This window comes from Winogradskyella flava (genome assembly GCF_014243395.1).
GTDB classification, from domain to species: Bacteria; Bacteroidota; Bacteroidia; order Flavobacteriales; family Flavobacteriaceae; genus Winogradskyella; species Winogradskyella flava.
The window spans coordinates 634386-725803 of record NZ_JACLCP010000002.1; the positions used below are offsets into that span (position 1 = coordinate 634386).

Here is a 91418-nt window from a genome sequence, read left to right on the forward strand (position 1 = left end):
TTAACAAAATAGTTGACTATTTTTTCAATATCATTTTCTTGTATTTCTCTTACGTTTAATTTCATTTCTGCGTTTTCTCAAATGGCACACAACAGACAATTATATATATTGATGAGTATTTTACTACTGAAACAATACTTATCAAAAATCATTATTAAGTAACGCTAATAGTGATTTTTTTTTGCGTTTTGATACTGGTAATGTCGTTTTATCCAATAATACAACGTAACCACCATCCCTGTTGATATAACTCTCTAAATGATTAAGATTAATAATATGTGAATTATGAATACGTACGAAGCCTAAACTCTCTAATAATTCTTCAAAATCTCTTAAAATTTTAGCGACGATTTCTTTTTTGCCGCTTTTAAAGTAAATTCTTGTATAATTACCTTCGGATTGCAAGCGTACAATCGTTTCAAGCTCATACATAAAAATACCTTTCGACGTTTGTAAAGCTAGCTTTTTATGCAAAGGGTGTACTCGATTGTTATTTACCAAACTTTCTAGTTTTAACTTAGAATGCTCTATTGTCACTGCTTTTGCTTTATTAACAGCTAAAACCAATTCTTCAGAATCTATAGGTTTCAGTAAATAATCCAATGCACTTATTTTAATTGCCTTTAAGGCATATTGACTGTATGCGGTTGTGAATATAATTTTAAAATCATGATATTTTAATTGTTCTAATAAATCAAAACTGGTACCATCCTTTAATTGTATGTCTAAAAAGATGAGTTCTGGCTTAAGTTTTTCAATTAATTTAAGGGCTTCAGGAATAGTCGAAGCTATTCCACATACTTTTATATCTGGGCAGTTAGCATGTAATTCACTCTTAAGTGCTGCAATTGCTTGCGCTTCATCCTCTACTATTAATGCTTTAATTAGTTCCATAAATTTGTTAATGGTAATTTTATAATGACTTCAGTTCCTGATGGGTTTTTCAAATCAATTATTTGAAAATTATTCTCGTCCTTTGAATTATTTTCAAAATTAATGCGCTCTCTAGTAATTTCTATGGCTCTAGAATTATGCTCACTACTACCCTTTCTTTTTTTCTTAGCGTTTGAAAACCCAATACCCGAATCTATTATTTTACAAACCAATTGATCGCTTTCAATTGTAAATATAACTTCTAAATACCCCTTTTTCGAATTTGGTGCCAACCCATGAATAATTGCATTCTCTACTATCGGTTGCAAAAGCAAAGGTGGAATGCCTGTATCCTCTTTAACGATTGCTTCAGACGCATGAATCTTATAATCAAATACATTCTGATAGCGCAGTTGAATGAGTTTTATATATAGCTCTAGCATTTCAATCTCTTTATCTAGAGGTATGAGATGCTGGTCATTTTCGAGTATTAGACGCAACAACCTCGAGAATTTGGCAATGTATTTGTTAGCCTCTGTAATATTACCACCAGAATAATAACCTTTAATTGTATTTAAAGCATTGAAAATAAAATGAGGATTCATTTGTAATCGTAATCCTTTTTGCTCCAGTACAACCATTTGCTTTTCTAAAGCTATTTTTTCTTGCTCAGTTTGCAGTGTTTTTCGTTCTAATGCAAAGCGAGATTGTATTTTTTTTATACGCTGTTTCACTAAAAACAATGTGGCTATAAAAAATACTACTAAAACCAACAGTATAAAAGGTAATGTTTGCCAAAAAGGTGGTTTCACAACAAACTTTATATGCTTAATATCACTAAAAACACCACTATTTCCTTTAGCTCTTAAGCTCAAATCATAACTGCCATGAGACAGGTTTTTAAAGTTTAATTCTCGGTTATTTGTAACCGTCCAACCTTTGTCATTATTAAACTTATATTCATAGGTTAGATTACCAAAATCTGAAAATGAGATTCCTGTATAATTTAGCGTAATATCATTTTCATTATAGGACAACGTGGAAAGGTTTTCTTTTTCTAAACCATTGATTAAAACTGATTCTAAAACAAGTTTTGGCGCATTATTTTTAAGATTAGCAGTGTTGTAATTAAAAGACATCAACCCTTTGTCTGTTGCTAAAAAAATCATAGAATCTATTAATTCAATAGCGTTTATTTTTTCATTTTTCAGTTTTAGGATAGAATTATAGTTCGTTACTAGTGCACTAGAATCCTTTATTGAGATTTTATTCAAACCTTTGTTAGTTCCTACAAAATAAGAGTTGTTAGAAATCTTTTCAATGGCATAACAACCATTACTATTTAAGCCTTGTACAGATGTAATATGAGTTTCAATTTTATCATTAACAATAGTTGTAATTCCTTTAGAATTGCTTGCAGTAATAATTCTATGTGTTTCATTATCCACGTATATATCTAAAATTGAGGTTTCAAGTTCGCCTTTATTGGAAGATACTTTTTTAATGGTATCATGTGCATAGATATGCAAGCCTGTACTCGTTCCTAAATACGTGCGCTTATGCTCCGTTCTCATGGAAACATTTGTACGTTTTCCAAAAATTTTATATTTATCCAATGCCCTAAAAGATGTATTGGTAAAATCTCTATTTATAGCATTTAAGTCTTTCTTTTTGAATTTAAAAACCACAGAAGATGACAATATATAATGGCTATCATCTATAAGTATATCATTAGCGCCAAAAGCTACAGTTCTTTTTTTATCGTTTTTAAAGCTATGTATTGAATTATTTCCGATTGTAAAAACGGTATCGTCATAACATCGAATTCTCTTTATGTAATTAGTAACACCAGCAACTCGGCTTATTTGTGAATTAGGGCCATGGTATAATTCATAAAGCCCTTTGTCTGTGCCAATCCAGAGTTTCTTTTTACTATCCTTTTCAATTGCTTTTATTTTTAGATCTTCTGTGTTAAAATCGTAAGACATCAAATCTATATTGGGAATATATTTTATACCATTATTTAGTGTTGTAACCCAATAATTACCCGCAGAATCCTTAAAAACACTAGAAACTTTATCGTCCTTAAAATAACTAACTGTTGAATTATTAGTACTCACATATAATCCTGCTTGTGTACCTATCCAAAAATTTCCATCTATCTTGGTAATAAATATAATTTCTGAATCTTTTAATTGTAGTATCTTCTTAAACTCATTATCAGCGAATTTGTATATGTTGTTTTTTGATGAAAAATAGTAGTGCTCATCGTCTAAATAATAGCGATAACCACTCAAAGACAACATATCGGGACTAAAAAAAACTTCAGTTTTTGTTTTTAAGTTTAGTATTGAACCATTGGTTAAAGCAAAACTCTCATTATTTTTTTCCCAAATGGAATATGAAGGGATGCCAGTATCTGATGTCTGAATTGTATTTAATTCAATATCTACGACTACAATTTTACCATCGCGATATAGAAAATGTAAAGAGTCATTATCGTCCTCAAAAATATCAATCAACATTTTTTGATTGGATATTTTATCTAAAAAACCTGAATTCTTGGTATTAAAAAATTGCTTGTCTTTAAAATAAGAAAGCTCTCCGTTTAAGGTTAAAAACCATAATCGCTTTTTTGAATCTTGAAAAATCTTAAAAACCTCATTATCGCCTAAACCATCGTCGGTATTAAAGTGCTCAAACGTATAACCATCATAACGCAAAACACCAACATCTGTAGCAAACCACATGTAGCCATTATTGGCCTCAAAAGCGCTGTATATATTAGAAGTTGGTAAACTTTCATCTAAACTATACTGTATACTATAAGGGTTTTGTGCCAAGCCAAAGCAGCAACTAAAAACAGTAATTATGAGAAGTTTGTACAAGCTTTAATATCTAAATTTTTATAAATATAGGATTTTGTAAAGTAAGCGTATTTTGAGTTTTTCTATCCAAGTCAAGGCATCATATAACTTAATAAAGCAACTATACCTCCTAATAAATAAAATAGTCCGTTTATCATTTTAATTGATTAAAGACTCAGTAAACCAAAGTAACCAGTTATCACTTTTTATGGCAGTTAAAGCATATAATTGATGAGTTTTAATTCCAGATTTATTATAACAACTGATTTATTATGAAAAAAACGCTACTACCATTACATCTATTAATAATATCGCTATTTAGTTTCTCCCAAGTGAGTTTAGTAAAAGATCTTTCACCTACAGGAGATGGTGTAAGTGGAGAACTAATCGTAATAAATAATTCTATCCTCTTTTCTGGTAATAATCAAGTACAAAGTGCGTCAGATTTTGAACTTTTTATCTCTGATGGCACTGACGTTGGCACACAATTGATACAAAACATTGGGCCCGGATCTGTATCTGGAGATCCAAAAGATTTTTTCCATAGGGTCAATCAATTTACTGGTGTAGAGGAAGTGTTTTTTGCAGTAAACAACCAATCCTCTGGTAACAACTTTGATTTATGGGTAACAAATGGAACTTCAGCAGGTACTTCTTTAGTATTTGACCATAATACATCAGGATCAAGTAATCCAAAGATCTACGTTGAATACGAATCTAATGGTATTAATCTATTATTCATGCAAGCACATGGAACAAATGCTGGCAGCGAGTTATATGCATCTATTGGCGCATCAAGTGGCAACATTCTTGTAGAAGATATAAATCCTGGGAGCGACGGAAGTTTTCCTGATAATTTTGTTGTCTATAATGATAATTTATATTTTGCTGCAACGTCAACAGATGGAAGAGAACTATGGAAAAGTACAGGTACACTTAACAGCACGTCTTTAGTGAAAAATATTGGTACTGGAAATGCTGACGGCAATCCAGAACATTTGATAGTTTATAATAATAAAATATACTTTTCTGCAGATAATGGAACAAATGGCTCAGAACTTTGGCAAAGTGATGGTACAACCGCTGGCACACAAATGGTCACCGATATTTTTCCTGGCACCACAGGAAGTCATCCTGAAAATTTTATTGTCTACAATAACAATCTTTATTTTACGGCTACTAGCTCTATTTTTGGCACTGAGCTTTTTTACATTGATAATAATGATGTTGTTTCATTAGCAAATGATATTTCTAATGGCTCCGCTAGCAGTAATCCCTCAAACCTCTTCATATATAATAACTCCTTATATTTTAGCGCAGATGATGGTATTAATGGAGATGAAATTTGGCGTACTAGTGGTACAATAGCTACAACACAAATACTTAAAAATATAAACACTACTGGTAGTTCTTTCCCTCAAAATTTTACCGAGTATAATGGTAATCTATTTTTTACGGCAGACAATGACTCAAACGGAATCGAAATATGGACAACAGATGGCACAAATGCAGGAACACAAATAGTCGCAGATATTGCTGCTGGCGCTATAAGCAGTAGTCCTGAAGCTCTAGTAGTATCTGGTAATACTCTGTTTTTTCATGCAAATGATGGTATAAATGGTAGAGAATTATGGAAATATATTGACCCAGCATTATCAATACCAAATCTAGAGGAAACCAAGTCAATAAAACTCTACCCAAACCCAGTTGAAAACACATTTCGTATTGACTATAATTCTCCTATAGATATTATTGAAATTTATCATGCTACAGGAAAAAAAGTAAAATTGTTTAAACAAGAAGAATCTTCTTATGACATTTCTGATTTAGCAGCTGGAATCTATTTTGCAAGAATATATGGCAAAACTGGACTAAATACTTTGAAAATTACTAAAAAATAATAGTGACATACAATTGACCTCATTTTATTGAAGCCGTTTAAAAAATACCGTTTAGAAACCCTTCTATTTATAATCTATCTTTTTCTAGGATTAATAATATGGTTAATAGTGTTTTAAGTTTTAAAAATGGAGAAAGACTATCTTAAAATAAATAAAGCATCATGGAATACTAAAGTAAAGTATCATGTAGAATCAAACTTTTATGATGTAAAAGGGTTTTTAAATGGTAAATCATCACTAAATGATATAGAGCTTCAACTACTTGGCAATATTGATGGTAAATCTATTCTACATTTGCAATGTCATTTTGGTCAAGATTCTATTTCTTTAGCACGTTTGGGGGCAAAAGTTACCGCAGTAGATTTATCAAATGAATCAATTAATACAGCTCTAGAATTAAATAAGCAAACCAAAACCGATGTTACATTTATAAACTGTGATGTTTATAGTTTACCCAAACATCTAAATGAACAATTTGATATTGTTTTTACCAGTTATGGTACCATTGGTTGGTTACCAGATATCAATAAATGGGCAGATATAATATCATATTTTTTAAAACCCAACGGACAATTTGTATTTGCCGAGTTTCATCCTGTAATTTGGATGTATGATGACCATTTTAAGTACATTGCTTACGACTATTTTAATAATGAAGCCATTATTGAAACTTACGAAGGTACTTATGCCGATAAAGATGCCAAAATAGAACAGCACTATGTCATGTGGAATCATGGGTTATCTGAAGTAATTATGGCACTAATAGAAAAAGGGTTACAAATAAAAGTATTTAAGGAGTATGATTTCTCACCTTATGATTTTACCAACTTTACTTATGAAGATGAACCAAAAAAATATAGAATTAAAGGTTTAGATAAAAAAGTGCCAATAGTTTATGCAGTCGAAGCAATCAAGCAAAACCTAATGCTATAATGGATAAAGCTTTGATTTTGGGTGGTACAAATTTCATTGGTAGAAATTTAGTAACGCAACTATTAAAAGACGTTTCATATGAACTGACACTGTTTAACAGAGCGAATACAAATCCCGACTTATTTCCTAAAACCAATAAATTAATAGGCGATCGTAATACTGAGGATATCCATAGTATATCTAAAGAAAATTGGGATTGTATTGTTGATTTATCTTGTTATTTTCCAGAAACACTATCAAAAACGCTTCAGGCCTTAAAAAGTCAGCCAAAGCAATACGTTTTCATATCTACTTGTTCTGTTTACGATAATGACTTGCAGCAATCAACTTTACGTAACGAAAACTCACCGACACTAATCTGCAGTGATACGGAAAAAATTGATGAATCACCATCAACATATGGCAAACGAAAAGCAGAATGTGAAAGAATACTAAAAAAATCTGGACTAAAGTATACCATTCTAAGACCTGCATTAGTATATGGAAAATATGACAAAACAGATAGATTATATTATTGGCTATATAATGTAAAAAAACAAAATCAACTGCTCATTCCAAATAACAGTGGAAACATCTTTTCCGTCACCTATGTTAATGACTTAGTTGAAGCAATTATAAAATCAATTCAAATGGACGGGTTACGTTCCGATATTTACAATGTAATAACGTATCCTAATTTATCCATAGCTCTAATCATTGATTTAGTATCTAAACTGGTGAAGACCGATCCTTTGGTATTTAGTGTAAGTTCTAACTTTTTAAAAGCCAATAACATTAAAGAATGGACAGATCTACCGCTATGGATAGATAACAACTATTTCACATTCAATGGCGAGAAGATGCTAAATGATTTTCAAATAGAACCGACAATTATTAGAACGTCTTTAAAAGAAACCATTAATTACTATGATAAATTAAACTGGCAGCTGCCTAAATACGGTATTGCTGAAAAACAAAAATTAGAACTTATTAACAAAAGTTCACTTTAGAAATTGCAATCTTACATTATTTACTAAGGCAAGAACAAGTAGGTTTACCTCAGATGCCCTAATGGTTTACATCTCTGGAGAAGATTTCAAAATGAAACATATTATTAAATCTTGTCGACTTAATAGTAAACTATAGAAAAACCTCACAAAATTTTGTGAGGTTTTTAGTTACGCTTATTGGTTTTGTGTATGGTTTGTTGCCAAAAATCATTGTCTTGAAAAAGTTATGTTTTTTACACCATCGTTGGATACTGAAAATTGAATGGCTTTACCTGAATCATTTCTTTTAAATCTCATATTTGAAAAGTTTCTGTTGTCGGAACTAAAATACGCTTCATTAATCTGAGTAATTTTTATATCATCTAATTCTTGATGCGTTAAATACAGTTCATTTTCTTTTTCAACCAATTCGTATTGTGTCTTTAATTCATCATTATAATAACTTCCTAAATAATTTGATGGATTAACCTTATCAACTTTCATATTCCAATACCACATAATGTCAGGTATTCTAATCTCAAGTACTGGCTCTTTATGATCGTTTTCTCTAAAATTTACAGAAATATCATAGTTGCTGCCTTTCACTTTAAAATTACTGTTCCCAACCGGATACAATTTAAGAGTTTCTGATAAAACGCTTCCTTTTAAATAGAGGGTGTCATTTTCAAGTTTTACTTCTGTATAATTTTTAGTCTCACGATTAAAATAAGTGCCTTCAAACTTTTTCAATTTGGCATTTGAAAGCTTTATAAAAAGATCTTCGTCATACTGAAAGGTTTGGTCTTTAGTATCTTTGGTTTTATTTTTAGGTTTCTTGTCCTTAAGGTAGTAATTGACAAGTTGAAATGTTTCTTTAGATGAATTAACATAGGATGCATTGGCAAAAAGAATAAATTGATACCCAAGACTCGGAAATCTTACAAAATAGGAGCGATATCCTGCATCAGATCCTGAGTGATATATATTCTCATACCCATAATGACTCGCTATGAATTGACCCTTAGCATAGCTTGAAACCGCCCCATCATTCTTTTGTGCTTTCTCATTCATGGACTTGAAAATACGTTCATTACCAATGGTCAGGTTTTTAAAATTTAGCGCCCATTTATTCATGTCTTCAATTGTCGTAAATAAACTTGTTGGACCTACAGTTGCGAAGTTTAAATTACTTTTTTTAAGCCGTCCACTTTCTGTTTTATAGGAGTAAGCCCTGTTTGTAACCATTTCTTCATGGTCATCGTAAAAAAAACTATCATTCATTTGTAACGGTTCAAATATGGAGTGTTTTGCGTAAGTAGCAAGTGACATTTTAGTTAGCCTTTCAATAATAATGGCTAATAAAGTATACCCAGAATTAGAGTAACTAAAGCTTTCTCCAGGTGAAAAATTCAATTCTTTTTGATTTATGATTAATCTAAAAATTTGTTCGGTTTTAATGACATCATCCAATCGCCAACCAGCCATTTCTAGTAGTCTCCATTGATCTCTTATTCCACTAGAATGTGTTAGTAAATGATTGATTGTTATTTTCTTACCATAATCAGGTAACTCAGGAATATAGGTTCTTACATCATCATAAATAGACAATAAACCCTCATCTTCGAGTTTTAGGGTCATAAAGGCTGTAAATTGCTTTGATAGTGACGCTACATGAAATTTAGTTTTAGTCGAAATAGGAATTCCATATTCTAAATTTGCCATCCCAAACCCTTTTTGATAGACCACCTCATTATCTTTAATTACTGAAACTGCTATACCAGGTGTATCACTATTGTTATATTTTTCAAAAAGTGCATCCACTTCATTAATATTTTGAGCGTAGGTGTATTGAAAAGGTATTATAAATAAGAATACTATTCTAGTAATAACAGTATTAAAGCCTTTAGAAAAACTAAAGTAAAATCTAATTATGAATGGAAAATTGATGCTAAAAAATGGGTTCATGATATATTTTTTTGGTTTGAAATTTGAATATACAATCCTGAGAATACTAGAGTATTCTTTATGAATATTGTTGATTAAAAATGATTGCTAGATTATTCTTTTCTTAGATAAATATTACCTAACGAAGCTACTATCATTATACTAACACCGCCATCATTCAGTTTGCTTTTAATGGTTCTAGTAGATCTCATTTTATCTTCCTCTTCTTCACTATTTTCAACAGAGATTAATTCAAGATCTGTATATAATTCTCCTCTTGGAACTGATACTTCAATATCCGCTTTTGTATTTTCTGGTATTGTTATATCTATATCGCCATGAGAATTTATGATCGATATTGGAGAATTTTGACTCACCTCTTCAAATACTATAAACGTATTACCTCTAGCGTTTTCTACAATTACAGGGCCCTTTACGTTTATAATTTTAATATCACCTCTATTGGTCTTTGCTTCAACTTCGTTTTTAAAATCAGAAATATTAATATCATTATTAATACGACTCTCTACAGAAATCTTTATTGTTTCTGGTAGATAAATCACTAGAGGGTCAGCTATTCTTGGTTGAAAACTCTCAACTCTAAGTGTACTATTGTTTTGTTCCACAAACACATTAAAGTCTGTATTGTCTTTTCCAAAGGTGGGTTTTAAGCCCAAAGCACCTTTCTTGATATGCTTATTTTCTGAGTCAGAAATTAGTAGACTGGGATTATTATGTGTCTTTAAGATTATCCTGGTATTAGCTATAATCTCAACTTTATCAATATCTTTTGTAGAATGCACATAATCTTGTGAAAAGCCATCAAAAATTAAAAATATAATTGTAATTAGTGCTATTGGTTTTTTTAATTTCATCTGTTTATATTAAATTTTTTAATTCAGATTTGAGTTGATCTTTAATGAAAATAGGTGTATTCTCATCATTAAGTAACTCTTTCATTTTTGGAATAGCGCGCATTTCCTTTATATAAGCTAATATTTCAATTAGCTCTATTTGCATACTCGTATTTTCTTCAGTTCTTAAGGCTTGTATATAAGCATTTTTAACCATGTTATTTTCTGAAAATCTTTCTAATGCTCTCGCAGCGGCCAGGCGGACATTAACCAATTTATCATAGAGCATTTCATTAATTAAAGCATTTAAAATCTCATCATCTGGATTTTCTAATTCTTGGGAGTATTTAACAGCCTGAATGCGTTTACTGGCTGATTCATTTTCCATAAGAGACAACGTGGCTATGGTTAGCATTTTTGTTTTTTCTTGCCTTAAAATAGCTATTTCATTTATTTGAGATGTATTCCTTTTGTAACTACCAAACAAGTAACTAGAGATCATCAATAATAGCGCTGCAGCAACTTTTAGTATTGACTTAAGCAGTTTATTTTTTGGTTTTAACACTCTAGATTTAGAAATTTTTAAAACCTCTTTTTCTTTAGCCAACATATCGTTAAAAGCTAATTCCAAATCATTATCAGGAAGTTCTTCTTGAATCTGATTTATAGTATCAATGAGATAAATAAATTCTTGGTGTATTTGAGTACAACTTGAGCAACTCTTAATATGTTCTTCAACTAATGTTTTACTTACATAATCTAAATTATTATCCTGATAATAAGTAATAAGATATTTAATTTCTTTACAATTCATGGTGTTTTGTCTTTAGAAAATAAGAATCCTTTAATTTCTGCATAGCTCTGTGCATTTTAGTTTTAACCGCACCTAAAGTAGAGTTAGTTATTTCGGCTATTTCGTGATATTTTAAGCCTTGATATTTTCCCATTACAATCAGTTCTCTATCACTATCGCTTAACTGATCTAGTGCAAAATTTAATTGCCTAATGCTACCCAAAGACTCCGACCTAGTATTATTTATTTTATAACTATCTTTTAAATCGTTGTCATTTAGTCGTTGCGTCTTATTTAGAATTTTGTAATGATCCTTACAAAGGTTTCTAGCTATGGCATAGAGCCAAGAAGAAAATTTGCTTTGTTTATAAGTTTCCCTATGTTTTAATACTTTATAAAAGACTTCTTGAGTTATATCTTTACTAAGATGTTTATCTCTAGTCATTTGGAAACAGAAATTATAAATCTTAATATGATAGCGTAGAAATAAATAGCGCATCATGTCTAGATTTCCTCCTACAACGAATTCCATTAATTCTTCGTCAGTTAAGTTTTCCAATTGTGCAATTTTTAATCGCTTATATATGTAATACTGAAAAAAACAAAAAGGTTACATGAAAAGTGATTTTTAATTAAAGACTAAATATTATCACAACAGTTACACTCAAAATAATATGAATAGAATATAGTTTTCTATCTTAATTTTAATCTAGAAGTATGAATCGTAAAATAAAAATTAGATGGAGAGTTATTTTTTGCAAGTAACAACTACAACTTTAATGATAAGAGTTAGTTTTAATGACCAACATTAAACGATACTGAAACAAGTTCAATTCAGGTCAGCGAAGTTAAATTTTTAAAACTTACAGGTCTATTCGTAAATACACCAATGTTTTTAAAGAAATCTGGTTAAATCCATATCATTAATCCCACCATGAGACACATGTGCTACCACTACCCCATTTTTAATAACCAATAATTGCGGAGATTCGTGCAGTACTTGGAATTTATATCCTGTTTCATTGGACACCTCTCTATAGCTTAGCAAGTCCAGATAGTATAAATCGGCATTAAGATCCACATCATAGTCAGCCACAAACTGGTTCATGACCATGCGGCTAATACCACAGCGTGTAGAGTGCTTAAAAATAAGCTGGGTCTTGGTTTTAGATTTTTCTTCAATGTCATTGAGTTGCGCAACAGTATTAAGCGCAATCCATGGCAGTAATTTTTCTTCTTTGGGTTCAGACGACCCGAATAATTTTTTAAACATATCTTATATTTCTTTTTATGTCAGTTCGAGTGTTCCGACACAAGTCGGAATGCACTTCGACAAGCTTAGCAGAGCTGTCGAGAACCTAATTTATATTTCTTTGTCAGTTTGAGTGGTTTGGTTTTAGCCACAGCAAAAACCAAATTGTATCAAGAACCAATCAGAATCTTATTGCTATTTTTTCAAAAAATCCCTCGATGTGACAACGATTCATCATCAAAACCAACGATTCACAGTATTCATATACTCTAAATAATCAGCCTTAAAGTCTCTAGTTAGTCTCGGCTCTTCCACAAAAATTACAAAAAGATGAAAAGCCACACCAACCAAAATCGTATATACTAAAAGTCGCATTGAACCAGTAAATATAACTTCACCTATCAATACCAACAGCATCCCAACATACATTGGGTTTCTAGAATACTTGTACAAACCTTTAACCACCAACGTCTTGGTTCTATGCGCTGGCGAAAGCGTTCCTCTGCCATCTACAATAAAGCGATATACGCAATATAAAGCAATGGCCAAACCTGAGATCATGATAACCAATCCAAGATAACTTAAAACGTTGAAATCGGTATTCAAAATGCTGCGTAATTGGTATCTTATGAGCATATAAGGAATTAAACCCACCACAAGGCCTGGTTGCAATATAAAAAAGAACAGATTTTTAATATAGAGAGATAACATTGTTATTAAAAATAGACAAAACGTCACGCTATAGCGCACTAAATCAGACATTTTGTCGTTTTTTTCTTACCCATTCGCCTTGGTAAGATTATTGACTAAAGATAAGCAAACACAACAAAAAAATTGATTAATACATAAAAGATGAATTTTAATAATTATACAATCAAATCACAAGAAGCTATACAGCAAGCACAGGAGCTTGCCCAAGGCTTTGGTCATCAACAAATAGAAAATGAGCACATTTTCAAGGCCCTTTTCGATGTTGATGAGAACGTATTGCCATTCTTACTTAAAAAACTGAATGTCAATGTATCCATGCTGCAACAAATCTTGGATAAAGAGTTGGAAAGCTTTTCCAAAGTATCTGGAGGCGATATTATGCTCTCTCGTGAAGCGAGTAAAGCACTGAACGAAGCATCCATCATTGCTAAAAAAATGAATGATGACTTTGTGTCTATTGAACACTTGGTCTTAGCAGTTTTTAAATCCAAAAGTAAGACTGCACAAATTCTTAAGGATCAAGGTGTGACTGAAAAGGGTTTAAACTCCGCCATAGAAGAATTACGTAAAGGCGATCGCGTCACATCACAAAGTCAAGAAGATACTTATAACTCATTAAACAAATATGCCAAGAACTTAAACCAGATGGCCAGTGACGGAAAACTGGATCCTGTAATTGGACGTGATGAGGAGATTCGTAGAATTCTTCAGATTTTATCACGACGTACCAAAAACAATCCAATCTTGGTCGGTGAGCCTGGTACTGGTAAAACCGCAATTGCAGAAGGTTTGGCACACAGAATCATCGATGGTGATGTCCCAGAAAATTTAAAGGACAAGCAAATCTTTGCTTTAGATATGGGCGCATTGATTGCTGGTGCCAAATTTAAAGGTGAATTCGAAGAACGATTAAAGGCCGTCATTAAGGAAGTGACGACGAGCGATGGTGATATCGTACTCTTTATTGATGAAATTCACGCCCTTGTTGGTGCTGGCGGTGGACAAGGCGCTATGGATGCCGCAAACATTCTAAAGCCAGCTTTAGCAAGAGGTGAGCTCAGAGCTATTGGAGCAACAACACTAGATGAATACCAAAAGTACTTTGAACAAGACAAGGCTTTAGAGCGACGTTTTCAAAAAGTCAATGTCGATGAACCAGATACTGAAAGCGCCATTTCCATTCTTCGTGGTATTAAAGAAAAGTACGAAACACATCACAAGGTGCGTATTAAAGATGAAGCGATTATTGGTGCTGTAGAGTTATCCAACAGATACATTACCAATAGATTCTTACCAGATAAGGCGATTGATCTTATGGACGAAGCAGCTTCTAAACTCCGCATGGAAATCAATTCCAAACCAGAGGAACTCGATGTTCTGGATCGAAAGATTATGCAGTTGGAAATTGAGCATGAAGCTATAAAAAGAGAGAAAGATGAAACCAAATTAAAGTCTTTAAAGGCTGAACTGGCAAATCTTAAGGAGGAGCGTAACGAGTTAAATGCTAAATGGAGATCTGAAAAGGAAACGGTTGAAAACGTTCAGAATATAAAGCAAGACATCGAAAATTATAAACTTGAAGCCGAACGTGCCGAGCGTGAAGGGGATTATGGTAAGGTTGCTGAAATCCGCTATGGAAAAATTAAGGAAGCCACTGAAAAGCTTGAAGCACAGCAAGCTATTCTGGCAAATCAGAAAGACACCTCATTAATTAAAGAGGAAGTCACGTATGAAGATATCGCAGATGTAGTGGCGAAATGGACAGGTATTCCTGTCACCAAAATGATTCAGAGTGAGCGTGAAAAATTACTGAAGCTTGAAGATGAATTACACAGACGTGTGGTTGGTCAAGAAGAAGCTATCGAGGCAGTGAGTGATGCTGTAAGACGTTCTAGAGCTGGTTTACAAAACCCACAAAAACCCATCGGAACGTTCTTGTTCTTGGGTACAACTGGTGTTGGTAAAACAGAATTGGCAAAAGCTTTAGCGGAATATCTATTCGATGATGAAAATGCCATGACCCGAATCGATATGAGTGAGTATCAAGAACGACATGCCGTGAGTCGATTGGTTGGTGCACCTCCAGGATATGTTGGTTATGACGAAGGTGGTCAGTTAACAGAAGCTGTAAGACGTAAGCCCTATTCGGTCGTATTGTTGGATGAGATTGAAAAAGCACATCCAGATACCTTCAACATTCTATTGCAAGTTTTGGATGAAGGCCGTTTAACCGATAACAAAGGTCGTATTGCAGACTTTAAGAACACCATTATCATAATGACTTCAAATATGGGAAGTCATATCATTCAGGAGCGTTTCCAAGCGACAAAAGATATACCATCGGCAATGGAAGCTGCTAAGGTAGATGTTCTTGGTTTATTAAAACAAACGGTACGACCAGAGTTTTTAAACCGTATTGATGATACTATCATGTTCACACCTCTAAGCAAAGAGCATATTGTGGATATCGTAGATCTTCAACTGAAAGGCATTACCAAAATGATCGCACAACAAGGCATTACGTTTGATGCTACTCCAGAAGCTAAAGCATATTTGGCTGATAAGGGTTATAATCCAGAATATGGTGCAAGACCTGTAAAACGTGTGATTCAAAAAGAAGTACTGAATCAGCTGAGCAAAGAGATTTTAGCAGGGCGAGTAACAACGGACAGCATCATTCTATTGGATGAATTTGATGAAAAACTGGTCTTTAGAAATCAAGGTGACCTTGTTGTAGAAGAGTTATAAACAGACTGTAACAATATAGTCTTTAATCAGTCTTTATAGTGATTGGTTGGTTAAAGCAACACTGAAATGAATTCGAAAAGCTATCGGATTTTGGATGTGTTGCTTTCCTTTTTGTAACAAACCCGCAATTTAGCCTACAAACATTTCAGCATTAAAACTTATACCATGAAACGCATTATTTCTTTATTTGTTATGGCATTCCTGTCAATATTTTCAATAAAAGGGCAAGAATTGGAAAATTCGACCTTATGGAAGATTGATGGCAATGGCCTAGAAAAACCATCCTATCTTTTTGGAACCATTCATATAACTTGCGATGCCACCTTAGAAGATGATGTCAAAAAAGCTTTAGATGAAACGACTCAGCTTGTCCTGGAATTAGATATGGACGATCCGAGTATGCAAACCAAAATGATGCAAGGCATGTATATGAAGGATGGAAAAACACTTAAGGATTTAGTTTCAGAAGAAGATTATAAAGCGATTGATTCCTTATTTATGGATAATATGGGGATGCCTGTCAAATTGTTTGAAAATGTAAAGCCATTTTTATTGACTGCCATGCTCTATCCTCAATTATTGGATTGCCCTATGCAATCTTTTGAAACTGAACTCATGAATGCCGCACAGGCACAAGGAGAAGAGATTAAAGGCTTAGAAACCATTGAAGAACAATTAAAAGTCTTTGATGACATTCCATATACTGATCAAGCGGCAGACTTGGTGAGAAGTGCTAAGGATAATATGGCACATGATAAAAAGATGTTTAGTAAAATGTATAAAGTATATGATGAGGAGAATATTACGAAAATGTTAGATATGATGAATGATGAAAATACCATTTCGGTCTCTCAATATCAAGACCTACTACTCGCCAATAGAAATAAAAATTGGATTTCCAAAATTGGTGACTATGCCAAAGAACAGCCAACATTCTTTGGTGTTGGCGCAGGTCATTTGGCAGGAGAAAATGGTGTTATCAAACTACTGAGAAAAGCAGGATATACAGTAACGGCAGTTACTGAATGACATCATAACACATCAGATACTTAAAAATGTAGTAAAAAATATACCGTTTGGTATATTTTTTACTACATTTGTTATTGTATGCTTACAAAGTCTCAACATACCACACAGTATATTCTAGAAATCGTAGCACCTATTTTTAATAAACATGGCTATGCTGCAACAAGCCTCAGTGACTTAACCTCAGCGACTGGGCTCACTAAAGGCGCCATATATGGTAACTTTAAAAACAAGGAAGAATTGGCCATAGCCGCTTTTAAGCATACTGTAAAAAAGTTGATGTCCTTAATTGCAGAACACCTTAACCAGAGCGACTCTCCGATTCAAAAATTATATCTGATTGCAGATTTTTATAGAAATTATTACAAACTGAGCAAGACTTATGGTGGTTGCCCAGTTTTAAACATTGGTGTAGATGCCAATAACCAAAACTCGGAGCTTTTAGAAAAAGTACGTATAGTCATAGAGCGCATTCAAGATCAAGTAGCAACAATTATTGAAGATGGTATCGAAGCTGGAGAAATTTCTACAGAAATAAACGCTATGCAATATGCCAAACGATTAGACTCCATGATACAAGGAGCTATTTTTATGACCTACACTATGGATGATGATTTTTACATGCACGATAGCATGAATCAAATTGAGGATATGATTACTAACGAATTAAAAGCATAATAATTTTTTTAACCAATAATATACCGATTGGTATATTTTAAATCAAATAAAAATGAATTTACCTAAAGTAGTAGAAAGCAAAGCAAAAATTAGATTTCAGGATTGTGATCCATTTAATCATTTAAACAATGGCAAATACACGGATTATTTCATGAATCATCGTGAAGATGAACTTATAACCAATTACGATATAGACATCTATAAAATGGCAAGACTAGAAGGGAAAAGTTGGGTATCTAGCACCAATCAGATCGCTTATTTGAGACCAGCTTTGCTAATGGAAACCGTAGTTATCGAATCGCAATTGATTTATTTTGATGACAGCAACTTAAGAGCTGAAATGCGCATGTATAATGAAGACAAAAGTCATTTAAAAGCCATTATCTGGTGTGGATTTGTTCACTATAATTTACTAAACCAAAAGCGTGAAATACATTCCGACGACATGTTGGCACTCTTTAAAAGCATTTTAAATCCTGTTAACGCAAATTCTTTTGAAGAGCGTCTCCTTCATTTAAAATCTAAAAAGCAAGTTCACTAAAGCTTCAACTACTTTAATGTTCATTTTCAATCAATTATAAGTTTGAAAATAAATTATTCGACGAAATGCACAATAAAATTTAACTTTTAACATTCATTTTAACGGATTAATCATTAATTTTATAGAGCTATTTAATTCCAACAAGACTTAAGACATAATTAAACTTGTCTAGTATTCCCTCAAAATAATAAGGGAATTACTGTAGTTGTTTTTTTGTCAAAACCCTACTTATAAATACATGGAATTAAACAGATATATAGACCACACCTTATTAAGTGCAACTGCCACTGAAGCAGACATTTTAAAGCTTTGTGAAGAAGCGTTAAAGTACAATTTCTATTCCGTTTGCGTTAACAGCAGTTATGTTAATATTGCTAAACAAGCTCTTGGAAGATCCGAGGTTAAAATATGTACGGTTGTTGGGTTTCCACTTGGAGGGATGTCTACTGAAGCCAAAATTTTTGAAGCCAAAAAAGCCATAGAGCAAGGTGCTTCAGAAATTGACATGGTTATGAATATTGGTAGACTTAAAAGTAAAAACCACTTAGCCGTTCTAAAGGATATCAGTGATGTTAAGCGTGCCATTGGGCTGACACCTCTCAAAGTGATATTGGAAATTAGTGAGCTCTCAAAAAACGAAATTGTTAAAGCTTGTGAGATTTGTATCGATGCCAAAGCGGATTTTGTAAAGACCTCTACTGGCTTTTCTAAAAGTGGCGCAACACTTACTGCCGTGAAAATCATGAAAAAAAGTGTTAGAGATCAACTAAAGATTAAAGCTTCCGGTGGCATTAGAGATGCAGAAACTGCATTAAAATATATTGATGTTGGCGTAGATAGAATTGGTGCCTCGTCTGGTGTTGCCATGATGAATGACCAAACATCATTTTCTACTTATTAAACTGGAACACTTTGCGTAACTTTGCTACATGAGTGTACACATAGGCGCTAAAAAAGGCGACATCGCAGAAACTATTTTATTGCCGGGAGATCCATTAAGAGCAAAATGGATAGCTGAAACATTTTTTGAGAACCCAATATGCTTTAACGAGGTTAGAGGTATGTATGGCTACACTGGTGTTTACAAAGGTAAGCGCGTATCAACCATGGGCTCTGGTATGGGTATCCCCAGCATATCTATTTACGCAAATGAATTAATAAAAGAATTTGGTGTAAAAAATTTAATTCGTGTTGGTAGTGCTGGCTCCTATCAAAAGCATGTTAAAATTAGGGATATCGTCCTAGCTATGGCTGCCTCTTCTACATCTGGCGTTAATGAATTACGTTTTGGAGGTGCAGACTATGCACCTACCGCTGACTTTGAATTGTTTATAAAAGCCGTTGAAGCAGCAAAAGCTAAAAATATTCCCATTAAGGCAGGTAATGTATTATCATCTGATGAATTCTATGAAGATGATATAGAATCCTATAAAAAATGGTCAAAATTTGGTGTGCTCTGCGTAGAAATGGAAGCTGCTGGTTTGTATACCGTGGCTGCTAAGCACAATGTTAGTGCCTTAGCCATACTCACTATATCAGATTCATTAGTTACTGGCGAACATACTACAAGCAAAGAAAGAGAGACGACGTTTAAAGGAATGATAGAAATTGCTTTAGAACTGGCCTAGGCGTATTTAACATTCTTTTAAAAACAAAATCACTTTTCTAAGTTATATTTGAGACTATTAACCAATCATTCTCATCATGAAATATTTTCTAGCCACAGTATTACTCTTATTTTCATTTTCACTGTTTGCACAAGACACGTCGGATAAAGCCCAAATAGAAATAACACTCAATAATTATATTGATGGTTTTTATAAGGGAGACACTTTAAAACTAAAGGCAGCACTAAAACCTAGACTCTATAAATTTGGCTATTGGAAAAACAAAGACACTGGTGACTATGAATATTATGAGCAGCTGACATACGATAATGCCCTTAAAATGGCACGAAACACTAAAGAAAAAGGCAAGATACGCACAGAAACAAAAATGCGTAGTGTTAAGGTACTAGAGATAAGTAACCATATTGCGGCAGCCAAAGTAACTGGGTTTTGGGGATTGGATTACGTACTTCTTTCAAAAGATAATGGCAAATGGATGATTGAGCAAGTCATTTGGGAAGGTCCATTTGAAGAAGAATTCATTGAAAAGTCTCATAAAACGACAACATACTATTTAATAAGACATGCAGAGAAAGACCGTTCTGATAAAACCAATAGAGATCCTCATCTAACCGAAGACGGATTAAAACGTGCTGAAAATTGGGCAAATATATTGAAAGATGTTAAGTTTGATATGGTCTATTCTACGGACTATAACAGAACAAAGGAAACGGCCGCACCTACAGCTAAAGTAAATAATATTGAAGTGACATATTATGACCCAAGAAACATGAATTCTAAAGAATTTATGGAAATGACTAAAGGTAAAACTGTTCTAGTTGTAGGTCATAGTAATACCACACCAATGTTTACGAACAGTCTTTTGGGCGAAAAAAAATACGAGATGATTGCCGACGATAACAATGCCAATCTATATATTGTTACTATTACGAAAGATTCAAAAACATCGAGTGTTTTAAAAATTGATTAGGTCAAAAAAGAATATTTTCTTGATTTAAGGATAAAAATCATATTGATTATTGTTGTATATCATTCAACTTTATCGATAAAAAAAGTAGTTATTTACGTTTATAGGGTTTTAGCACCAATACGCCGATAAAAAACATAAATCTAAAATTAAATAATTAGATTTGGCTCAGTAAACTTAACCATATTAGCCTAAATTTTATGAAGACAGTTATGTTATTAGGTGGCACTAAAGGTGTTGGTAAAGAGATCCTTAGGGCTTGTCTAGAAAAGGGATATAATGTTGCTTTTTGCGGTCGGGATGCTAAACTTGCCAACGACATTATTGAATCCTCAAATTCCAAGGACAAATTATACTTTCATAAAATTGACCTTAATAGCATTGATGGTATAGAAGATTACTTTAATCAGGCTATTCAAAAATTTAAAAAAATAGATGCTCTAATTCTTTATGCGGGTATTACTCCTGTATCCTCCATTATTGATACTACAGAAGACACTTATGACAAAGTTTTTAATGTAAACTTAAAGGCTCCTTATTTTTTATTAAAGCATGTTTTAAAGTCTATGATGAAATTTAAAACAGGATCTATTGTCTTTTTTGGTTCTGCGCATATGGATTATGGTCAAGAAGATAGAACAGCTTATGCTTTAACCAAAGGCACGCTATATACGCTCTCTAATCACATTGCGCACCATTATGCTAAATATGGTATTAGATCAAATTATTTAGTCATGGGCTGGACCAATACAGAAGGGGAATTGCAACTACGTGCTCAAGAAGGGATTAGTGAAGAAGCATTGAAAAATGATGCAGGAAATATCATTCCAATGGGACGTATGCTAAATCCATATGATCCTGTGCCAGCGGTCATGTATTTTATATCAGATGATTCGGCCATGACAACGGGATCAATTATGAGAGTAACTGGTGGAGAATATATCTAGAGTGCTTAACATGACTTCTAACTTAATATACTTTTCTCAATCCTCAGATCTTTTTGAAGGGCCAATATTCGACAAAGAAAATGAACTTCTATATTTTGTTTCAATCCTCGATGGCCTCGTATTTTGTTATAATCCAAAAACAAAAGAAATTCTAAGTGTTAAACTAGATTCTCCAACCAGTAATATCTATCTTGTCTCGAATAAAATTGTATTAGTAGCTTCAAAAAATGGATTTTATGAAGTAGATTTTAAAACCTTAACGTTAACGTTTAAATTTCAAATTGATATAGATCCAATGGTGCGATACAATGATGGTATAGAGGATACGGCAGGAAGATACATTATTGGCACCATGGGTTATCCAATGGTAAAAACAGGTATTGGCAATGTATATTCTTATCATAAGAATGAATTTAAAATAATTATAAAAAATACAACGATTTCTAACGGATTGGCATTTTCATCAGACAACCAAACACTTTATTTTATAGATACACCAACCAAGAAAGTTGCTAAATACAGCTACGATATAGGCACTGGTGATGCTGAATTTATTGATTATGTTATAGAGTTCAAGAACAGTGGCAGCCCAGATGGCATGTGCATTGATAAAAATGGTATGTTGTGGATTGCAGAATGGGGCGGCGCATGTGTGTCTCAATGGAACCCATTAATCGGAAAAAAAGTAAACGAAATAACCATTCCTTTTACTAATGTCACGTCTTGTTGTCTTGACAATGAATCTAATCTTTATGTGACAACAGCCAAAGATGAAAGCTCATCAAATTACCAAAATGGAAGCGGATTATTTCACATAAAAATAAATTAAGATATAACCATGAACCCTATTAAAATTAGTGTCATCGTTCCTATTTATCGAATAGAAGATTACTTACCAAAGTGTATTGAGAGTCTCTTACAACAATCATTTAAAGACTTTGAATTGATATTAGTTGACGATGGTAGTCCAGACAACTGTCCAAAAATATGTGATGATTATGCAAAATTAGACCAAAGGGTTAAGGTAATCCATAAACCAAATGGTGGCCTATTGTCTGCAAGAAAAGCAGGATTAGATGCCGCTTTAGGAACGCATATTGCATATGTTGATGGTGATGATTGGGTCGACCATTTTTATCTAGACACCCTATATAAACTTGCTGTGGCCAATGATGCAGACCTAGCTGTTACTGGTCATTTCAGAGAATTTGATGGAAAAATAGAGACTATAAAACCAAATAATCCTGGATTCTATAACGAAGAGCGTATAAAATCCGAAATTCTACCTAATGCTATATACAATGGAGAATTTTGTGAGCACGGTATGTCCACCTATGTTTGGAATAAACTCTTTAAAAAAGAACTTTTGATTAAAGTGCTTTATGATATATCCAACGATGTTGTCATGGGTGAAGATGCTGCAATTACCTATTCATATTTGGCCATTTCAAAACAGTTAGTAATTAGCAAAATACCATTGTATTATTATAGACAAAGACATGACTCAATTGTAAAATCCGTTGAAGATCCAAAAACTGAATATTACAGATTAGGACTTTTAATGAATTTCCTAAAAACAAAACTTAGCCCGGTTTTAGACAAATACAATTTAGATAAACAAATTACCTATTATTTATATTCACAGATTTTAGTTAGGTCTGGAGGACTCACCTATAACCAACAAAAAGACTCCTGGTTTAATCCATTTTTAAAGACAACCAAGGACTCTAAAGTAGTAGTTTATAGTTCAGGGTCATTTGGACAACATATTCTGTCCACAAATTTAAAAACAGATTATTTTAAGATCATAAAATGGATAGATGTAGACTTTCACGATTTAAAAATTGGAGAAAATACAGTAAATCCAATTAGTAGCATTTCCAATAATGAGTTTGATTATCTTATCATTGCAACTATTAATCCCTCCACTCATAAATCTTTGAAAGAAGAATTGGAGTTAATGGGAATTGATAGTTCTAAGATTGTAAAAATTGATACGGATATCACCAAAATCCAAAATCTGATCGAAGATTTAGGTTTTGATCAAAATTTCATTTTCACAAAAAAAACGAATTAAATTCCTTAGACTAAGTTCTAACTACTTAAAAAAAATCATAATGAAGAAAATAATTATACTTGGCGGTAATCCTGAAACTGGTGTATTAGTTGAAGTTGCCAATAATATGGGCCTACACACAATCGTCATTGACCCTAATCCAAATGCTCCTGCTAAAAAGTTTGCTGCAGAAACCTATGATATAGATGGTTTTGACATTGATGGCATTGTCAAAGTTGCCAAAGATAATAATGTTGACGCTGTTCTTGTAGGTGTTGCGGATATTCTAGTAAAACCATACAAAGAAATTTGCGAAAGACTTGGCTTACCTTGTTATGCAACCAAAGAAACTATTGACGCATTTTGTAGTAAAGATGGATATAAACGTTATTGTGCAGAGCATGGCGTACAAGACATCCCAGGTATTTACCTTAAGAAAGGTGAGCCAATAACCAAACCAAAAAATGTTGATCTACCTTTAATGGTTAAGCCTGTTGATAGTGGTGGTGGTGTTGGTATGAAAATTTGCCGAGATGAAGAAGATTATAACGAAACGGTAAAAACTGCATTAAAATTCTCAAAAAAAGGGATTGTACTTGTTGAAAAATATATGGATTCTAATTGTGACGATATGGCGGTATATTATACGTTTAAAGACGGCGTACCCTACTTATCAGCAACGTATGATAGACTATTAACCAGATTACAAGGAAATTCTAGCCCTATTGCATTAGGAACTGTATATCCTTCTAAATATACAGAAGTCTTTGTTAGAGATGTTCACCCTAAATTATGTGAATTATTTAAAGCAACAAATGTAAAAAGTGGTATAATTAACGTTCAATTCTTTGTAGAGAATGGCAAATTCTATAGTTATGACCCAGGTTTCAGGCTTCAAGGCGAAGCACCTCACATTCATTTAGTAAATACAAACGGTTTCGACCATAGAAAAATGTTACTCAAATTCGCACTCACTGGTGTGTTTGGTGAATCAAATTTTTCAGAACAAAATGATTACTATTTAGGCGGTAAGATAGCATGTTCTATTTGGGTATTACTAAAAGACGGTAAAATAGATAATATTGAAGGCTTCGATAAGATTAAGACACACAAAAATGTAAAGTACATTGTTGAAAGATTTAAAGAAGGAGATACCGTCGCTCCAGAAATGGTAGGAACAGAAAGACAAGTTCTTTATAGAATATATACAGTATCTGATTCTATCTTAGAATGTAATCAAACAATAGATGATATCAAAAGCAGTTTAAGTGTTAATGACTCAAATGGAAATGATATGATAATAGAATGGTTAAAACCATGGAATATTGATGACTATAATTTCAAAAAATAAAACTTTTTTTATTAAAACTCTATAACTTAAATACCTATGAATAAAAACATATTAGAATCCTTTAGCTTAGACGGTAAAAAAGCTATTGTAGTTGGCGGTGCTGGCGATTTAGGCATATCTATGGTTGAGGCATTAGCAGAAGCAGGTGCTCAAGTTGTTGTAATTGACCTTGATGACAGAGTATTTGAAATATGTAAAAATTTCAAAGAAAAAAAATTAAATGTCGACCCCGTTAAAGCCGACGTAAGTCAAATTGATGAAGTCAAAAAGTCTTATGCAGCCGCATTAGATTTACTTGGAGGAAAATTAGATATTTTAGTAAATTCCGCAGGTATTCAAAGAAGATATCCAAGTGAAGACTTTCCTGAAGAAGAATGGCGAAAGGTAATTGCAATTAATTTAGATGCCACTTTTTATTATTGCAAATACGCGGCGAATACCATGCTAGAAAACAATGGCGGTAAAATAATTAACATAGCTTCTCTGATGAGTTTCTTGGGCGGAATTACAATTCCAGCTTATGCTGCCTCAAAAGGCGGTGTTGGGCAACTTACAAAAGCGTTATCAAACGATTTAGCAGCAAAAGGTATATGCGTCAATGCTATTGCTCCTGGATATATGGACACTCAGTTAAATACGGCATTAATCAACGATAAAAAAAGAACTGATGAAGTGTTTATGAGAGTACCCATGAAGCGCTGGGGAACAGGTGAAGATTTAAAAGGTTTAACAGTGTTCTTGGCTTCGCCTGCAAGTGACTATGTAACAGGCACAATCATCCCTGTTGATGGTGGCTATTTAGGAAGATAAATAAGTTCTATGAGACAAAATTATCACTAAAATATTAGGTGATAATTTTGTCTTTTTTATTTTTCAATCAGATCTACAGTTATATTGTCAAGTTCAATTTTAGATAATAATTTTAACCTTTCATTCTTAAATGCCCTCGCCAAATCTGAAAGTGTTATTGTAGCGTCTTTGGCTTTATAATTATTATAATCCACAAAACGCAATCCATTAATATAGCGCTCATTATAAGCCTCTCTAAAGCGCATACCTATACCATCTTCTTCGCTATATGAATATGCCAAGTAAACAACTTTAAATTCCTGTTTATCAATCCAATATATAAAAACATCTTCGTAGTCCTCCCCTCCACCTTCCTTATCAAATGTGATTTTAATTTTGAAATAATTCTTATCCTTGATTTGCTCTTCTTCTAATAGTGCTTTATTTACAGCCTTATCGTTTAAACCAAATGGTAAAACAGAAAAATAGTGCACTGAATTGACTGAAGCCTTATATTTTACTGCCATAGAATCTTCAACTTTAACAAACTCTCCATTTATCATTCTCTTGAATCCAGAATTATCAATAAAATCTGTGATACTTTCACTTTCTTTCTCAAAGGTTCTAGAAAACACAAACCTACCTTGATTACGCTTTGCAGCATAATTCATATTTCTAAAATCAAATTGGATAGTAGAATGATTGAAACTTTCACCACCAGAAAACTCTATGGATTTACTTATAACATCATCTGCAGCTAATAGCTCTAACTTTGCTTTTTTCTTGCAACTATAAACAGAAATGACCAAAAGTAAAATAAAAATTCGTTTCATGATAAATTATTAAAGCCATACAGTCGTAAAATTAAGGGTTTGATTACAATGCTTTCTAACTTTAAGGATTACCTTTCTTCTGTAGAACTAAATTTTGTGAAAAAATATATAAAATTTAGTTTCACTTCAGGAACCACTTTGTCAGTCCATAAATTTTATCATTTGGTTCTTAAAAACTGTCAAATAAAAAATTTCATGTACTTTTAGCATCCATGCAAAAAACGGTTAACATACTTAACAAAAAGGCAAAATTTCAGTACGAGATATTAGATAAATATACGGCTGGAATTGTACTTACAGGAACTGAAATAAAATCTATCAGATCCGGAAAAGCTTCTATTGCCGAAAGTTTTTGTGAATTCAATGAACGTGGCGAGCTCTTTGCTATTAATATGACCATTCAAGAGTATGCCTTTGGCAACTACTACAATCATAGGCCAAAAGCGGAGCGTAAACTCTTACTTAATAAGCGTGAACTTAAAAAACTCGAAAAGGAGGTCAATATAAAAGGCAACGCCATTATTCCTATACGCCTATTTATAAATGATAAAGGCTTGGCAAAGCTGGATATTGCTCTGGCAAAAGGAAAAAAACTCTATGACAAGCGCGAGACGATTAAGGATCGTGACAACAAGCGCAGCCTAGACCGTATTAAGAAAAGTTTCCGATAACTTTAAGATTGCTATAACTTTCACTAGTACTTTTTTCATCTATGTTTGAAATCGCATAGGCAACCATTTATTAATTTTTAGCGTCTATGTAAATAGAGACACAATATTTGTGTCCGATTATCAACCATCAATCAAAAACAAATGAACAGAAAATTACTCGTTTTTTTATGTCTTGCACTTAGTTCTATAATTTCTGCACAAGTTGTAGGTACCATTACCGATGCTCAAGGAGAAGCGCTTCCATTCGTTAATATCCTAGTCGAAAACACGTACAAAGGCACTACAAGTAACGACGACGGTTATTATGAGCTAAATATTTCCGAACCAAAAGCTTACACCATAGTTTATACTTTTTTGGGTTACAAAACCGTAAAGAAAACGGTTACTATTGATACCTTCCCTTATAAAATAGATGTGCAGCTAGAAGAAGAATCCGTTACGCTTGGCGAAGTCGTTTTAGATGCCGAGAAGAATCCTGCAAATGCTATTATAAGACAAGCCATAGCAAAGCGAAAAGATAATCTTGAAAAAATAAACTCTTACAAAGCCGACTTCTATTCTCGTGGTTTAATTAGAATAAAAGATGCTCCCGAAAAATTTATGGGCCAAGAGATAGAAATTGATGGTTTGGACTCTACAAGAACTGGCATCATATATCTTTCTGAAACGATTTCTAAATTACAATTTCTTAGTCCAAATAAGCTAAAAGAGAAAATTACAGCCTCAAAAGTCAGTGGCGACAGTAATGGATTTAGCTTTAATAATGCCAGTGATGTTGACTACAATTTTTATAACAATACTATTGAATTTGGTAATGAAATTGTCTCACCTATTGCAAATAATGCCTTTAGCTATTATCGTTATAAGCTAGAAGGTGTATTTTTTGATGATCGTGGTAACCTCATTAATAAGGTTAATGTCATACCAAAGCGTGACAATGACCCCGTGTTTTCTGGTAGTATTTATATCATTGAAGATCAATGGGCTATTTATGCCGTAGAGTTAGACATAACAGGCATTCAAGCACGTATTCCGGCAGCAGATATTTTATCCATAAAACAAACATTCTCATATTCTGAAGCAAACAAACTTTGGGCCATAATCTCACAAAGTCTTGATTTTAGTTATGGTTTTTTGGGCTTTAAGGGCGATGGTCGTTTTACAGCAGTGTATAGCAATTATGAATTTAATATTCCATTGACAAAAAAAGACTTTGGCCCAGAAGTAGTAGCCTTTGAAAATGAAGCTAACAAGAAAGATTCTTTGTTTTGGAGTACCATAAGACCTGTGCCTCTAACCCTTGAAGAAAAAACAGACTACGTTAAAAAAGACAGTATCCAACTGGTTAAGGAATCTAAGCCTTATTTAGATTCCATAGATCGCAAAAACAATACGTTTAAGTTAGGTGATGTTTTAGGTTATACCTATCAAAATTCCCATAAAGACATTCGCTTGGGCTTTGATATTCCAATTGGAGGAATTCAGTTTAACACTGTTCAAGGATACACTGCAAGAGCTAATGTTTTCTTTACCAAAAATTATGATGACTTTAAACGATTTTTTAGGGCCAATGCAAGCTTACAATATGGTTTTTCAGACGATCGTTTGAGAGCAACAGGTTCCCTAACCTACAAATTCAACAATACAAGCAGACGGTTTTTAACACTTTCGGGTGGCGTGAGTACTGAGCAATTTAATCCTTCAAATCCCATTACACCGTTCATCAATTCCGTAAGCACCTTATTCTTTGAAGACAATTACATGAAACTTTATGATAGAAGTTTTATACAGCTTAACTATTCTGAAGAGTTGTTCAATGGCTTTAGGTTGTACTCAAATTTGAGCTATGAACGCCGAAACGCATTATTTAATACCACTGACCAAGTATTTACCAATGAAGATAGTGACATTTATACAAGTAACAATCCATTAGATGAAACGGCCTATGGTGTTGCACCATTTGAGACTCATAATATTGTAAAAGCCAATGTAACAGCTCAAATCAACTTTGGCCAAAAGTACTTAAGCTATCCCGATAGTAAATTCAATATTGGCAGTGACGCTTATCCTACCCTAGTTTTGAGTTACGAGAAAGGCTTTAGTGCTACAAATAGTGATTATAATTTCGATCAGGTCAAAGCAAGACTATATCAATCCTTTAATATTGCAGACAAAGGCCGTTTTAGATACAATCTTAGAGCAGGAAAGTTCTTTAATGCAGACGATATTGCTTTTATGGATTACCAACACTTTAATGGTAATCAAACACATGTAAGCACACAAGGTAACTATACTAACGTATTTAATAATTTACCATATTATGCAGGTAGCACCAATGATGCCTATTTAGAAGCACATACTGAGCATGACTTTAATGGCTTCTTACTGGGTAAGGTGCCACTATTAAATAAGTTGAACTTTAATTTAGTAGTTGGTGCTCATTTATTAGCAACACCAGATTTTAAGCCCTATCAAGAATATACAGTTGGTATTGATAATATTGGTTGGGGAAAATGGCGTTTCTTGCGTGTAGATTATGTGAGATCTTACCAAAGCGGATTTCAAAGTGATGCCATTTTGTTTGGGCTAAAGTTCTTTTAATTAACTTTATGGTTTATCATTCCAGTGTGTCACACTGAGCATGTCGAAGTGTTGGCAGGAATCCATTAGAATATTAGATTAAGACATTATGAAAAAAGTTGTCATACTATTTTTTCTTGTATCACTTAGCTTAAATGCCCAAGAAGAAACCAAAGACTATTCAAAATACGTCATCTCTTTAGACAGCACAATAGAGACCTTATATGCTGTCATTTCTGGTGATGCAGGTGTAGAACGTGATTGGGCATTGTTTAAATATCTATTTCATAAAGATGCCAAGTTAATTCCTACCGGTAAAAACAAAGATGGAAAACACGTTGCACGTTATATGACACCTGATGACTATATCAAATCCTCTGGAAAATGGTTATTCGAAAATGGCTTTCACGAAGTAGAAATCAACAGAGAGACGCAAACCTTTGGCAATATTACCCAGGTATTTAGTACTTACGAATCTTTTAAAAGTAAAAGTGATACAGAGCCTTTTATGCGGGGTATCAATAGTATTCAATTAATGAATGATGGTCAGCGTTGGTGGGTTATTAACATTTATTGGATGCAAGAATCTGAAGATAGCCCAATTCCTGAAAATTATCTACCGAAGAATTAGTATTTGACTGCCATTTTGGTTGGATTGAATAATTTTGAATTGTTAATAGTCTTGCTAGAATTTCTAATTTTTATCCTCCAATAAAGGTACAAATCGAAATTCACCAAGCTCATGCTTTTCAAATTCTTTTGGACCTTTTCTTATAAAAAGTGTCATGACTTGAACATCTTCACCAACTGGAATAACCAATCGTCCATCAACTTTAAGTTGACCCAATAAAGGTTTCGGTACAAAAGGCGCTCCTGCCGTTACTATGATGCTATCGTAAGGTGCTTCTTCAGGCAAACCTTTATAGCCATCACCAAAAATTAGTTTTTTAGCTCTATAACCTATTTTGGGTAAAAACTTAGAAGTCTTTTTAAACAACTCTTGTTGACGTTCAATACTATATACTTTCGCTCCAAGTTCAATTAAAACGGCACATTGATAGCCACTACCTGTTCCTATTTCCAAAACCTTATCATCAGGTTTTACCTGTAATAACTCCGATTGAAAAGCTACTGTATAAGGTTGCGAAATGGTTTGGTCTGCAGCAATAGGAAACGCCTTATCAACATAGGCATGATCAATAAATCCAGAGTCCATGAATAAATGCCTTGGAATTTTGCCAATAGCCTTGAGAACGGCTTCATCCATAATTCCTTTATTCACAAGCGTTTCAACCAATTGTTGACGCATCCCTTGATGCTTAAATGTATCTTTCAAATCTTAGTTTAGTTTCACGCTAAATTAACTTAAAGATAGGCAAATTCCAATCTCTAGATTCAATTATTGAATTCGTAGTTTTTTATATTTTCTTTTTTACATTTTTGATTCAAAACGCCTATTTTTGTTAAAAACTGAAAAATATGCTAAAAGCTGGTGTTCTTGGTGCTGGTCACCTTGGTAAAATTCATCTACGATTACTTAATCAGTCCACAAAATATGAGCTTGTAGGCTTTTATGATGCGGATCCAGAAAATGCAAAACGCGTTGTCGATGAGTTTGGATACACTTACTTTGATTCCATTGATAATTTAATTGAGGCTGTAGATGTTGTAGATATTGTAACACCTACCCTTTCACATTACGATTGCGCTAAAAAAGCCATTAAAAAAGGGAAGCATATTTTCATAGAAAAACCAATCACGAATACCGTTGAAGAAGCTGAAACCATTAGAACCTTGGTTGCAGAGCATGGCGTTAAGGGACAGGTTGGTCATGTAGAGCGTTTTAATCCTGCATTCATTGGTGTTAAAGATAAGATTGAGAACCCTATGTTTATTGAGACCCATCGTTTGGCAGAATTTAATCCGAGAGGAACGGATGTACCAGTAGTATTGGATTTAATGATTCATGATATTGATATTATCCTCAGTGTGGTTAATTCTCCTGTTAAGCACATTTCTGCAAGTGGTGTTTCTGTAGTTAGTGAAACTCCAGATATCGCCAATGCTCGAATAGAGTTCAAAAATGGTTGTGTTGCCAATCTTACAGCAAGTCGCATATCGTTAAAAAATATGCGAAAAACACGTTTCTTTCAAAAGGACGCTTATATTTCCGTTGACTTTTTAGAAAAGAAATGCGAAGTTGTAAAAATGAAAGATGCACCTGAGAATCCTGGTGATTTTGATATGATTCTTCAAAACGCTGAAGGGATCAAAAAGCAAATCTATTTTGACAACCCTGAAATTGAAAACAACAACGCTATTTTAGACGAGCTCGAGACCTTTGCTGATGCCATCAATAACAATACAAAACCTATTGTAACATTGCATGATGGTACAGAAGCTTTGCGCGTAGCAAATATGATTATCAATCAATTTTAAGTTAAAAAGGTCACTAAGGTTCTCGAAGTGACCACCATTTTCAATTGGCGTGACTTCGAGAACCTCAGTCACCAAAAAAATATATCGATGAAAAACATAGCAGTAATTGGAGCAGGAACAATGGGGAACGGAATTGCCCACACCTTTGCTCAATCTGGATTTAAAGTACAACTTATAGACATTAGTGAAGCTTCTCTTGAAAAAGGTATGGCAACCATTTCTAAGAATTTAGATAGAATGGTAACTAAGGAAAAAATTTCTGAAGACGACAAAGCAGAAACGCTCAATAATATTTCAACTTTTACAAATATTGAAGAAGGCGTTAAAAAAGCGAGTTTAGTTGTTGAAGCCGCAACTGAAAATGTAGATTTAAAGTTAAACATTTTTAAACAACTCGATGAAGCATGCAATGCGGATACCATTTTAGCTACAAATACATCTTCAATTTCTATTACACAAATAGCTGCAGTAACATCTAGACCAGAAAAAGTTATAGGCATGCATTTTATGAATCCAGTACCAATTATGAAATTGGTGGAAATCATTCGAGGTTATAGCACTAGCGATGATGTCACTAATTCCATAATGGAATTATCCAAAACTCTAGGTAAAACTCCTACAGAAGTTAATGATTACCCTGGTTTTGTGGCCAATCGTATTTTAATGCCAATGATTAACGAATCGATCGAAACGCTTTATAATGGTGTGGCGGGTGTTGAAGAAATAGATACAGTCATGAAATTAGGTATGGCTCATCCTATGGGACCTTTACAACTTGCCGACTTTATAGGTCTAGATGTATGTCTTTCCATTTTGAATGTGATGTACGATGGTTTCAAAAACCCAAAATATGCACCTTGTCCTTTACTCGTCAATATGGTAAGAGCTGGGAAACTAGGCATAAAATCTGGTGAAGGATTTTACGATTATTCTGAGAGCAGAAAAGCAGAGCATGTTTCAAAACAATTCGTTTAATTGGTGAATTACATTCAGCTTTGACAATCATTCGATGTTTATTTTTTGTACTTTTTCTTGTTTCATGTAAGCAAAATGACAACACGTCTGAAACTGTCAATAATCAAATTGATCCTAGTTCTAATACGGAAGTAAGCGAAAAGTATAAGGATGACTTTAAATTACTTTTTCTTAAGAATTCTGAATACATAGCAGATAGTTTTGATTTTCCAGTGGGTAAACCTGACGCACAAGGTTATTACAATGCTCAAAAGTTTCAAGAAAACAATCATTTAGGTGATGATTGGAATGGCGTGAGTGGTGGAAATTCAGATTTGGGTGATACAATTTACGCCATAGCAAATGGTTATATTAGTGAAACAAAAGATTATAGAGGTGGTTGGGGAAATGTTGTTAGAATAGTACATTTATATAATGGTGAATTATATGAATCCTTGTATGCACATTGTGACACAATTACAGCTAAACAAAATAATTTTATAACAAAAGGAGATAAAATTGCGACTATCGGTAATTGCGATGGTGCATATTATGCACATCTCCATCTAGAAATTAGAGATTCTTTAGGTATGGATATTGGCGGAGGCTATTCAACAGAGACAAAGGGTTATTTAAACCCAACAGAATTTATAACCAAAAACAGAAAATAAGAATTGGCAAAAATAATTCCATTTAAAGCAGTAAAACCTACAAGAGCCATAGTTGGTCTTGTTGCTGCACGTCCTTATCAAAGTTACACTGTTGATGAGCGCGAGTCACGCATGGACTATAATCCTTTTAGTTTTCTTCATATAGTTAATCCTGGTTACAAATATGCTCAAGAGGTAACCGGAAAAGAACGTTATAAGTTAGTTAAAAACCGTTATGAAGAATTTAAGGAAGATGGTGTCTTTATTCAGGATGAAAAACCCTCCTATTATGTTTACAAAATTGTGAATCGACATGGTCAGGAATTCAATGGTATTATTGCAGCTACATGCGCTGAAGACTATGAAAATGATATCATTAAAAAACACGAAGATACTATAGCGAAGCGCGAACAAACCTTTAAAACTTATTTAAAAACCGTAGGTTTTAATGCAGAACCTGTATTGCTCACGTATCCAGATAATGATGTAATTTCAGCGATTATCAAAGGAACTCAAAAAGGACATGCCATTTTCGAGTTTACAATGACGTATAGAGATACACATTACCTTTGGAAAATAGACAACGAAGATACCATAGCCATAATTAAGTCAGAATTTGAGCAAATGAATACTATCTATATTGCAGATGGCCACCATAGATCAGCATCTTCGTTTCTCTTGTATAAAGATGAAAAAAATAAAAATCCTAATCACAACGGCACGGAATCTTACAACTTCTTTATGTCATATTTGATTCCAGAATCTGATTTAGTGATACACGAGTTTAATCGTTTAATTAGAGATTTGAATGGTCTGACAAAAGAAGAATTCCTTATTAAATTAGACGAATACTATCGTATTGAAAATAGAGGTCAAATACCTTATAGTCCTTCCAAGTCACATCATTTTAGCATGTATCTTGATGGTGAATTTTATTCATTATATCTGCGAAAGGCTAATTACAAATTTAATTCTGCATTAGACAGACTAGACGCACAGTTGTTATATAAAACCATATTACAACCCATTTTAGGAATTAATGATTTACGCAATGATAATCGCATAGCATATGTTAACGGTAGGCACGAAATGATTACAATAAAAACCAGTGTGGACAGCAGCGAGTTTAAAGTTGGTTTTGGTATGGTTCCATCTAATGTTGAGCAGATGAAAAAAATAGCAGACGAGGGCTTAAAAATGCCACCAAAAAGCACTTATATATTACCCAAATTAAGAAGCGCAATTACAATTTATGAGTATTAGTAAAAACCTACAAGCTATTAAATCAATCTTACCAGACCATGTTAATTTAGTGGCTGTTTCAAAAACCAAGCCTATAAGCGAATTGATGGAAGCTTATGATGCTGGTCAACGCATTTTTGGAGAAAACAAAATCCAAGAAATGGCTCAAAAGTATGAGCACATGCCAAAGGACATTCAATGGCATATGATTGGTCATGTTCAACGCAATAAAGTGAAGTATATGGCTGAATTTGTAAGCTTAATTCATGGTGTTGACAGCTTCAAACTTTTAAAAGAAATCAATAAGCAGGCGCAGAAATACGATAGAGTCATCAACTGCTTACTTCAAATTAAAATTGCAGAAGAAGAGAGTAAATTTGGCATGTCTAAAAAGGATGCTTCTACTCTACTTCAGTCAGAAGAATTTTCAGAACTACAACATATTAACGTTATTGGTTTAATGGGAATGGCAACGTTCACAGATGATATGGCACAAGTCGAAGGTGAATTCAAATTTTTAAAATCTACTTTTGAAGAATTTAAAATCATCAATCCAGAACTAGAAACCATCAGCATGGGAATGAGCGGAGATTATAAGCTCGCTATAGATTGTGGCAGCACAATGATTAGAGTGGGAAGTAGTATATTTGGTGCAAGAAATTATAATTAAACAACAACTCAACAACTTAGCTCATATACGCAATACTAGACATAGAAACTACTGGAGGAAAGTACAATGAAGAAGGCATTACCGAAATAGCCATTTATCGATTTGATGGTCATAAAGTTACCGATCAATTTATTTCTTTAGTCAATCCAGAACGGGAAATTCAACCATTTGTGGTCAATCTTACTGGCATTAATTCCAACATGCTCAAAAATGCTCCCAAGTTTTATGAAGTTGCGAAACGTATCGTAGAGATTACTGAGGATTGTATTCTTGTAGCCCATAATTCTGATTTTGACTATCGCATTCTTAAAACTGAATTTAAGCGTCTTGGTTTTCCCTTTAAACGCAAAACACTATGCACCGTACAATTATCGCAGCAGCTTATTCCAGATATGGAATCCTACAGCTTAGGCAAATTGACACGTGCACTAGGTATACCTGTGAGTGATAGGCATCGTGCCAATGGAGACGCTATGGCTACAGTGAAATTGTTTAAAATGCTGTTGAACAAGGACACGGATAAAACCATTATAAAAAACGCGGTAAAAATTGAACAAAAATCGAAATTAGCATCTAATCTCAAAGACATTATTGAAGAATTGCCAAGTGACACAGGTGTATATTACATACATGATGCTAATGGAAATATAATATACATCGGTAAGAGTAACAACATTAGAAAGCGCATAACACAACACTTTACTAATAAAAACTCGAAGTCAAAAAAGATTCAGGTGCAAGTTGCTGCTGTGACCTATGAAAAAACTGGAAGTGAACTCGTTGCACTTTTAAAAGAAAGTGAAGAAATAAAGGCCAACAAGCCTATTTTGAATAGAGCCTTAAAACGAAATCAATTTACACAAGGTCTTTATAGTTTTAGGGATGATAATGGTTATATAAATCTCAGAGTTAGTCATATTAGAACCAATGAAAAACCCATTACCACATTCACCAACAGAAAAAGCGGTACTTCATTCATAAACCGAATGGTGGAAACATACGAGCTGTGCAATAAATTATGTGGTCAAGAAAAATCTGAAACAAGCTGCTTCGATTATGGCATCAAAGCTTGTCATGGCGCTTGTGTAAACGAAGAAAGTCCTGAAAGCTATAATAAACGTGCCAATGTAGTTATTGAAAAAAACAGCTATGACAACAAGGACATGATTCTTATTGATAGAGGAAGAGATATTGAAGAAAAAAGTGTCATTCTGATTGAAGACGGTATTTTTAGAGGCATAGGTTTTTTTGATTTAAATCATCAAATCAACAACCGTGAAATATTGGAATCACTCATTACACCAATGCAAAACAATAGAGATACCCAGCACATTATCCAAAGTTATATGCGAAGAAATAAACGACTAAAAATAATAGAACTTCAAAAACAATGAAATTAAAGCTTACACTAATAACCTTACTATTTTCTCTACACTGTATTGCTCAAGATTATAATGTTGATATGCAGGTTTACAAAAGTGATGTATCTCAGACCTCTTATGCGAGAGATTCTACAGCCAATGCATTAGTCATTTATGACTACGGCAACAGTTTTATAGATAAAGAGACCTTTTGGCTAAGGTGCCAAGTGAAACAAAAGATAAAAATCTTGAAAGCGGAAGGTATTGATCGTGGTGAGATTGAAGTAAAACTTTACAAGGGCAAATCTTCTAAAGAAAGAATTAAAAATATAAAAGGCGCAACATATAATTCAGAAAACGATGAAATGGTAAAAACCATTTTAGAACCCAGTGCCATATTTAGAGAAGAAAATGAAAATTATACATTGGTTAAATTCGTTCTTCCAAAAGTCAAAGTTGGAAGTGTTATAACTTACAGTTATGAAACGCAATCACGTTTCATAACAAAATATCAACCTTGGTACTTTCAAGGTCCAGATCCTGTTTTATATAGTGAATACAACACAAGTATTCCAGCCAATTACGATTATCACGTCAAGTTAGTCGGTGGAAGACTATTAGATGTTAATGATGTGACTATAGAATATAACTGTTTGGAAGTAGGAAGAGGCGGTGCAGCAGATTGTACAATAAGGAAGTATGTCATGACAGATATTCCTGCATATAAACCCGAAAGTTACACCACTACATCTCTCAATTACATTTCTAGAATAGAATATGAACTTAATGAAGTAAAGCGTTTTGATGGAGGTGTTGATAAGTTATCAAAAACGTGGGACGATGTTGATAAGGAATTAAAAACTGATGCTGATTTTGGTAGACAAATAGGCAAGAGAAGTTTGGTCAAGAATCTTTTACCATCCGATATCATGTCGATTGAAGACCAATTAGAAAAAGCGAAAACCATTTATCAATTTGTATTAGAAAATTACACCTGGAATGGCAAATCAGAACGTTATGATGTTTCTGTGAAAGAGCTGTTGAAAGAAAAAAATGGTAGTGTTTTTGAAATAAACATACTTTTAGAAAACCTACTCAACAGTGAAGGTTTTCAAGTATATCCTGTGCTGATATCGACAAGAGAAAATGGATTGCCAACTACAATATACCCAATCTTGACAGACTTTAATTACCTCATCTTAAAAACTACCATAAATGGGAAAGATTACTTTCTCGATGCAACAGATCCCTATTTGGAATTTGGGGAATTACCTTTTAGATGTCTAAACCAATATGGAAGGTTAATGGATTTTGAGAATGAAAGTTCTTGGGAGGACATCAAACCACAAGGGTATTCGTTAAGAAGTCATAGAGTGAATCTCAATTTTGAAGATGATGCCTTTTTTGGTAAAGTAGAAAGTAAGTTCACCGGATACCATTCACATGGTCCAAAACAAGGTTATTTAGAAAATCCAATTGCCTATAAAGAAGGGAAAATCAATTCGAATGCAGATTTTTTAATTGAAAACCATGAAGTACTTGATTTTGATAAAACTAAATCTGATTTTAAAGAGATACTTGAGTTATCCATTGAGCCAGAAATAATTGGTAATAAAATTTACCTTAATCCTTTTATTTTCAAGTTCTTTACAGAGAATCCTTTTAAACTAGAAGAGCGTTCATATCCAATAGACTTTGGTTATAAGGATATCTATTCCTACAGCATGAAGCTTCACTTAGGAGAGAATTTAAAGGTCGCTGAAATTCCCAGTAACATAAGTCAAAAGCTTCCAAATAATTCTGGGACATTTATTTTCAATGTTGAATCTAATGGTAATAATGAGTTGACCCTTTACTTTAAAGTAAAATTTGATTTAGCGATTTACGCTCCTGAATATTATGACTATTTAAAAAAATTCATGAGTCAAGTTGTAGAAAATCAAAATAACACTACCATTGTATTAGAAAAGTAATAATATTACTTTTTGTATTTTTAAACGTGGAAACTTCAACAAAACATACTTGGCGCTCTAAACTTCATGAAATCATTTATGAAGCAGATACGCCTACAGGTAAGTTATTTGATGTTGTTTTACTAATCGCTATTCTTGCTAGTATAGTTTTGGTAATGTTAGAGAGCATAAGTGCCTTTGATGCTAAATACCATGATTTTCTCAATATTTCAGAGTGGATAATAACTATCTTATTTTCTATTGAATACATCGCCAGAATAGTTTCTGTAAAACGCCCATTAAAATACGTTTTTAGCTTTTATGGAATTATAGACTTACTCTCAACTGTGCCAAAATATATTTCATTAATGTTGGGCGGTACTCAAGCCTTAGTTGCTCTAAGAGCATTACGTTTATTACGCGTATTTAGAATATTAAAACTTGCACGGTATCTAGGTGCTTCAAATCAACTTGCCAACGCTATTAAAGCCAGTAGAGCAAAGATTGCTGTTTTTCTATTTGCCGTGCTCATAGCTGCAACAATTTTTGGAACTATAATGTATCTGGTTGAAGGTGAAGAAAACGGATTTACCAATATCCCTAAAAGTATCTATTGGTGCATTGTAACCTTAACAACTGTAGGTTTTGGTGACATAGCTCCCGCTACACCATTAGGGCAGTTTATTGCTACTATTATAATGATTCTAGGTTATGGTATTATTGCCGTACCAACAGGTATTGTATCCGCTGAATACACAAAAGCATCAGAGAATGAAACAGGAAAACGACTTATAACTGATGAGGAAGTTGAACAACTAAAAACAGTTATTCGTAATACACAGTCTTGTGAAAATTGCTTGGCCGAGAAGCATCCGGATCACTCTCACTTTTGTCATAAATGTGGTCACGAGTTACATCATGACTAAATCATTAATTGCCATAGTTGGCCCAACAGCGATTGGAAAAACAGCGCTCAGTATAAAATTGGCCCAACACTTTGGTACAGATATTATTTCTGCCGATTCACGTCAGTTTTATCAAGAAATGAACATAGGTACCGCTGTACCATCGACTGAAGAGTTAACTTCAGTTAGGCATCATTTTATTCAGCATAAATCGATTAAAGATGACTATTCTGTAGGTGATTTTGAGAGAGATGCTATTCCAAAAATTACAGCAATCCATAAAACTAATCTCATTGCTGTAATGGTTGGCGGTTCTGGCTTGTATGTTAAAGCTATAACTAAAGGCTTGGATGATTTTCCTGAAGTTGATAAAACCATTAGATTTAAACTCAACGATCTATTGAATAGAGAGGGTTTAAAGCCATTGCAAACGAAACTTAAGTCATTAGATCCAAAAGCTTATAAAACCATTGCTATTGATAACCCTCAACGTGTGGTGAGAGCATTAGAAATTTGTATTGGCACAGATAAACCTTATTCATCTTTTTTAACAAACTCTGAAAAAAAGCGAAACTTTAATACCATAACAATTGGCTTAGATGCAGAGCGCTCTATCATTTATGATCGAATCAACAGACGTGTCGATATTATGGTTGAGAATGGTTTAATTGAAGAAGCCAAAGCTTTATTGCCTTATAAAAATATAAACGCCTTAAATACTGTTGGTTATAAAGAACTCTTCCAATATTTTGAAGGCAATCACACACTAGATTTTGCAATTTCAGAAATAAAAAAAAACACAAGACGTTTTGCCAAGCGGCAATTAACGTGGTTTAGAAAAGATGACACTATTAAGTGGTTTGATTATAATGGAGATATCAATGACATTATAGATTTCATTGAAAAAAGAATAAAAAAAAATCCAGCTATTTAGCTGGATTTTTTTATTACTAATCTTTATTATTTATTACCAATCGGAAGCCCTCTCCATGAATATTGAGGATCTCCACATTAGGATCTGGTTTTAAATATTTACGCAATTTCGCTATATAAACATCCATACTTCGAGAAGTGAAGTAGTTATCATCTCTCCATATCTTAGTCAATGCTAATTCCCTTGGCATTAGGTCATTTTCATGCAATGCCAAAAGACGTAACAATTCATTTTCTTTTGGAGACAATTTGGTAGGTTCTCCTCCATCCAATTTTAGGAAACGTAATTTTGAATTAAGATCAAAACGCCCAATCTTAAATTCAAATTGTTTGCTGTCTGCCACTGAATCTGTAGCTTTACGCTGCATGATTGCTTTTATCTTCATCAATAAAACCTCACTATCAAACGGTTTATTGAGATAATCATCCGCACCGACTTTATAACCTTTAAGAACATCTTCTTTCATAGCTTTTGCTGTTAAAAAGATAATTGGAACATCTGTATTTTTTTCTCGAATCTCTTTAGCTAATGTAAATCCATCCTTATAAGGCATCATTACATCCAAAATACAAAGATCGTAGTCATCCTTTTTGAACTTTTCAAAGCCCTCCATCCCATTCTTGGCATGGACTACGTCGTAATCGTTCATCATTAAATAATCTTTTAAAACAGTTCCAAAATTTGGATCGTCCTCTACCAAAAGAATTTTTTTATTTTGTTCTTCCATGATTTTATTTATGATATTAATGGCAGTTTAATATTAAATATACTGCCTTTTCCTTTTTCACTTTCTACTGATATATAACCTTGATGGTCTTCTACTATTCTTTTAACATATGCCAAACCGAGTCCATGACCTTTTACATTGTGCACATTTCCTGTATGTTCTCTATAAAACTTCTCAAACACACGTTTCGCTACTTGTTTTGACATTCCATTGCCCTGATCTGCAATTTTTAGAATTATACTATTTCCAATATTTTCGGTATAAACATCAATCTTAGGTGCATTATCCGAATATTTTATAGCATTGTCTAAAATGTTAACAATTACATTTGTAAAATGTGTTTCATTTGCTAAAACTGATGACTTTACAGCATTTAAATGTGTTTTTACATAACCCTTTCTATCTTCTACTATTAGCTCTACATGTGTAATTGCGTCTTCTACTAAGTCGTGTAACTCGATCCGTTCCTTACTTATATTGAGTTCATTTTTCTCTAATTTAGAAATACGTAGAACATTCTCTACTTGTGCATGCATGCGCTTATTTTCGTCCTTAATCATTCCCAAATAGCGCTTAACCTTATCTTGATCTGATATTATTTTAGGATTCCTAATAGCATCTAACGCTAGGTTTATAGTGGCAATAGGTGTCTTAAATTCATGCGTCATATTATTAATAAAATCCGTCTTTATCTGCGATATCTTCCGTTGCTTTATCAATTGGTGTATGGCACTCGAAAACGCTAAAATGATTATACCTGTAAACACGATCGAAAGCACAACCATCCACAATATAGATGATAAGAGGTATTTCTTTCGTTCTGGAAAATCAACGTAGAGCGTATAATTACTTTCGTCATTATTATCTAAAAAAACGGGAATACCAATCGTAGTCTCAGGGTTTTTATCGAAGTTTAATGTTTGAATCTTCGTGGCCAAATCATTATCATAAATAGCAAATTCATATTCTAAATCCACGCCCTCATCACGCAAATGCCTATTCAAAAGTGTTTTAACGTATAATGACGTTATTCTCTTATGTATGGGCACACTTTTAAGCAAGGTTTTAAATGAGGCTTCATAACTTTGCTTATCAATTTCTGGTAATTTAGAAAACTCCCTTAAAATTCTTTCAGGTTTTATACTAAGGTTATTCCCATCTAACCGCGATTTATTGTAATACTCTGTAATACGCTCATTAGTAAAACTACTAATATCTATGCTGTCTGTATCAATTTCAAAGAACAAGGACGGTACTTTAAAGCGTTCTTCCAAAACCGTATTTCTATGAATTATGGTTTCATCATTAACTTCATCATCAGTAGTAATATATAACTGCCTAATTATGGTTGAATCTGGCTCTCTGTTATCTGCTATATAAGGTTGAATTAAACTGTAATACTTCTTAATTTCAAAATCCTCAATATCTCTAGAAACGAAACTGAGAGCACGTGTAACACTTAATGTAAAATTCTTCTCCTCATTTTCTAAGCTATTATTTATAAAAAACGATTGTACAAAGATTATACCTATAAGTGATAGGCTCATTAATATCACTAAAACGATGAATAGCTTTTTACCCATCAGCCAAATTTAACATTTTAACATTTAGTACAAATTATGTTTAACCTTACATTAACAAAAGGCCGTATATCTAATCTAGTTTTTGGAGAATAGCACTATGAATATCTTTAGCTTGTGATTTTGCTTCATCTAAATCGTTATTCATAATTACAAAATCAGATTTATGGATTTTTTCTATATCGGATAGTTGGTTCGCTATTATGGACTTTACTTTTTCTTTGGAAGTACCATCACGCCTTATAACGCGATCAATTCTCAAATCCTCATCTGCAATTACCGTTATAATATAATCGTATTGATGCTCTAAATTGTTTTCAAAAATAATGGCAGCTTCTTTAATGATATATGGAGCATTTTGTTTCTTTAGCCATCGCTTGAAATGAGCAGTTACTTTTGGGTGAACGATGGCATTCATTTTATCCAAAAGTATTTTATCGTTAAATATTTTTGAGGCGAGATATGGTCTATTCAATTTACCATCCTTATATGCAGATTCGCCAAATAATTCTATAAGCTTTCTCTTTATTACTTTAGAGCGATTCATAAGGGCTTTGGCTTCCTTATCTGCTATATAAATAGGTATACCCAATGACTTAAAGTACTTCCCGATCGTTGTCTTTCCACTACCAATTCCTCCTGTCAGCCCTATTATTACCATACTATAGTTTTATGAAATCGATACGTTTTTGCTTCATTCCTACACGCTTGACAAATTCAGGTTGCTTTGTGATCTTCGGCACAAAATAGGTTTGATTTTTTTTGATATCACCATAGTCACATTCAACAGTAAAATCTTTAGCTTCAATTAAATTGTAATTATCCAAATCTACATAGTAAGATACCGTTACAGACTTAGGAAAGTAATTGATGTTAGTATTAGCAGGTTTATTTCTTATTTGAACTGGTACCTGCTTCTGACCTTCAGTAAAGCGCTTAACATGAGCTCTTACCGTTGTTGATTTTGGGAATATTTCAATTCCTTTAGTACTAATGAAATCTATATCTTCTTCAATATTTGTATTGACATCGTTTAGACTTAACGCCTCTGTTGAAATTGATATAATACTGTCTATTTTTATTGAAGAACCAACAATTTTTACACTATCAATATCTAAGCTAAAACCGTCTTTTACATCATATCCAGTCGCAAAATCTATATCGGTATTTAAAATCACAGGTACATATTTAGCAGCCCTTTTAGAATAAGGCAAGATTAATGTATCTGGCTTTACAGAAAGTAGTTTATAAGAAGAACCTAATTGATCTTCTATAATAAATCTATGGTTTTGTACATTGAAAACAAAATGTTCTCTTTCTGTACTTAAATGCGTTTTCACATCTAAGTCAACAGCTTTAGTTTTATTGAAAATAAAAGGTACTAATGCAAAACCCTTGGCTTCTACAATGGCTTCCAACTTGTTTAAAGAATCATTTTGGAGCATAATTTCATCTTCCAAGTTATCAAGATTTACTTTAAGTGCTATGGTTTGTTTATAATCATTCGATAGCTTAGAAAATATCAAGAAGATAAAAGAAATAGCTATAAAGATGCTAAAACGTTTAACGTTCCGCTTTTTTAAATAATTCTTTATGTCAACTTTTTTCTTAGATACCATATTCTAGTTGAAAAATAAATAAGGAAATGCTTCTTTAGGTTTTTTACCTAAGATTAGTAAATTAAAGGTTGATTTTAAAAACCCAAAACCATATCCAAAGAATTGAATGACAATTGCTAATAGTGCCTGAAAAGCCACGACCAGGCTTCTACTAGATATTAGTGCCAATACAAATGCCAAAGCAAAGTAGAAAAGATATAAATAAAATGGCAGTAGTATTTGAAATATGGATAATATAAGAGATATAACTAATCCTAATGAAAAAATTGTTGGCAACCAATATACTATACTTTTAGAATTTGGATGCCACTTATTGAGAATTGGTCTTACCAATCCGAATTTATGTACCTGATTATAAAACTTAGACCAAGACACTCGGCGCTTATGATAAACGTAAGCGTTATTTATTAACGTTGTTTTATAACCTAATTTATGTAATCGTAAAGATAAGTCAGGATCCTCACCAGGATGAATATTACCAAATCCTTCTGATTCTAAAAAAGCTTTTTTGGATAAACCCATATTAAAGCTTCTAGGTTGGAAATCATCAAGTTGTTGCTTGCCTCCTCTTATACCTCCCGTAGTTATAAATGATGTCATCGCAAAATTTATTGCCTTTTGAAGATTAGTAAACGACTGATGTGCGGCGTCTGGTCCACCATAACAATCGTAATACTTATTATTGAGAAAAGTATTAACTTCCAATAAGTAGTTAGACGGTAAAATAACGTCAGAATCTAATATAATAAAGTAGTTACCTTTAGCCTTTTGCATTCCATAATTTCTAGAATAGCCTGGCCCAGAGTTTGGTTTGAAATAATATGAAATATTTAGTTCTTGATTAAAGCCACTAATAATATCTTCTGATGTTTCTAAAGAACCATCTTCTACAATAACGATTTCATAATCAAAATCTCCTTCTAGTTTCAAAAAGCTTTCTAGAAGCTCATTAATTTCTTCTGGTCTATTATAAACAGGAATAATGAATGAAAAAAGAATGTCCTCCATAAGGTACAAAGGTAAGCAAAGCCAAAAAGAAAAGCCACCTATAAAGATGGCTTTTACTTATAATATGAAGTATGTAATTATTGCTTGATTACCCTCACTGTTGAGGTGATATTGGCAATAGTCACTCTAACAAAATATGCTCCAGATTCTAAGTTAGACATATCTAACTCACTATCCAGATTATTAGGGGTAGCTTTTAACACTTCCTGACCTAACATATTATACATTGTTACACTCTCAATAGTATTCTGAGCGCTTAATGTTAATGTATTTTTAACTGGATTTGGATAATAGCTGAATGCTGCTTCATCCTTTACATCATCAATACCAAGTACTTGGTTTGTAGAAACGTCCAAACAGAAAGTTCCTGTATTAGCATTATACCCTGCAACCTGTACATAATAAGTTTCACCTACAGTAACTGCTAAATCCGTAATTAAAGAATTCCATGAAAAACCATTTGACAATACCGTAGTACCCTCATCTTGGCTACAAGCCAATTCTACAAGACTTCCTGATGTACCGGAATATAGTGCAATTTCAGAGTCCAATAGAGTACCTCCCGTAAAATCAGTAGATACATCTACAGTAGCAGTACCTGCTGGTACTGTAAAGGTAAACCAAACATCGTCATCCGCGGCAGCATTGAAACAACTACCAGCGCCTTCTCCAGAATCAGTAGCGGCTACGTTAGTACCATTTGTATTTGTACCGTCACAGAACCCTTCATCGACGGTAATGGCAATTGCATTAGCTATTTCATCATTTACCGGTGGACAATTAAAAGTAATATCCGCCAAATTGAAATCACAAGACACATCAGAGTGCTCGATTGCCAAGGCCACAGTAGCACCACTAGTATATGGTCCTACCTGTATTACACCAGTACCCGATATGGCATATGTATTAGAACCATCATTAATTTGAGTAGCATCACCAACAGTCGTAATATCTACATCTACAAAGAACTGTCCATTACCACAATCATCAACCACAGTTGATGAATCCACAACAGCAGATGTACAAGCTAATGGAGTTCTTACAATAAATTCATCAACAAAGAAATCGTAATCTTCCGAATCATCTACAGAACCATCAGTTGCCCAAATTGCAAATTGTACATTACCAGTATAGGCACTCAAATCAAAGGTCTCAACATCTCCAGTTTCAGATGGAAAACTTGATTGATTATAAGTTATTAAATTAGTCCACGAAGCTCCTCCATCGTCTGAAATTAAGACTTGCACTTCATCATCACTTCCCATTCCATTTAATTCTGGTGGATTAGAATTTCCGAAATCAGTCAATGCCACAGTGTAAACTAATTCATAACTTCCACCTGATAAATCAAACATTGGGGAAATCAACCAATCTTCTCTATTATCTGTGTATAGATTAATTTGAGCTGAATTATTTGTAGATCCAATATTGGCAAACTCATCATGATTCCAAAATCCAGAACCAAAATCTGATGGTCCAGTTGTAGGGTCCCCAGAACCAGCTTCTAACCAACAATCTGGCGCAACACTAACATCAAAACTCTCTAAATAATCAGGAACAAAGGCACTACAAGGCGTGCTAAATGCAAAAGGTCCTGCCCAGTCTGATGTAGTTCCACCACAATCCGCACGAACATAGAATTCATAATCATTATTCTCTACTAGACTCATTTGAGTATATGGATTTGAGACTCCAGATGCAGTTGCTGTACCTGTCGCAGTTCCTGAAGCCGTAATATCAACTAATTCTATATCCCATAAGGTTTCTGAACCACCTGTCCAACTCAAAACTGCTGAAGTTGTCATAATATCAGTTGCTGCTAAAGCCGTAGGTGATGCACAATTTATCTCCTCAAAACAAATTTCCGCTACACCACCAGCCGTATCCTGCCAGAAATATAAGCTATAGGTCGCAGATCCTGTCAATCCAGATATTTCAGTTACTGCTCCCAAAGAATTGTTATCACAAAACACTTCATTACCTCCACAAGAATCATATACCGCCAAACCTACACTAGTAGCAGTTCCACCTAAATAAACATTCATAGAACCATTAGCTGGTGCAGTAACCTCAATCCAATATCCATTATTACCAAAAAGGTCGCAACTTGGTAAGGTCTCTGTACCACCTGCATCAAAATCTAAACTAGTCGGTGTTGCTGTGGAACAGTCGGTTTCTACAGTTGCAGCTATAGGCAAGTTACAGGCGTCTCCAGGACCACTTAAAGTGGTAAACGAAAATGGTCCTTCCCATACACTAAATCCATCTGTATCACAATTAGTACGAATATAAATCTCGTAGTCTGTAGATGGTGTTAAGCCAGTAAAGCCAACTCCTTGATCTCCTTGGTTGGCGGAGCCGCTTTGAATTGCTTCTCCATTGCCTGGAGTAAATCCAGATGCCCCAAGCTCTATTTCGTATCCTAAAGAACCATTTGGTTCATCAGTCCATGTAAAACCACCAGCAGTATCAGTTACATTGTTTACACTCCCATTTGTAATAGGTAAACAAGAGGCTAAGGTTGTATCGGTTATAGGGCCAACCCATTCACTAAATCCATCCGTAGTACAATCTGAACGCACATACATATCGTACGTAGTTTCAGGAGTTAAAGTTCCAAAAGCAACTCCTGGAGCATTGCCTGCATTGGCAGCAGCAATTGCTGCACCTGTTCCAGGTAAAAATCCTGGAGCACCTATTTCAACTTGATAGTCTGATGCATTAGGTTCTAAGGTCCAAGTCATGCCTAAAGTTGTAGGAGTCGGATTACCATTTGATGCCACATTCGCAGGTGTTAAACATGCTGGAGGCGTGCCATCTATATAATTAAATTGGATATTTGGTCTGTGGGTATTAACATTGTTAGTGTCAACACCACAAGCAGTATTAGCATCAACTCGGTAACGTCTTGAGCCATCTGCGCCAGACGTACCTCTAACTTGACCGTAAGGAGAAGAAAATGGATTCTGACCATCTGAGCAAACTTCCACCAATACATTATCGACACCATTCCAAACAAAATTCGTATCGAATGTAATCATGTCAAATGTACCAGCAGCTGTTGCTGTTGGATCATAATCAGCAGCATTTCTTACAATTGTAGTTGTAGATGCATCATGCGCAGCAGAATTAGTTGCTGAAGTATGCCCCATTTTTATGGTATAACCAAGCAAAGCTCCACCGGCATAATCTTCAGAGATAGACCACCCTAAGGCCGTGATCTCATCAAATGGAGTTAATGATGCACTCAATTCTGCAGCGGTATAAACCACTTGATATCTGAAAGAATTGAAATATCCATCTATTGGATCAGAGCCTGTATTACCAGAATCGTCAGTTCCTGTTCCAATAATAATTGATTGCGAATTAGATTGCCAGCAAAAAGCTAGCATCACTAATAGCATTAGTGTAATTTTTTTCATGAAAACATATTTTAAGTTAGTAATTCTTTAAAAATATGTTAATTTTTTAGAAGAGCTTTATTACCAAAGTGCAAATCGATAAAGCGTCAATTACAACGTTAAAATACTGTTAAAAGCATATCAGCTAAGACTTTATAAATAGCAAAGCCGTTACACATATCTGTATAACGGCCCATAGTGTATTAATCCACAAATTATTCCTTATTATCTACAAAGGTATCCATAACAGCATCGCTTACGCCCATATTACTAAAGCCGCCATCATTATATAAATTTTGAAGTGTCACTCGCTTTGTCAAATCACTAAATAAGGTCACTGTGTAATTAGCACAATCCATGGCAGTAGCATTTCCTAAAGGGGACATTTTTTCTGCATAGGCAATGAATCCGTCAAAACCTTTAACACCACTTCCCGCAGTTGTAGGTGTTGGTGATTGTGAAATGGTATTAACACGTACATTTTTATCTCTACCAAAGAAATAGCCAAAACTACGCGCTATACTCTCCAAATAGGCTTTATTATCTGCCATGTCATTATAATCTGGAAATACACGTTGCGCAGCCATATAGGTTAAAGCTACAATACTTCCCCATTCATTCATGGCATCTGCTTTGTAAAGTGTTTGCATTACTTTATGAAAAGACATTGCAGAAACATCGGTGCCTTTCTGTGTCCAATCATACTTCTGATCTGTATAAGCTCTACCTTTTCTAACGTTTATTGACATACCAATAGAATGCAATACAAAATCTATTTTACCTCCCAAAATCTCCATAGATTTCTCCACTAAGTTTTGTAAGTCTTCCTCGGAAGTTGCATCTGCAGGAATAATCTGTGAACCCGTTTTCTCAGCCAAAGCATTGATCTGTCCCATTCTCATAGCCACTGGTGCATTGGTCAATACAAATTCTCCTCCTTCTTCATGCACACGTTCTGCCGTTTTCCAAGCAATTGAGTTCTCATCAAGTGCTCCAAAAATGATTCCTTTTTTTCCTTTTAGTAAATTATACATTATATATAGTTTTTAGTCAGTTTTTTTTATTCGTTATTCCTTATTCAAATATACTATTAATTAAGTAACTGCTTTGCATGCGCCATTGCAGATTCAGATATTTTTGCACCATCGAGCATTTGCGCTATTTCCACAATGCGCTCTTCTTCATTTAACTTTTTCAGCTGGGTAATTGTACTATTTTCTATATCTGTCTTAAAGACCTTAAAATGTGAATTTCCCTTTGCAGCAATTTGTGGCAAATGTGTTATAGAAAACACTTGTAGCCTATTACTCATCTGCTTCATAATGTCACCCATCTTATTCGAAATCTCTCCTGAAACTCCTGTATCGATCTCATCAAACATTATAGAAGGTAACTGAATATACTCTGCCAAAATAGATTTTATAGAGAGCATAATCCTAGACAATTCTCCTCCAGATGCAGATTTCTTCAATTCATTGAAACTAGACCCTTTATTGGCCATAAACAAGAATTGCAATTCATCTTTTCCATTGCTCAAAAAGCCATCCTTATAATTTAACTCTATCTTAAACTTAGCATTTGGCATGCCCAGATCAGAGAGCATAACTTCAAGCTTTTCTGTTAAAGTTGGAATGATTGCCTTTCGCTGTTTATGAATTTTTAAGGCAACTTGATTGAGCTCACTATTAAGATGTTCAAGCGCTTGCTCCTTTTCAGCAATAGTATCATCTAAACTTTCAGTATTGGAAATATTAGATTGGAGTTGATGTCTTATAGCTATCAATTCTTCTACACTAGATGCAGTATGTTTTTGCATCAAATTATTTAAAGATTGAAGCTGCGTATTGACACGTTCCAGTTCTTTAGGATCAGTGGATAAATTTTCTTCAAGACTATCCAATTCCGATACAATATCATCTAACTCGATGCTCACGCTTGAGACGCGCTGATCTAAAGCCTCGTAAGCTTTTCCGAATGAGGAAATTCGCGAAAGCTCCTGCTTGACATTATGAAGTTGATCTATCGCTCCCAACTCTTCCGAATTTAGTATTGCTTTGACACTGGACAACTTCTCTCCTATTATCTCAACATTATTCAGTTCTTCGTACTGCGCTTCTAGGTCTTCAAGGTTTAAAGACTCCAATTCGACATCATTTAACTCTTTATATAAGAATAGATTATAATCGTATTCCTTAATCATTTCAGCCTTGGAGACTTTTAATTCCCCCAAGGATTTTTGTAGAGATTTATAAGTCCTCAATGACTTTTTAAATAATCCTAGATTATCACTGTTTTCAGCCAAGGCATCGATGACCTTAAATTGATACTCATCTTGAGTTAATTGCTGTGTTTGGTGTTGTGAATGTATATCGATTAGATAGGTGCTAAGCACCGCCAAACTATCTAAGGTTGCAGGTGTATCATTAATAAATGCTCTAGATTTCCCAGATGGCAGAATCTCTCTCCTTATAATAGTTTGCACATCATAATCTAAATCCAAGTGCGTAAAAAGCGATTTTAAATCGTAATTAGCAATATCAAAAACCGCTTCTATGATACACTTTTCATCAGAATTCTTGACTTGACTTAAATCTGCTCGCTTTCCTAAAACCAATGATAAACCACCTAAAAGAATGGATTTTCCCGCTCCTGTTTCTCCCGTAATAATGGTAAATCCATTGTTGAACTTCACAAAAAGTTCATCAATAAGCGCGTAGTTTTTTATGTAAAGAGAAGTGAGCAAAACATCTATAATTAGTTTCTACAAAAGTATAGATTCTGAACTTGATTCAGAATGACATTTTCAAAATTTATATATTAAAGTTTTAAAACTTAATATTCCTCCATTTTTGGGAGTGCATTGGAGCAATTCTATTCAAGATATCGACAGCTTCGGTGATGTTAACACTTGGACCGCCAGAAAGGATATCCATTAATTCATCCGATTTAGCATCAAAAAAAACACGAAGTAAATAAGAGTTTGGTCGTCTTTGGTGAATTTTTTGTAAATCTGTTAAAGTTGAAATCACTTTAGACTTACCCGCTTTGGCACTAGCTGCCATAATATCCAAACCATCAATGTGGTAGTTATACATTGTACTTCTTATTTCCTTGAACGTAGGCGACAATAAGTTGTCTATTAACGCAAAACGCGACTGTAAGCCATCTTCTAATTTCCAACCTTGCCCATTGAGTTGTTGCGAATAATTAGCTATCACCTGAGCTTGCTTAAAGTATTCATCTCCGCCATTTAAAGCAAAAGAATCAGCATCCATGCCTAGAATCATAAATACATGAAACGATAATACTGAAATTAAATTAGACTCAAACTGTAATGGGTTATACACCAAATTCTGAAATTCTAAATACTGAAAATTAAAATCTTTATCGTTGTAATTATATACTGGCGAGCTGTATGTTGAATTAAATATCGGTCGTGAAGAAGATACCTGTAATGTTGCATTGAATCTGTCATTCTCGTAATTACTGACATTAATAACCATACTGCAATTAATGCGCTCTTGTGATCCGAAAGATTCTTCAGTCCATTGCGTATTGTTTATGAACTCGTTTAGTTGCTTTTCGAGTGTCTTAAAAACAACATTATTATCATTACCTGTTTGCTGAGCAATAACATTGACAGAGCAATTTAACTCTTGTGAGAATACAATTGCGGAATATAAAAAAGTGAATAAAATTAAAATCTTACGCATGTAATTGTTTTAATATCTGTTGCATTAAGTCCTCGGCAACTTCTGCCTTGGATTTAAGTTGATGTTCTATAATCTCATCAGACGAAGTTATAAATGTAACTTTATTTGTCGATACACCAAAACCTGCACCTTTGTCTTGAAGGGAATTTAAAACTATTAAATCTAAGTTCTTCGATTTTAGTTTGCCCTTTGCATGTTCTAATTCGTTATTAGTTTCTAATGCAAAACCAACCAAAAACTGACTCTTTTTAGTTTCCCCTAAAGACTTTAGAATATCTTTTGTCTTTTCTAACTCTATAGTAAACGTCGTATCTTTCTTTTTTATTTTTTGATCGGCTATAGTTTTTGGTCTATAGTCTGCAACAGCAGCAGAAAGGATAGCTATACTCGAGGATTTATAATGCTTGTGCACCTCATTATACATGTCTTCCGAACTAATTACAGCCTTTGTACTCACTAAACTATGTGTTATTTTTTGATGCGTTGGTCCTGTAACTAGAATCACCTCAGCTCCAAGATTCGCAGCTGCATTGGCGATTTCAAATCCCATCTTTCCACTGGAATGATTTCCAATAAAACGTACCGGATCTAGCGCCTCATAGGTTGGACCAGCAGTAATTAAGACTTTCTTTCCTTTTAAGGGCAATCGCTCAAGGATATCCTTTTCAATAAAGTCAACAATATCTTCTGGCTCGGCCATTCTGCCCTCACCAACCAGACCACTGGCCAATTCGCCAGTTCCAGCAGGAATCATCTTATTACCGTAAGATGCCAATTTCTCAAATGAGGTCTTGGTCGATTCGTGTTTGTACATATCCAAATCCATAGCTGGAGCAAAATACACGGGACACTTTGCTGAAAGATATGTGGCTAATAGGATATTATCACAAACGCCATTTGCCATTTTTGCCATTGTATTCGCTGTGGCTGGTGCAATAACTAAATAATCTGCCCAAAGTCCTAAATCTACATGGTTATTCCATACTTGGTTATGATCTTCTTCATCCACAAAAGATGAATACACGGGATTCTTAGATAAGGTAGATAGTGTAAGAGGAGTTATAAAATCTTTAGAAGCAGGCGTCATAACAACTTTTACGTTCGCGCCTGCTTTTATGAATAATCTTACTAGACTAGCAGATTTATATGCGGCAATACCTGCGGTAATGCCTAATAGAATGTTTTTGTCTTTTAAAATAGACATTGAAATTATTCCTGAGTGTCCTCAGTATTTCTGTGATAAATTTTATCATCTAACCACTCTTTAACTGCTAAAGCATGTGGCTTTGGTAACTTTTCGTAAAACTTAGAAACTTCGATTTGTTCCTTGTTTTCAAAAATTTCCTCAAGACTATCATTGTAAGTTGCAAACTCTTCAAGCTTGTCAATTAACTCACGTCTAATATCTGTGTTAATTTGTTCTGCACGCTTTGCAATTACAGAAATCGCCTCATAAATGTTATCCGTTGGTGCGTCAACCTCATTTCTGTTGTAAGTTACTGTAGTAACAGGTGCATCAGTCTTTTTTAAATCCATTTTATAATGATTAAATCTTTGTTTTAAATTTTTCTAGCTCTTCATTTAATGTTTTATTCCATTGAGAAGCCTCTTCAAGAAATTCAGAGTTTGGATAAGCTTTTACAAATGCTTTATAATAATTTACAGCAATGTTAAGTCTATTCTCCTTAAGGCTATCAACACTTAGCAATGCTAAATTATATTCTGCATGTAACCTATAATATAGTGCTTCTTCTCGTAAACTTGAACCTGGAAAATCAAACAAAAAGTTATTGAATGATTTTACAGAAGCCTTGTAATCCCTGATTAAATCGTATTGTTTGGCAATCTCAAAAGCTTTCTTTTCTAATTTAAAATCCAGTTCCCTCACAAGCTTATTGGCTTCCTCTAAATATTGCGAATTAGGATACTGATTTACGAAAAGCTGCAGTTTCTCAATGGCTTCAACCGTTTCTTTCTGTTCTTTTGAATACACAGGAGAGTTATAATAGTAGCCTTTTGCAGACAAAAATGCCGCTTCTTCTGCCTTTTCACTTTGCGGATACACATCCGTGAACTTATCGAAATGATAGCTAGCGAAATAATAGTCTTTCATTTTGTAGGAAGACATTGCATGCATGAACGTTAATTTTTCCGCTTGAGGCTTACCTCTGTATTTTGGAAGAATTTGATTAAACATTCTATGAGCTTTACTATACTTCCCTGCTTCAAATAACTCTGTACCCATTTTAAATTTCGCAGCGGTATCCTCAGAACGAAATGTTTTCTGAAAATCACTACAAGACACCATCAAAATGGCAATGAGTAGTATGTATAGTCCTTTATTCATAGATTTTAAACAGGAGGCAAAAGTACACATTATAAACGGAATTTGAAAACAAAAATTATATGCTAAAATAAGCCTAGTTTTAGATGCTAAATACAATTTAGATTAAGTTTAACTTTTACCTAGAACCCTTAGCGCTTCATTAATATGACTCTTTAGTTTATCAGTAGCTTCCACCAATGGTAAACGCACATGAGATTTAGATATATTCAATGCCTCTAGAACCGATTTAATACCAGCAGGATTGTTCTCTGAAAAAATCAAACCTGTAATAGGCATTAATTTAAAATGAAGACCGTAGGCTTCTTTGGCTTTTCCAGCAATACCTAATCGTATCATTTCAGAAAATTCTTTTGGCAATGCTTGACCTATAACCGAAATAACACCAGATCCTCCGGCTAAAGCAACTCCTAAAGCTAAGTCATCATCTCCTGATATAATCAAGAAATCCTCAGGTTTGGTTCTCAACAATTCGAGATATTGATGAACATTATTTCCTGCCTCCTTAACTGCAATGATATTATCAAAATCCTTTGCAAGTCTTAAGGTTGTCTCTGGGAGTATATTAGAAGATGTCCTGCCTGGTACATTGTATAATATTATAGGTTTTGGCGATACTTCTGCTATGGCTTTAAAATGCTGATAAATACCTTCTTGGGTAGGTTTACTGTAATATGGTGATACTGATAAAATAGCATCGATATTGGATAAATCTGTTGATTTTATCTCATTAATAATATTGGCGGTATTATTTCCGCCAATACCCAAAACCAAAGGCAATCTATTCTTATTCACCTTAGCAATAAATGCTACCAGGGCTTTCTTCTCCTCGTTAGTAACAGTAACACTTTCTCCCGTTGTACCACTTATAACCAAGTATTCTGTGCCATTTTCTATGTTGTACTCAACCAATCGCTCTAAAGCATCGTAGTCTATGCTTAAATCTTCTTTAAATGGTGTGATCAGTGCAACCCCTGTACCAATGAATTTTGTCATTATAATTTATTTAATATTTCTAAATATTTTTTCAGTTCTTGTTTAAAAATATTGATGGCTTTAAGTTCTACATCAATAATTAAATCATATAAACGTTCGTCAGTTCTGGATATACCAACTTTAAGATTTGCTTTAGAAGCTGCAGTAATTAACTTTAAGTGCAATAGCTCTTTTTTAAAAAAACAGATCATTACATCAAAAGGTTCGTCTAAAAACGATTGAAGCTCTATACTGTTTATTTTTCCTTTCCACCCAAAATCCTTTGGACTATAATGGGTGTTCCATTTGTTGTGTTCCAATTTATCATCTAAAGTATACGCCACGATTTTATGCTTAGGTGAGTTTAAACCTAACTCCTTAAAATACATCCTAAATACTTCAAACTCATGAAATTCATCAGCATTTAACAACACAGCTATGGTCTTCACTTTATTATTATTTACAGCTGCTTTTCGAGACGCTAACAAATTGTTAACGTATTTTTGATTCGATTTTTCCTTAAATGCTTTTAAAATCATTTATATTTAGACTTTGTGCAAATTTAGCAAAAGCACTCACAATTTTTCGTAAACAACCTATAAGTTATTCAATGACTATTAAACATCTTTTAAAACTCTGTTTTTTAATCTTTATTTTTTCATGTAATAATGACAAAACGTTAACCAAAATTGAAGGGAAACGGATAGAAATCAACGAAGATATTGCTTCAGATTCTGTAATTGAAGCTTATATTAAACCCTACAGAGAAAATGTGAATAAAAATTTGGATAGCGTCATTTCTTATGCTCCTGAGACCTATTCCAAATCTGATGGAGAACTGAACACTGCCATCGGAAACTTAATGGCAGATGCCGTATTTGAAGAAAGTAATACTATTTTCCAAAAACGTACAGGTAAAACTATTGATTTTGTACTTCTAAATCATGGTGGTATTAGATCCATTATTTCAAAAGGTAACCTGACAAGTCGAACCGCCTATGAAGTCATGCCTTTTGAGAATTCTGTGGTTGTTGTAGCGTTAAAGGGCGAACAAGTGATGGAGATGATGGAATATCTATCTCGAGCCAAGCGGCCACATCCCGTTTCTAAGCAATTGCAGTTGACATTGGAAAAAGATTTTGAATTTAAATCGGCTACCGTAAATGGTAAACCTATTGATGAAAATGCTATCTACCATGTCGCTACAAATGATTATTTATACAGTGGAGGTGATCGCATGGTGTTTTTCCATCCTAATGATAGCTTATATGTATTGGATTATAAGATAAGAAATGTGCTTATTGACTACTTTAAGAAGTATGATACCATTAACCCTCAAAAGGACAATCGCTTTATTAAGTTGAGTAACTAGAACTATGAAGAGAAGACAATTTATACAAAATTCCACAGCAGCTACAGCACTATTGGGATTAAGTGGACTAGGATTGCAATCTTTTGCATCTGAAACCAAAAAGATAACCATATTGCATACTAATGACGTACATAGTCATATTGATCCGTTTGGACCAGATCATAAAAGAAATGCTAATAAAGGTGGCGTTGCAAGACGTGCCACGTTGGTAGAGTCTATCAGAAAGGAAAATCCAAATACGCTTTTATTAGATGCTGGAGATATTTTTCAAGGAACCCCTTATTTTAATTATTATGGTGGTGAATTGGAATTTAAGCTAATGAGCATGCTGAAGTATGACTTGGCTACAATAGGCAATCATGATTTCGATAATGGTATTGATGGCTTATATGCGCAATTGCCACATGCTAAGTTTGAATTTGTATCTGCAAATTATGATTTTTCCAATACGGTTATGGATACTCATGTAAAACCCTATAAGGTTTTTGTTAAAAATGGTATTAAAATTGGAGTTTTTGGCTTAGGGATTCAACTTGATGGTCTTGTAAGTAAAAACATGTACAAGGAAACCGTTTATAATGATCCGATTGAGATTGCCCAAGATATGTCTCGTATTCTTAAGGAAGAACATTCTTGTGACTTGATTATTTGTTTATCTCATATTGGCTATAACTATAAAAATCATCCTGATAGAGTCAGTGATTTAAAATTGGCAAAAACTACAAAAGACATTGATCTCATTATTGGCGGTCATACCCATACGTTTCTACCAAAGCCGACTATTGAAAAAAATAGTGTAGATAAAAACGTACTTGTAAATCAGGTTGGTGCTTATGGATTATATCTCGGTAAAATAGACTTCTATTTTGAGTCAGGAAAAGAGGTGAAATCAAATGGCGCAACTATAATCGTTTAAGTGATTTTGTAAGTTACTAAAATTGAAACGTCTAAGATTTCAGATCAACCCATAGCATTATGAAATCCAAAAAAATCATTTTAGTATTAAGAATTATTGTCGCCGTAATTCTAATACAAACTCTTCGCTTTAAATTCACAGCACATCCAGACAGTGTATATATATTTGAATCAGTAGGTCTCGAACCTTACGGCAGAATAGGCATTGGTATCTTAGAACTTATTGCTGGAATACTTCTTTTGGTACCAAAAACTATTTGGATCGGAGCACTTTTGACGTTAGGTCTAATTGGCGGAGCCATTATGATGCATCTCACAAAATTAGGTATTGAAGTAAAAGAAGATGGTGGTGTTTTATTCTTTACCGCCATTACTACCTTTATTCTAAGTGCAATAATTCTCTACACACATCGAAGAAACATACCGTTTTTAGGAAAAAACTAAACCTCCAATCGTTCCTCTGAATAGCTAGGCTGTGGTCCAGTGAATGGAAGCTGGGATTGTAAGTAGAAAAATACAAATGCAACCACTAAAAAGAAAGCATATATAAATCCTAACTCTTTATCATCAACGACAATATAATAGTATGCCAATTGGATGATTTCTGAGAAAACAATACAAATTGAACCGATTAAGAACAACATAGACTTATTGTCATTCCTATACATATAAGTAATTAAAGCAACAGACAACAAGGTCATTATTATAGCATTATAAATGAATTCTAATGCGTACTCATGTGCTGACAAAAGCGCTCCTTTGGTTGTGTCCGTAACGAGAACCACACAGAATATATCTAAAATAATCAAAATGACCATGGGAATTGCCAATTCGGCAAACACTTTCTTAAATTTCAATTTAGACGCGAATCTAATCGTAAGAAATACGTATGATAATATGGAAAGAATATTAACGCCATAGTAATAATAATCTATGTTGCCCTCGTCTATGGCTGGACCATACCAAGAGTAAAAATCCAACAAATGACCAATAGAAAACAGAATAAGAAACCCGATAAAATATCTATTCTTATCTTCTGTCCATTTGAGATACATTACTATTAGTAAAACCAACATTAATGTACCTATAGCGTCTCCCTCTGCTTTATAAGCAAATCCTTGAAGCACTATAAATACAACACCCAGAAGCAACAAAGCTACCTTTATGACTCTATTCATTAACATTAATTAATCCCTTATTAATGAAGCGAATATAGAACATATTTACAATTAAACGATAAAAAATACATTTAATCGATGAAATGCATGTTTTTATGTAAGAATTTATTTCAATTTGTTTAAAAACCCTTGTTCCGAAAGAATAGGAATACCAAGATTTTCAGCTTTTGTACGTTTACTTGGCCCCATTTTATCTCCCGCAACGACATAACTTGTTTTAGATGAGATAGATGAGGACACTTTTCCGCCATTGTCTTCGATTAGTTTTTTAAGCTCATTTCGAGAAACACTTTCAAAGACACCAGAAACAACAATAGATAGACCTTTTAGTTTTTCAGTCTGATTGGCTAATTTATCTGCAGAAACTTCCAATTGTACACCATAAGACTTTAATCTTTCTACTATTCGCCTGTTACCTTCGGACGAAAAGAAATCAACGACACTTTCCGCAATTCTTTCACCTATTTCATCAACAGTTACTAAATCTAAAACCGACGCAAACATCAATGCATCAATGGATTTATAATGTTTGGCCAACTTTTTTGCAACCGTTTCACCTACATAACGAATACCCAGAGCAAACAAGACCCGTTCAAATGGAATTTGCTTTGAAGCCTCAATACCATTGACCAAGTTTTCTGCACTTTTTTCAGCCATACGCTCTAAAGGAATAACCTGCTCCTCAGTTAACTCGTATAAATCTGCATAGTTGGAAATGAGCTCTTCCTTGACCAGTAGAGCTACAGTTTCAGCACCCAATCCTTCAATATCCATGGCTTTTCGTGAAATATAATGTTGAATACGACCAACAACTTGAGGCGCACAACCATTATAATTCGGACAGTAGTGCTTGGCTTCACCTTCTGGCCTTATTAATTGTGTTTCGCATTCTGGGCATGTGGATATATATTGTGTTGGTGAAGAGTTATCTGGTCGTTGTGTTAAATCTACAGCAATGATTTTTGGAATAATCTCACCACCTTTTTCCACAAACACCTCATCCCCTTCCCTAATATCTAATTTTTCGATTTGATCTGCATTATGCAAAGAGGCTCTTTTTACAATGGTGCCAGCCAACTGTACTGGTTCTAAATTAGCCACGGGAGTTATGGCTCCCGTGCGTCCTACTTGATATGTAATTTCATTTAATCGTGTTGAAACCTGTTCTGCCTTAAACTTGTATGCCATTGCCCAACGTGGTGCTTTAGCTGTAAAGCCCAATTCGTCCTGTTGGTGCAAACTATTGACTTTAATTACAACGCCATCAATTTCATAGGGTAAATCATGTCTATGTTTATCCCAATATGCCACATAATCTAAAATCTCGTCTATGGAGTTGACCAATTTAGCTTCCTTTGGCACTTTAAAGCCCCATTCCCTTGCTTTTTGAAGTCCTTCGAACTGGGTTGAAATATTCAGGTTATTCCCCTTTATACTATAGAGTAAACATTCTAAAGGTCGCTTAGCGACTTCTGCACTATCTTGAAGTTTTAAACTTCCTGAGGCTGTGTTTCTAGGATTCCTGTAAGGTTCTTCGTCATTAGTTACACGTTCTTCGTTCATTTTTAGAAAGCCCTCAATAGGTAAAATAATTTCTCCTCTGATATCAAAACGCTCTGGATAATCACCCTTTAATCGCAAAGGCACTGTATTTATGGTTTTTACATTGGCCGTTACCTCATCGCCTTGCACGCCATCTCCTCTTGTAACAGCTCTAAACAACTTACCGTTTTCATACGTCAAATTCATCGACGCACCATCATACTTAAGTTCGCAGGTATATTGTATGTCACCATCGACCATTTTTTTAATACGCTTTTCCCAATCTAATAAATCGTCTTTAGAATAGGAATTGTCCAAGGAATACATCCTAAAATCGTGAACGACCGTATTGAAATTCTTGGTAATCGCACCACCAACACGTTGCGTAGGTGAATTGGCATCAAAAAATTCTGGATGAACTTCTTCTAATGCTTGAAGCTCCTTCAGCTTTATATCGAACTCATAATCACTTATTGTAGGATTATCGAGGACATAGTAATTATAATTGTGTTGGCGGAGTTCGTCGCGTAGCGATTCGATTTTAGATTTTATATCCATTTTTATAATCTCTCTTTATTCAACCATTTTGGTGCCGGCAATGGCACATAATTCTTCATCTTTTTTAGCAAACCAACTATCGTGGTATCTACGACTACAGCATCCAAATTTTCTTGTTTTAAAAACCCACGCGCTACCATCATCTTACACTGCGCTATCAAAGCATCATAATAGCCATTGACATTTAAAATACCAATGGGTTTGGTATGTAAACCTAATTGTCCCCAAGTTGTGATTTCAAAAAACTCATCCATGGTACCAAAACCACCAGGAATAATAATGAAACCATCACTTTTATCATACATTATTACTTTTCTATCGTGCATGTTATCAGTAACAATAAGCTCCGCAAGTTCCGTATGAACAATTTCTTTTGTTTTTAAGAAATGAGGAATAACGCCAATAATCTTTCCGTTGGCATCTAGGGTACCTTGAGCGACCGTGCCCATAATACCAATCTTTGCAGCACCATAAACTAAAGTGATATCACTTTGAGCTAAGGTTTTTCCTAGAGCATAGGCTTCAGAGATAATTTTAGAGTCATTCCCTTCACTACTTCCACAAAATACAGATATACTTTTCATTTATTTTTTTATCCCTTTTAACATACGATTATTATCATTTAAATCTTTTCGAAGCTCAACATCATCAAAATCTAATTCTAATAAAAGATGTTTAGTCTCTTCACCAAGATACTGGTTAATTTCAAAATATAAGGCGCCTTTTTGTTTCAAATTTTTAACAGCGAATTCCGCAATGGCACGATAGAAAATCAACGGATCATTATCCTCTACGAACAAGGCTAAATGTGGTTCATGGTCTAATACATTAGGCTTCATTTCTTGTTTTTCAAGATGTCTCACATAAGGAGGATTAGAGACGATCACATCAAATTTAGTATCTGCATCAAATGCCGAATGATAATCAAAACTTAAAATGTCTGCCCTTATAAAATTGATGTCCGCCTCATTTAGTTCAGCATTTTTTTCAGCAACTTTTAAAGCTTCTTTACTCACATCTAAAGCATAAACTCGTGCATTAGGCAGGTTTTTGGCTAAACTTATTGCTATGCAACCAGAACCAGTTCCGATATCTAGGATTTCAATTTGAGATTCTTCAATTCCATCAGAATGACATTTAATGATTAAATCTACCAATTCTTCAGTTTCAGGTCTTGGAATAAGCACATGTTCGTTCACTTTAAACTTTAATCCATAGAACTCCGTTTTACCTAAAATGTATTGAATCGGTTTTTCGCGACTCAGATTATCTATAACCTTAAAAAAGGTATCTGTTTCGGATTTAGTCAATGTGAATTCAGGTTCGAGAGCCACCTGGAATCTTGGTAAATTAAGGTAGTGTTCTGTACAAAGAAAAAAGAAACTATCCACTTCTTCTTTACCGTATATTTGATCTAGCTCTTCATGAAAAATGGACTTGAGGTCTCTAAGTAACACAATTACAAATTTTTAATCATCCATTCCGTACATGAATAATGCCCTGTATTCCCCATAGGACCATCCAAACTCTTAAAACCCACTTTTCTATATAATTTCCGAGCGTCTTTCATATATGGTAATGTTTCAAGATAGCACTGATCAAATCCTTTTTCTTTGGCAAAATCCAAGCATTTTTTCATCATTTCAGTTCCCAAGCCTATTCCTCTAGCTGCTGGCATAAAATACATTTTTTGCAGTTCGCATACATTGCCGTCATAATTATCCAAAGGAGAAATACCAGCACCCCCTAAAATTTCATCGCCATCTGCAACCACGTAATACTTTCTTTTAGGTACATTATAAGTTTCAGTCATACAATCCAGAGCTTTATCCTCATAGGCTGTTCCAACTTTAGGTACACCAAATTCAATTAAAACCGAACGAATAGCTTTTGCAATCTTTGGATTATCCTGCTGCTCAATTTCTCGAATAACAATAGTATCTTTACGCATTTAAACTATGAATTTGTCGATAAATATTTCGGTATCAAGATAGCCATAATTAATATTTTATGCTCAAAAGACTTGTATTCATTTTGCTAATTTTTTCACTGGTTTTTAACTGCTCTGTAACTGAGCAACCCGAATTTGTTGGAATAGAAAAAATTAAGGTGATAAATTCGGATATAAAATCCATAACCTTAAAGGCTGATGCCCTCTTTAAAAATCCAAATGACATAGGAGGTGTCTTAAAAACAAATGATCTTAAGGTTTATATTAATAATACTGAGGTAGCCACTGTAGTTTCGGATGAATTTAATGTACCGTCAAATCAAAATTTCACCATTCCTTTAATTGTCTACGTTGCGACCGATAGTATTATTGACAAAAAGAATATTAGTGGCTTATTAGGCAGTCTTTTATCTCAAAAGTTGAGCGTACAGTATAAAGGTGAAATTAAGTATAAAGTTTTAGGCTATTCCTCCACCTACACTGTTGATGAAACCCAAGAAGTGAAAATTAAACTATAAATGTTAAATCACGAATTCTACATAAAACGCTGCTTACAACTTGCGAAAAACGGATTGGGCACAACCAGACCAAATCCCATGGTAGGTGCCGTTATTGTGTGGGATGAAAAAATAATTGGCGAAAGCTACACTAGTCCATACGGTGGAAATCACGCAGAAGTCAATGCTATAAATGCAGTTAAGGATAAATCACTGTTGCGCCAAAGTACGATTTATGTAACTCTAGAACCATGTAGTCATTTTGGCAAAACACCACCGTGTAGCGATTTGATTATTGAGCACAAAATTCCTGAAGTTGTCATAGGCTGTGTAGATGACAATCCTGAAGTTGCTGGCAAAGGTATTGCCAGACTAAAAGCGTCAGGCTGTAATGTTATTGTTGGTGTTCTGGAGGAAGCATGTAAAAAACATCACCAGCGCTTTTTTACATTTCACAACAAAAAACGTCCATATATTATTCTAAAATGGGCAGAAACTAAAGATGGCTTTATTGCTCCGAAAACTAAACAATTAAAAAAGCCCGTTTGGATCACCAATAAATATTCAAGGCAATTAGTTCATAGATGGCGAGCAGAAGAACAAGCTATTTTAATTGGGACGAACACAGTTCTAGAAGACAAACCAAGCTTAACCGTTAGAGACTGGAAAGGCCAAAATCCTATTAGAGTGGTTTTGGATAGGGAATCGAAATTAGATAACACTTTAAAAGTCTTTGACAATAGAGCTAAAACCATAAGAATTACTGATAAGGATATTAATTTTGAATCACCTTTAGCAATTCAGATATGCAAACTTCTATATAAAAATAATATCAATTCGATTATAATCGAAGGTGGCTCAAAAACGTTGCAAACTTTTATTGATGAAGACCTATGGGACGAAGCAAGGATTTTTACGGGAGCTGCGGAGTTTCAAGATGGCATTAAAGCACCTAAATTAAGTGGACAATTGATGTCTGAATCTGGAATAGACAATGATATTCTAAAAATTTACGCAAACACATAATAATAAGATCCCGAAACAAGTTCAGGATCATAAATCAACATGATTACAACGTTAATATTCGATTTTGGAGATGTCTTTATCAATTTAGATAAGCAAGGTGCCATGCAAAATGCTTTGAAACTTTTTGAACTAGACACATTTGACGATGATATGGTCGAAACCAACATTCAATATGAAATTGGTAAAATTTCAACTGACGAATTTTTAAGCTTTTATCTTTCAAAATTCCCAAAACTCAATCGACAAGAAGTTATTGACGCATGGAACTATATTATTAAGGACTTTCCCAAGTACAGATTTAATTTTATCAAATCTCTGTTTAATGACAAGCAATACAGGCTAATATTGTTAAGTAACACTAATGATATGCATATTGATTTTATTAAGCAAAATGCTGGGTTTTATATAGATTTTAAAATGTGTTTTGACCAGTTCTACCTGTCCCAAGAGATTCACCTTAGAAAACCAAATAAAGATATTTTTGAATTTGTACTGGAAGAAAACAACCTAAAGCCATATGAATGTCTTTTCATAGATGATACCAAAGAGAATACAGTTACCGCAAATACCATGGGAATATACACCTGGAATATAGATGAAACCAAAGAAGATATCATCAATCTTTTTGAGATAAAAAACAAACTCTTTTGATTTATTTAATTCTCAGTGTACTATCGTCAATGGCTATTTTTGTGTTATTTAAACTTTTTAGCAAGTTTAAGATAAACACCTTACAAGCCATAGTTGTTAACTACGTTACTGCTTTTACATGCGGTCTTTTCTTTTATGAAGGAATCATTAGATCAGAAATTATAAATGCCGACTGGTTTGCTGTTGCTGTAACACTAGGTTTTTTGTTCATAGCCATATTTAATGTTATGGCACTAACAGCTCAAAAAAATGGTCTTTCAGTAGTTTCTGTTGCTAGCAAAATGAGTGTTATTATTCCTGTTTTATTTGGTATTTACGTATATAAGGAGAGTGCTGGCATTATAAAAATAATAGGCATTGTTTTAGCATTGATTGCCGTCTATTTAACATCTATCAAACAGAAAGATGATACGGTTTTAACACGAGCTATATATTTACCGCTGATACTATTTATAGGGTCGGGAATAATCGATACTTCTGTAAATCATTTTGCGCCTAAGAATAACATACAGCTATTCTTAGCTGTAATATTTGGAATTGCTGGTGTCATTGGTTTCATAATTATAGCCTATAAATCTTTGAGACTCAATCAGCATTTTAAATTTAAGAGTATACCTTTTGGCATTGCTCTTGGCATCGTCAATTACTGTTCCATGTATTTTTTGCTAAAAGCGCTGCGTGTTGATGGCTTCGAGAGCTCCTCAATCTTCACAATTAACAATGTCGCAATAGTTGCTTTATCTACACTAATAGGTCTGCTATTGTTCAAAGAGCATATATCAAAAACAAACTGGATAGGAATTGTCTTAGCTATGGCTGCAATAATACTTATCTCTTTTTGAAACCTATGAGTACTTAAAGCCTCTTTGATTTAGTTGTACATTAGTTAAAGTACATTCAATTAATAACTCAATTTAGCGCTTAAGAATTTTCATGACTTTAGAGCTATTATCATGAAAGAGTTTCACCATATAAACCCCATTCGCTAGACTTTCCACATCAATGAAACTAGAATTTCTCTTGCTCAATATCCTCTTGCCCGTAATACTGTAAACCTCAATTTGATCAATTGGATTGTCTGCGGTAAAGTTTATAACATCCTTTGTAGGGTTTGGATAAGCACTTAAGCTTTGAAAGTCATAATTATCAACAGATAAGCGATTAACACAATCGTCTGAAATCGTATTTACATTTTCTAGGATACCTGTATTATTAAAAGTTACATTATTAAAGCCACTGTAGTTTTCAGGATACCTATGCGCCCTAAAGGAGCCATTAGCGATTGGTTCAGTGAATTGATCAAAATTAGAATTGTTTCCAACTGGAATTCTGTAGACCCAGACCACTTCTCCAGAAGGGTTAATTTCTGTTATTCTGCCATTAAAAGATTCATTTATCAATCCATTACCGTTCGGCATAATCTGAAACCCTGACTGCGCACCAGCATGCATAACTGTATTCATTATAATCCCATCCCAAGACCAAAAATAGGTTTCTGGTAAAAATTTACCGGAACTTAAACCATAAACGCCATTTGTATCGTTAGGATCTATTATGTGGACAGAAGAAGCCGTTAAATTATCACCATAGCCATCATTGCAAAAGACTGACATTTTGCCTTGATGACTACCATCCATAATCCATTTAATATCATGTTGTCTTCCAAGTTTTCTGTCTAAAGCAGTGCCTTGATCATACACTTCTGGATTGCCCCATCGCCATAAAAGATCACCGCCTTTGCCATAATTTCCTCCAGTACTCATAGCTGCTTCGGCAGTAGAAGTACTATGGTCTATAATAAAAACCTCACTTAAATGCCTAGCTGATATAGCTATTTGATCTAGAGTCTCATTATAGTCTAATGCATTGGCATGAATAGGATTTGAACCATTACCATTGTCAAAGTTGATATCTAATAATTGTGGATTATTTGCAACTACACCAAAATTAGGTTTTGAACTATCAAAGTCTTGTACTAAGTGATCAAAGAGTTTCCACTCCCATACTATATTGGCTGAGTCTGTTCCTACGGGCTCAATCTCAACAATTCTTTCAAGTTGCAATATATCTTCAGGAAAGGAAGTATCTAAACCTTCGGCAAACAATTCGGTGTTCGTATATATATCCCTGATAAGTACTAAAAAATTACCATTGGGCAAAGGTTCTATATCATGGTGAATCCTGAAGCCAAATTCTGCTTGATAGTCAATACTCCAAAGTACATTATCATTCCAATCTCTAATATCAGCTACAAAGCCGCTACTTTGTAACAAAGTACCATTCTCTAATAAATAGGCATTTCTGCTATTAGTTCCTGAAGATGTCCATTCATTAACCACCTCTCCACAACCATCTATTAAAAACACCCTATTATCTGAATTCGGTTTAAATAGTGTATAACCGTCCGATTTAATCTCATTAAAATCATCAAAAATTAAACCAACAGTCTCTTGAGCTATTAATGTGCATGTAAAGCACGATACTAAAACAAGTAAGATTTTCTTCATCATTTTTTTTTAAACAAAAATAGACAATTTTGAAAAATCGAAAACTTTAGAATGTTAATTCCACAAAGTCCGAATAATAAAAATAATAGTTCTGGTTTAAACATTATGTCTAATTTTAAGCTCATGAAGTTTGATACTTACAAAACAATTACAGAGTCGGCACAAGGTGAAATTTTCAAGGATAAAAACAGTAAATTTTATGGTTTTGCATTTCCTGTAACCACTGAAGATCAAATTAGAGCTCATCTAGATAGGCTAAAAAAAGAACACTATACCGCAAGACATTGGTGTTACGCCTATCAAATTGGCACAGAAACCATTCGTCACAGAGTTAATGATGATGGTGAACCCAATAATTCAGCAGGAATGCCAATCTATGGTCAAATACAATCTTATGAACTTACGAATGTCCTTATCGTGGTAATTCGCTATTATGGCGGTGTAAAGCTTGGTGTAGGCGGATTGATAAACGCTTATAAAACTGCTGCTCATTTGTCTATTGAGAACGCACAAGTTGTAGAAAAAACGATTAATACGATTTTTCAACTGAAATTTGAATATAAAAACATGAGTAAAGTAATGCGCATACTTAAAGAAAATCAGGTAGAGGTCATCAATCAGAGGTTAGAGCACTCCTGTTTGTTAGAAATATCTGTCAGAAAAGGTAACGCTTCAAAAGTATTTGAACTTTTTAATGCTTTTTTCGGTGTAGAAATACGTGAATTATAACGAATAATTTTGCAGTTTATCTAAAAGATATTTTGGGCATCGCGTAGGTCTGTTCCTTTTCATGTCTATAAAAGCCAATATGGTATTGCCAGTTGCCAGTAGTTCATCGGATGCATTATATAGCTCATAATCAAATTCAATTGAAGCCGTTGGTAACTTTTTCAACTTAGTCTTTACTTTAAGCACATCGTCATAACGTGCTGAACTTTTGTAATTTATAGATAATGAAATGACTGGCAGCATAATACCCTCTGCTTCCATATCATTATAGCTTAGCCCAAACTCTCGTAACCACTCGGTTCTCCCAACTTCAAAATACACGGCATAGTTGGCATGATACACAACACCCATCTGGTCTGTCTCGCCATAACGTACTCTAATTTTTGTTTCGTTAAATTTCAATTATATAGTTCTGTTTGATAAAAAATTTGTAATTTTCAGCTGTTTTAAACATGAGGAAAAATTTCTGAAAATTCAATAGATTTTGATTTTTTTTTTAAGAATTTTGTTCACATATTTGTCGTGTTCAAAACAACAAGAGAATCCTAATTCTCTTTTTTTTTGCTAATCTAACTAACAATTAAAAATCTAACTTAACGAATGGAGATCACAGCGGAATCTGTATGGAGTAATTGTCTCGCCTTTATAAAAGATAATATACAACCACAAGCCTATAAAACGTGGTTCGAACCCATACAAGCCGTTAAACTTTCGGGTAATGCATTAAGCATTCAAGTGCCCAGTAAATTTTTCTACGAGTGGTTAGAAGAGCACTATGTAAAAATCCTAAAAGTTTCATTGACTAAGGAGTTAGGTGAAGATGCTAAATTGGTTTATGTCATTAAGATGGAAAACACATATGGCAATAAGCAACCATTTACCGAAAAAATACCTAGTGCAAATAGAACACCTGTGAAGTCACAAGATGTTGATGTACCATTTAATAACAAGAGCCCAGAATTAAAGAACCCTTTCATAATTCCAGGAATTAGAAATGTAAAAATTGAGTCTCAGTTAAATCCAAGCTATACTTTTGAAAACTTTCTCGAAGGAGACTCAAATCGTTTGGCTAGAAATGCTGGTATCGCAGTGGCTAACAAACCTGGAGGAACATCTTTTAATCCACTTCTAATTTTTGGAGGTGTTGGCCTTGGCAAAACACATTTAGCACATGCTATTGGTGTTGACATAAAGGATAAATACCCTGAAAAAACGGTTTTATATATTTCTGCCGAAAAGTTCACACAGCAATATATTGATTCTGTAAAAAAGAATAATAGAAATGATTTTATTCACTTCTATCAAATCATTGATGTATTGATTATTGATGATGTACAGTTCTTATCAGGAAAAACAGGAACTCAAGATGTTTTCTTCCATATTTTCAACCATTTACACCAAAACGGTAAGCAGGTAGTTTTAACAAGTGATAAAGCTCCTGTAGACATGCAAGATATTGAACAACGTTTGTTGTCTAGATTTAAATGGGGACTTTCTGCTGAATTACAAACACCTGATTTCGAAACTCGAGTTTCAATATTAAAGAACAAGCTTTACAGAGATGGCGTAGAAATGCCTGACGAAATTGTCGAGTACGTTGCTAAACACATTAAAACTAATGTTAGAGAGCTTGAAGGTGCTATAATTTCACTTATCGCGCAATCATCTTTTAACAAGAAAGAAATTACCATCAACCTTGCTAAAGATATTGTTGAGAAATTCGTTAAAAACACCAAGCGTGAAGTCTCTATAGACTACATTCAAAAAGTGGTTTCGGATTATTTCCAAATGGATGTGAATACACTTCAGTCTAAAACTCGTAAAAGACATATTGTACAGGCGCGTCAACTTGCCATGTTTTTTGCTAAGAAATATACCAAAGCTTCTTTGGCTAGTATCGGTTCTCAAATTGGTCAGCGTGACCACGCTACTGTTTTACATGCTTGTAAAACCGTAGATAACCTTTCCTCTACTGATAAACAGTTTAGAAAGTATGTTGAGGACTTATCTAAAAAGTTATCTATATAAACCTTTAAACCATGACGTGTATATTAATGGTGTGCTTAGGCAATATTTGTCGTTCGCCATTAGCTCATGGTATACTAAAATCCAAACTTTCCAAGAATAACTTTTTTGTAGATTCCGCGGGCACTGCAGCTTACCATATAGGCAATTCACCAGATCATCGTTCCATTAAAGTCGCAAAAGAAAAAGGTATAGACATCAGTTCCCAAAGTGCTAGACAATTTACAGTCACTGATTTTGATAGATTTGACTACATCTATGCTATGGACCGATCTAACTATACTAACATCATTTCATTGGCAAGAGGCAACGAAGATATTGGAAAGGTAAAATTGTTTTTAGAAGAAAATAATAACATCTTTAATAAAGATGTACCGGACCCATACTATGGAGGTATCAATGACTTTCATCATGTTTTTGATTTGATCGATGATACTTGTGAGTTGATTGCTAAGAGACTAAAAAGTGTTCTTTAGCAGATGAAGCCAGACTTTTAATTGATATTTCGTACTTTAGTAGAGTAATATCCTCAATATTCTACCTATGAAAACCTTAAACTTATCCTTAGCACTATTCTTAGTATTTAATTTGTTTTCCAATGCCCAAGATTTAGACCTTGAATTATTCGCCTCTGGACTAAATAGGCCAGTCAATCTTAAGCACGCAGGAGATGATAGACTATTTGTTGCAGAGCAAGATGGTCTTATAAAAATTATCAATGCAGATGGCACTGTTAATAGTGTACCATTTTTAAATATTAGTGGTCGTATAGATAGTTCAGGTAATGAGCAAGGGCTTTTAGGTTTGGCATTTCATCCAGACTATGCAAACAATGGTTATTTTTTTGTAAACTACATTAATGATACGGAAGATACTGTTGTCGCAAGATTTTCTAGGAGTAGTTCTAATCCATCATTAGCAGATCCGAATTCAGAACTAATTATCCTCACTATTCCTCAACCTTTTAGCAACCATAATGCAGGTGAAATGCATTTTGGACCGAATGGTCATCTTTATATCGCCACTGGTGATGGAGGCTCTGGCGGCGACCCTCAAAACAACTCTCAAAACCTTGGAAACCTATTAGGTAAATTGTTAAGGATTAATGTCGATAATGCAACGGTTACTAATCCTTATGTTATTCCATCTGACAACCCATTTGTGGGTAATTCTGCTGCAATGGACGAAATTTGGGCTTATGGATTACGTAATCCATGGAAGTTTTCCTTTGACACTTCTAATGCAGATTTATGGATTGGTGATGTTGGCCAGAACGCTCGAGAAGAAATTAATCTTACAGTTTCAACCGACAATATAGGCGGCATTAATTACGGCTGGAGATGCTATGAAGGTAACAACATTTTCAATACTACGGTCGGTTGCCCAAATGGTAATACTTTAACTTTTCCAGTGGCAGAATATTCGCATTCAGGTGGCAGATGTTCTATCACAGGCGGATATAGATATAGAGGTACAGAATACCCAAGTCTAGAGGGGCTATATTTCTTTGCTGACATATGTACACAAGAAATCGGCTATTTAAGATTTGACAATGGAAACTGGAGCTCAACTTTTGAGAATTTTTCTGGTAGTATAGCTGCATTTGGAGAGGATGTCAATGGCGAGCTTTACGCTTGCTCTCTTGGTGGAAACATTTCTAAGCTTATAGATAATGATACTCTTGGTCTAAATGATTTTGATCAAAACTCAATCTCTCTTTACCCTAATCCAACAATAGACGAATTAAATATTGATTTTCAGTCATATAAATCAGCGTCAATTAATACTATATTAATTTACGATATGCAAGGTAAGGTTATAGCTTCCATAGACAGAACTGCTGAGGAAATACAAAAGATTAATACTTCAGATTTCACAAATGGTATATATTTGTTAAAGTTGATGTCAGTAAATGGCGATCAGCTAATCTATAAATTTGTAATACATTAATGAGCACAGAGAAAGGCAAATTATACTTAATCCCAACGCGTTTAGGCGACAACCCTCCACTAGAAGTTTTACCAATCTCAATAAAAAAAATCATTGAAGATCTTAATTATTACATTGTTGAAAATGAAAAGACTGCGCGACGGTTTATTAAACGTGTGTCTGCAAGTAAGTCTCAACCTTCATTAAAGCTGAGCGTTTTAAACAAATACACTACTGAAGCAGAGCGAAACACTTACTTAAATCCTTGTATAGAAAGTGAATCTGTTGGATTATTATCTGAAGCTGGTTGTCCCGCCATTGCTGATCCAGGATCGGATATCGTGAATCTCGCCCATCAAATGAATATAAAAGTGGTGCCTTTGGTTGGCCCATCTTCCATTCTTTTGGCATTAATGGCTTCTGGCATGAATGGCCAAAGTTTTTGTTTTAACGGCTATCTTCCAATTGATAAAAACGAAAAGAAATCTAAAATTAAATCTTTAGAGCGTCTTTCTGCTGAGCAAAATCAATCACAAATTTTTATAGAAACACCTTATAGAAATATGAAAATGCTCGAAGATCTTACAACTATCCTACATCCAGAAACGAGAATTTGTGTTGCATGCGATCTTACCCTACCAACAGAATTCATTCGAACAATGCCCGCAAAAAATTGGAAAAGTAATAGAGAAGACTTCCACAAAAGACCAGCAATCTTTATAATACAAAAAGATTAAAGAGTTGCTTTTGCCTTTTTCTTAGGAGTAACTATGGATGTGTCGTAGCCAGAAAACCTTTTCATATAATACTTTACAGTAGAGCCATAAGCATCAGAAAAGTTGTAGTTGCCATAACTACGTAAAAATTTCTTCACACTCCCTGGGCCAGCTAAATGCGCTGCTGCTAATATACCTGACTCGGTGACTTTAACACCTCCAATTGATTTACCGTTAAAACGCTTAATATCCTTTCGTAAAACCCACTTATTACGCTCTGCATTCGCAATAAAAGCTTTTTCTTGTAATTCTGGGTTGTATAAAAATTGATTAGGACTATATATGCCAATTAGCTTTAATGTTTCAGCTCCAAATTGGTACTTACCCAAATATCCAAGTGTATTTACTGTGAAATAATCACCTCGTGATTCCTTAAAAGCCAAGGCTTCTTTAAAACCTTCAAATGATTTTCCTAAATGCGGCGTAAAAATGTTTGGTTGTGAATTCTGCGATTGATCGTTCATTGCCAACTCGGCGGAAACGTTATAATCCAGTTCTAACCCTTCAGTAGAATATAAGTCTGAATTAATCGTCGAATCTGGATACAATGCCATTGCAATCAAAAGACAAAATGAAAATGGCAATAAAAAATTCTTAACCTTTTTTATAATCATAACAGCCAATTTTTAGTGATAATTTCCCCTTAAAAATACCTCACTAATTTGCGCTTGCAAAGATAATCCTTTTTTCTAATTATTGAAAATCAACCGATTAAGTGTTAAAATTTTAACTTAAAAGTAGATAGAATGCCATTTTAACCGACCATTGGAATTCAATTCTAAAGCAGGAAAAGGTACCTTAATGACATTAAAAACGTCAAAAATGGTTTTTAGAAACCGAGAATTTGTTTGTATTCTACTTAAGTCAATATCTAAACTTAGATAGTATTGTCGAGTTCTATTCTGATTTAAAAATAAGGGATCGTTAGTTTCACCTGTGAGCATACCATCTGCTCCATATCCAAATGCCAAATTCAACCAATTCGGAATAGCATCGGTTTTTAAAAATGACTTCAGATTAGCACTCAACCAATACGTTTGTCCGTTATAATCCTTTAAAAATTCCTCAGACAAACCATCGCCTAATTTATCAGGTCTTTGTTTAGCAAAACGTGTTCTACTAAAGGAGTATTTTAATAGTATTCTTTGTTCTTGCCATAATAATTCTTGTCCAACATATAGACCAGTCCCAGCTGTGTTTGCAGCCATATCGATCCAAGAAAACCCCCATTCTTGAGAAAAACCGTCCAAGACCTCAACTGCGGTTAAGAAGCCCAAACCTAATGTAGATCCGTATATTAATTGATCTTTTTTGCTGACTCCAGACCAATTTAAAACATTGGCTCCTACTCTTCCTAGCTGATAGGAGGAAAACACATGACCAAACTTATCCATTTGCAGCCATTCGCCACCATCATCAATAGTTTTAAATTTAGAACGTGGATAATCAGCGTACCATAATTGATCCAGACCTATAAGAGTCATTGTAGCCAAGGACGCTTCTGCTATAACCACTACATTGCGGCGCGATTTGTTCAGGCTATCACTAGGTTTTAAAAAGTGATTCCGGTTAGATTGAGAAAAAAGTACTCCTGAAATAAAAAGACATAGAACAATATGACCACATGTCCATCTCAAACTTACTTATTGATCCCTTGGGATGATAAATATTTTTGGTACGCCCTAGCATTATTATTATGCTGAGCTAAGCTTTTGGCAAATTTATGGTAACCTAAGCGCTTAGCATCCGCTGCGAAATAAAGGTAGCTATGCTTTTCAGGATTTAAGACCGCCTTTATTGCAGATAAATCTGGCATTGCAATCAATCCCGGCGGCAAACCAAAATTTTTATAGGTATTATAAGGAGAATCGATTTCCTTGTGTACGTTCAAGACACGTCTTATAACTGTGTTTTTATATTTTGGTGTTTGGTAGGCTGCAAACTTCAAGGTTGGATCCGCTTGCAAAGGCATACCTATTCTTAATCGGTTTAAATATACACCTGCTACACGTGGTTGCTCATCTGCCTTCTTAGATTCTTCATGAACAATGGATGCTAGGGTTATAGCCTCATTAGGTGTAAGATTCAGCTTTTTTGCTTTTGCCTTTCTCTCATCGTTCCAAAAGCTATTATATTCTTTTAACATTCTGTCTCTAAAGGTTTCTGCAGACGTATTCCAAAAAAACTCATAACTGTTTGGTAGATAAATACCAAGTGCTGTCGCTTTAGAAAACCCATTAGTACTTAGAAATGCTTCATCAGTCATCGCAGTAATTAACGACAAACTATCTGCTTCAATCTGAGTGCTTATTCTTCCTGCCAAATCTTCTAAGGTGTGTTGATTATTAAAGGCGATTTTTATAGGTAGGTTTTTACTTCTAATGGAATTTATAATTTCATTATTGTTCATGCCTTTGGAGATCGCAAATCTTCCAGCTTTAATATTGGTTGTATATTTCTTTTGGCTGGCTAAAGCATCGAACTTATCAATATCCTTTAACAGAGGTACTAATTGTTCCCTGACATCATCATAGGAGGCATTTGTAGATACATAAATATAGGCCGTTTCGTTATTAAAAGCTGTATTTGGTTTAAACATGGCACTATAAACATAGAATGCCACAACTCCAAAAATCACAAGCCCAATAAGAGCTACAACCCAAAGAATCTTTTTTATATACATAAATTAATCATTAATACGTTGTAATATATATTCATTAGAGAACTTATCTCCATCAAAACTCCAGTCTTTTTTTAGTCCTATTTTCTTAAAGCCGTTAGTCTTAAACAACTTAAGGCTCACCTCGTTATCTTCGGAGATATTTGCATATACCTGGCGCAAATGAAGCGTTTTAAAACAGTAATGCACCAAAAGGTTTAAAGCCTCTTTACCAAAGCCTTTAAGTCTATCCGATTGATCTTGAATTAAAATTCCAATACCTGCACGTTTATTTTTAATATTAAAATCAAAAACGTCTATAAGCCCAATGGTATTGTCATCGCTATTGGTACAAATAGCCAAGCGCAATTGTTTAGCTTCAAAAATATCCTGTTTGGCATTCTGCAAATATCGCTTAATTAAAAATCTGGAATATGGTGTTTGTGTATCACTTAGGTGCCAAAGTGATGTATCATTTTCAACTTTGTAAACAAAATCCAAGTCTTCTGGTTCCAAAGCTCTTAAATAGATATGTTCACCCTTGAGCGTTACCATTCTATTTCACCTTTAAATACTTGTTGGGCTGGGCCAATAAGCCAAATATTCTTATACCCATCTTTATCTTCTTCAAACTTTACCTTTAATTCACCACCTTGGGTTTTCAAACTAACTTCATCACTATTAGTTTTTGCACCCTTATGCATTGCTAATGCCACAGCTGTTACACCGGTTCCACAAGATAAAGTTTCGTCTTCTACGCCGCGTTCGTATGTTCTAACAGCGAATCTATCGTTGGACAATTGCTCAACAAAATTCACATTACTTCCAGCCCGTCCATAAGGCTGTCCATATCTAATCTTAGCGCCATTTTGTTTGACATCAAAAGCTTCAATCTGAGAAACCAGTTCTACATGATGAGGCGATCCCGTGTCTAAAAACGTATGATCCTTATAGGCTTCAATCGTTTCTACGTTTTGCATTTGAAGGTACACAATATCACCGTTTATTCTCGCTTTGTGCAATCCATCAATGGCTTCAAACTCTGCTGTGCTACTTATTATGCCTAAGTATTTCGCGAAAGCTGCTATACAGCGTCCACCATTACCACACATGCTGCTCTCTTTGCCATCGGCATTATAATAAACCATCTTAAAATCCGCAATTTTGTCATTCTCCAATAGTATAAATCCATTGGCTCCAATGCCAAAACGTCGGTCACATAATTCCTCTATACGTTTGGTATTATTTTTGTCGATTTGTTGCAAACGATTGTCAACGATTATAAAATCGTTGCCTGTACCTTGATATTTGTAAAAAGTAACTGTCATAATTCTTAGCAAATATAAGAATAAAGCATCTTAAAATCGAGGTGTTAAGTAGGCGTTAAAGTTGACGTTAAATAGTCGTTAAAATGAAAACTGAAATTCAATAAATTTATAACTTTAATCGTTAAATAGTTTAAACTTAAATCTGAAAAATTATGAAGAAGATCCTAACTTTAGTTTGTGTTTCGGCATTAGGTGGTCTATTGACTTTAGGAGGCTATATGCTTTTCGTAAAACAAGACGAGGGGCACGTTGCTGTAGAACAAGTTTCTGAACTCCCAATATATGTGCCTACAAACACAAACACGACATTTAACAGCGCTACTAATGTTGCACCAAATTTTGTAGAAGCCGCTGAAAAAACTATAAACGCTGTAGTGCATGTAAAAAACACGGCGATCGTGTCAGCACCAATGACCATGCAGGATTTATTCTTTGGGCGCAGTCAGCAACGCGCACAAGTTGGTACAGGCAGCGGTGTTATTATTTCACCAACAGGTTATATAGTAACGAACAACCACGTGATACAAAATGCCAACGAAATAAGCATTACCCTAAACAACAATAAGGCTTACATGGCTGAAGTTATTGGTACAGACGAATCTACCGATATCGCTTTACTTAAAATTGAAGCAGATGACGATTTACCATTTATGGCATTTGGAGATTCTGATAATGCAAAAATTGGCGAGTGGGTTTTAGCCGTAGGTAATCCATTTAATTTAAATTCTACGGTAACAGCTGGAATTATTAGTGCGAAATCTAGAGATCTTAGTGGGCGAAACTTGCAATCCTTCATACAAACGGATGCTGCCGTTAATCCAGGAAATTCTGGAGGTGCCTTGGTAAATACCAATGGTGATTTAATTGGTATCAATACGGCTATTTCCTCTAGAGACGGCTCCTATATTGGTTACTCTTTCGCAGTCCCAAGTAATATTGCGCGTAAGATTGTAAACGATATCATGGAATATGGTAATGTACAAAATGGTATTTTGGGTGTTGTGGGTGGCGCATTAAATAGTAAGGCCGCAGAACAACTAGGCACAGACATAACCGAAGGCTTTTATGTTAGTGAAGTCACTGCAGATACTGGTGCTGAGAAAGCAGGGCTTAAAAGTGGTGATATTATTAAAAAAATAGATAATCAAGACATCAACAAATTCTCCGATTTATCAGGATATTTAAAGACGAAAAGTCCAGATGATGTTGTGAATGTAACCTTAATAAGAGATGGTGATGAAGAAGTGTTGCCAGTAACGCTATTAAGACCTACAACCTATGTAGTAGAAACTATAGGATATGTAAAGAATGCTTCAAAGAAAGAATTAAAGAAGTTTGGAGCCGATTACGGTGTTAAGATTTCCAAGTTTGATAAAAACTACAAGCCATACTGGAATAAAAATGGTATTGAAGAAGGAAGCATAGTGACACGAATTAATGGCAAAAAATTATATTCGGTGGATGATGCTGAAAATGCTTTAAAAACAAGAAATATTAATGAACCACTTCAGATTGAAGTTATTAATAACGAAGGTGAAAAAGTAGTGTATAATTTCAGATAGACCCACCCAAAATTTAGATCAAAACCCTTTAAGAAATTATTCTTTAAAGGGTTTTTTATTTTCGACAAAAAGCGTTACGAAAACGTTTGAAATATGTATTTTTGCGCAAAATTTAAAATCATAAACCAAAACAAAATGGGTTTTAACGACACATACGAAAAAGAATTAGCGTTTCAAGCAGATCGTCGGAGAGCTACGGTCGAATTCATTAAAACGGTGAGTGACCTTTGGTACGACAATTCCATTGAGTTAGTTCTTTTCAGAAATCAATTAATCGACAGAAAAGTGAGTGAAATCTTAAACCTCCATGAATACGCAGGAGAGTTTGTTCAGAAACCAATTTCTATTTTCGATTCTGTTGAGATTGCTCAAGCCATTAAAAAACTAAACTTACCACCTGCGAAGTTGGACATTGGCAAACTAACCTACGAGTACCACCTAGAAGATCAGAAGTACGATAATGCTACAGCATTTGTTTCTGCGAAATTAGGTGAAGCCAAGAAAACCAAAAGTATTGAGCCTAAGGATGTTGTGCTTTATGGTTTTGGTCGAATTGGAAGATTGGTGGCACGTGAGCTGATGACGCGCACTGGGAAAGGTAATCAGTTAAGATTGAGAGCTATTGTAACTCGAGGAGAAGTCAATGAGACTGTGCTAGAAAAACGTGCATCACTATTAAGAAATGACTCTGTTCACGGTGATTTTTCTGGTATGGTGAGCATTGATGTAAAAAATAGTGCCTTGATTATTAATGGTACTACCGTTAAAATCATTTCAGCCAATGCGCCAGAGGATATTGATTATACAAAATATGGTATCAACGATGCTTTAGTAATAGATAATACAGGCGCATTTAGAGATGATAAAGCTCTTGAAAGACACCTAAAATCTAAAGGTGTTACCAAAGTATTATTAACCGCTCCTGGAAAAGGCGTTCCTAATATTGTTCATGGTGTTAACCATTTAGAACACAATCCTGATAAAACAAATATTTTTTCTGCAGCATCTTGTACTACAAATGCCATTACACCTGTGCTCAAGGCTGTTGAAGATTCTTTCGGTGTAAAATCTGGGCATTTAGAAACGATCCACGCCTACACCAACGATCAAAACTTAGTTGATAATTTCCATAAAAAGTATAGACGTGGTAGAGCTGCTGGTTTAAACATGGTCATTACGGAAACAGGTGCTGGTAAAGCTGTAAGTAAAGCATTACCCTCACTTGAAGGCAAGTTAACTTCTAACGCTATTAGAGTTCCTGTCCCAAATGGTTCGCTCGCTATTCTTAATTTAGAATTAGAGAACGAAACTTCTGTTGAGAGTATGAATACCATTATGAAAAAGTATGCCCTTGAAGGTAATTTGGTAGAGCAAATTAAATACGAAATGAGTGATGAGCTTGTGTCTAGCGATATTGTCGGAAGCTCAGCACCTTCTATTTACGACAGCAAAGCCACCATCGTAAGGGAAGATGGTAAAAATGTTATATTATATATATGGTACGACAACGAATATGGCTATAGTCATCAAGTGATTCGTCTTGCTAAATATATTGCGAAAGTAAGACGATTTGCGTATTACTAATAAACCATAAATTGATAGAAAAAAGTCTTGTTCTAAAAACAGGACTTTTTTTGTTTTTGCAACATCCAAAATAAAAATTGAACCGTAAATAAATTGACCTTCTTAATTGAAAGGCTATTTGCCTAGTATTTTATTTATAATTATTATCTTGGCAACCAATTAATTAATCTAACAAACCAAAACGCACAACTAAGATGAAATTCTTATTAAAAGCCGCTGTAATTCTATTAGTTTTATTTAATCTTCAATCCCTCAACGCTCAAGCAAGTACAGATAAAGATGATGAAAAGTACTCCTTGAATAGTGGTACAATTGATAATCAATTTGAATATATTTTTAGAAAGTCTGGTAATTTTAGAGGTACCAATGGTCAACGCTACGAGGCTGTAAAAACAGCCTGGCTTTTAACTTTAAAAGCACATGTCCTTGATTCTTTGAAAACCACATATAAGAATTTAGAAGATTCTAAAGCAACAGTTGCCAATCAAGCTAAGGAAATTGAGGATTTAAAAGGTAAATTGGGTAATACACAAACCATCTTAGACCAAACCAATAACGAAAAAAATAACATGTCATTATTAGGCATGTCCACCAGCAAGACTAACTATAACGTCATTATGTGGAGTATCATTGCTGGGCTTGCGGCATTATTGTTATTCTTTATCTATAAATTTAAGAATAGTAATTCATTAACACGAGAAGCCAAGCACAAACTTGACGAGGTTGAAACCGAATTTGAGGAGCATAGACGCACAGCTTTAGAACGTGAGCAAAAAGTAAGACGTCAACTCCAAGATGAGATAAACAAGAATAAGGCTTAATTTATTCTGAACTTATAATAATATTTTTGAAATCCACAATTTGACTTGTGGATTTTTTTATTTTGAAATTAACTTTAAACTGTGAAATTTGAATACATGATACAAAAGTATTTAATACGTCAAATTTTCTTAATTAAGCATACCTTTGCACTCTATTCATAATAACAATGCGCATAGATATTATCACTGTATTGCCAGAACTTTTAAAAAGTCCTTTTGAAGCTTCAATACTTAAACGTGCTATAGATGCTGGTTTAGTGGAAGTCCACTTTCATAATCTTAGAGATTACACGACGGACAATTATAAATCTGTGGACGATTACCAATTTGGTGGTGGCGCAGGTATGGTAATGATGATAGAACCTATTGACAAATGCATTTCTGGTTTACAGGCAGAGCGTCAATATGATGAGATTATTTATATGACACCTGATGGCGAGCGACTCAACCAAAGTATTGCTAATCAAATCTCCTTAAAAGAAAATATTATTGTGCTTTGTGGTCATTATAAAGGTGTAGATCAAAGAGTACGTGATAAATTTATCACTAAAGAAATCTCTATTGGCGATTATGTATTGTCTGGAGGAGAATTAGGAGCAGCTGTTCTATGTGATTCAGTGATTCGATTAATACCTGGTGTTTTAGGCAATGAGACTTCTGCGTTGACCGATTCATTTCAAGACAATCTATTAGCACCACCGATATACACAAGACCAAGAGACTATAAGGGCATGAAAGTTCCTGAAGTACTATTCAGCGGTAATTTTGGCGAAATTGAAAAATGGCGTGAAGCACAAGCTTACAAAAGAACACAAGAAAGACGACCAGACCTTTTGAACGATAAATGAGTAAAGGCAAATAATTGAGATAAAAACTTTTCGCTTTCTACTTTTTACTTTTAACTTTTTAATTATCTTTGCACCCACTTTAGATTAACCTCTGGCGAAAATCGTGAATGTTGGTTTAAATGAACCATTATAAAAGAAAAAACATGAATTCTTTAGTAAAATTTGTACAAGACGAATTTGTAGCAAAAAAGGACTTGCCAGAATTTAGCGCTGGTGATACAATCACAGTGTATTACGAAATTAAGGAAGGAAACAAAACGCGTACACAGTTCTTTAAAGGTGTAGTATTACAACGCAAGGGAACAGGAACTTCAGAAACATTTACTATTCGTAAAATGTCTGGAACTATTGGTGTAGAGCGTATTTTCCCAGTGAATTTACCAGCACTTCAAAAAATTGAAGTCAACAAGCGTGGTAAAGTACGTAGAGCGCGTATATTCTACTTTAGAGGTCTTACTGGTAAAAAAGCAAGAATTAAAGAAGTTAGAAGATAAGTTTTATCAAACCGTATTATTAAAAAAGCTCTCGAAATCGAGAGCTTTTTTGGTTATTAACTTTTGTTAATAACTGCGGTTTATAAGATGTTTATATCTAAACAGTTAAAAAATTTGCATTTTCATAATATAAGTATACTTTAGCTAAACAATTAACAACAAACCTAGTTTGGTTTTAAAAGATATTTTAAATTAGTGGTAATTGTAGTAAGGTAACGTTCTTTACATATTGAGGTAGTTTTTTGAGGTTGGTAAACCGCTTGTGTAGGCAAGTGTTGGAGAGTTAACCATGAAGCTTAAATTTTATAGTATGCTTGCAGATTATAAAAGTTAATGTGGAAAGCTTAGAAAAAGTAACGGAATCGAAAGTGAACGTGAAAAGGATGAGCAATGTTTTTATGCGCATCAGACACGCAAGTGAATGATGAAAAAGAAAACATCAAGAAAAATATACCTTACGGAACATAGTAGTATCATGTCAATACATTTTGAAAGATGCGAATTGTTTCACCGAAGCAGCAACGCTTGAACTGAAAAGGATGGTGGCGCAAGCCATACAGCTGATTTAGTGTAATGCTAAATAAGTTATAGTAGTACTGTTTCAAAGAGAAGCCATGTCTCAGCAGTTTACTGTAGTGATATGGCTTTTTGTTTTTGTGGTTCTAAGATTTTTCGGGCCTTACTTTCAAAATCAAAAAATTGTCTAGCATTCTTATATTTGTAGAATGAATTTACCGCTTGTAGACAATCAACACTTCCGCAATCACGATTATACTTCCATTATTTTATCCAAGGCAGAATATAGTAACTGCACGTTCACAAATTGTAATTTCGAAAATTCCGATATTTCAAATAATTCATTTTTAGAGTGCGAGTTCATAGAATGTAATTTGAGTAATACTAACGTAGCGCATACCATTTTTAATGATGTAGCTTTTAATAATTGTAAATTAGTTGGCGTATTATTTCAGAACTGTGACGATTTTTTATTAAACTTTGGCTTCACCAATTGCATACTTAATCTAAGTTCATTTTATCAACTAAAAATCAACCGTACGACATTTACTGATTGTAAAATGCATCAAGTTGATTTTACTGGAGCCGAAATTAAGAACGCTGCATTCAACAATATAGATTTAAAAGGTGCCATCTTTGAGGAAACTAATCTCGAAAATACTGACTTTAGTACCGCTTTTAATTTTTCCATTCACCCATCAACCAACAAAATTAAGAATGCCATCTTCTCTAAGGACAACTGTTTTGGGCTTCTGAGTGCTTTCAAAATAAAAATAAAATAGTTTTATAATCGTAGCTTTTTATTATTATTAAAATCACAAATTAATTGGTAGTTTACTGTTAATATAACACTAACAAAACATTATCATTTTCGTATATTTGCACTGCTTTTAACGAAGCTAACGAACAATATAAATATTCAACATCCTATGAGCAATAACGCGAAGATCGTTTATACTAAGACCGATGAAGCACCAGCATTAGCAACACGTTCTTTTTTACCAATAGTAAAAGCATTTACAAAATCTTCTGGAATATCTATAGAAACAAAAGATATTTCCTTAGCAGCTAGAATTTTAGCTGTGTTTCCAGATTACTTAACAGAAGAGCAAAAAGTTGCAGATGCTTTATCAGAATTGGGCGAACTCGCTAAACGACCTGAAGCAAATATTATTAAATTACCAAATATCAGTGCCTCAATTCCGCAGTTAACGGATGCTATAGAAGAGCTTCAGGCTAAAGGTTATCAGCTTCCAGATTATCCGGACGAACCTCAAAACGATACTGAAAAAGAAATAAAAGCGCGTTACGATAAAATTAAAGGTAGTGCTGTAAACCCAGTCTTGAGAGAGGGGAATTCAGATAGACGTGCGCCCAAGGCCGTTAAGAATTATGCCAAAAAGAATCCACATAGTATGGGAGCTTGGTCTTCGCAATCTCAAACACATGTTGCGACAATGTCTAAAGGTGATTTTGCACATAACGAAAAGTCCGTGACATTAGAAGAAGCTACTACGGTTAAGATTGTACATAAGAACAGTAAGGGTAATGAAACCCTATTAAAAGAAAATTTAAACTTACTTAAAGGCGAAATCATTGATGCTACAATGATGAGCAAAAAAGCATTAGTAGACTTTTTAGAGGAACAGGTCGAAGACGCTCTAGAAAAAGGTGTGTTGTTTTCACTGCATATGAAAGCTACAATGATGAAAGTAAGCGACCCTATTATATTTGGTCATGCTGTTCGTGCTTACTTCAAGGATTTATTTGAAAACCATGGAGATACCTTTGAAAAAATTGGTGTAGATGTTAATAACGGTTTTGGTCAGCTATTGGAAAAGCTGAGTGAGCTTCCCGAAGACAAACGCGATGAAGTTAGAAATGATGTAAGATATGCTTTAGACCATGGTCCGGATTTGGCAATGGTGAATTCCGATAGAGGTATTACCAACCTACACGTTCCAAGTGATGTTATCATTGATGCATCAATGCCAGCTATGATAAGAACGTCTGGGCAGATGTGGAATAAGGACGGTAAGCAACAAGATACTAAAGCAGTTATTCCTGATAGTAGTTACTCCGGCATTTACAGTGCTACAATAGATTTCTGTAAAAAACATGGTGCTTTTGATCCAACAACCATGGGAACGGTGCCTAATGTTGGACTTATGGCTCAAAAAGCCGAAGAATATGGTTCTCACGATAAGACATTCGAAATAGTTGATGAAGGTAAAGTCGAAGTTATCGATGCAACTGGAAAGGTACTAACAAGTCATAATGTCGAAGTTGGTGATATCTGGAGAATGTGTCAAACAAAAGATGCTCCAATTCAAGATTGGGTAAAATTAGCTGTTACTCGTGCTAAAGCATCACAAACACCTGCCGTATTCTGGTTAGATAAAAATAGAGCGCATGATGCAGAATTGATTAAAAAGGTGGAGCAGTATCTCCCTAATCATGATACGTCTGGTTTGGATATTAGAATCCTATCACCTGTTAAAGCTACTAATTTTACATTAGAACGTATTGAAGAGGGTAAGGATACCATCTCCGTGACAGGTAATGTATTAAGAGACTATTTAACGGACTTATTCCCTATTCTAGAAGTTGGCACAAGCGCTAAAATGTTATCTATTGTGCCTTTAATGAATGGTGGTGGTTTGTTCGAAACTGGTGCTGGGGGTTCTGCTCCAAAGCACGTGCAACAGTTTGTCTCTGAAAATCACTTACGTTGGGATTCTTTAGGCGAATTTTTAGCTTTAGCTGTTTCTCTAGAGCACTTTGCGGAAGTTAACAATAATGAGAAAGCCAGGATTCTAGGCGAAGCTTTAGATGACGCTTCTGAAAAATTATTAGAAAATAAAAAAGGCCCATCTCGGAAAGTTAATGAATTAGATAACAGAGGAAGTCACTTTTATTTGGCTATGTATTGGGCTGAAGCTTTAGCCAATCAAAATAAAGATGAAGATTTACAATCTGAATTTTCAAAAGTATATGAAGCGCTTTCTTCGAATGAAAATGCGATAATAAAAGAACTTATAGAGTGCCAAGGTGAATCTGTTGATATTGGTGGCTACTATTACCCAAATGAAAGTTTGATTAATGACGCTATGCGACCTAGCGAAGTGCTCAACTCAATATTACGCTAAACTTACGTTAAAAGAGCTTCATTAAAAATGAAGCTCTTTTATTTTTGTGTCGTCCAAAAATTTATCATGTACGGTAAAAGTATAAAAGCCTTATTAATTGCAATTTTATTCCCAGTTCTCCTTTCAGCACAAGAAAAGTTTACACTTAGCGGAACAGTTACCGACAGCGATAGTAATGAAACCCTCATTGGTGTAAATATAATTATTCCAGAAATTCAATCTGGCACTATGACTAATGAGTATGGCTTCTACTCTATTACTTTACCTGCGGGAGTCTACAATATTCAGGTAAGTTATCTTGGTTATAAAACCATTTCTGAAACGCTCCAACTAGATTCAGATATTACTAAAAATTTTAAATTAATAGAAACTGCCGAAAGTCTTGATGAGATTGTGATTACTGAGGATGTGGAAGAACTGAATATTAAGAAACCTCAAATGAGTGTGAATTCACTTTCCATAAAAACCATAAAAAATATGCCTGTTGTTTTAGGTGAGGTTGATGTTATTAAATCCATTACTTTACTTCCTGGTGTTACTAATGCCGGTGAGGGATCTTCGGGCTTTAATGTAAGAGGAGGTGCTGCAGATCAAAACCTTATCCTTTTGGATGAAGCTACTATCTTTAATTCATCACACTTATTCGGTTTCTTCTCTGTTTTTAATCCAGATGCCATAAAAGATCTAAAGCTCTACAAAGGTGGCATTCCTGCTAAATATGGTGGACGTGTGTCTTCCGTATTAGACATCTACCAAAAAGAAGGTAATAGTAGTCAGTTTCATATGAATGGTGGAATAGGATTAATATCCAGTAGACTTTTAGCAGAAGGTCCGATCAAAAAAGATAAAGGCTCTTTTTTAATTGGAGGAAGAAGTAGTTATGCCCATTTGTTCCTACCACTTTTCGATTTGGATAATGTCGCCTATTTCTATGATCTCAATACAAAATTGAGCTACAGATTAAATGATAATAACAGTATTTTTCTTTCAGGCTATTTTGGAAGAGATGTATTTGAGCTCGCGGATAGCTTCGAGAACACTTATGGAAACACAGTTGTGAACTTTAGATGGAATCATTTATTTTCAGATAAATTGTTTTCGAATCTGTCATTGATTTATTCGGATTATTACTATGGTCTAAGATTGGATTTCGTTGAGTTCGATTGGGAGTCAGGTATTAGAAACTTCAACCTAAAATATGATTTCAAACATTACATAAGCAATAACTTTAAGCTCGAGTATGGTTTGAATAGCATATACTATAAATTCAATCCAGGAGAGATTAATCCAACTACCGAGAGTTCTGGAATCAACCCTTTTAAACTCATAGATAAATATGCCTTTGAAAATGCTATTTATGTTGACGCAGAACATAAGCTCAGTAACAGATTATCTGTAAGTTATGGTGCGCGTCTAAGTACATTCCATCGTTTAGGACAAGATGAATTGAACATATATGAAAACGATAATCCAGTCATCTTTAACGAAGACCTTAATCTTTATGAAAAAGCAGAACCAATAGGGACTGAAACTTTTAACCGAAGTGATGTGATTGAATCTTTTACTAATATTGAACCTAGATTTGCTTTGGCTTATCAACTAAATGATAATTCTTCGGTAAAGGCGAGCTATAATCGCATGAGTCAGTATCTACATTTATTATCTAATACTAATTCTCCTACCCCATTAGATGTTTGGACTCCAAGTGGAAAATATGTGAAGCCACAACTATTAGATCAAGTTGCTTTGGGTTATTTCAAAACCTTTAAGGACAATGAATTTTCATTAGAAGTAGAGAGCTTTTATAAAACTATTCAAAATCGTATCGATTATATAGATGGTGCAGATCTCATAGCGAACAACGCTATAGAACAAGTTATTCTTAATGGTGAAGCTAGAGCTTATGGACTAGAAGTACTTTTTAGAAAAAATGAAGGGAAGTTTACAGGTTGGTTAGCGTATACCTTGTCAAAATCGGAGCAAAGAACTTCGGGTAGAACGTTTGTTGAGACTGGAATCAATAATGGGGAATGGTACAATACACCATTTGACAAAACACATGATGTTTCACTGACCGCAAATTATGAGCTCAACAAGAAATGGTCTTTTAGTACTAATTTTCTGTTTCAAACAGGTCAACCAGCTACATTTCCAAATGGTCAATATGAGTATAATGGTATTGTTATTCCAAGTTACGAAGCTAGAAATTCTAGTCGATTGCCTGCATACCATCGCCTAGATTTAGCAGTAAATTATAACCCAAAACCAAATAGTGAAAAGAAATTTAAAGGGCAATGGATATTTGGAGTTTACAATGTGTACAATAGAAGAAATGCAGCGAATATAACATTTAGAGAAAATAGAATGTCTGGTAATAATGAAGCTGTCAGGTTAGCCATATTTGGAATAGTACCATCTATCTCATATAATTTTAAATTTTAACGATATGAAAAAATTATTCTCCATATTTGTTTTAGTACTACTTTTTTCATGTGAAGATGTTATAGATGTAGACCTTAATTCTACAGAGCCAAGATTAGTAATAGAAGCTTCTATTAACTGGTTGAAGAATACTACTGGTAATGAGCAGGAAATAAAACTTTCTTTATCTGCTCCATTTTTTGATGAAGAAATTCCTCCTGCCAATAACGCTATAGTTCAGATTACTGATTCCAATAATAATATTTTTAATTTCCTTGAAGATGGTCAGTCTGGTATCTACAGAACTAATAGTTTTATACCTGCAATTGATGAAACATATACACTTTCTATAGCTTACCAAGGGCAAACGTATTCAGGAACAGAAACGCTAAAGTCTGTAGTTCCTATTGACTTTGTAGAGCAAAATAATGAAGGTGGTTTTACAGGAGAGGATATTGAACTCAAGGCGTTTTATACAGATCCTGCCAATATAGAAAATTATTACTTTTTTGAATTTATTAGTGATATTCCAGTGGTGCCAACACTAGAAGTCTATGAGGATCGATTTACAGATGGAAATCAAATATTTGGATTTTATTCAGAAGAAGATTTAGAATCTGGAGATGTTGTAACAATAAGAAATTATGGTATATCTAAGCGTTTCTATGAATTCATGTTTATACTCCTGCAACAAGGTAGTGAAAATGATGGAGGGCCTTTTGAGACACAGCCAGCCACTGTAAGAGGTAATTGTGTGAATACGACAAATCCAAATAACTTTCCTTTTGGATACTTTAGACTTTCTGAAGTTGATGAACTTATATATACTGTAGAATAACGAAGAAGTATATTATTAGCCATAAGGTATAGCGATCATTTTTTATATAAAGAATGGTATTATAGGATATGTTTAAGACTTAAATTACAAGACATCAGCTAAAATAATTTCTTACCTTTAACCTATGAGTTTTATAAAAACAACAGAACAAGATTCTCACTATAACAATCTCGAAAAGATGTCAATAAATGAGATCCTGTCAAATATCAATAATGAAGATAAAACAGTCCCATATGCCGTAGAAAAATCTTTACCTCAAATAGAATTATTGATAGAAAAAATAGTTGATAAACTTAAAAATGGAGGTAGGCTTTTTTATATGGGAGCAGGCACAAGTGGTAGATTGGGCATTTTAGATGCATCAGAATGTCCTCCAACGTTTGGAGTCTCTGAAGATTTGGTTATTGGTTTAATTGCTGGCGGGGATTCGGCTATTAGGAAAGCTGTTGAAAATGCCGAAGACTCAGTGACACAAGGCTGGGAAGATCTACAATCATTTTCAATTTCTGAAAAAGATGTAGTTGTTGGTATAGCTGCATCTGGAACAACACCTTATGTTGTTAATACTTTAAATGAATGTAACACTAAAGATATCATAACAGGATGTATCACCTGCAATAAAAATAGTCCTTTAAGCTTAACAGCTCAATATCCCATTGAGGTTATTGTTGGTCCAGAGTTTTTGACGGGTAGTTCTCGAATGAAAGCTGGTACAGCTCAAAAATTAGTACTTAATATGATTACAACTGCTACTATGATTCAACTTGGAAGAGTAAAGAATAATAAGATGGTAGACATGCAATTAAGTAATAACAAATTGGTTCATCGTGGTGTAAGAATGATTATGGAAGAACTGAACATTTCGGAAGAAGCTGCCGCAAAATTACTTCAAGAACATAAAAGTGTTAGAAAAAGCATCATTCATGGACGACGATAACAGAACAGATAAAGCATTATTAAATAAGGGACTTCAACGTATGGGGATTTGTTTGCTTTTAATGTTTGCAGGTCCATCTCTGCTTTACCTTGCACTTAGTAATGATGATAAACCGCTATACATTCCACTACTTGTTATTTCACTAATTCTATGTATAGGAGCTATTGCGATGTTATTTATTGGAATAAATACTATAATGAATAGTATTTTTAAGAAAAAG

Annotated in this window: 87 protein-coding genes (1 of these 87 only partly in view); 50 read left to right on the plus strand and 37 right to left on the minus strand. The window is 34.1% G+C overall.

What is annotated here, in order from left to right:
• From H7F21_RS10015 to H7F21_RS10025, 3 genes are all read right to left on the minus strand, one after another.
• Positions 1-65, minus strand: the 5' end (the start) of a protein-coding gene (locus H7F21_RS10015; protein ID WP_185789127.1) for a GNAT family N-acetyltransferase. It extends 487 nt beyond the left edge of the window; 65 of the gene's 552 nt are visible here — the first part of the coding sequence; its start codon is at positions 63-65; the stop codon falls past the left edge of the window.
• A gap of 76 nt (positions 66-141) precedes the next feature.
• Positions 142-894: a LytR/AlgR family response regulator transcription factor gene (locus tag H7F21_RS10020; protein WP_185789128.1), complete on the minus strand. Its 753-nt coding sequence runs from the start codon at positions 892-894 to the stop codon at positions 142-144.
• Positions 885-3761 carry a sensor histidine kinase gene (locus H7F21_RS10025; protein WP_185789129.1) on the minus strand — a complete coding sequence of 959 codons (2877 nt, stop codon included), beginning with the start codon at positions 3759-3761 and terminating at the stop codon, positions 885-887. Before H7F21_RS10025 ends, H7F21_RS10020 begins: the two co-directional genes overlap by 10 nt.
• Positions 3762-4012: 251 nt before the next feature.
• On the opposite strand from H7F21_RS10025, the gene H7F21_RS10030 reads away from it, so the two are divergent.
• From H7F21_RS10030 to H7F21_RS10040, 3 genes are all read left to right on the plus strand, one after another.
• The gene (locus H7F21_RS10030; RefSeq protein ID WP_185789130.1) at positions 4013-5641 is read left to right on the plus strand and encodes an ELWxxDGT repeat protein; all 1629 of its coding nucleotides are present in this window, start codon (positions 4013-4015) and stop codon (positions 5639-5641) included.
• A 126-nt stretch (positions 5642-5767) separates the two neighbouring features.
• Complete coding sequence (locus H7F21_RS10035; protein ID WP_185789131.1) at positions 5768-6574, plus strand: class I SAM-dependent methyltransferase; 807 nt, start codon at positions 5768-5770, stop codon at positions 6572-6574.
• Positions 6574-7563 carry an NAD-dependent epimerase/dehydratase family protein gene (locus tag H7F21_RS10040; RefSeq protein WP_185789132.1) on the plus strand — a complete coding sequence of 330 codons (990 nt, stop codon included), beginning with the start codon at positions 6574-6576 and terminating at the stop codon, positions 7561-7563. Before H7F21_RS10035 ends, H7F21_RS10040 begins: the two co-directional genes overlap by 1 nt.
• 207 nt (positions 7564-7770) lie before the next feature.
• Here the strand turns inward: H7F21_RS10040 and H7F21_RS10045 are convergent, their stop codons facing one another.
• The 6 genes from H7F21_RS10045 to H7F21_RS10070 form a co-directional block, all read right to left on the minus strand.
• A complete protein-coding gene (locus H7F21_RS10045; protein WP_185789133.1) occupies positions 7771-9507 on the minus strand; it encodes a serine hydrolase domain-containing protein in 1737 nt (578 codons plus the stop codon).
• 92 nt (positions 9508-9599) lie between these two features.
• Positions 9600-10361 carry a DUF4097 family beta strand repeat-containing protein gene (locus tag H7F21_RS10050; RefSeq protein WP_185789134.1) on the minus strand — a complete coding sequence of 254 codons (762 nt, stop codon included), beginning with the start codon at positions 10359-10361 and terminating at the stop codon, positions 9600-9602.
• 4 nt (positions 10362-10365) lie between these two features.
• Positions 10366-11154, minus strand: coding sequence for a zf-HC2 domain-containing protein (locus H7F21_RS10055; protein WP_185789135.1), 789 nt, complete (start codon positions 11152-11154; stop codon positions 10366-10368).
• Positions 11144-11692, minus strand: coding sequence for an RNA polymerase sigma factor (locus tag H7F21_RS10060; protein WP_185789136.1), 549 nt, complete (start codon positions 11690-11692; stop codon positions 11144-11146). Before H7F21_RS10060 ends, H7F21_RS10055 begins: the two co-directional genes overlap by 11 nt.
• Positions 11693-12028: 336 nt before the next feature.
• Entirely contained in the window at positions 12029-12406 is a 378-nt protein-coding gene (ytxJ, locus tag H7F21_RS10065; RefSeq protein WP_185789137.1) for a bacillithiol system redox-active protein YtxJ, read from the minus strand.
• A 216-nt stretch (positions 12407-12622) separates the two neighbouring features.
• Positions 12623-13147: a methyltransferase family protein gene (locus tag H7F21_RS10070; protein WP_185789138.1), complete on the minus strand. Its 525-nt coding sequence runs from the start codon at positions 13145-13147 to the stop codon at positions 12623-12625.
• Positions 13148-13237: 90 nt separating this feature from the next.
• On the opposite strand from H7F21_RS10070, the gene clpB reads away from it, so the two are divergent.
• From clpB to H7F21_RS10130, 12 genes are all read left to right on the plus strand, one after another.
• Complete coding sequence (gene clpB, locus H7F21_RS10075; protein WP_185789139.1) at positions 13238-15844, plus strand: ATP-dependent chaperone ClpB; 2607 nt, start codon at positions 13238-13240, stop codon at positions 15842-15844.
• Positions 15845-16009: 165 nt separating this feature from the next.
• Positions 16010-16873 (plus strand): TraB/GumN family protein, encoded by an 864-nt coding sequence (locus H7F21_RS10080; protein WP_185789140.1) that lies wholly within the window; start codon positions 16010-16012, stop codon positions 16871-16873.
• 78 nt (positions 16874-16951) lie between these two features.
• Positions 16952-17548 (plus strand): TetR/AcrR family transcriptional regulator, encoded by a 597-nt coding sequence (locus H7F21_RS10085; RefSeq protein WP_185789141.1) that lies wholly within the window; start codon positions 16952-16954, stop codon positions 17546-17548.
• Between the two features lie 52 nt (positions 17549-17600).
• A complete protein-coding gene (locus H7F21_RS10090) occupies positions 17601-18089 on the plus strand; it encodes an acyl-CoA thioesterase (protein ID WP_185789142.1) in 489 nt (162 codons plus the stop codon).
• Between the two features lie 238 nt (positions 18090-18327).
• The gene (deoC, locus tag H7F21_RS10095; protein WP_185789143.1) at positions 18328-18990 is read left to right on the plus strand and encodes a deoxyribose-phosphate aldolase; all 663 of its coding nucleotides are present in this window, start codon (positions 18328-18330) and stop codon (positions 18988-18990) included.
• A gap of 28 nt (positions 18991-19018) precedes the next feature.
• Complete coding sequence (deoD, locus tag H7F21_RS10100; protein ID WP_185789144.1) at positions 19019-19717, plus strand: purine-nucleoside phosphorylase; 699 nt, start codon at positions 19019-19021, stop codon at positions 19715-19717.
• Positions 19718-19793: 76 nt separating this feature from the next.
• Entirely contained in the window at positions 19794-20687 is an 894-nt protein-coding gene (locus tag H7F21_RS10105; RefSeq protein WP_185789145.1) for a histidine phosphatase family protein, read from the plus strand.
• Between the two features lie 197 nt (positions 20688-20884).
• Entirely contained in the window at positions 20885-21631 is a 747-nt protein-coding gene (locus H7F21_RS10110) for an SDR family NAD(P)-dependent oxidoreductase (protein ID WP_185789146.1), read from the plus strand.
• A gap of 10 nt (positions 21632-21641) precedes the next feature.
• Positions 21642-22460 (plus strand): SMP-30/gluconolactonase/LRE family protein, encoded by an 819-nt coding sequence (locus H7F21_RS10115; protein ID WP_185789147.1) that lies wholly within the window; start codon positions 21642-21644, stop codon positions 22458-22460.
• 9 nt (positions 22461-22469) lie between these two features.
• Positions 22470-23708 (plus strand): glycosyltransferase family 2 protein, encoded by a 1239-nt coding sequence (locus tag H7F21_RS10120; RefSeq protein WP_185789148.1) that lies wholly within the window; start codon positions 22470-22472, stop codon positions 23706-23708.
• Positions 23709-23748: 40 nt separating this feature from the next.
• Entirely contained in the window at positions 23749-25038 is a 1290-nt protein-coding gene (locus tag H7F21_RS10125; RefSeq protein WP_221892461.1) for an ATP-binding protein, read from the plus strand.
• A gap of 36 nt (positions 25039-25074) precedes the next feature.
• A complete protein-coding gene (locus tag H7F21_RS10130) occupies positions 25075-25848 on the plus strand; it encodes an SDR family oxidoreductase (RefSeq protein ID WP_185789149.1) in 774 nt (257 codons plus the stop codon).
• Between the two features lie 56 nt (positions 25849-25904).
• Here the strand turns inward: H7F21_RS10130 and H7F21_RS10135 are convergent, their stop codons facing one another.
• Positions 25905-26660, minus strand: a complete 756-nt coding sequence (locus H7F21_RS10135) for a DUF6503 family protein (RefSeq protein ID WP_185789150.1) — start codon at positions 26658-26660, stop codon at positions 25905-25907.
• A 212-nt stretch (positions 26661-26872) separates the two neighbouring features.
• Here H7F21_RS10135 and smpB point away from each other — a divergent pair, with 212 nt between their 5' ends.
• The 3 genes from smpB (at position 26873) to H7F21_RS10150 (ending at position 30542) form a co-directional block, all read left to right on the plus strand.
• Positions 26873-27331: an SsrA-binding protein SmpB gene (gene smpB, locus H7F21_RS10140; protein ID WP_185789151.1), complete on the plus strand. Its 459-nt coding sequence runs from the start codon at positions 26873-26875 to the stop codon at positions 27329-27331.
• Positions 27332-27472: 141 nt separating this feature from the next.
• Positions 27473-29932: a DUF5686 and carboxypeptidase regulatory-like domain-containing protein gene (locus H7F21_RS10145; protein WP_185789152.1), complete on the plus strand. Its 2460-nt coding sequence runs from the start codon at positions 27473-27475 to the stop codon at positions 29930-29932.
• Between the two features lie 88 nt (positions 29933-30020).
• The gene (locus H7F21_RS10150; RefSeq protein ID WP_185789153.1) at positions 30021-30542 is read left to right on the plus strand and encodes a hypothetical protein; all 522 of its coding nucleotides are present in this window, start codon (positions 30021-30023) and stop codon (positions 30540-30542) included.
• A gap of 63 nt (positions 30543-30605) precedes the next feature.
• Here H7F21_RS10150 and H7F21_RS10155 read toward each other — a convergent pair whose 3' ends face one another.
• Entirely contained in the window at positions 30606-31247 is a 642-nt protein-coding gene (locus H7F21_RS10155; protein ID WP_185789154.1) for a protein-L-isoaspartate(D-aspartate) O-methyltransferase, read from the minus strand.
• A gap of 143 nt (positions 31248-31390) precedes the next feature.
• Here H7F21_RS10155 and H7F21_RS10160 point away from each other — a divergent pair, with 143 nt between their 5' ends.
• The 9 genes from H7F21_RS10160 (at position 31391) to miaA (ending at position 41018) form a co-directional block, all read left to right on the plus strand.
• On the plus strand, positions 31391-32350 hold the full coding sequence (locus H7F21_RS10160; RefSeq protein WP_185789155.1) for a Gfo/Idh/MocA family protein: 960 nt from the start codon (positions 31391-31393) through the stop codon (positions 32348-32350).
• An 87-nt stretch (positions 32351-32437) separates the two neighbouring features.
• Complete coding sequence (locus H7F21_RS10165; protein WP_185789156.1) at positions 32438-33325, plus strand: 3-hydroxybutyryl-CoA dehydrogenase; 888 nt, start codon at positions 32438-32440, stop codon at positions 33323-33325.
• Positions 33326-33345: 20 nt separating this feature from the next.
• The gene (locus tag H7F21_RS10170) at positions 33346-33975 is read left to right on the plus strand and encodes a M23 family metallopeptidase (RefSeq protein WP_221892462.1); all 630 of its coding nucleotides are present in this window, start codon (positions 33346-33348) and stop codon (positions 33973-33975) included.
• A 3-nt stretch (positions 33976-33978) separates the two neighbouring features.
• Complete coding sequence (locus H7F21_RS10175) at positions 33979-35217, plus strand: DUF1015 domain-containing protein (protein ID WP_185789157.1); 1239 nt, start codon at positions 33979-33981, stop codon at positions 35215-35217.
• The gene (locus tag H7F21_RS10180; RefSeq protein ID WP_185789158.1) at positions 35207-35866 is read left to right on the plus strand and encodes a YggS family pyridoxal phosphate-dependent enzyme; all 660 of its coding nucleotides are present in this window, start codon (positions 35207-35209) and stop codon (positions 35864-35866) included. The genes H7F21_RS10175 and H7F21_RS10180 overlap by 11 nt, the downstream gene beginning before the upstream one ends.
• 23 nt (positions 35867-35889) lie before the next feature.
• Positions 35890-37260: an exonuclease domain-containing protein gene (locus H7F21_RS10185; protein ID WP_185789232.1), complete on the plus strand. Its 1371-nt coding sequence runs from the start codon at positions 35890-35892 to the stop codon at positions 37258-37260.
• Entirely contained in the window at positions 37257-39200 is a 1944-nt protein-coding gene (locus H7F21_RS10190) for a DUF3857 domain-containing protein (protein ID WP_185789159.1), read from the plus strand. The genes H7F21_RS10185 and H7F21_RS10190 overlap by 4 nt, the downstream gene beginning before the upstream one ends.
• A gap of 26 nt (positions 39201-39226) precedes the next feature.
• The gene (locus tag H7F21_RS10195; RefSeq protein ID WP_185789160.1) at positions 39227-40105 is read left to right on the plus strand and encodes an ion transporter; all 879 of its coding nucleotides are present in this window, start codon (positions 39227-39229) and stop codon (positions 40103-40105) included.
• Complete coding sequence (gene miaA, locus H7F21_RS10200; RefSeq protein WP_185789161.1) at positions 40098-41018, plus strand: tRNA (adenosine(37)-N6)-dimethylallyltransferase MiaA; 921 nt, start codon at positions 40098-40100, stop codon at positions 41016-41018. Before H7F21_RS10195 ends, miaA begins: the two co-directional genes overlap by 8 nt.
• Positions 41019-41034: 16 nt before the next feature.
• Here the strand turns inward: miaA and H7F21_RS10205 are convergent, their stop codons facing one another.
• The 14 genes from H7F21_RS10205 to H7F21_RS10270 all read right to left on the minus strand — a co-directional run bounded on the left by H7F21_RS10205 (position 41035) and on the right by H7F21_RS10270 (position 56924).
• Entirely contained in the window at positions 41035-41745 is a 711-nt protein-coding gene (locus tag H7F21_RS10205; RefSeq protein ID WP_185789162.1) for a response regulator transcription factor, read from the minus strand.
• A gap of 8 nt (positions 41746-41753) precedes the next feature.
• Entirely contained in the window at positions 41754-43328 is a 1575-nt protein-coding gene (locus H7F21_RS10210; protein ID WP_246431457.1) for a sensor histidine kinase, read from the minus strand.
• Positions 43329-43398: 70 nt separating this feature from the next.
• Positions 43399-43986, minus strand: coding sequence for a dephospho-CoA kinase (coaE, locus tag H7F21_RS10215; protein WP_185789163.1), 588 nt, complete (start codon positions 43984-43986; stop codon positions 43399-43401).
• Position 43987: 1 nt separating this feature from the next.
• Positions 43988-44944, minus strand: a complete 957-nt coding sequence (locus H7F21_RS10220; protein WP_185789164.1) for a YbbR-like domain-containing protein — start codon at positions 44942-44944, stop codon at positions 43988-43990.
• Between the two features lie 3 nt (positions 44945-44947).
• Complete coding sequence (locus tag H7F21_RS10225) at positions 44948-45952, minus strand: glycosyltransferase family 2 protein (protein WP_185789165.1); 1005 nt, start codon at positions 45950-45952, stop codon at positions 44948-44950.
• 77 nt (positions 45953-46029) lie between these two features.
• The gene (locus H7F21_RS10230) at positions 46030-49374 is read right to left on the minus strand and encodes a T9SS type A sorting domain-containing protein (RefSeq protein WP_185789166.1); all 3345 of its coding nucleotides are present in this window, start codon (positions 49372-49374) and stop codon (positions 46030-46032) included.
• A 194-nt stretch (positions 49375-49568) separates the two neighbouring features.
• Complete coding sequence (locus tag H7F21_RS10235; protein ID WP_185789234.1) at positions 49569-50390, minus strand: SDR family oxidoreductase; 822 nt, start codon at positions 50388-50390, stop codon at positions 49569-49571.
• A 53-nt stretch (positions 50391-50443) separates the two neighbouring features.
• Positions 50444-52096 (minus strand): DNA repair protein RecN, encoded by a 1653-nt coding sequence (gene recN, locus H7F21_RS10240; RefSeq protein ID WP_185789167.1) that lies wholly within the window; start codon positions 52094-52096, stop codon positions 50444-50446.
• Between the two features lie 82 nt (positions 52097-52178).
• Positions 52179-53066 (minus strand): type IX secretion system protein PorD, encoded by an 888-nt coding sequence (gene porD / locus H7F21_RS10245; protein WP_185789168.1) that lies wholly within the window; start codon positions 53064-53066, stop codon positions 52179-52181.
• Positions 53059-54270: a bifunctional phosphopantothenoylcysteine decarboxylase/phosphopantothenate--cysteine ligase CoaBC gene (gene coaBC, locus H7F21_RS10250; RefSeq protein WP_185789169.1), complete on the minus strand. Its 1212-nt coding sequence runs from the start codon at positions 54268-54270 to the stop codon at positions 53059-53061. The genes porD and coaBC overlap by 8 nt, the downstream gene beginning before the upstream one ends.
• Positions 54271-54275: 5 nt before the next feature.
• Complete coding sequence (locus tag H7F21_RS10255) at positions 54276-54602, minus strand: DNA-directed RNA polymerase subunit omega (protein ID WP_155087189.1); 327 nt, start codon at positions 54600-54602, stop codon at positions 54276-54278.
• Positions 54603-54612: 10 nt separating this feature from the next.
• Entirely contained in the window at positions 54613-55413 is an 801-nt protein-coding gene (locus tag H7F21_RS10260) for an outer membrane protein assembly factor BamD (protein WP_246431458.1), read from the minus strand.
• A 108-nt stretch (positions 55414-55521) separates the two neighbouring features.
• Entirely contained in the window at positions 55522-56406 is an 885-nt protein-coding gene (dapA, locus tag H7F21_RS10265) for a 4-hydroxy-tetrahydrodipicolinate synthase (RefSeq protein ID WP_185789171.1), read from the minus strand.
• Positions 56406-56924, minus strand: coding sequence for a DUF6913 domain-containing protein (locus H7F21_RS10270; protein ID WP_185789172.1), 519 nt, complete (start codon positions 56922-56924; stop codon positions 56406-56408). Before H7F21_RS10270 ends, dapA begins: the two co-directional genes overlap by 1 nt.
• Positions 56925-56995: 71 nt before the next feature.
• Here H7F21_RS10270 and H7F21_RS10275 point away from each other — a divergent pair, with 71 nt between their 5' ends.
• From H7F21_RS10275 to H7F21_RS10285, 3 genes are read left to right on the plus strand one after another with little or no spacing between them, the layout of a single operon-like run.
• A complete protein-coding gene (locus tag H7F21_RS10275; protein WP_185789173.1) occupies positions 56996-57757 on the plus strand; it encodes a 5'-nucleotidase C-terminal domain-containing protein in 762 nt (253 codons plus the stop codon).
• A 4-nt stretch (positions 57758-57761) separates the two neighbouring features.
• Positions 57762-58673, plus strand: a complete 912-nt coding sequence (locus H7F21_RS10280) for a bifunctional metallophosphatase/5'-nucleotidase (RefSeq protein WP_185789174.1) — start codon at positions 57762-57764, stop codon at positions 58671-58673.
• A 59-nt stretch (positions 58674-58732) separates the two neighbouring features.
• Entirely contained in the window at positions 58733-59116 is a 384-nt protein-coding gene (locus tag H7F21_RS10285; RefSeq protein ID WP_185789175.1) for a DoxX family protein, read from the plus strand.
• Here H7F21_RS10285 and H7F21_RS10290 read toward each other — a convergent pair.
• The 5 genes from H7F21_RS10290 to H7F21_RS10305 all read right to left on the minus strand — a co-directional run bounded on the left by H7F21_RS10290 (position 59113) and on the right by H7F21_RS10305 (position 63901).
• Positions 59113-59850: a hypothetical protein gene (locus H7F21_RS10290; RefSeq protein ID WP_185789176.1), complete on the minus strand. Its 738-nt coding sequence runs from the start codon at positions 59848-59850 to the stop codon at positions 59113-59115. The two genes, H7F21_RS10285 and H7F21_RS10290, sit on opposite strands and share 4 nt — an antisense overlap.
• A 105-nt stretch (positions 59851-59955) precedes the next feature.
• The gene (ligA, locus tag H7F21_RS10295; RefSeq protein WP_185789177.1) at positions 59956-61950 is read right to left on the minus strand and encodes an NAD-dependent DNA ligase LigA; all 1995 of its coding nucleotides are present in this window, start codon (positions 61948-61950) and stop codon (positions 59956-59958) included.
• 2 nt (positions 61951-61952) lie between these two features.
• Positions 61953-62534: an LOG family protein gene (locus H7F21_RS17405; RefSeq protein ID WP_246431459.1), complete on the minus strand. Its 582-nt coding sequence runs from the start codon at positions 62532-62534 to the stop codon at positions 61953-61955.
• Positions 62535-63407, minus strand: coding sequence for a peptide chain release factor N(5)-glutamine methyltransferase (gene prmC, locus H7F21_RS17410; RefSeq protein ID WP_343067623.1), 873 nt, complete (start codon positions 63405-63407; stop codon positions 62535-62537).
• 2 nt (positions 63408-63409) lie between these two features.
• Positions 63410-63901 carry a GNAT family N-acetyltransferase gene (locus tag H7F21_RS10305; protein ID WP_185789178.1) on the minus strand — a complete coding sequence of 164 codons (492 nt, stop codon included), beginning with the start codon at positions 63899-63901 and terminating at the stop codon, positions 63410-63412.
• A 59-nt stretch (positions 63902-63960) separates the two neighbouring features.
• Between H7F21_RS10305 and H7F21_RS10310 the strand changes: the two genes are divergently transcribed.
• Genes H7F21_RS10310 through H7F21_RS10325 form a run of 4 tightly spaced genes read left to right on the plus strand, consistent with a single transcriptional unit; the run spans position 63961 to position 66917 of the window.
• On the plus strand, positions 63961-64419 hold the full coding sequence (locus H7F21_RS10310; protein ID WP_185789179.1) for an LEA type 2 family protein: 459 nt from the start codon (positions 63961-63963) through the stop codon (positions 64417-64419).
• Positions 64420-65424: a bifunctional diaminohydroxyphosphoribosylaminopyrimidine deaminase/5-amino-6-(5-phosphoribosylamino)uracil reductase RibD gene (ribD, locus tag H7F21_RS10315; RefSeq protein WP_185789180.1), complete on the plus strand. Its 1005-nt coding sequence runs from the start codon at positions 64420-64422 to the stop codon at positions 65422-65424. It abuts the gene before it with no gap.
• 39 nt (positions 65425-65463) lie between these two features.
• Positions 65464-66075 carry an HAD-IA family hydrolase gene (locus H7F21_RS10320; protein ID WP_185789181.1) on the plus strand — a complete coding sequence of 204 codons (612 nt, stop codon included), beginning with the start codon at positions 65464-65466 and terminating at the stop codon, positions 66073-66075.
• Positions 66072-66917 carry an EamA family transporter gene (locus H7F21_RS10325; protein WP_185789182.1) on the plus strand — a complete coding sequence of 282 codons (846 nt, stop codon included), beginning with the start codon at positions 66072-66074 and terminating at the stop codon, positions 66915-66917. The genes H7F21_RS10320 and H7F21_RS10325 overlap by 4 nt, the downstream gene beginning before the upstream one ends.
• Positions 66918-66989: 72 nt before the next feature.
• Here H7F21_RS10325 and H7F21_RS10330 read toward each other — a convergent pair whose 3' ends face one another.
• Positions 66990-68585, minus strand: a complete 1596-nt coding sequence (locus tag H7F21_RS10330; RefSeq protein ID WP_185789183.1) for an aryl-sulfate sulfotransferase — start codon at positions 68583-68585, stop codon at positions 66990-66992.
• A gap of 48 nt (positions 68586-68633) precedes the next feature.
• Here H7F21_RS10330 and H7F21_RS10335 point away from each other — a divergent pair, with 48 nt between their 5' ends.
• A complete protein-coding gene (locus H7F21_RS10335; RefSeq protein WP_343067625.1) occupies positions 68634-69311 on the plus strand; it encodes an IMPACT family protein in 678 nt (225 codons plus the stop codon).
• Here the strand turns inward: H7F21_RS10335 and H7F21_RS10340 are convergent.
• Positions 69306-69713 (minus strand): acyl-CoA thioesterase, encoded by a 408-nt coding sequence (locus H7F21_RS10340; protein WP_185789184.1) that lies wholly within the window; start codon positions 69711-69713, stop codon positions 69306-69308. The genes H7F21_RS10335 and H7F21_RS10340 overlap by 6 nt on opposite strands.
• A gap of 198 nt (positions 69714-69911) precedes the next feature.
• On the opposite strand from H7F21_RS10340, the gene dnaA reads away from it, so the two are divergent.
• From dnaA to H7F21_RS10360, 4 genes are all read left to right on the plus strand, one after another.
• Entirely contained in the window at positions 69912-71339 is a 1428-nt protein-coding gene (gene dnaA, locus H7F21_RS10345; protein WP_185789185.1) for a chromosomal replication initiator protein DnaA, read from the plus strand.
• Between the two features lie 11 nt (positions 71340-71350).
• The gene (locus H7F21_RS10350; RefSeq protein WP_185789186.1) at positions 71351-71812 is read left to right on the plus strand and encodes a low molecular weight protein-tyrosine-phosphatase; all 462 of its coding nucleotides are present in this window, start codon (positions 71351-71353) and stop codon (positions 71810-71812) included.
• Positions 71813-71879: 67 nt separating this feature from the next.
• Positions 71880-73286: a PQQ-dependent sugar dehydrogenase gene (locus H7F21_RS10355; protein ID WP_185789187.1), complete on the plus strand. Its 1407-nt coding sequence runs from the start codon at positions 71880-71882 to the stop codon at positions 73284-73286.
• Entirely contained in the window at positions 73286-74002 is a 717-nt protein-coding gene (locus tag H7F21_RS10360; protein ID WP_185789188.1) for an SAM-dependent methyltransferase, read from the plus strand. Before H7F21_RS10355 ends, H7F21_RS10360 begins: the two co-directional genes overlap by 1 nt.
• Here H7F21_RS10360 and H7F21_RS10365 read toward each other — a convergent pair.
• From H7F21_RS10365 to dapF, 5 genes are all read right to left on the minus strand, one after another.
• The gene (locus H7F21_RS10365; RefSeq protein WP_185789189.1) at positions 73999-74655 is read right to left on the minus strand and encodes a peptidoglycan-binding protein LysM; all 657 of its coding nucleotides are present in this window, start codon (positions 74653-74655) and stop codon (positions 73999-74001) included. The genes H7F21_RS10360 and H7F21_RS10365 overlap by 4 nt on opposite strands.
• A 117-nt stretch (positions 74656-74772) precedes the next feature.
• Positions 74773-75639: a DUF2279 domain-containing protein gene (locus H7F21_RS10370; RefSeq protein ID WP_185789236.1), complete on the minus strand. Its 867-nt coding sequence runs from the start codon at positions 75637-75639 to the stop codon at positions 74773-74775.
• Between the two features lie 41 nt (positions 75640-75680).
• Entirely contained in the window at positions 75681-76724 is a 1044-nt protein-coding gene (gene mltG / locus H7F21_RS10375; protein WP_185789190.1) for an endolytic transglycosylase MltG, read from the minus strand.
• A gap of 3 nt (positions 76725-76727) precedes the next feature.
• On the minus strand, positions 76728-77255 hold the full coding sequence (locus tag H7F21_RS10380) for a GNAT family N-acetyltransferase (RefSeq protein ID WP_185789191.1): 528 nt from the start codon (positions 77253-77255) through the stop codon (positions 76728-76730).
• Positions 77249-78028: a diaminopimelate epimerase gene (dapF, locus tag H7F21_RS10385; RefSeq protein ID WP_185789192.1), complete on the minus strand. Its 780-nt coding sequence runs from the start codon at positions 78026-78028 to the stop codon at positions 77249-77251. Before dapF ends, H7F21_RS10380 begins: the two co-directional genes overlap by 7 nt.
• A 152-nt stretch (positions 78029-78180) precedes the next feature.
• Between dapF and H7F21_RS10390 the strand changes: the two genes are divergently transcribed.
• The 11 genes from H7F21_RS10390 to H7F21_RS17300 form a co-directional block, all read left to right on the plus strand.
• Positions 78181-79590, plus strand: coding sequence for a trypsin-like peptidase domain-containing protein (locus H7F21_RS10390; RefSeq protein WP_185789193.1), 1410 nt, complete (start codon positions 78181-78183; stop codon positions 79588-79590).
• Between the two features lie 135 nt (positions 79591-79725).
• Positions 79726-81174 (plus strand): glyceraldehyde-3-phosphate dehydrogenase, encoded by a 1449-nt coding sequence (locus tag H7F21_RS10395; RefSeq protein ID WP_185789194.1) that lies wholly within the window; start codon positions 79726-79728, stop codon positions 81172-81174.
• A 194-nt stretch (positions 81175-81368) separates the two neighbouring features.
• Positions 81369-81995 carry a tRNA (guanine-N1)-methyltransferase gene (locus tag H7F21_RS10400; RefSeq protein WP_185789195.1) on the plus strand — a complete coding sequence of 209 codons (627 nt, stop codon included), beginning with the start codon at positions 81369-81371 and terminating at the stop codon, positions 81993-81995.
• A 167-nt stretch (positions 81996-82162) separates the two neighbouring features.
• Positions 82163-82843 (plus strand): tRNA (guanosine(37)-N1)-methyltransferase TrmD, encoded by a 681-nt coding sequence (gene trmD / locus H7F21_RS10405; protein ID WP_185789196.1) that lies wholly within the window; start codon positions 82163-82165, stop codon positions 82841-82843.
• Between the two features lie 143 nt (positions 82844-82986).
• Complete coding sequence (gene rplS, locus H7F21_RS10410; protein WP_185789197.1) at positions 82987-83337, plus strand: 50S ribosomal protein L19; 351 nt, start codon at positions 82987-82989, stop codon at positions 83335-83337.
• Positions 83338-84062: 725 nt separating this feature from the next.
• Positions 84063-84635 (plus strand): pentapeptide repeat-containing protein, encoded by a 573-nt coding sequence (locus tag H7F21_RS10415; RefSeq protein ID WP_185789198.1) that lies wholly within the window; start codon positions 84063-84065, stop codon positions 84633-84635.
• A gap of 147 nt (positions 84636-84782) precedes the next feature.
• Positions 84783-87002 carry an NADP-dependent isocitrate dehydrogenase gene (locus tag H7F21_RS10420; protein WP_185789199.1) on the plus strand — a complete coding sequence of 740 codons (2220 nt, stop codon included), beginning with the start codon at positions 84783-84785 and terminating at the stop codon, positions 87000-87002.
• Between the two features lie 66 nt (positions 87003-87068).
• Positions 87069-89444: a TonB-dependent receptor gene (locus tag H7F21_RS10425; RefSeq protein WP_185789200.1), complete on the plus strand. Its 2376-nt coding sequence runs from the start codon at positions 87069-87071 to the stop codon at positions 89442-89444.
• Positions 89445-89448: 4 nt separating this feature from the next.
• Positions 89449-90261 (plus strand): DUF4249 domain-containing protein, encoded by an 813-nt coding sequence (locus tag H7F21_RS10430; protein WP_185789201.1) that lies wholly within the window; start codon positions 89449-89451, stop codon positions 90259-90261.
• Between the two features lie 124 nt (positions 90262-90385).
• Positions 90386-91198 (plus strand): N-acetylmuramic acid 6-phosphate etherase, encoded by an 813-nt coding sequence (gene murQ, locus H7F21_RS10435; RefSeq protein WP_185789202.1) that lies wholly within the window; start codon positions 90386-90388, stop codon positions 91196-91198.
• On the plus strand, positions 91185-91418 hold a 234-nt coding region (locus H7F21_RS17300; RefSeq protein WP_221892465.1), incomplete at its 3' end, for a DUF6095 family protein. The genes murQ and H7F21_RS17300, both read left to right, overlap by 14 nt.

Coding starts and splice junctions, on each gene's coding strand:
- H7F21_RS10160 (WP_185789155.1), top strand. CDS start 31,391: ATGCTAAAAGCTGGTGTTCTTGGTGCTGGTCACCTTGGTAAAATTCAT.
- H7F21_RS10415 (WP_185789198.1), top strand. CDS start 84,063: ATGAATTTACCGCTTGTAGACAATCAACACTTCCGCAATCACGATTAT.
- H7F21_RS10255 (WP_155087189.1), bottom strand. CDS start 54,602: ATGGATTTAAAAAAGACTGATGCACCTGTTACTACAGTAACTTACAAC.
- deoC (WP_185789143.1), top strand. CDS start 18,328: ATGGAATTAAACAGATATATAGACCACACCTTATTAAGTGCAACTGCC.
- coaE (WP_185789163.1), bottom strand. CDS start 43,986: ATGGTAATAATAGGGCTGACAGGAGGAATTGGTAGTGGAAAGACAACG.
- H7F21_RS10335 (WP_343067625.1), top strand. CDS start 68,634: ATGTTAATTCCACAAAGTCCGAATAATAAAAATAATAGTTCTGGTTTA.
- H7F21_RS10420 (WP_185789199.1), top strand. CDS start 84,783: ATGAGCAATAACGCGAAGATCGTTTATACTAAGACCGATGAAGCACCA.
- H7F21_RS10050 (WP_185789134.1), bottom strand. CDS start 10,361: ATGAAATTAAAAAAACCAATAGCACTAATTACAATTATATTTTTAATT.
- H7F21_RS10320 (WP_185789181.1), top strand. CDS start 65,464: ATGATTACAACGTTAATATTCGATTTTGGAGATGTCTTTATCAATTTA.
- H7F21_RS10130 (WP_185789149.1), top strand. CDS start 25,075: ATGAATAAAAACATATTAGAATCCTTTAGCTTAGACGGTAAAAAAGCT.
- H7F21_RS10085 (WP_185789141.1), top strand. CDS start 16,952: ATGCTTACAAAGTCTCAACATACCACACAGTATATTCTAGAAATCGTA.
- H7F21_RS17405 (WP_246431459.1), bottom strand. CDS start 62,534: ATGAAAAGTATATCTGTATTTTGTGGAAGTAGTGAAGGGAATGACTCT.
- H7F21_RS10205 (WP_185789162.1), bottom strand. CDS start 41,745: ATGGAAGAACAAAATAAAAAAATTCTTTTGGTAGAGGACGATCCAAAT.
- H7F21_RS10165 (WP_185789156.1), top strand. CDS start 32,438: ATGAAAAACATAGCAGTAATTGGAGCAGGAACAATGGGGAACGGAATT.
- H7F21_RS10150 (WP_185789153.1), top strand. CDS start 30,021: ATGAAAAAAGTTGTCATACTATTTTTTCTTGTATCACTTAGCTTAAAT.
- H7F21_RS10110 (WP_185789146.1), top strand. CDS start 20,885: ATGAAGACAGTTATGTTATTAGGTGGCACTAAAGGTGTTGGTAAAGAG.
- H7F21_RS10115 (WP_185789147.1), top strand. CDS start 21,642: ATGACTTCTAACTTAATATACTTTTCTCAATCCTCAGATCTTTTTGAA.
- mltG (WP_185789190.1), bottom strand. CDS start 76,724: ATGTATATAAAAAAGATTCTTTGGGTTGTAGCTCTTATTGGGCTTGTG.
- H7F21_RS10055 (WP_185789135.1), bottom strand. CDS start 11,154: ATGAATTGTAAAGAAATTAAATATCTTATTACTTATTATCAGGATAAT.
- H7F21_RS10040 (WP_185789132.1), top strand. CDS start 6,574: ATGGATAAAGCTTTGATTTTGGGTGGTACAAATTTCATTGGTAGAAAT.
- H7F21_RS10035 (WP_185789131.1), top strand. CDS start 5,768: ATGGAGAAAGACTATCTTAAAATAAATAAAGCATCATGGAATACTAAA.
- porD (WP_185789168.1), bottom strand. CDS start 53,066: ATGCGTAAGATTTTAATTTTATTCACTTTTTTATATTCCGCAATTGTA.
- smpB (WP_185789151.1), top strand. CDS start 26,873: ATGCAAAAAACGGTTAACATACTTAACAAAAAGGCAAAATTTCAGTAC.
- H7F21_RS10285 (WP_185789175.1), top strand. CDS start 58,733: ATGAAATCCAAAAAAATCATTTTAGTATTAAGAATTATTGTCGCCGTA.
- H7F21_RS10105 (WP_185789145.1), top strand. CDS start 19,794: ATGAAATATTTTCTAGCCACAGTATTACTCTTATTTTCATTTTCACTG.
- H7F21_RS10425 (WP_185789200.1), top strand. CDS start 87,069: ATGTACGGTAAAAGTATAAAAGCCTTATTAATTGCAATTTTATTCCCA.
- murQ (WP_185789202.1), top strand. CDS start 90,386: ATGAGTTTTATAAAAACAACAGAACAAGATTCTCACTATAACAATCTC.
- H7F21_RS10260 (WP_246431458.1), bottom strand. CDS start 55,413: ATGAATAAAGGACTATACATACTACTCATTGCCATTTTGATGGTGTCT.
- H7F21_RS10225 (WP_185789165.1), bottom strand. CDS start 45,952: ATGGAGGACATTCTTTTTTCATTCATTATTCCTGTTTATAATAGACCA.
- H7F21_RS10090 (WP_185789142.1), top strand. CDS start 17,601: ATGAATTTACCTAAAGTAGTAGAAAGCAAAGCAAAAATTAGATTTCAG.
- H7F21_RS10305 (WP_185789178.1), bottom strand. CDS start 63,901: ATGCGTAAAGATACTATTGTTATTCGAGAAATTGAGCAGCAGGATAAT.
- ribD (WP_185789180.1), top strand. CDS start 64,420: ATGTTAAATCACGAATTCTACATAAAACGCTGCTTACAACTTGCGAAA.
- H7F21_RS10290 (WP_185789176.1), bottom strand. CDS start 59,850: ATGAATAGAGTCATAAAGGTAGCTTTGTTGCTTCTGGGTGTTGTATTT.
- H7F21_RS10125 (WP_221892461.1), top strand. CDS start 23,749: ATGAAGAAAATAATTATACTTGGCGGTAATCCTGAAACTGGTGTATTA.
- ytxJ (WP_185789137.1), bottom strand. CDS start 12,406: ATGTTTAAAAAATTATTCGGGTCGTCTGAACCCAAAGAAGAAAAATTA.
- H7F21_RS10230 (WP_185789166.1), bottom strand. CDS start 49,374: ATGAAAAAAATTACACTAATGCTATTAGTGATGCTAGCTTTTTGCTGG.
- H7F21_RS10350 (WP_185789186.1), top strand. CDS start 71,351: ATGACGTGTATATTAATGGTGTGCTTAGGCAATATTTGTCGTTCGCCA.
- trmD (WP_185789196.1), top strand. CDS start 82,163: ATGCGCATAGATATTATCACTGTATTGCCAGAACTTTTAAAAAGTCCT.
- H7F21_RS10190 (WP_185789159.1), top strand. CDS start 37,257: ATGAAATTAAAGCTTACACTAATAACCTTACTATTTTCTCTACACTGT.
- H7F21_RS10400 (WP_185789195.1), top strand. CDS start 81,369: ATGAAATTCTTATTAAAAGCCGCTGTAATTCTATTAGTTTTATTTAAT.
- H7F21_RS10135 (WP_185789150.1), bottom strand. CDS start 26,660: ATGAAACGAATTTTTATTTTACTTTTGGTCATTTCTGTTTATAGTTGC.
- H7F21_RS10080 (WP_185789140.1), top strand. CDS start 16,010: ATGAAACGCATTATTTCTTTATTTGTTATGGCATTCCTGTCAATATTT.
- H7F21_RS10210 (WP_246431457.1), bottom strand. CDS start 43,328: ATGGGTAAAAAGCTATTCATCGTTTTAGTGATATTAATGAGCCTATCA.
- H7F21_RS10070 (WP_185789138.1), bottom strand. CDS start 13,147: ATGTCTGATTTAGTGCGCTATAGCGTGACGTTTTGTCTATTTTTAATA.
- H7F21_RS10280 (WP_185789174.1), top strand. CDS start 57,762: ATGAAGAGAAGACAATTTATACAAAATTCCACAGCAGCTACAGCACTA.
- H7F21_RS10310 (WP_185789179.1), top strand. CDS start 63,961: ATGCTCAAAAGACTTGTATTCATTTTGCTAATTTTTTCACTGGTTTTT.
- H7F21_RS10395 (WP_185789194.1), top strand. CDS start 79,726: ATGGGTTTTAACGACACATACGAAAAAGAATTAGCGTTTCAAGCAGAT.
- H7F21_RS10220 (WP_185789164.1), bottom strand. CDS start 44,944: ATGGTATCTAAGAAAAAAGTTGACATAAAGAATTATTTAAAAAAGCGG.
- H7F21_RS10045 (WP_185789133.1), bottom strand. CDS start 9,507: ATGAACCCATTTTTTAGCATCAATTTTCCATTCATAATTAGATTTTAC.
- H7F21_RS10020 (WP_185789128.1), bottom strand. CDS start 894: ATGGAACTAATTAAAGCATTAATAGTAGAGGATGAAGCGCAAGCAATT.
- H7F21_RS10330 (WP_185789183.1), bottom strand. CDS start 68,585: ATGATGAAGAAAATCTTACTTGTTTTAGTATCGTGCTTTACATGCACA.
- H7F21_RS10120 (WP_185789148.1), top strand. CDS start 22,470: ATGAACCCTATTAAAATTAGTGTCATCGTTCCTATTTATCGAATAGAA.
- rplS (WP_185789197.1), top strand. CDS start 82,987: ATGAATTCTTTAGTAAAATTTGTACAAGACGAATTTGTAGCAAAAAAG.
- H7F21_RS10275 (WP_185789173.1), top strand. CDS start 56,996: ATGACTATTAAACATCTTTTAAAACTCTGTTTTTTAATCTTTATTTTT.
- H7F21_RS10030 (WP_185789130.1), top strand. CDS start 4,013: ATGAAAAAAACGCTACTACCATTACATCTATTAATAATATCGCTATTT.
- H7F21_RS10360 (WP_185789188.1), top strand. CDS start 73,286: ATGAGCACAGAGAAAGGCAAATTATACTTAATCCCAACGCGTTTAGGC.
- dapF (WP_185789192.1), bottom strand. CDS start 78,028: ATGACAGTTACTTTTTACAAATATCAAGGTACAGGCAACGATTTTATA.
- dapA (WP_185789171.1), bottom strand. CDS start 56,406: ATGACAAAATTCATTGGTACAGGGGTTGCACTGATCACACCATTTAAA.
- H7F21_RS10380 (WP_185789191.1), bottom strand. CDS start 77,255: ATGGTAACGCTCAAGGGTGAACATATCTATTTAAGAGCTTTGGAACCA.
- miaA (WP_185789161.1), top strand. CDS start 40,098: ATGACTAAATCATTAATTGCCATAGTTGGCCCAACAGCGATTGGAAAA.
- H7F21_RS10390 (WP_185789193.1), top strand. CDS start 78,181: ATGAAGAAGATCCTAACTTTAGTTTGTGTTTCGGCATTAGGTGGTCTA.
- clpB (WP_185789139.1), top strand. CDS start 13,238: ATGAATTTTAATAATTATACAATCAAATCACAAGAAGCTATACAGCAA.
- H7F21_RS10145 (WP_185789152.1), top strand. CDS start 27,473: ATGAACAGAAAATTACTCGTTTTTTTATGTCTTGCACTTAGTTCTATA.
- H7F21_RS10430 (WP_185789201.1), top strand. CDS start 89,449: ATGAAAAAATTATTCTCCATATTTGTTTTAGTACTACTTTTTTCATGT.
- coaBC (WP_185789169.1), bottom strand. CDS start 54,270: ATGTCTATTTTAAAAGACAAAAACATTCTATTAGGCATTACCGCAGGT.
- dnaA (WP_185789185.1), top strand. CDS start 69,912: ATGGAGATCACAGCGGAATCTGTATGGAGTAATTGTCTCGCCTTTATA.
- H7F21_RS10355 (WP_185789187.1), top strand. CDS start 71,880: ATGAAAACCTTAAACTTATCCTTAGCACTATTCTTAGTATTTAATTTG.
- H7F21_RS10365 (WP_185789189.1), bottom strand. CDS start 74,655: ATGATTATAAAAAAGGTTAAGAATTTTTTATTGCCATTTTCATTTTGT.
- deoD (WP_185789144.1), top strand. CDS start 19,019: ATGAGTGTACACATAGGCGCTAAAAAAGGCGACATCGCAGAAACTATT.
- H7F21_RS10270 (WP_185789172.1), bottom strand. CDS start 56,924: ATGATTTTAAAAGCATTTAAGGAAAAATCGAATCAAAAATACGTTAAC.
- H7F21_RS10180 (WP_185789158.1), top strand. CDS start 35,207: ATGAGTATTAGTAAAAACCTACAAGCTATTAAATCAATCTTACCAGAC.
- ligA (WP_185789177.1), bottom strand. CDS start 61,950: ATGGATATAAAATCTAAAATCGAATCGCTACGCGACGAACTCCGCCAA.